The sequence below is a fragment of the Amycolatopsis sp. NPDC050768 genome (genome assembly GCF_040654155.1).
Lineage (GTDB): Bacteria > Actinomycetota > Actinomycetes > Mycobacteriales > Pseudonocardiaceae > Amycolatopsis.
In genome coordinates, this window is sequence record NZ_JBFAHL010000011.1 from 223,895 (window position 1) to 333,390 (window position 109,496).

Here is a 109,496-nt window from a genome sequence, read left to right on the forward strand (position 1 = left end):
TCGACGAACCCCGCCCGCCGCTACGGCCTGCTGAACAAGGGCACCATCGCCGAGGGCTACGACGCCGACTTCGCCCTGGTCGACCCGGACGTCCGCTGGACCGTCCGCGCGGCCGACTCGGAGTCCACCCAGGAGTACACCCCGTTCGAGGGCTTCGACATGACCGCCAAGGTCACCGACACCTTCGTCCGTGGCCACCACGTCTACGCCGACGGCAAAATCACCGGCGACCCGATCGGCCGCTACCTCAAGCGCGGCCGCTGACCCACCCCGTTCGTGGGCCCTTCGTGCTTCGGCACGGAGGGCCCACTTTCTTTCACCACCTGGAAAACCGCCGACCGAAAATCAGCGACCGCTGGTGTCGCCCGAATCGCGGAGCCAAGCCCAGCTGTGCCGTATCTCCTCCGCAGCATCACGCACCAACACCCGATACCGCCCCACCGCCTCCGGCGTGAACCGATACTGCGGCCCGCAAATACTGATCGACCCGTGAATCTCCCCATCCGGCCCGAACAGTGGCGCCGCCACCGACCCCGCCCCCGGCTGCCTCTCCCCAAGCGAAACCGCAACCCCTTCACGAGCAGTCTCCGCCAGCACCGCCCGCAAATCATCCGCCGTCGTGATCGTCTTCTCCGTCAACGCCGGCAACTCCCGCCCCAGCACCGCCGCCTGCCGCTCCTCCGGCAGAAACGCCAGAATCACTTTCCCCGAAGACCCGGCGTGCAACGGAAACCGACGTCCGATATCGACCGTCATCTTGATCTCACGAGGACTCTCGAACTGATCGAGATACACCCGCTCATCGCCGACCAACCCGGACAACGTCGTGGTCTCACTCGTCTCATCCCGCAACCGGCGCAGCACCGGCGTAGCGACGGTCCGCGCATCGAACCTCCGCAACGCACTCGCCCCCAACGCCACCGCCGCCGGACCGAGCCGGTAACCGGCCACACCAGGGTCGGTGGCGAGCATCTCCCGCGAGACGAGCGACTGCAGGATCCGGTGCACCACGGCCTTGGCCAGCCCGAGTTCCCGGCTGATCGCGCTCACCCCCAGGTACCGGGGCCCGCCCGTGAAGAGCAGCAGCACGTCGGCGACGCGCGCGGCCGCTTCCGTGCCGGCGTTGTCGGGCGAAGCTGCGGGCTTGCGCCCGGCGGTACTCTGGCTGCTCAAACCGGTGGTCCTCGGAATTCTGGTTGTGTTCCGCTGGTGGGAACGTGGGTGAACTGCGCGCTGGCGCCCACTTTACCGTTTCCGGGGCGTTTTCGGGACCACTGTGTTCCGGTCAGCGATACGGCAGCACCCGCGCCAGTGCCTCGACGGCCGTCGTGGGGTCCGGCCCCGCGGGGATGAACACGACGTGGCCCGCGCCGGCGGCGTCGAGTTCGGTCAGCCGGGCCCGGACGTCGGCCGGCGTGCCGACCACCGCCAGCTGGTCCACCCACTCGTCGGGCAGCGCCGCCGCGAACTCCTCCCGTGACCCGGCCGCCTTGCGCAGCGCCGCGAACTCGTCGGCGAACGGCAACGGCGCGAGGTGCGGCGCCCAGTCCGGCTCGCCGATCGCCGTGAGCGCCTGCCGGGCCAGCGCCCGTGCGCGGCCGGGGGAGTCGTCGACAGCCGCGACGTTGTAGGCGATGAGCTCGTGCTCCGCCCCGACGATCTCGCGCACGGCCCGCAGGTACTCCGGCGTGACGGGCTCCGCGAGGATCGTCCCGTCCGCCACCTCGGCCGCGAGGGCAAGCGACTTCGGTCCGCGCACCCCGGCGTACAACGGCGGCACGAGCTTCGGCGGGCTCTGGAGCCGGACGTCGCGCAGCTGTATTCCGGCGCCGCCGAAGCTGACGTGCTCGCCGTCGAGGATCGCCCGGACGGTGGTGAAATACTCGCGCAGCAGCGTCAACGGACTCCCCGGCCACGCCCCGGCCTGCCGCAGCCACGCCGGCATCCCGTGCCCGATCCCGGCCAGCAGCCGCCCCGGGAACATCCCGGCGAGCGTCGCCAGCTCCATCCCCGCGAACGCGACGTTCCGCGCCGCGGCCGGCAAAACCCCGATGCCGACCTGGATCCGCTCGGTCTTCGCCAGCGCCACCGCCGCCTGCGCGATTCCGCCGCGAAAGAAGCAGTCCTCGACTACCCACAGCTCGTCGAACCCCAGCCGCTCGGCCAGCTGCGCGTACCCGACGAACTGGGTGACGTCGAGATCCGGCGGCGCGACGAGACCGATCTTCACGGCGGGTTCCTCCCCGGTACGTTCTCCTTGCCTGGCAACGAGAACGTACCGCTCGCCGGTTCCCGCGTCAGGAGGGTTCGTCCGCCGGCGCCTCCTCCGGCCAGTCGAGACCGGCTTCCGTGATCAGCGTGTCGAAGATCGGCGTGTCGGGCTGAGTCATGTCGGGGCCACTACGTCGATGATCGCGTCGGCGCGGACCCATTCGTCGGCGTCGTGGGTGCCGTCGGCTTGGACGGGGACCCAGGTGACCTCGGTGTCGGTGTCGAGCACGGGCGGGCCGGTCACGATGCCGCGCCGGCACAGGCGTTGCGGGCCGGGCTTGCGCTTGCCCGGCAGGTAGGTGACGCGGTGGCCGCGCACCAGTGGTTCCTCGTCCATGGTTCCCCTCCTCATGATGTTCCCCTGCGTTCCCTCTCAGGCCGGAAGTTCGTCGTTGACCTCCGCGAGCCCCGCGGTCACGACCCGGCACGGCGCGCAGCTCGCGACGTGCCCGCCGATCACCGTCGAACGCCGCCGCGACAGCCCGCCGCGCACCCAGGCGCCCAGGTTGCGGCGCGCCTCCGCGCAATACGGATCTTCCGCGTGCGGCACCTGGACCTGCAGGTACGCCTGGCGCAGGCCCTCGCGCGCCCGCCCGGCGAGCACGGCGGCACCGTTCGGCGAGACGCCCAGCAGCAGCGCCGCCTCCGCGGTCGAGCCCCCTTCCGCGGCGGTGCGCCACAGGACCGTTCGCCACCGGCCCGGCAACGTGCAGTAAGCCGACCAGACGAGTTCGACGTCGGACCGGCGCAGCGCTTCTTCCTCGGCCACCGCCCGCGCACCGCCGGGCTCGGGGACGGTTTCGTACAGGTCGACGCGGTTGTCGTGCCGGCTCCAGCTCGCGGCGAGGTTCCGCATCGTGACGATCAAGTACGGCCGCGCGTCGTCACGCGGTCCACCGCCTGCGCGCACGGTGGTGATCACGCGCGTGAACGCCTCGGCGACCAGGTCCTCGCACTCCGCCGGCTGGTGGCGCCAGCGCGCGGCCGTGCGGCGCATCGGCTCGACGTGGCGGCGGTAGAGCGCCCCGCTCGCGTGGAGGTCACCGGCGCGGACAGCCGCGAGCAGCACCGGGTCCGGCGGCTCGTCGTCCACGCAACTCCCCACGCGGTTCTCCAGATCGTATGGACACTCTCCGTAAGAATACTGACGGTGTTCAATAGGCACCCAAAGTAACAGGTACAGAAGTGTACCCGATATCGCGGGGAGCGCTACACTTTCCGCCGATGACGTCCCCGGGCACCCCCCACAAGGCTGACGGCCGGGCGGCGCGCTGGGCGGGCCAGCGAGAACGCCGCCGTCGCGAGTTCGTCGAGGCCGGGTTGCGCGCCATCGCGCGGCACGGGCCGGACGTGTCCACCGAGCAGATCGCCGAGGAAGCGGGCGTCGCGCGCACGCGGTTGTACAAGCACTTCGCCGACGCCACCGACCTGCAGTGCGCCATCGCCGACCGCGCGGGCGAGCTGATCACCGCCGAGTTCGCGCCCCTGTGGGACCCACCCGGCACCCCCATGCAGATGATCCGCGGCGCGATCGGCGCCCACACGCGCTGGCTCGCCGACCACGCCCACCTCTACCGCTACCTGACGCAGGTGTCGGGCCGCCCCGGCACGCGCGACGTGGTGGCCGACGTGAAAACCGCGATCGCGCGCCAGCTGACCGTGGTGTTCGAGCGCTACCTCGCCGCGTACGCCATGGACACGCGCGTCGCCGACACGATCGCCTTCGCCCTCGTCGGCCTCGTCGAGTCCAGCACCGCGCGCTGGCTGGAAAACCCCCGCGGCCTCGACCAGGCCGACCTGGCCACCCTCCTGGCCCGCTGGACCTGGCACATCCTCGACGACGCCCTCCGCGCGGGTGGCATCACGCTCGACCCGGATGTGCCGTTGCCGGAAAATGTTGCGGGGCCGGAGGGTTCATGAGTCGCTTGTGGACTGTGGCCAGTCGAGTCGCTGGAGGATCCGGGTGAACCGCATCAGCGTCTCGACCTCGGCGAGGTTGGCGCTCCAGTGAGATTCGTCGAGCCGAGTCTGGCGGGCGGATCCGCCTGCCTCAAGTGAGTTCCGCGTGTTCAGCGGGTGATGAGGGACGCGAAGGCGGCGCGCACGTCGGCGTCCGAGGCGTCGACCGGCATGTCGGACGGCGGGCCCAGGTCGGTGTAGCCGTAGGAGGTGTAGGAGACCGACGGGGGACAGCTTGTGCCGCCGATCTCCACTTTGGTGTCGGCGACGAGCTTGCCGGTGCGGAGTTCGTAGGCTTTGAGGGGCATGGCGATCTTGTGGAACGTCACGTCGTCGGGGAGTTCGGGAAACGTGTGGTTCTCGTACTGGCACGTGCGGACGGCGGTGCCGTTGGTGTCGTCGCCGGCGCAGACGATGAGGACGGCCTTCGTCGGGTCGGTCACGCGCCAGTCGGCGGGGAGGCGGTTGGTGAAGTCGTCGTTGCCGGAGAAGATCGCGTGGTTCGTGCCCTTGCCGTAGGGCGGGGCGGCGCTGTACGGGGCGGGCTTGGTGCAGTACTCGGGCGCGGTGGTGTTCGACAGGAGGCTGCGGACGTTCGCCAGCTCACCCGCCACCTTGGCCTTCCGGACGCCTTCGGTGGCCCTCGCGGCGACGGCCCTGCGCGGGTATTGGTCGAGCACCTGCTGGTACCGCGTGCCGGCGTTCTGCCAATCGCCGGCTGCCAGCAGGGTGTCGCCGCACGCGACGAGGGCGCCGGGCCGGGTGCGGTCGACGACGTCGGCGGCCTCATGACGGGTCCGGAGCCAGTCGGTGTCCACGGCGAGGTCGCACGGGTTCTGCGCCGGAAGCTTGGCCAGGAACCCGTCGAGCATGACGTCGGCCATCCGCTCGTGGCCGGGCAGGTCGGTGCGCACCCCGGCCAGAGCGTCGAAGCCCGTCTTCAGCTGACCAGTGTTGCCGGGCAGGCCGCCGGCGAGAGCCTCGGCCGCGGTGCGGAGCCGGCCGCACGCCTCCGCTGTCGCGTCCCCTTCGGCGGCCAGCGGCGCGTCGGCAAGGCGGTGGCCGAACCACACGCGGTCGAGCGCCGCTTCGGCCTTGGCGCAGTCGCCGCTGTCGCGCGCGTCGGCCACGTCGCGGGCAATCGAGACGGCGTCGAACCTCAGCAGCGCGGCCACCACGAGCACCGGCACCGCGACGGCCAGCGCCACCACCCAGTCCCGCCACCGGCTCCGCGCCGGTGGGCCCGCGAGGAACCACCCGCGCACGATCCCGGCCGCCCACCACACCAGCACCACGATCTCGAACCACACCGTCGGGAACGCCGTCACCAGCAGCACCGCCAGCACGACCGTGCCCACCACGTTCAGGACCGCCAGACCCCGCCGCCCCAGCAGCAGGTACCCGACCCCCAGGAACGACGCGTTCCCGACCGCCACCGCGGCCGGACTGGCCCGCCGCACCGGCACCCACGGCGGCTCGTCCATCGCACCCCTTCCCGCACCACTCGACGACCGCCGCCGATTGTGGCCACGGACCCCGGGAGGGGTCCCGATGTCTTCCTCAGGAGTCCGCGGCCGGACGAGCGTTGTCCGGCGTGATTGTCGGGGTGGGGTCGCTTTGTCGGCCGGACGTGGGAACTTCTGGAAAGGAGTTGCCGCCGCGTTTGGTCGCCGGGGGTCGAGTTGCGACGTAGTCCGCGGCTGGATGCCACTGACCCGCCCCTCACGAGAGACAGGCGAGTGGCGCGGCGCGACTTTTGCGGCCGACGTTGGGCGGCGCGAACCTTCCGGGCATCACGCGTTCCGTCCTCGGATTCGCGCCTTGGGCCAGACCTCGGCCCAAGGCAGCAAGCGGTTCGCACACCTCGGATCCATTCCCCGGCAAACCCGCGAGTCCGAAGTGGTCACCAGCACTGAGTCTCAACCCAGCCGCTTCCTCCACTCCAGATCCACCCGGATCCGCTCCTCCGGCGACCCGTCCCACGTCACCGCCAGCTCCTGCGCCCGCAGCGCCGCGGCCACCACCTGCCCCACGTCCGCCGTGTCGGCCGGGGAGTCCGCCAGCCGGCCGTACGACAGCAGCAGTTCGCCTCCCTCGACCGCGCGGGCCGTGTCCTGCTCGTGGAAGAAGACGAACCCCCGGTCGCCCGGGGCGGCTTCCGCGCCGATTTCCGTCAGGCCGCAGTTCTGGCAGCACGCGAAGTCCGCCCGAGCCACCACCCCCGAGGACGCCAGAGCCGAGAACGCCGCCAGCACCCGATCCGGGTCGGTCACCGGAGGCCACGTGCGTTGTTCCGCCACCCGCGCCTGCCAGAGCCGGTCGACCACGGAGCGCGCCTGCGGCAGTGACACTGAGGGCTCCAGGTACTCCGTGATCGCGACCGCGACGTCGTCGGGAGTGCTGAAGCCGCCGTGCACCAGCGGCCGCGCGAACTCCACGGCCTCGGCCGCGGTGTCGGCGGGCAGGTCCTTCTGCTTGCGTCCCCACATGCCCGCCATGGTGCCACCCACCCCGACAGAAACGGCGGTTATCCTGGAACGACCGTGCGGCGAGGAGCGAAACGATGGTTGTGGAGAAGGCGACCCGGACCTACCGGATGAGCCGGCGGGCCGACGCCATGGAGGACACGCGCCGCCGGATCACGGAGGCGATCGTCGAGCTGCACGGGTCGATCGGCCCGGCGCGCACGACCATCGCGGGCATCGCCGAGACCGCCGGCGTGCAGCGCCACACCGTCTACCGCTACTTTCCGACCGAGGAAGACCAGCTCGCCGCGTGCGCCGCGCACTTCTGGGGCTTGCACCCGCGCCCGGATCTCGAAGGCTGGCAGGCGGTCGGCGAGCCGGCCGAGCGCATCACGAACGCGCTGAAGCAGCTCTACGCCTTTTACTCCGAAGTGGAGCCGATGCTCGTCAACTCCCTGCGCGACGCCGTCGAAATGCCCGCCGTCGAGCGCGCGCTCGGGTCGATGGCGGCGTTTCTCGAAGACGCCACGAGCCTGCTCTCCGCGGGCTGGTCGCCGGCCCGCGGGCGCAAGCGGTTCGTGGTCGCGGCGGTGCGCCACGCGCTCGCCTTCGACACCTGGCGCTCACTCGTGCGCGAAGCCGGCCTGAGCACCAACGACGCCGCGAAGCTCATGGCCACCATGGTCGCCGCCGCGAAAACCACGCCCTGACAACGGAAAACGGCACGGGGGAGACCCGTGCCGTCCCGGCAGGACTCAAGCAGCCCGGCCGTTCACCAGATCCCGCGTGACGTTCGCGATCCGCGACCCGGCATACCGAGCCGACGCCTTCGTCTCATCGCTGATCGGGATGGTGCCCTGACCGTCGGCGTGCGAAGGCCCATACGGCGTGCCCGTGGCGAACTGCACGGGGTCCGTGTAGCCCGGCGTCACCAGGATGCCGCCGAAGTGGTGCACGGTATTGTACAGCGCAAGCAGCGTCGATTCGCGGCCGCCGTGCGCCGTCGCGGTCGAGACGAAGCCGGAGTACACCTTGTCCGCCAGCAGGCCCTGCGCCCACTGCCCGCCCAGCGTGTCGAGGAACTGTTTGAGCTGCGAAGCCACGTTGCCGAACCGCGTCGGCGTGCCGAACACGACCGCGTCGGCCCACAGCACGTCGTCGGCGGTCGCGACGGGCTCGTCGCGCACGGCGTCGGAGTGCGCCTGCCACGCGGGGTTCGCCGCGATCGCCTCGGGCGGCGCGAGCTCGGCCACGCGCCGCACGCGCACCTCGGCACCCGCACCCTCGGCGCCGGCCGCGTACTCCTGTGCCAGCGAGTGGACGCTGCCCGTCGAGCTGTAGTAGATGATGGCGACCTTGGGCGCAGTCACGATCGGCTTCCCTCATTTCAGAGTACAGTCTTGTGCTTTGAAAGCGAGGGTAGGCAGGGCAGCGCGAAGCTGTCAATCATTCGAGTGCACACAGATGGTTGATGAAAATCTAGAGCGCGCTGTGCGTACGCCGGTAACCGGTCGGCGTCGTGCCCACCTCGCGGCGGAAGATCGTCCGGAAGTTGGCCGCCGTGCCGAAACCGGTGGCCGCCGCGATGCGCTCGACGGGCCAGTCGGAGGTCTCCAGCAGTCGGCGCGCGCTGAGGATGCGGTGGTTGACGACCCAGCGCATCGGCGACATGCCCGTCTCGAGCTCGAAGTGCCGGATGAACGTGCGGCGCGGCAGGTTGCTGCGCTCGGCCATGCGCCCGACGGTGATCGGGTCGCCGATGTGCTCCATGACCCAGCTGCGCGTGGCCGAAAGATCCGTGCGCGCGGCGGTGAGCACGTCGACGTACTGTGGCTGCGCGCCGCCGCGGGCGGGGGAGGCCACGACCTCCTTGCCGGCCTCGTGGGCGGCCGCCGCGCCGAAGTCGGTGCGGATGAGGTGCAGACACGCGTCGATGCCGGCGCCCGCCCCCGCGGACGTGAGGATTTTTCCGTCTTCGACGAACAGCTGGTTCTCCAGCACGCGCACCGCGGGGTACTGCTCGCGCAACGCGGCGAGGTAGCGCCAGTGCGTGGTCGCCTCGCGGCCGTCGAGCACGCCGCTCTCCGCGAGCGCGAACGCGCCGGTGCAGATCGCCACCACGCGGGCACCGCGGTCGGTGGCGAGGCGGATCACGTCGAGGTACTCCTCGGGCAGCGGTACCTCGGGTTCGTCGTACCCGGGCACGATCACGATGTCGGCCTCCGGCGCGTCGGCCAGTGAATGCGTCGGCGTGATGCCCAGCGGCGAACCCGTGGTCTCCTTGCCACACACAAGTACGTGGTAACCCTCTTGCCGGCCGAGGATGTGTGCGGGGATGCTGAAGTCGAGCCCCATGACCCGGGGCACGGCCAGCAGCGCCACGACCAGCTGCGTGCGGGGCAACGAATGTCTCCTCGGATCGCACCGGAACCAACTGCCGTCAGGCTACTCGCACTGGCACGATCCTTGCCCATTCTGGCATCGAAACGGCTGGTGAGAGCGGTCTGCCGGCTCGTAGTGTTCGGTCTTGATCACGCGGCAGGAAGGCTGAAAACCCCATGAGCAAGCCGATCGAGAGGACCACCGCGAACTTCGGGGTCCCGTGGGAAGGCATCTACGGCTACGTCCAGGCCGTGAAACACGGCGACACCATCTACGTCTCCGGTCAGCTGTCCCACGACGGCGACCAGCTCGTGGCGCCCGCGCCCGTGGACGAGAACGGCGCCGTCACCGACTTTTCCGCCATGGAAGAGCAGATGCGCCGCTCGTATGTGAACGCCGCCGAGCTGCTGAAGCGCTTCGGCGCGACGCTGGCCGACGTCGTCGAAGAGGTGCTCTACGTCCTCGACATCGACGCGGCCTTCGCCGTGGCGGGTCCCGTGCGCAAGGCGGCCTACGGACGGGAGGACCCGCAGGTCGCCAGCACGCTGGTCGGCACGACGCGGCTCGCCTTCCCCGAGCAGCTCGTGGAGATCAAGCTCATCGCGCGGGTCTGACCCGTCCGCGGAGCGCCCTCGCCGGCCGAGACCGGCGAGGGCGCTCAGGCGTCGTGCGCGGAGTCGCGGCCGGAGTCCACGAAGAACGCCGCGACCACCCCGCCGATCGCGCACAGGATCCCGATCACCACGAACGCGGTGTTGTAGCCGTCGATCTGGTTGCCGGCGCCGTCGATCAGTGCGCCCGTCGCCCACGGCGCGATGATCCCCGACGTGCTCTGCAAAGCGATGAACAGACTCAGCACACTGGTGCGCTGCGAAGGCGCGGCTGCCGTGCCGATCGCCGCGTAGACGATCGGCTGCGCCACGAGCGTGAGGCAGTAGCCGGCGACGAGGATGACGTAGGCGAGGTAGCGCGCGCTTCCCGCCAACGGCAGCACGGCCAGCAGTACCCCGCCGGCGGCGAGCGAGAGCGTCGGCACGAGGCCGTGCGCGATGCGCGCGGACACACCCCGCGCGAGCAGTCGGTCGGTCAGCCAGCCGGAACCGAGCATGAACGCCATGCCGATGACGCTCGGCAGTCCGAAGAGGACACCCGAGGTCAGTGTGGAAAACCCCAGTCCGGCTTCGAGGTAGGACGGGAACCAGCTGAACACCACGGAGATCAGCGCGTACATCGGATACGTGGCCAGCAGGAGCACGATGAACGTGCGGCTCCGCGCCACCTTCAGAAACGTGCGCCGCCGCGCGGCTCGGTCCACTTTGTCCGGTGCCTCCGGCGTGACCGCGAACGGCCCGGTGCGTCCCGCGAACAGCCACACCGCGCACCAGACGAGACCGGCGAGACCCAGCGCGAAGAACGCCGACCGCCAGCCGGAGTGCACGATGAGCAGTGTCAGCAACGGTGCCGCGACGATCTTCGCGAGCGACGCGCCGGACGTGAGGATCGCGGTCGGCAGTCCGCGGCGGTGCTTCGGGAACCAGCTGTACGCGGTGGAGTTGGCCACCGCCGTCGCCGGACCCTCGGCGGCACCCAGGCCGATGCGGGTCGCGAGCAGCACGCCGCCGCCCGCGAAGAAGAACACCGGCAGCTGCGTGGCCGCCCACAGCAGCGACATCACGAACAGCAGCCACTTCAACGGCACGTGTCGCGTGGCGAGGAACCCGATGCCGACGGCGCTGAGGCTGTAGAGGAAGTAGAACGAGCTGCTGATCAACCCGAACTGCGACGCCGACAGGTGCAGTTCTTTCATGAGCGGCTGGGCGGCGAGCGCGAGCGAGATGCGGTCGGCGAAGTTGAGGACCATGAAGACGGCGAGCAGGAGCAGCACCGTCCACGCCATCACCGGCCGGTAGCGCGGCTCGGGTCTGTCGACGGTGACAAGCGGGATCTCCGGGGCTCTTGAGGTGGTCACGGGATTCCCTTCGCTGGCACGACGGCGTTGTCGCCCATCGCGGTGGTGGGGTTCTCCGAAGGAAGCGGGAGTGTCCGAAGTGGTCGGTCGAGCGGCGCACGCGGCGCCCTGGCGATCGGTGTGAGGGACAGTATGTCGGAGTTGCGTTACAGTCAACACTTGCAACGTAATTGTTCCGCACGTCCGGTACTCGGCTTGCCGGCGCGGAAGTCCTACCGCGCCAACGAAGGCGGGGGTTCAGACGAGCTGCGGCTGCAGCTCTTCCGCGGTTTCCCGCAGCACGGGCAGCACGCGTTCCCACATGTCCGCCTCGGAGATCCGCTCCACGCTGGTCCCGATGTTCAGCGCGGCGATCGGTGTGCCATCCCAGCGGCGCAGCGGCACGGCGGCGGAGTGGAACCCGGCCTCGACCTCGTGCGCGACGTAGGCACACCCGGCCTCCGCCACCTCGGTGACCTTCTTCTCCAGCGCGGCCACGCCGGCGTCGTCGAGACCGGCGAGGTCGACCAGGTGGCGGTGCCGGCGCTCGTCGTCGAGGCCGCTGAGCAGCACGAGACCCAGCGCGGACTGCGCGGCGGGCACCTGGAACCCGATGCCCTCGCCGATCGGCAGCGTGTGGCGCGGCAGCGCTCGCGCGATCATCACGGCCGCCGGTCCGTCGAGGACCGCGGCGGTGCAGGAGGCTTGGAAGACCTCGGCCAGGCGGTCGCATTGCGGCTGCAGCACCTGGCTCACCGGGTTGGTCGTGAGGTAGGCCGACGCGAGCGTGAGCACCTTGGGGGCCAGGCGGTAGGCCTTGTCGTCGGCGACGACGTAACCCAGGTGCGCCAAGGTGAGCAGGGCGCGGCGCACGGTCGCGCGGGGGAGTTCGAGCTTGCGGGCCAGCTGTGCCTGCGTGAGCCGCTCGGCGGTGTCGTCGAATGCGGTGAGCACGAGCAGGCCGCGTTCGAGGGCTTCGGAGTAGTCCGAGCGGCTGGTGCCGTCCACCTCGCGGGCCGCCCGGCGGGCTTCGTCCCGCGCGTTGAGCTTCGACACTCCACCAGCTCCGTTCGATTAACGCACACCTTGTCACGAAATGTAGCACGAACGCCGCCGAAGACCTTGCGGTGACCAGTCGCGGCTGCCTACAGTGCTCACATCAGAACCAAGTGTTCGTTAATTGAACACACGTGAAAAGACTGCCGGCCCCCACCACGCTGGACGACGAAGTCGCGAGGAGAACGCTGCCATGCGCGCGGACGACAACCGGAAGATCACCGAGACCGGGCCCGGCACTCCGGGCGGCGATTGGATGCGGCTGTACTGGCAGCCTGTGGCGCTGACCGAGGAGCTCGACACCGAACGTCCGGTGGTTCCGCTGCGGGTGCTCGGTGAAGACCTCGTGCTGTTCCGCAACGCCGACGGCTCGCTGGGTCTCATCGACCGCCGCTGCGCCCACCGCGGCGCCGACCTTTCCCTGGGGCGCCTGGAAGACGGCGGCCTGCGCTGCTACTTCCACGGCTGGCTCTTCAACCGCAATGGGTCCTGTATGGACACTCCGGCCGAGCCCGAGGACAGCAAGCTCAAGGCCAAGGTCAAGATCCGCTCGTACCCGGTGCGGGAGTGCAACGGGATCGTGTGGGGTTACCTCGGCGACGGCGAGCCGCCGAACCTGCCCGCGCTCGACTGCTTCGTGGCGCCGCCGGAGTACACGTTCGCGTTCAAGGGTTACCTCGACTGCAACTGGCTGCAGGCGCTGGAGGTCGGGATCGACCCCGCGCACGCCTCCTACCTGCACCGGTTCGCCGAGGATGAGGACACGAGTGACAGCTACGGCAAGCAGTTCCGCGGCGCGTCGCTCGGCACGAACCTGCCGATGACGAAGATCCTGCGCGAGTACGGCCGGCCCGAGATCCTCAACGCCCGCACCGAATACGGCCAGCGCATCGTCGCCCTGCGCACACTCGACAAGGATGGGCTCGACGGCTCGTCCACCCACGTGCGCATCACGCACCAGGTGTTCCCGCACGGCATCACGATCCCGCTGAGCTCCACCATGGCAATCACGCAGTGGCACGTGCCGATCGACGACGTCTCCTGCTACTGGTACGCGATGTTCACCAGCCTCGACGAGCCCGTGGACTCCGAAACCATGCGCGCGCAACGCCTCGACGGCATCACGCTCCCGGACTACAAGCCGGTGCGAAACCGGGCGAACAACTACCGCTTCGACTTCGAGGAGCAGCGCACGCAGACCTACACCGGGCTGGGGCGCGACATCAACGTCCACGACCAGATGGCGGTCGAGGGCCAGGGCTTCATCTACGACCGCAGCCGCGAGAACCTCAGCCGCTCCGACCGCGCGATCGTCACCTACCGGCGGATGGCGCTGCAGGCCATCGACACCGTCGCCGAGGGCGGCAGCCCCGACCTGTTGCTCAAGGACTCCGCCGACGTCGAGAGCCGCGGCCCCATCCCGCTCGACGGCATCGGCCCCACCGGCGAGTGGGAGGACTACTGGGCGAACTCGATCGCCGACCTGCGCAAGGCGAGCCCGTGGGCCTCGCATCTGCAGGCGGCGCTCGCGACGGGGCCGGCGGGCGTGCCGGGCTCGGCGGTCGAGCCGGATCGTTCTTCGTCGCCCGACGCCTACGACCGCGCGCGGGACTGAGGCCGGCCATGGGGTTCATCGAGAAGTTCGGGCTGTGGACCGAGGAACAGCAGGAAGCGGCGAGAGCCGTCCTGGCGCGGGTCGGCTCGGAGGGACTGCGGACGATTCGCGTGTCCTTTGTGGATCAGCACGGGATCCTGCACGGCAAGACGATCCCGGCGAGCGGGCTGGCCGCCGCGTTTCGCAGTGGGTTGAGTTGTGTGTCGACGCTGCTGTCGAAGGACACGTCCGGCACCACGGTGTTCTCGGCCTTCAACGCCGACGGCGGGCTCGGCGTGGCCGAGATGGCCGGTGCGGCCGACGTGGTGATGGTGCCGGACCCCACGACGTTCCACTTGGTGCCGTGGGCCGAGGACACCGCGCGGATCCTGTGCGACTTGCGGTTCCAGAACGGTGAGCAGGTGCCGTTCTGCAGCCGCGGCGTATTCCGCACGGCGCTGGAGCGCGCGAGCGTCGCCGGGTTCACCTACGTGACGGGGCTGGAGATCGAGTTCCACCTCTACCGGCGGGCTTCGCACATCCCCAACGACGACGGGATCGGCCGCTGCACCACGCCGACGCCGGTCGAGCCGATCAACCAGGGCAACCAGCTGCTGAGCGAGAACCTGGGCGACGAGGTCGAGCCGGCCACGCGGCGAATCCGCGAGGTGCTGGAGCGGATGGGGATCGAGCTGCGCAGCATCGAGGTGGAGCTGGGGGCGAACCAGCTGGAGGTCACGCTCGATCCGGCCGCTGGTCTCGCTTCGGCGGACGCGATGGTGTTGTTGCGCAGCACGGTCAAGCAAGTGGCGCGGCGAAACGGTTACCACGCGACGTTCATGTGCCGGCCGCAGATCGCGGAAAGCAAGTCGAGCGGCTGGCACCTGCACCAGAGCCTGGTCTCGCCGGACGGTGGGCGCAACGCCTTCGTCCCGGCCGACGGCGAGGGCGCCATTTCGCTGGTGGGCAAGCAGTTCATCGCCGGTCAGCTGGAGCACGCGAGCGCGGCGTGTGTGTTCGCGAACCCGACGGTGAACGGGTACAAGCGGTTCCAGCCGTATTCGATGGCGCCTGACCGGATCGCGTGGGCGCGGGACAACCGGGGCGCGATGATCCGGCTCGTCGGCTCGGCCGAGGACGGCTCGACGCACATCGAGAACCGGGTGGGGGAGTCGGCGGCCAACCCGTATCTGTACATGGCGTCGCAGCTGCATTCGGGTCTGAACGGCGTCGAGACGTCGTTGTCGTTGCCGCCTTCCGCCGACGATCCGTACACGACCGACGCGGGGCGGCTGCCGGCGAACCTGGCCGCGGCCGTCGACGCCCTGGAGGCCGATGCCGGGCTGCGACGGGTGATGGGCGAGCAGTTCGTCTCGTACTACGCCGCGATCAAGCGGGCCGAGGTCGCGCGGTTCGAGCGGACGGTCACCGATTGGGAGCATCGTGAGTACTTCGACCTCTACTGATCTGTCGCTGCGGGTCACGCGCGTGACTTGGGAAGCCGCGGGGGTGGTAGGCCTTCGGCTGTCCAGCGGTTCTCCTTTGCCGGCCTGGGAGCCGGGTGCGCATCTCGACCTGAAGCTGCCTTCGGGGTTGGGCCGGCAGTACTCGCTGTGCGGGGACCCGGCCGACCGGCTGCATTACGACATCGCGGTGCGGTTGGAGGACGCCGGCCGCGGTGGGTCGGCCGAGATCCACGGCACGGCGCTGGTCGGGCGTGAGCTGGTGGTCGAGCGGGTGCGCAACCACTTCCCGTTGGCGGATGCCGAGTCGTACTTGCTGATCGCCGGCGGAATCGGTGTGACGCCGCTGTTGCCGATGGTGCGGGCTCTGGCCGAGCGTGGAGTTGACTATTCGGTGGTCTACTGCGGACACGGTGGCGCCACCATGGCCTTCCGCGCGGAGCTGGCGGCGATCGGTGGTGACCGGGTGTCCTTCGTAGACACTGCGGTCGAGCCACGGCCGGACCTGAAAGAGCTGATCGGCGGGCTGGCCCCGGCCGCGGCCGTGTACTGCTGTGGCCCGGTCGGGTTGCTCGACAGCGTCACCGAAGTCTGCGAGGCCGCCGGCGTGCGGTGCGAGACCGAACACTTCGCCGCGGCCTCGCCTTCTCCTGACGAGGCCGCGGACGACGCGGTGGAACTCGAACTCCGCCAGTCCGGCCTGACCGTCGTGGCCGACGCGGACATCACCCTGCTGCAGGCCATCCGCGACGCCGGGGTCGGCGTCGAGTCCGACTGCGAAGAGGGCTACTGCGGCACCTGCGAAACCCGGGTGTTGGAGGGAACGCCCGATCACCGCGACGTCGTGCTGTCCAACGCCGAACGCGCGGCCGGGAAGACGTTCTTCCCTTGCGTGAGCCGGGCCTGCGGCGGCAAGCTCGTACTGGACCTGTAACCGTACTACGAGGAGGGAAACCAGGTGGGCGAGGAAAACCGGACGAAGGTCGCCGTGGTGCAACCGGGGGACGAGTCGGACCAGGTGGCGCTGCCCGGGTTCGGCGCGGTGTTCAAGCTGACGCACCAGAACAACGGTGGCGAGGTCGCGATCCTCGAGCACCCGTTCGCGGTCGGCTCCATCACCGCGCCCCACCGCCACACCCGTGAGGACGAGCACTCCATCGTGCTGGCCGGCCAGATCGGCTTCCGCTCCGACGACGCCGAAGTGGTCCTCGGCCCGGGCGGCTTCATCACCAAGCCCCGCGGGGAGATGCACGCCATGTGGAACGCCGGCACAACCCCGGGCCGCATCGTCGAGGTCATCACCCCCGGCGGCTTCGAAACCTACTTCCGCGAACTGAGCGACCTCCTCCTCGCCCACACCGACGGCACCCTGGGCGACGCGAAGAACCTCCACGAAACCGACGAGTTCGCCCGCCTGGCCACCAAGTACGGCCTGACCTACGGCATCCCCGACTGGCTGGACGACGTCGTCCGGCGTTACGACCTCGACGTGCCCAGCCACTGAGGCGGTCTGTCCAAACCGGTCAGTTCGACGCGTCCGCCGTGTCGTCGGCGCCGTCGTCGAAGACTTCCAGGGCGCGGCGCTGGCGGAGGAGGCGGAAGACCGCGTCCAGTTCGGACTCGAGTTCGGTCAGGCGCGCCTGTTCGTCGGGGGAGAGGCCGCCGCCGTGGTGCATGGCGCGGGTGCGGAGGTCGTGTTCCTCGTCGAGAAGCGCCGCGAGGCGATCGGTGATCGCGTGTGAAGTCGTGCCCATGTCACCCACCCGTTCGAGCCGGCCCCGCGCCGGGTCGGGGTGACCCGGCCGGGATGACGTGAAGTGCGAAAGCGTTGTCGTCCCGGCCGGGCGTGGTCATCAGGCCACCTTGGCCAGCGTTGCCCGGGCGGCGGCCACCACGGCCTCGGGCGTGAACCCGAACTCGCGGAACAGCGTCGCGTAGTCGGCCGAAGCGCCGTAGTGCTCGATCGAGACGATCTCGCCGGAATCACCCACGAACGGATACCACGGCAACGCGATCCCGGCCTCCACCGCGACCCGCGCCTTCACCGACGGCGGCAGCACCGAATCACGGTAAGCCTGGTCCTGCGAAGCGAACCACTCGAAGCACGGCAGCGAAACCACGCGCGTCGGCACGCCCTCGGCCTCCAGCCGCTCGCGCGCCGAAACGGCGAGCTGCAGCTCCGAGCCGGTCCCGATCAGCACCAGCTCAGGCGCGCCATTCGACGCCTCCGCCAGCACGTAGCCACCACGAGCGACGCCTTCGGCCGAAGTACCCGGCAGAACCGGCACCGGCTGCCGGGTCAACGCGAGCGCGGTCGGGTGATCGACGTCCTCGATCGCGGCCTGCCACGCCGCAACGGCCTCGTTCGCGTCACCCGGACGCACCACGTTCAGGCCCGGAATCGCCCGCAGCGCCGAGAGGTGCTCGATCGGCTGATGCGTGGGTCCGTCGCCGCCGACGCCGATGGAGTCGTGCGTCCACACGTACACCACCGGCAGCCGCATCAGTGCCGCCAGCCGCACCGCTGGGCGCATGTAGTCGCTGAACGCGAGGTATGTCGCACCGTACGGCCGGGTGCCGCCGTGCAGCGCGATGCCGTTGAGGATGGCGCCCATCGCGTGCTCGCGGATGCCGAAGTGCAGGGTCCGCCCGTACGGTTCGGCGGCCCACATCTTCGTCGCCGCCGCGATCGGGCCGAACGAGTCGGCGCCCGTCATCGTGGAGTTGTTGCTCTCCGCGAGGTCGGCCGAACCGCCCCACAGCTCGGGCAGCACGTCGGCCACCGCGTCGAGGAACGCCCCCGATCCCTTGCGCGTCGCCAGCGAAGCGCCGACCTCGAACGACGGGAGCTCCGAGGTCCAGCCCTCCGGCAGCGCACGCGTGGAGAGGCGCTGCCGCAGCGCGTGCCGCGAGGGGTTCGCCGCGGCCCACTTGTCGTACTCGCCCTGCCACTCCGCACGCCAGGCCTGACCGCGCGCGACGGCCTCGCGCGTCAGGGCCAGCACTTCGTCCTCGACCACGAAGTGCTGCTCCGGGTCGAAGCCCAGCACGCGCTTCACCGCAGCGACCTCGTCGGCGCCGAGCGCGGAGCCGTGGATCTTGCCGGTGTTCATCTTGGTCGGCGCGGGGTAGCCGATCACCGTGCGGAGCCGGATGTACGACGGGCGCGGGTCGGCCTTCGCCGCCGCGATCGCGTCCTGGATCGCGGCGACGTCCTCGCCGTCCTCCACCACCTGCACGTGCCAGCCATACGCGCGGTAGCGCTCGTCTGTGTCCTCGGACAGCGCGATGTCGGTGTGGTCTTCGATGGAGATGTCGTTGTCGTCGTAGAACACGATCAGGTTCGCCAGCTGCTGGCGGCCCGCGATCGACGACGCCTCGGAGGTGATGCCCTCCTGGATGTCGCCGTCGGAGGCGATCACGTACACGAAGTGGTCGAAGAGGCTCTGCCCCGGCGCGGGTTCGGGATCGAACAGCCCGCGTTCGCGGCGCGACGCCATGGCCATACCCACCGCGTTGGCCAGGCCCTGCCCGAGCGGACCGGTCGTGACCTCGACGCCCTGGGTGTGGCGGTACTCGGGGTGCCCCGGGGTGAGTGAACCCCACGTGCGCAGCTGCTGAAGGTCCTCCAGTTTGAGGCCATAACCGGCGAGGAACAGCTGGATGTACAGCGTGAGGCTGGTGTGCCCGGCGGACAGGACGAACCGGTCGCGCGCCGGCCACGACGGGTCGGCCGGGTCGTGGCGCATCTCGCGCTGGAACAGCGTGTACGCCAGCGGTGCGAGGCTCATCGCCGTTCCGGGGTGGCCGCTGCCGGCCTTCTCGACGGCGTCGGCGGCGAGCACGCGGACGGTGTCCACGGCGCGGAGGTCGGTGGCCGTCCAGCCTTGCGGGAGGCGGCGGGTGGTGACGGTGTCGGGCACTGTGCTCAGACTTCCCCTGCGTAGTCGGGATTTCCGCCCGTGGTGCGCACACGCCGAGCCGGTTCCGCGGCACCCGGCGGGCTTCCGGGCGGCGCGGTCGGTCACCGAGCTCGACTGTAATGAGCCGACGCGAACCCCGGCAACTCACCGTGGGCCCGCTCTCAGCGGACGACTCAGGTGTGTGACTTTTCGGACCAGAGTGGTTCGGGAACGGACATGCCGAACTCGCTGCCCCATCGGTTGCGGCTGCTCACCTCGTGCACGGGGCGGCGGTTCGCGGCCACGCCCCACTTGCCGCGCGGATAACCCATCGCGAGCATGGCCGTGAGCTCCCAGCCCTCGTCCTCGGGTACATCGAGCAACTCCATGACCCGATCGGACTCCAGGCGCAGCATCGTGGTGAGCACCCCGCCGACCCCTTCCGAACGCGCGGCGAGCAGCGCGCTCCAGATGGCGGGGTAGATGTTGGCTCCGCCGTGGTCGTCGATGGAGAAGACGAACAGCAGCAGCGGGATCTCGGTGAAGTGGTCGGTCAGGAAGTCCGCGGACTTCGAGATCCGCTTCATCGTCTCGCGGTGGTTCTCGGGGTCGTGGATCGGCTGGGCGAACGTGCCGGCCGCGATGTCCTCGTACTCCTTGTCCCGGCAGCGCCGCCAGATCGGGGCGAGTTCGGCCTTGATGCCCGGATCGTCCACGGCCAGGAAGTGCCAGCGCTGGGTGTTGCCGCCGTTCGGCGCCCGGATCGCGGCGTCGAGGATGCGCGCCTGCAGGTCCAGGGGAATCGCGTCCGGATGCATGCGCCGCATCATTCGCGTGGTGTAAAGGGCTTCGTGGACGTCCATCGAGGGCACAGGCGGCATGGAGCCGATTATGCCTCGATTTACGTTACAGTCAATGATCGGAACGGATGCCTGTCACCGTTTGCCCGAAGTGGACGCCCGCCGCCGCGGCGCGGGCTTCTTCTCCAGCGCCGGCCAGAGCACGGCGACGACCGCCTCGGGGATCTCCGTTTTGGCTTCCCCTCGGTAGAACGCCGCGAAGTAGCTGCCGAAGCACATCGTCGCGATGGTGTGCTTGTCGATCTCGTCCCGCACGGCGCCGCGGTCCTGTAGCTGTGTCAGCACACTTTCGACGAGCTCCACGCGGGGTTCGACGGCGTGCTTGCGCAGGATGTCGAGCAGCTCCGGCGTGCGGATCGCCTCGCCCGCGAAGTTGCCCATGAGCACCATGGCGTCCGGGTTGAAGTACGCGGGGTCGAGCCGGCGGACGGCTTCCGTGAGCGCCTCGCGCGGCTCGAGTCCGCTGAGGTCGAACGCGTACATGTCGCGCTGCTTGCGGAAACCGTAGTCGAGCGCGTCGACGACGAGCTCGAACTTCGTGGCCCAGCGCCGGTAGAGCGTGGGGCGGCTGACCTTCGCGTCCGTGGCGATGTCGCCGATCGTCATGCGGGAGTAGCCGTCGAGGACGAGCCGCCGGCGCGTGGCAAGGATGATCGCCTCGTCGAGCGCGGCGTCCCGGGGGCGCCCGCCCGGCCTGGGTCCGTCTTCGGTGCTGACCTGCTCGTCCGCCGTCGTATCGCGTGTCCGCGCCATGGCTCCACCTCGCCGAGAAAAAACCGATCTGCGAAGCATATCCGATCCGTTACACGAAGGTGTTGTTATGCGGCAAGTTTAGTTACAGTACTTGACTGTAACTAAATGTGGACGTACGGTTTGGGAACGCCGAACCACAGCGGACCGAACGGAGTCGACGATGACCACGCCCCAGGAGCTGATCGACCGCAGTATCCCGTTCCTCAACGAGGTGAAGAACCGCACCGCGGGCGGGGAGCTCGAGTCCTGGCTCAACACCCGCTACGGGCCGGACAGTGAGCTCTACCAGGACCTGGCGCGCATGATCACCGAGGGCGTCGAGGCCGGCTGGGCCGCCAACATCGAGGTCGAGGGCAAGAAGTACCGCCGCAGCCGCATCGCCGACCCGCAGGATGTGCTCAACTACTTCAGCATCACGGCCGTGTACATGGACAGCGTCGAGCCGTTCCGCGGGCAGTACCACCAGCACCCGTACGGCGAGCTCAACCTCGTGGTGCCGCTCGACCCCGGCGCGAAGCTGATGGGCCCGAACGGCTGGAGCGGCCCCGGCTGGACCGCGCCCGGCCCCGGCAGCCACCACTACCCGGAGGTCAAGGACGGCGCGCTGATCGCGTTGTTCTACCTGCCCGCCGGCCGGATCTCCTACGACATCCAGCCGCCCGCGGCCTGAACCCGGGGAGCCCAGCGCCATGAACCCGGCGTCCACGATCGAGGAAGCGATGGCGACGCGGCGCAGTTGCCGGGCGTTCCTGCCGACGCCCGTGCCGCGCGCGGAGGTCGAACGGCTGCTCGCGCTGGCATCGTCGTCGGCCAGCAATTCCAACAGCCAGCCGTGGCAGGTCCACGTGCTCACGGGCGCTGCCAAGCGCGCGTTGACGGCCGACCTGCTGTGCGCTTACGACGAGGGCCGCCGCGCCGTCGGCGAGTTCGCCTACCAGCCGGCGGCGGACTCGTGGCCCGAGCCGTTCCGCTCGCGCCGCCGTCGCTTCGGTGAAGGCCTGTATTCCGAAACGCTCGGCATCGCGGCCGGCGACACCGCCGGCCGCAGCGACCACCACCGGCGCAACTACGACTTCTTCGGCGCACCGGTGGGGCTGGTGCTCACGGTGAGCCGGGCACCACTGCAGGGTGCGCTGGTGGACGCCGGTCTGTTCCTCCAGGGACTGATGTTGTCCGCGCGCGGAGCCGGGCTGCACACTTGCGCACAGGCTTCGTTCATCGATTACCACCCGGTGTTGCGCCGCCACCTCGTCATTCCGGACGACCACCTAGTGGTGTGCGGAATCGCGCTCGGGTATGCCGACGACGACCACCGCCTTGGTGGATATCGCACAACGCGGGAGCCGGTGGAATCCTTCGTCACCTTCTACGAGTCCGCCGCCGTGACCCGCCAGGTGGAACCGGCGTGACGGTCGACCGCGATCTCGTCTACGCGACGGTCGGCGGCACCCGGCTGATGGTGGATATCCACCACGCTCCCACCACGGGGGCGCCCGTCGTGCTCTACCTGCACGGCGGTGGGTGGACCCGCGGCGACCGGCGCGGCGAGGCCGCACGCCGGCAGGCACCCTTGGCGGAGCACGGTGTGACCGTGGTGTCCGTCGATTACCACCTGGCACCAGGGGCGGTGTTCCCGCAGCAGGTGCACGACGTCAAGGGCGCCGTGCGCTGGCTGCGGGCGAACGGCGCGCGCCTCGGCCTCGAGACCGGGCGGCTCGGGGTCTGGGGCGCGTCCGCCGGCGCGTATCTGGGTTCGCTGCTGGCGTTGTCGCCGAATGATGAGGAGCTGGAGGGGACGGTCGGCGGCAACGTCGACGAGTCGAGTGCCGTGCAGGCCGTGGTGCACTGGTTCGGACAAGCCGACCTGGCGGCCACGGCGGCGCGCAGTGAGCTGGAGGCGAAGCTGCTGCCGTTCCACTTCGAGGCCGACTTCCTCGGCGGAGCCGACCCGGCGGGGCATTCGCTGCTGGCGCGGGTTTCGGCGGCGGCGCCACCGTTCCTGATCGCGCACGGCGACCGCGACCGGATCGTGCCGCCGGGGGAGGGCCGGGCGCTGCACGACGCGCTCGTGCGGGCCGGGGCGAGGAGCAGTTTCGTGCTGCTCGGCGGGGCCGGGCACGAGGATGCCGCGTTCGACGGCCCCGTGAACCTCGCGACCACGGCGGCGTGGCTGCGCGCCGTTCTGGCCTGACAAACGCACGCGAGTGCCGGCTGCGGCACCCGTGACCACCCGGGACTAAGGAGCCCGGTCGTTTCGTTACAGATCATGAACGTATCGAAACAACGTGAAGGAGCCCGCGATGTCCACGACCCCGACCGTGGAGCACTGGTTCGATTTCCTCTGCCCCTTCTGCTACATCGCTCAGGACCGCAACCGGGTGCTGCGCGAACACGGCGTGGTGGTAAACGAACACCCGCTTCAGATCCACCCCGAGATCGGCCCCGGCGGCAGCCTGGCCGGCCCTCGCGTGGGCCCGACCTACGAGTTCCTCGCCCGCGAGGCCGAAGCCGCGGGCCTGCCCCTCGAGTGGACGGACCGGATCGCCTACTCGCTGCCGGCGCTGGGCGCGTACACCACGCTCGACGATCCCGAAGTCGCCGACCGCTTCGCCACATCCGTGTTCAACGCGTACTTCGGCGAAGGCCAGGACCTCGAATCGCGCGACCTGCTGCTCAAGCTGACCGAACAAGCCGGCGGCGACCCCGAGATCGTCCGCGCCGCCTGGGAATCGGGCGAAGCGGACCGAGCCGTGGGCCGCTCGGCGATCCTCGCGTACGAGAACGGAGTCGAGGGCACTCCCGCCTGGGTGGCCGGCGGCCGGAGCTTCAGCGGGTTGCGGCCCCGTGAATGGTTCGTGGCGTGGGCTGGGTCTCTCGGCTGAACCTGGCCGGTGCCACGATCCGTGTCACAGAAGTCTTCGCAGGTCAGTGCGGGTGATACCGTGGCACAAAGATCACCCGCCCGGCCGATCGGTCCAGTCAGAAAGCCGCTCCACGATGGTTTTGTTCGGCACGGGTGATTCGTTCGCCTTCGCCTTCGACGAGTCCCGCCGGCTGCGCATCTCGGCGCCGGCCGACCAGCTGCCGTTGGCCGCCTTCCTCTACACCGACGCGCAAGCCGACGCCCACACCGTCGGGCAGCTCGCCGGCCTGCTCCGCCGAGCCCAGCGCGAAGCCAAGGCCTGGCTCGGCAACGGCACTTCCGTCGCGTTCACCGGCGACAGCGTGGTGCTCGAAAGCCTCTACGGCACCTGGCCACGCGCCGTCGTGCCGCAGCAGGTGTTCTTCGCCGCACTCGAGTCCCTGCACCGCTTCCTGCTCGCGTCCGGCGTGACCCCGGCCGAAACGGGGATCACGCGCAGGGCCTCCGAGTACCGCAACCTGAAGAACGGCCGCTTCTCCTTCGTCGACCACACCTACTTCCCGCCGGACTGGACGCCCGAGGCCGTGTCCGCGGCCGGCACCGCCGCGTGGTCCTCGCCCGACGTCCTGCGCGACCCCGCCACGGGCGCCTGGTCCGGCACCTTCGCCGACCTGGAGATCGCCGGCTACCACGACCCGGCGACGGGCGAGGTGCTCACGTATTTCCCTGTGCAGCACTGATCCCCGTCTCTAGGCTCACGGCCATGGCGGGCTGGGAGTGGGACGAATCGCTGTACTCGGGCAGCGCGGCTTACTACGCGAGAGGCCGCGTCGCGTATCCGCCGGAGCTCGCCGACGCGCTCGCCAACGCATTGCGGCTCGACGGTTCCGGCCGCTTCCTCGATGTCGGTTGCGGCCCGGGCTCCTTGACGCTGCTGCTCGCCACTCGCTTCGAAGCAGCCGTCGGCCTCGACGCCGACCCCGACATGCTCGCCGAAGCCTCCCGGCTGGCCGCCGCGAAAGGAATCACCACCACCCGCTGGGCCCACGAAAGGGCCGAGGACCTGCCGGCCGGACTCGGCGCGTTCCGGCTCGTCACGTTCGCCCAGTCCTTCCACTGGCTCGACCGCCCCCGCGTCGCCGCGGCGGTGCGCGGAATGCTCGAGCCCGGCGGCGCCTGCGTCCACGTGCACGCCACCACCCACCGCGGCACCACGACCGAATCGGCGCCACCCCACGAGCGGATCACCGAGCTCGTGCGCGAATACCTCGGCGAAACCCGACGCGCGGGCCGCGGTGTCCTCCCCGAAGGCACGGCCGGAGGGGAGACGGCGATCTACCGCGGCGCCGGATTCACCGGCCCCCAGCGGATCGAGGTGCCCGGCTCCGCCGTCGTCCGGGATATCGACGACGTCGTCGCCACGGTGTTCTCGTTGTCGAGTTCCGCACCGCACCTCTTCGGCGATCGCGTGGGCGCTTTCGAGTCCGAATTGCGGAGCCTTCTCACCGCCGCGAGTCCATCCGGAAAGTTCCGTGAGCAGATGCGCGAGTTCGTCGTCGATGTCTGGCGGCCGTGAAATCGGGCCTGGTTGTCACACCAACGGGTGGTTTCTCCGACGATCACTCCGAGGAGTACCGCGTGTCTCCGAACGAGCGGCCAGGATCCCCGCCCCACAGGCGAAGCGGGCGAAATCGGCCGCACCTCGCTGACCACGGCTAATCGCCGCGCAGTGGCGAATTTCCCTAGTCCCCCTAATGGGGCGGGGCCCGAAATCCCTAACGCCGATGCGTCGAACCCCCGGGGAGGCCCCCGATGGCCGCCGAACGGCCGCGCCCTATCTTCGTCCCGAACCCCTTCGACTTCGCGGCATGCCCACGACGGCCGAATCAATCAGTGCACAGGAGACAACAAACTATGGACGCGGTGCAGAACCTGCACGAATTCGCCATGACCCTGCTGAGCGACCCGCAGGCCGCGGCCGCCTACGCCGCCAACCCGCAGGGCCTGCTCGACACTGCTGGTCTGGCCGACGTTTCGCCGGCCGATGTGCAGGACATCATGCCGCTGCTGGCCGACACGGCCCCGCTGGCCGCCGCCCCGAGCCTGCCGGTCTTCGGCAACGTGCTCTCGCACGCGGCCGGCGAGCGCGCCGACCTGCCGAACGTGACCGGCCTGGCCAGCGGCCTGCCGAACCTGAGCGGCGTGTTCGAGACCGTCAGCGACTTCGCGGACCAGACCGGCCTCAACACCCTCACCCACTCCACCCTCGGCACCGTCTCGAACGTCGTGGACCACGTGGCCGGTGCGGTCAACGGTGTCCCGATCGCCGGCCCGGTCGTGGCCGCCGGTGCGATCGACCTCGAGCACACCGTGGACGCGGTGGGCGAGCACGTCTTCGACGGCAAGCTCGTGGGCTCCGCGGTCGACGCGGTCACCAACCACCTGGGCGACGCCCTCATGCCGAAGGCCGCCGTGGCCGCGCTGAACGACGTCCCGCTCGTCGGCGGCCCGGTGTCCGGTCTCGTCGAGGACGTCCGCGTCACCGGCGCCGGCCTGCTCGGCCACGTCAACGACGCCATCGGCTCCACCCCGGTCGGCATCCACGGCGACGAGCGCGCCGACTTCGGTGCCGCGGGCGACCTGTCGCACACGCTGGACCACGTCGTCCCGGCCGCGGCCGCCGTCCCGGCGCTGCCGGCCCTCCCGGCGGTTCCGGGTGTTCCGGCCGTCCCGGCTCTGCCGGCCGTCCCGAACGTCACCGGCACCGTCGGCTCCGTGACCCACACCCTGTCGGCCGCCGCGCCGCAGGCCCCGGTCGTGGGCGACACCGTGCACCACGTGCTCGACACCGTCGGCCAGGCCGACACCGCGGGCATCCAGCACACGCCGATCGCCGACGTCGCGGACGCGACCCACACCGGCTCGCCGCTGGGTGGCGTCGAGACCCACGCGCAGGACCTGGCCCACGGCCTCGACCTACACACCGCGACCGACGCGCTCGGCCACCTGCCGCTGCTCGGTCACTGAGTTCCACCGCTCCAACTGAAAACAGGCCCGGACCGTTTGGTCCGGGCCTGTTTTTTTGTGTCCTGGAAGACTTTTTGTGTCCTGGAAAGAAACTGTGTCCTGGGAAGGCACTGTGCTCACGAAGGCGAAGGCGAAGGCGCGTGCGTCCGCCGGTAGTGGCGCGCCACCCGCGCCCGGTTGCCGCAGATGTTGCCCGTGCACCACTGCCGCCGCTTGGTCTCCGCGACGAACAGCATCGAGCACGCGGGGTTCGCGCAGCGGCGCAGTTTCTCCAGCTGTGCCGGGGAAGACAGGAGGTCGATCGCCTCGGTGGCGATGGCCGCCAGCGCCGCGTTGCCGCCGTGTTCGGTGTGCCAGCGCGTGGTCGCGGTCAGCGCGCCTTCGGCGTCCAAGGCCAGCCGCGGGCTTCGCGGCACGGCCGAGGCGAACGCGTTGAGGTCTTCGATCGAAACGGCCTGCGGCGCCCGGGTCTCCAGGTGCGACTCCAGCAGGTCGCGGATCGCCGCGCGCAGCCGTCGCGTCGCCGCCGCGGCGGGGACGCTCGCCTCGGGCAGCCGGGGCAGCTGCAGCCGCCACCAGGTCTCGTAACCGTCCGTCGGTTCGATCAGGTCGACGGCGGGGTCCACTGCCGTCATGAGGGTGTCGGCGAGGTCGAGGGCCACGAGCGGCTCGCCGCCCATGGGGAACCCGGCTGCCTGCACGTCCTCGAGGGTCGGTCCGGCGGTCATGGCTCCACGATATCCGTCACACCGTCGCGGGGTGGTCAGGGCGCTGTTAGTAACTCATACTGAGGTTACTAGCGGACTGGAGGAGCCATGAGCCCGTGGGCCAGGGTCGGCGCGGCGGTGCTCGCGGTCGGCTGGGGAGCCAACCAGTTCTCGCCGCTGCTCATCGTCTACCGCGACCAGGAGCACCTCTCGCCGACGATCGTCACGGCGATCTTCGGCGCGTACGTGGTGGGGCTGATTCCGGCACTGCTACTGGGCGCGAGGTTCTCCGACCGGTTCGGCCGGCGCCGCGTGATGCGCCCGGTGCTGGTGCTTTCGGCACTGGCTTCGGTGATCCTGCTGTTCGGCGCCGGATCGACGTGGGTGCTGGCGCTCGGCCGGCTCGTCGCGGGAGTCGCTTCGGGTGCCGCGTTCGGGCCGGGCAGCGCGTGGATCAAGGAGCTGTCCGCGGACGCCGGTCCGGGAGCGGGTGCGCGCCGGGCCGCGATTTCGCTGTCGGTCGGGTTCGGGAGCGGGCCGCTGGTCGCCGGGGTCCTCGCGCAGTGGCTGCCGGCGCCGGCCGTGGTGCCGTACCTGGTGCACATCGCGGTGACGGTGGTGGTCGGCGTGCTGGTGTGGAACGTTCCGGAAACCGTGACGGGCGCGGCTTCTTCCGGAGGACGGCGTCGCGAGCTCAAGCACGCACTGACCAGTCCCGAGTTCCTCCGCCGGATCGTGCCGAGCGCGCCGCTGGTGTTCGGCGTGGCGACGACGAGTTTCGCGGTCCTGCCGACGCTGTTGCCCGCGCCGGTCGCGCCCGTGGCGAGCAGCGGTGTGATCGCGGGGCTGACGCTGGGCAGCGGGTTGCTCGTCCAGCCCGTGGCCCGCGCTCTGGAACGACGGCGCAGCCCGCTCGTGCTGACCTGCGGCCTCGGCCTGACCGTGGCGGGGTTCCTGCTCGCCGCGCTGTCGACGGAGCTGGGGCGGGCTCTCTTGACGCTCCCCGCCGCTGTGGTCCTGGGCGCGGCTTACGGCATGCTGCTGGTCGGTGGGCTCAGCCGCGTCGAAGCGGTCGCGGAGGCAGCCGATCTCGCCGGCGTGACGGCGGTGTTCTACTGCCTGGCGTACCTCGGTTTCGCGGCGCCGTACCTGTTCGCGGCGGTCGATGTCGTGATCCCGGCGCCCGTGGCCTTCGTGGTCGCCGCCGGAGTGAGCGTGGTGCTGGTCGTCGTCACCGCGCCCTTCCCTGCTCGCGTGGCGCGGTGATCGCGGTGACCCAGCCCCGCGTCCGCGTGACCGCCCAGCTCAAGGAACTTCGCTTCGGCGCCGGTTCCCGAGCCCTCGACCTCGTCGCCACCCTCGGCCGTCGCCCGACCGCGGCCATCGAGCGCCTCGGGGACACCGCCCGCCTCGACGCGTGGGCCACCGGCGTCGGCCTGCCGCTGCTCCCGGGCGAGGCAAACGACGCCGCGCTTTCCGACGCGCAACGCTTGCGGGAAGCCGTGTTCGGCGTGGTCACGGACGTCATGGCCGACGCCCCGGTAGACCCCACCGCGGCCGCGACGGTCGAGGCGTACGCCGTCCTCGCCACGGAACCACCGCGTCTGGAGCTGGCCGCCGACGGCCGCCTGGCTTCAGGCCCCCGCCTTCGCACGTCCGCCCAAGTGCTGGCCACCGTCGCCCGTGATGCCATCGACGTCGTCACCGACCCGGCCCGCCGAACCCACCTCCGCGCCTGCGACTCGCCGTTGTGCCGCATGCTCTTTCTCGACACGCCAGGCGGCCGCCCGCGCCGCTGGTGCTCCATGCAGCGCTGTGGCAACAGCAGCAAGGCGGCGGCCTTCCGGGAACGGGCAGTGTCTACTGTGGACTCTTAAGTCGTCACTCGCGGATTGTGCGGCGACAGCACCACGTCTGACGCGTGCAGCGGCACTCCCGTGCGCGACACCACCCGCGTCGGGTGGAAGCGGACGCGGCGGCCCGTGGCGTCGTCCTCGCCGGCGGTGCCCGGGGTGACCCATTCGAGCGCGGCGGTGCCGGTCAGCTGGAGCGTGGTGCCGGTGGTGAAGTCGAGGAACAGCAGTGACGCTTCGGGGTCGGTGGTGATGTTGCCGAGGCTGTTGAACAGGTTGTTGCCCGCGTAGTCCGGCCACCACACGTCGTCGCCGTCGAGGCGGACGAAGCCGGGCTCGCCACCCTTGTGGGACGAGTCGGCGCCGCGCGTCGGGTGGATCGTGCCGAGGAAGAACGTGTCCGCGCGGCGGATGAGGGCGCGGTGGGCGTCGGTCAGGGCGTCCGATCGTTCGACGGCGGCCAGTGCCGGCTCGGGGTCGATCTCCAGCCGGCGCTGCTGGATGTAGGACGGGCAGTTGCCGTACGCCTGCTCCACGTCGAGGAGGAACCCGCCCTCCTCCGCGGCCACGACGGTGCCGTTCACCCGCAGCCGGCGCCGGGTCGCGAACTCGACGGCGATCAGGCCGACCGGCTCGCCCGTGGGCAGCTCGTGCAGGGGATCGCCGGCGCCGGGGCGCGTGTGCACGACCAACGTCGTGTCGAAACCCTCCAGGAAACCGGCGGGCCCGAACAGGGGAGACGTCCACAGTGTCTCATCGGCGTCGCGCGCCGTGACGGCCGCGAACTCCCGCTGTGCGAGGAAACCCTCGGCCCCGCGGCTCAGGTGCGCCGGCGCGAGCATGCCTTCGAGCCGCGCCGCTTCGAACTCGAGCCCGGCCTGCCGTTGCACGCTCAGCTCACCGCTGTGGAACCCGGTGGCGATCGGTTGGGTGGTCATGTGTGCCCTTTCATCCGGCTTGCTGGTCGTGGGTCCGGCGGTAGTGGCGGGCGACCCGCACGCGGTTCCCGCAGACGTTGCCCGCGCACCACTGGCGACGCCGGTTCGTGGCGAGGAACAACATCGTGCAGTCGGGGTTTGCGCAGCGGCGCAGCCGGGCGAGGCGCGCGGGGTCGGCGAACAGCTCGATCGTTTCGCGCGCGATGGCCGCCAGCGCGACGTTGCCGCCGTGCTCGCTGTGCCAGCGCGTGTGCGTCTCCCAGGCCTCGTGCGCTTCGAGCCGCGGGCTCGTCGGCACGGCCGCCGCGACCGCGTTGACCTCCTCGAGCGACGCGGGCGCGGGCCCGCGGCCGTCGAGGTGCGCTTCCAGCAGGTCCCGGATCGCGGACCGCAGCCGGCGCGTGGGCACGAGGTCCGGCGCCGCCGACCCCGGCAGCCGCGGCAGCTCCAGCCGCCACCAGGCGGCGCTGCGCTCGGGTGAGGCGAGGAGGTCGCCGTCGCCCGGCTCCGTCTCGGCCGCGAGCGTGTCGGCGAGATCCAGCGCGACCAGCGGCTCACCGCCCATCGGGAAGCCGGCCCGTTGCATGTCCTCCAGGCTGACACTACTGCTCATGGCATGAGTGTACGCATTAGTCATCGCCGTCGACAAGTTTTTGAAGAGGTCTTGTGCTCGTCGAGCTAACGGATATACAGTCTGCACATCCGTTAGCGAGAAGGAAGGCGAAAGTCATGGGACTGGCATGGCAGCAGGGACCGCTTTCGACCAGGTCGGTCGGCAGGTTCCTCACCCCGGAGCCGTTGCCCGAGCGGTTGCTCTTCGTGGAGCCGCTGCGCAGGCGGATGCGGGTCCGCTTCGGTGGTGAGTGGATCGTCGACAGTGAAGACGTGCTGCTCCTGCACGAACCGGGCCATTACCCGGTGGCGTTCTTCCCGAAGACCGCCATCGCCGACGGCGTGCTGGAGTCGAGCGGCCGCGTGACGAAGCACCGCGAGCTGGGCGACACCACGTGGTACACGGTTGCCGCCGGCGAAGGCCGCGCGGAGCGTGCGGCGTGGGAGTACACCGGGTTGCCGGAGTACGCCGACGTGCTGAAGGACCGCGTCGCGTTCGCGTGGCGCGCCATGGAGGCCTTCTACGAGGAGGACGACCGGATCGTCGGCCACGCCGCGGACCTCTACCACCGCAACGACATCCGCAGCACGTCGCGTCACCTCGTGGTCCGCGATGGTGACCGCGTTATCGCCGACACGCACAACCCGGTGGTGCTGTACGAGTCCGGCTTCGCGCCGCGCTGGTACGTGCCGCGCGAGGACATCGTGGACGGGGCGCTGACCCCGATCGAGGGACAGACGTTCTGCCCGTACAAGGGACTCGCGAGCTACTACGACATCGGTTCGCACGCCGGCGCCGCCTGGTCGTACGAGCAGGCCTGGACCGAGGTCGAACGCGTCTCCGGCCTGGTGTCCTTCGAACCGGACAAGATCGAGGTCTACCTCGACGGCGTGCGGCAGTCGCTGGAGCCCGGCCAGACCGTGATCGCGCACGGTGTCGACCGCGGCCTCGACACCGACGAGATCGAGAAGCGCACCGCCTGACGGGCGAGCCTTACCGAATCCGAACGAGCCGGGGAAACCGATGGGAACCGTGTCACAGTGGTACGTCGTCGCGGCGCAGGAGGTGCTGGCATGACCGCAAAAGTGCTCTCGGTGAACGTGGGCCTGCCGAAAAACGTGTCCTGGCAGGGCAAGACCGTCTACACGGGAGTGTGGAAGCACTCCGTCGACGGCCCGGCCATGGTTCGCCGCCTCAACATCGACGGCGACGGCCAGGGAGACAAGGGCGGTCACGGCGGCGAGCAGCGAGCCGTGTTCGTCTACCAGATCGGCTCGTACCGCCACTGGGAGCAGCACTTCGGCCGCGACGGCCTGGAGTACGGCTCGTTCGGCGAGAACCTCACCGTCGACGGCCTGCCCGACGACGAGGTGTGCATCGGCGACCGCTATCGCATCGGCGAGGCCGAGTTCGAGGTCACGCAGCCGCGGGTCACGTGTTACCGCGTCGGCATGCGGCTCGGCGAGCCGGAGCTGCCCGCGCTGCTCGTGGCCCACCACCGGCCGGGGTTCTACTTCCGCGTCATCCGCGAGGGCCACCTCACGGCCGGCGACCCGATCGTGAAGACGCGCACCGGGCCGGGCGCGCTGAGCGTGGCCGATACCGATGCGTTGCTGTACCTGCCTGAGAAGGACGGCGAGAAACTGCGCGTCGCCGCGGGGATCCCGGCGCTGAGCCCGGGATGGCGGCAGTCGTTCGAGGAGCTGCTGGGTATCGGGACCGTCGCTCAGGGACCCGCGTGGGACGGCTTCCGTCCGCTGCGCGTCACGGCAGTGCGGCCCGAGAGCACCTCGGTGACGTCTGTGTACTTCGAGGCCGAGGACGGCAGCGCGCTGCCCGCCGCCCGGCCCGGGCAGTACCTGACGCTGCGGGTCCCGGGCGCCGCCACACCGGCCCCGGTGCGCAGCTACTCGATTTCCTCCGCGCCCGGTTCCGAGGGCTACCGCATCAGCGTGAAGCGCGAGGGCGTGGCCAGCACGTTCCTGACCACGCGGTTGGCGGCAGGCGCGGTGCTGGACGTGGCCGCGCCGCGAGGCGACTTCGTGCTCGGCGACGGTTCTTCGCCGGTGCTGCTCGTGTCCGCCGGGATCGGTGCGACGCCGGTGCTGGCGATGCTGCACCAGCTGGCCGCGCAGGGCAGCACCCGTGAGGTGTGGTGGATCCACGGGGCGCGCGGGCCGGCGGAGCACCCGCTGGCCGCCGAGGCTCGGGGGTTGGTCGCCGCGTTGCCCGGTGGCCGCGCGGACATCTTCTACAGTGCGGCGACGGCGGAGGAACGGACCGCGGCGGGAGCCCATTCCGGGCGGCTCACCAAAGACGCGCTGGTGGAGCTGGGTTTGCCCGCCGACGCGTCGGCGTACCTCTGCGGCCCGGTGCCGTTCATGACGGACATGACCGCCGCCCTCACCTCGGCGGGTTTGGCCGCGTCCCACATCCACAGCGAGCTGTTCGGCGCGCTGGACGCCATCAACCCGGGCCTTGTCGGCCAGACCGCGCGCCCGCCGCACGCGCCGGAGGGACCGCCCGGAACCGGGCCGACCGTCACGTTCGCGCGCAGCGGCATCTCGGCCCCGTTCCCCGGTGGCAGCCTGCTGGAGCTCGCCGAGGCGTGTGACGTGCCCGCGCGCTGGAGCTGCCGCAGCGGCGTCTGCCACACGTGCGTGACGCCCGTGCTCTCCGGTTCCGTCGACTACTCGCCTTCGCCGCTGGAGCCGCCGGCTCCGGGGCAGGCGCTGGTGTGCTGCTCCACCCCGCGCGCCGATCTCGTCCTGGACATGTAACCCCGTGCTCGAAAGGAACACCACGATGAACTGGGCTCTCGAGGTCCTCACCCTGGCCGTCGGCGACGTCGACAAATCGCTGAAGTTCTACACCGACCAGGTCGGGTTCTCCCTCGACGTCGACTACCACCCGCAGGACGGCTACCGCGTCGTCCAGCTCACCCCGCCCGGCTCCGCCTGCTCCGTCCAGCTCGGCACCGGCCTCACCGACGCCGCCCCGGGCTCGGCGCGCACCACCTACCTCGTCGTCACCGACCTCGAAGCCGCCCGCGGCGAGCTCGCCGGCCGTGGCGTCCCCGTCGGCGACTTCCGCCACAAGGCCGGCCTCGCCGACTGGCAGGGCGACTGGGCACCCGGCCTCGACGCCGACCGCCGCGACTACGCGAGCGCCTTCGACTTCGCGGACCCGGACGGGAACACGTGGGTGGTGCAGGAGATCGGGTACCGCGCCTGACGAGTCGGCGGATGTGCGGAAGCTGCCGTTGGTTGTGCGGGAAGTGTCGGCAGGTGTTCGGGAAGTTACTGTGCGGGTGAGGAGGTTCCCATCCCGTGTCCGAATGTTGTCCGCCTTCGCGCTCTTCGCACCATTCCGTGGCCGCCGAGGTTCCGGCCGGGCCCGCGACCAACGCGGACGGTTTGCTCACCTTGCCCGGCGGCAGCTTCCGGATGGGGACTGACGACGCCGACGGTTTCCCCGACGATCGGGAAGGCCCGGTGCGGGAAGTCACGGTGGCGCCGTTCGCCATCGACGCCCACGCGGTGACCAACGCGCGCTTCGCCGAGTTCGTCGAGGCCACCGGGCACCGGACGGAGGCCGAGGACTTCGGCTGGACGTACGTGTTCGCGAAGTTCGTGCCCGGTGCGCTGCGGAAGATTTCGCCGCGGCCGGAGCAGACGCCGTGGTGGTGCGGGGTCGCGGGCGCGTATTGGCGGGCGCCGGAAGGACCGCACAGCAGTGTCGAGGACCGGTGGGACCATCCCGTTGTCCACGTGTCCTGGAACGACGCCCTGGCCTACTGCGCGTGGGCCGGGCGTCGGCTCCCGGCCGAGGCCGAGTGGGAGTACGCGGCGCGCGGCGGGCTCGACCAGGCGCGGTTCCCGTGGGGCGACGAACTCACCCCCGGCGGCGAGCACCGGTGCAACATCTGGCAGGGCCGGTTCCCCGCGCACAATACGGAAGAAGACGGCCACGTCGGCACCGCGCGCGTGGATGCGTTCTCGCCCAACGGTTTCGGCCTGTACAACGTGTCCGGCAACGTCTGGGAGTGGTGCGCCGACCGGTTCGACCCCGAAAACCGGTCGATGCGCGGCGGGTCGTACCTGTGCCACGAGTCCTACTGCAACCGCTACCGCGTCGCCGCCCGGACGGGCAACACTCCCGATTCTTCCAGCGGCAACACGGGTTTTCGCACCGCCGCCGACGTCTGAGTCAGGACTCGAGGTACGCCAGCACGTCGGCGGGTTCGGCGGCGAAGTGCACGAGGTCGTCGAGCGGCAGCGGCAGGAAACCGTCGTCTTCCATGCGGCGCAGCTGCAGGATCAGGCCGTCGTAGAAGCCGTCGGTGTTGAGCAGCACGATCGGCTTGTGGTGCAGCCCGTGCTTCTTGAGTTCCAGGACCTCGGTGACCTCGTCGAGCGTGCCGAGGCCGCCGGCCAGCACGACCACGGCTTCGGAACGCGAGAGCAGCAGCGCCTTGCGTTCGGCGAGGTCCGCGGTGATCACCATCTCGTCGGCGTCTTTGCGGGCGGCGGCGCGCAGCAGCTCCACCGAGATGCCGACGAGGCGCCCGCCCGAAGCCTGCACGCCGTCGGCGACGACCTTCATCAGGCCGCGGTCGGACCCGCCCCACACCAGCGTGTGGCCGCCTTTGCCGACGAGGTCGGCGAACTCGCGCGCGGGCTCGGTGTAGCGCTCGTCGAGGTCGGCGGCGGAGAGGAAGACGCAGATGTTCATGGCCGAACTATAAAGCTCAGCCCACGCGGTACCGCGCGACCGCTTCGGCGTCCCACTCCAGGCCGTTGCCCGGGCGGTCGGGCGGCGTTGCGTGGCCGTCGGCGATCCGCAGCGGCTCGCGCAGGATCGGGGCGGCCCAGTCGACGTACTCGAGCCAGTGCGCGGTCGGTGTCGCGGCGAGCAGGTGCACGCTGACCTCGGGGAACAGGTGCGACGACAGCGGGATGCCGCGGGTGCCGGCCAGGGCGGCGGCGTCGCGCCAGCCCGTGACGCCGCCGATGCGGTCCAGGTCGGGCATGACCAGGTCACTCGCGTCGTGCTCCAGGGCGACGGCCATCGCGCGCGGGCCGGCGAAGTTCTCGCCGATCTGCACGGGGGTGCGCAGGGTGGCGGTGAGCTGGGCGTTGGCCGCGTAGTCGTCGTGGCGCACGGGTTCTTCGAACCACGACAGGCCTTCGTCGTCGAGCGCGCCGCAGCGGGCGAGGGCGTCGGGCAGGTCGAGGGCCTGGTTGTAGTCGGCCATGACCTCGATGTCCGGGCCGACCGCCGCACGGACGGCGCGCACGGCGGCCAGATCGTCGGCGGCCGGGCGACCGAGCCGCATCTTGACCGCGCGGAAGCCTTCGGCCACGAGTTCCAGGGCTTCGTCGGCCGCGGCCGCCGGTTCGATCAGGCCGAGGCCGTTGCTGTTGTACGCGGGGATCGGCTTCAGCGGCGCGCCGAGCAGCCGCGCCAGGGGCAGGCCCGCGGCGACGGCCAGCGCGTCCCAGCACGCGGTGTCCACGAGCGACACCACCGCGGCGACGAGCCCTTGCACGCCGAGCAGTTTGAACCTCGCTTCGAGCGTCGACCGCACGGCCGCGGGATCGGCCGCGGTGCCGGCCAACGTGGTGTGCACGTCGCGGACCAGTGCGGCGGCGGCGTGGCCGGCGGCTTCGAGGTAGCAGAACGAATACGCCCGCCCGGTCACGCCTTCCTCGGTGTGCAGGTCGAGTAGCAGCAACGGCGCCGCCGAGACGCGCGCGGCGCTGGTACCGAGCGGCCGGCGCATCGGCACCAGCACGAGCGTGGCTTCGACCGAGCGGACCGTGAGACTCATGAGCGGTGGCCTTCGCTGTGCACGGCGAGGATGTCGGTGATGGCGCGGTTGCACGGCGTCGGCACGCCCAGCGCCTTGCCGCGCTCGACGACGTCGCCGCTGAGCCAGGTGACCTCGAGCCGGTTGCCGCGTTCGAGGTCGTGGTGCATCGAGGAGGTCATGCCTTCGGGCACACCGTCGGTGAAGGCGAGCCGGTCGTCGGCGTAGTCGGCGGGCAGCGCCACGCCCTGGGCGCGCGCGACCTCGAGGACCTCGGCCATCACGTCGTGCAGGAACGCCCGCGAGCGCGGGTTGGCGCGGATCGGGCCGATCGTGGTGCGCGCGGTGCTCGTGGTGCCCGAAAGGCCGACCAGGAACACGAACTTCTCCCAGATCGTCTGTTCGATGCCGGTACTGATCTCCACGTCGATGTTGCTTTCCGCGCACGCGTCGTGGAATTTCTGAACACGCGCCGAGATGGTGCCGTCGTACTCGCCGAACACCAGCTTCTGCAGCGTGCCCGTGTGGCGGATGACGCCCGGCTCGGCGATCGTGGCGGCGATGTAGCAGACGCCGCCGATCACGTGCTCGGGCCCGAGGACGCGGCGCAGGATGTCGTCCTTGACCACACCGTTCTGGAACGACACCACGGCCGTCTGCTCGGTGAGCAACGGCTTGATGAGCTCCGCGGACGTCTCGGTGTCCCACAGCTTCACCCCGAACAACACGAGATCGGCGGGGGCGAGCTGTGTCGGGTCGTCGGTCACGTCGATCTTCGGCAGGTGCAGGTCGCCGAAGGCACTCTCGACCTTCAACCCGTTGGTGCGCAACGCTTCCAGGTGCTTGCCGCGGGCGATGAAGCTCACGTCGTGGCCGCCCTGGGCCAGCCGTGCCCCGAAGTAGCCGCCCACTCCGCCGGTGCCCATCACCACGACCCGCATGTGATCCCCTTAGTTGGTCGCTCATCCAAGTTGCGTGCCCTGGATTTCTACCATGCTGGTTCAGCGCTGTCGATATTCTTGAACGCTTACTCTACTATTACGGCGTGGGACGCACACGCACCTTCGACGTCGACGAAGCCCTCGGCGTCGCCCTGGACATCTTCTGGCAGCGCGGCTACGACGCCACGTCGATCCAGGCGCTGTGCCAGGCCATGGACATCCAGCCCGGCAGTGTCTACGCCGCGTTCGGAAACAAACACGCCCTGTTCGTCGCCGCACTCCGCGCCTACGCGGCAACCGTGTCCGCCGAGGCCGTCGAGCGGCTCAACGTCGCCCCCAGCGGGATGGGCGGCCTGCGCGACTACTTCGCCCACCTCGTCGACGCCATGGTCGACGGCCGCCGCCGCTGGGGCTGCCTCGTCACCAACTCGCTCGTCGAACTCACCGACCGCGACCCCGCCCTGGCCGCGATGTTCGAACAGCACCTCGCCAACCTCCGCACCAGCTTCGCCGGCGCCCTCACCCGCGCCCGCGCCGCCGGCGAACTCCGTCGGGGTGCGGGCCCTGAATCCGCGCCCCTGCTGGTGGCCGTCGTGCAGGGCATGAACGTGCTCGCCAAGACCAACCCGGGCCGCATCACCCTGCAGACGATCGCGGACGGCGCACTCGCCGGCCTGGCCGCCGAGGCTCCTGCCTCGGTCTGACGCCGTTGGGCGCCCACCTCGTGACGGCGCCCACTCGAACGGGGCAAACCTGTCACATCCGGCATCGCTGTCTTGTCTCTCCTGTGCAGGGCGAGAGAGCGAGGAGCGAAATGCGCAGGATCCTGGTGGTCGGCGGCGGGTATGCGGGTTTCTACGCGGCCTGGGGACTCGAGAAGCGGTTGCGGCCTTCGGAGGCGGAGCTCACTGTCGTGGACCCGCGGCCGTACATGACCTACCAGCCGTTCCTGCCCGAGGTCACGGCCGGATCGATCGAGGCGCGCCACGCGGCGGTGTCGCTGCGGCGGCACCTCAAGCGCACGCGGATCGTGGCGGGGGCGGTCACGGAGATCGACCACGCGAACCGCCGCGTGGTCGTGCGGCCGGTCGAGGGGCCGGAGTTCGAGCTGGAGTACGACGAGATCGTGGTGACGGCCGGCGCCGTCACGCGCAAGTTCCCGATCCCCGGCGTCACCGAGGAGGCGATCGGGATGAAGCACGTGGAGGAGGCCGTCGCGATCCGCGACCGGCTGCTGACGTCGTTCGACCGCGCGTCGGCGCTCGAGCCGGGGCCGGCGCGGCGGAAGCTGCTCACGGTGACGTTCGTCGGCGGCGGCTTCTCGGGCGTCGAGGGCTTCGCGGAGCTGCTGTCGCTGGCGACGGCGCTGCTGAAGTCGTACCCGGAGATCGGCCGCGACGAGCTGAGCTTCCACCTCGTGGAGGCGCAAGGCCGGATCCTGCCCGAGGTCACCGACAAGCCGGGGCGGTGGGTGGTCCGCTCGCTCGAACAGCGCGGCGCCCACGTGCACCTCAACACGCAGCTGCGCTCGGCCGTCGACGGGCACGTGGTGCTCTCGACGGGCGAGGAGTTCGATTCCGCACTCATCGTGTGGACGGCGGGCAACGCCGCCAACCCCGTGGTGCACAACCACACCGACCTGCCGATCGACGAGCGCGGCCTGCTGGTCGTGCGCGCCGACCTGCGGGTGGGCACTGAGACAGACCCGGTGCCCGGAGCGTGGGGCGCGGGTGACGACGCCGCCGTGCCGGACCTCGCGTCGCCGGTGGCGGGGGCGCGGACGGTGCCGAACGCACAACACGCGTTGCGCCAGGGCAAGCTGCTTGCTCGAAACCTCACAGCGCATGTTCGCGGGCGCACACCGAAGCCGTACGTGCACCACGGGCTGGGTTCCGTCGCGACGCTCGGCATCGGCAAGGGCATCTTCCAGTACCGCCGGATCGTGATCACGGGTGTGCTGGCATGGCTCATGCATCGCGGTTACCACGTTCTGGCCGTGCCGAGCTGGGAACGCAAGGTCCGCGTGCTCGCGATCTGGCTCACGGCCGCGTTCTTCGGCCGCGACATCGTGTCGCTCGCCTCGGTCGAGCACCCGCGCGACGCGTTCGTGTCCGGAGGTGACCCGATCAGGTGATCCGTGGCGGCACTGTCACAGATCCGCGGTCCGCCTTGTCGAGGCTGGTGCGAAGTCCCCGGGCCGGCCGGGGACACCCAGCGAAAGGCGCATCATGAGGATTGTCGTCATCGGCGGTACCGGCCTGATCGGCTCGCGGGTCGTGAGCCTGCTGACTGAGCACGGCCACGAGGCGGTGCCGGCGTCGCCCAACTCCGGCGTGAACACGGTGACGGGCGAAGGCGTCAAGGAAGTACTGCAGGGCGCTGACGTGGTGGTGGACGTATCGAACTCGCCGTCGTTCGCCGACGACGACGTGATGGCGTTCTTCCGCGCGGCCACGACGAACCTGACCGAGGCCGCCAAGGGCGCGGGAGTGGGCCACTTCGTCGCGCTGTCGGTGATCGGCAGCGACCGGCTGCCCGAATCCGGCTACCTGCGCGCGAAGGTCGCCCAGGAAGAGCTGATCAAGGACTCCGGCCTGCCGTACTCCATCGTGCGGGCCACGCAGTTCTTCGAGTTCGTCGGCGCGATCGCCGACGGCGGCACCGAGGGCAACGTGGTCAAGCTCCCCGACGCGGGCATCCAGCCGATCGCGGCGTCCGAGGTTTCCGGTGCCGTCGCGAAGGTCGCCGCCGGCTCGCCGCTCAACGGCATGACCGAGATCGGCGGGCCCGAGGTCTTCACCATGGAGAGCTGGGTGCGCGAGGCCCTGACCTTCCGCAACGACCCGCGTGAGGTCACCGTCGACCCCGAGGCCCGCTACTTCGGCGAGAAGCCGGGGCCGAAGGGCCTGCTGCCCGACGCGGGGGCCCAGCTCGGGCAGATCAAGTTCGCGGACTGGCTCCCGGCCAACCCGCCCAGGAAGTGATTCCTCGCGCGGGTGGTCCCGTTCCGGTGCCACCCGCGCATCCCGTTAGGAGGGAACTCGATGACAGAACAGCAGGTCGCGACGTCGGTACTGGTGATCGGCACGGGCGGATCCGGGTTGCGCGCCGCGATCGAGCTGGCCGAGCGGGGCGTCGACGTGCTCGTGGTCGGCAAGCGGTCCAAAGGCGACGCCCACACCACTCTGGCCGCCGGCGGCATCAACGCGGCGCTGGCGACGATGGACCCCGAGGACAGCTGGCAGCAGCACGCCGCCGACACCATCAAGGAGAGCTACCTCCTGGCGCACCCCGACACGGTGCAGGTCGTCACGCAGAACGCCGCGCGCGGCATCGAGGACCTCGAACGCTGGGGCATGCCCTTCGCCCGCGAGGCCGACGGCCGCATCTCCCAGCGGTTCTTCGGCGCGCACACCTACCGGCGCACCGCGTTCGCCGGTGACTACACCGGGCTGGAGATCCAGCGGACGCTCGTGAACCGGGCGGCGCAGCTCGACGTGCGGATGCTCGAAAACGTCTACATCACGCGAATCCTGGTGCAGGACAACGTGGTCTTCGGCGCGTACGGCTTCGACCTCGACAACGGCACCCGCTACGTGATCCACGCCGACTCGGTGATCCTGGCCGCCGGCGGGCACACACGCATCTGGCGCCGCACGTCCTCGCGGCGCGACGAGAACACGGGCGACTCGTTCCGTCTCGCCGTGCTGGCCGGCGGCCGGATCCGCGACCCCGAGCTGGTGCAGTTCCATCCGTCCGGGTTGCTGGAGCCGGAAAACGCGGCGGGCACACTCGTGTCGGAAGCCGCTCGCGGCGAGGGCGGGCAGCTGCGCAACGCGTTGGGCGAGCGGTTCATGGACCGCTACGACCCGGAGCGGAAGGAACTGTCCACACGCGACCGGGTGGCTTTGGCCGCGTACACCGAGATCAAGGCGGGCCGTGGCACGCCGAACGGCGGCGTGTGGCTCGACGTGTCGCACCTGCCGCGCGAGACGATCATGCAGCGGCTGCCGCGGGTGTACCAGACGTTGCTGGAACTGCAGATGCTCGACATCACGAAGAGCCCGATCGAGATCGCGCCCACGGCGCACTACTCGATGGGTGGCGTTTGGGTGCGCTCGTCCGACCACGGCACGGGTGTCGAAGGCCTGTACGCGATCGGTGAGGCGGCGAGCGGTCTGCACGGCGCCAACCGGCTCGGCGGCAACTCGCTGATCGAGCTGCTGGTGTACGGCCGGATCGTCGGCGAGGCGGCGGCGGAGTACTCGGCTTCGCTGTCCGCGCAACGCCGTTCCGCCGGCGCGCTGGCGGAGGCTCGCGGTGAGGTCGACGAGCTCCTGGCGGCCGACGGTCCGGAGAACGTCCGGGCCCTGCAGCGTTCCTTGCGCAACACGATGACCGAGCACGCGGGTGTCGTACGTGACGAGGAGGGTCTGCTCGCGGGACTGTCCGAACTGGACGCGCTCGAGGATCGGATGAAGAACGTCGGGGTCCACCCGGACCTGGCCGGGTTCCAGGACCTGGCGCACGCGTTCGACCTGAAGTCCTCGGCGCTGGCTTGCCGCGCGACCCTGGAGGCCGCGGTGGAACGGCGCGAGACGCGGGGTTGCCACAACCGCTCGGACTATCCGGAGCTGGACGAGTCGATGCGGGTGAACCTCGTGTGGTCCGGGCCCGGGCGGATCGACCGGGAAGCGTTGCCGCCGGTGCCTGCGGAGATCGCCGCGTTGATGCGGGAGGTTTCCTCGGAAGGGAAACTGGTCGAGTGACCTGAGGGGGCTCTCCCCGGTCGGGAGAGCCCCTTTTTTACTGGGGTTGCACGACGTTCGTGAACAGGATCGCCGCGTCGGTCTCGGCTTCGATGCGGTGCCGTCCCTCGGGGAGCACGAGGAAATCGCCGGGTGCCGCGCCTTGGCTTTCGGTACCGGTGACCAGGCGGATGTGTCCGAGCAGGACGAGCACGGTGGTCTCGCCGCCGTGGTGTTCGTGTTCGTGCAGTTGTTCGCCTTCGCTCAGTGCCATCACGGTCTGGCGCAGAGCGTGCTCGTGTCCACCGTGGACGGTCACCGCGCTGCGCCCGGAGGACGCCTGCGCCGCGAGCCCGGCGTGGGTCTTGGCGAGGGTGATCAGGTTCATGGTGCTCCTTGCCGCGGGGGGCCGGCTTTCATGGCCGACCCCCGTTCCAGGTCACGGGCGGGGCGCTCGCAGGTGCTTGCGCTGCTCGAGCTCCTCGTCGCTCACCGGGATGAGCATCGGCTGTCCCGGCGCGCAGAACATCGTAACGACAAACTGGGACTCGGCGTCGTCGAGATTGTTGCCGTCCTGGTAGTGGATCACGTCGAACCCGGGCTCCCAGAACGCTTCCCCGGCCTTGACGACGCGCTCCGGGTCACCTTCGAGCTCGAAGATGATCTCACCCTTGAGTACGTACCCGAAGGCCGGCCCGGAATGCCGGTGCGGCGGTGCCCCGTCACTCCCGGGTGGCAATGTGACCAGGATGGTCATCGGCACGGCCCCCTCGGGCGCCGCCGGGGCCCCCTCCGCGGTCGCCACCAGCTCGATCTTCGGCGGCGGCGCGCTCGACTTGGGGTTCGGCAGGTGGTGCGAATGTTCCACGCTCATGAGCTTCCTTCACGGACCTGGTATCGGTTGTCCTTCCGAGAGCTGAGACAAGACGTGGCCGCGATCTGTGACAGCGATGCGGCTCCTTGTGGTGTCTCCGCCAAGAATGGTGCGATGGGGGACATCTGGCGTTCGGGAATGAACACCTGGTTGTGATCGGCGAACACTGCCGAAGCAGTCCGGCAGAGCCGGACACTTCCCGGCGAAAACACCGGCACCCCACCTATCGTGGGCGGATGGATGAAACGCGTGGTGGCGTCGCTTCGGTGGTGAAGGCCTGCAAGGTGCTGCGCGCCTTCTCGCCCACGGTGGGTGTCCTGTCGGTCCGGCAGGTCTCGGCCCGCGCGGACATCCCGCGCAGCACCGCCCACGAGCTGTGCCGCACCCTCGTCGCCGAGGGCATGCTGGAGGATTCCGGCAACGGTTACCAGCTCGGCCCGCTGCTGCTGGAGCTCGCCGGCCAGATCATCGAACGCACCGGCCTCGTCCGCGCGACCGAAGGCATCCTCGACCGCCTGGTCCGCGCGCCCGAGCAGGAGGCGCACCTGGGCCAGCTCACGCAGGGCTGGGTCGTCTACCTCGATCGCAACGCCAGCACCTGCAAGGTCCCGATGCACAACCGCGTCGGCCAGCGCGCCCCCGCGCACCTCACCGGGTGCGGCAAGGCGGCGCTGTCGTGGCTGCCGTTCGACAAGGTCGTGGCCCACGTGGAGAAGTGCTGTGCGGAGAGCTCGACGCCGCCGCCCGACCTCGACGAGCTCGAAGCCGAGCTCGTCCGCGCGCGGCAAGACGGGTTTCTCGCGTCGAGGTCGTTCCAGAAGGACCGGATGTCCGTCGCGGCGGCGATTTTCGACGCGTCGGGCCACGCGGTCGGCGGCGTCTCGCTGGCCGGCCCCGCGACGATGTTCACCACGGCCGTCGTGGCGTCGGCCCGCGCGTCGGTGACCAACGCGGCTGGCCTCATCAGTGCACGGCTGATCAACGAGTCGGCGCGCTGGGTGAGCACTCCACGCTGATTGCAATCGTTTGCAGGGCAATCTGCGGCACTCGCGCCCGTTGCGTCGAGACCGGCGCGGAAATCGCACCCGAAATGGGCGGGCCGCTCGGCACCTCTGCGTATACTGCCGTCGTGCGAAGAGCGACCTTGAAGGACGTGGCCGCGCGCGCCGGGGTCCACGTCGCGACCGCGTCGAGGGCCCTCAACGAGACCAGTCGCCACCTGGTGAACAGCGCGACGCTCGACCGCGTGCTCCGCGCCGCCACTGAGCTCGGCTACTCCGGCAACCTCAGCGCCCGCACGCTCCGCACCGCCCGGTCGATGGCGATCGGCATCCTGTTGCCGGACCTGACCAACCCGATCTTCCCACCGATCGTGCGCGGCGCCGAGGACATCCTGCGCGAGCGCGGCTACAGCACGTGGATCGCCAACACCGACGACGACCCGAAGATCACGGCCGCGTCGATCGAAGCGTTCCTCTCGCGCGGCGTCGACGGGTTCATCTCCGCCGGGTCGCGCCTCCACGACGACACCGTCGAGCAGATGGCCGGCCAGGGCCACCCGCTCGTGCTGGTCAACCGCACCGTCGACCGCCGCGACATCCCGTCGGTCACGGCCGACGACGACCACGGCGTCCGCCTCGCGCTCAGTCATTTCGTGGAGCTGGGCCACCGCAAGATCGTCCACCTGGCGGGTCCGCAAGATCTGTCGACCGGTGTGCACCGCAAGCGCGCCTTCGTGCAGGGCCTCGCCGATCACGGCCTCGACCGCGGGCCCGAACGTGTGGCGCAGTGCGACGCGTGGTCGCAACGCGAGGGTCACCGTGTCCTCAGTGGACTCCTGCGCGACGAGAAGATCGACTTCACCGCGATCGTCGCCGGAAACGACCTGATCGCGCTCGGCTGTTACGACGCGTTGCGCGAACACGGAATGACGTGCCCGCACGACGTGAGCATCATCGGCTTCAACGACACCCCGTTCATGGACCACGTTTCCCCGCCGATGACGACCATCCGCATTCCGCAGTACGACTTGGGTCGCGAAGCCGCGAAACTTCTCGTCGACAACCTCGAAAACCCCGAGCAGGGTCCCCGGTCGATCGTGCTGCCGGTCGAGTTGGTCAACCGGCGTTCCACGGCGCCTTTGCGCACGAACTGACCCGAATTGCCGTTGCCCTTCCCATTGTGAACGATTGCAGCCGGGTATTCAGCAGCAGTGGCCCCCGGCTTGGCACCCCGCCTAGGCTTCTCCCGAGAAGCACGACCGACGCTTGAAGGAGTCTCCGATGGACCTGCTGCTGCGCGGCAAGACGGCGCTCGTCACCGGTGCGAGCCGGGGGATCGGGCTGGCGGTGACGCGGGCGTTGGTCGAGGAGGGCGTTCAGGTCGTCGCGGCGGCGCGCAACGTCGACGGGGACCTCAAGGAACTGCCCGTCGAGACCGTGGCGGTCGACCTCGGCACGCCGGACGGCGCGGCGCGGGTGGTCGAGGAGGCCGTGGCGCGCGTGGGCGGGATCGACATCCTGGTCAACAACGTCGGCGCCGTGCGGCCCCGGCCCGACGGCTTCGCCTCCGTCACGGACGAAGACTGGCTGGCGACGTTGAACCTCGACTTCATGTCGGCCGTGCGCACCACGCGGGCGGCGCTGCCGTCGCTGCTGGAGCGGACCGGCGCGATCGTCACGGTGTGCTCGGTCAACGCGACCTTGCCCGACCCTCTGGTGATCGACTACAGCGCGGCGAAAGCGGCGTGCCTCAGCTTTTTCAAGTCCCTGTCGAAGGAAGTCGGCGCGCGCGGCGTCCGCGTGAACACGGTCAGCCCGGGCCCGGTCGCCACGGACCTGTGGCTGGGCAAGGGCGGCGTCGCCGAGACGGTCGGGGGCGCCGTGGGCGCGGAGCCCGGCAACGTCGCGGCGAAGGCGGCCGCCGACTCCGTGACCGGCCGGTTCACGCGGCCCGAGGAGGTCGCGGACCTGGTGACGTTCCTGGCCAGTGGTCGCGTCGGCAACCTCACGGGCGCCGACATCATCCTCGACGGCGGCATGACGCAGACGATCTAGACCCCGTCTGACCTGGCGTAACATCCCGCTGATGACACCCGAGGAGCATCTGCGCCAAGCCGACCCGGTCCTCGGCCGGGTCATGGACGAGATCGTCGGGCCGCCGCCCCAGCTGCCGCCCGACCCCGCGCTGGCCGGCGACCCGGACATCCCGAAGGACAACTACGGCGTGCTCGTGCGCGCGATCGTCAGCCAGAACATCTCGATCCACGCGTCGCGCTCCATCTTCCGCAAGCTGAAGGACCGCTTCGGTGGCCGGCTGCCGACGCCGGAGGAGCTGCTGGCCGACGATCCCGAGCAGCTGCGCCCGGCCGCCGGCCTGTCGCGCGCGAAGACGGTGTCCCTGCGCTCGCTCGCCGACTGCATCCTGGCGGGCCGCCTCGACCTCGACGCGCTGAACGAGCTGCCCGACGACGAGGTTGTCGCGCAGCTCGACGTGGTCAAGGGCATCGGCGTGTGGACCGCGCAGATGTTCCTGATGTTCCACCTGCACCGCCCTGACGTGCTGCCGACCGGTGATCTCGAGCTGCGCCGCAGCGTCGAGCGGGCCTACGGGCTGGCCGCCCGGCCGACGCCCGCGGAGCTCACGCGCCTGGCCGAGCCGTGGCGGCCGTACCGCACGCTGGCGTGCCTGTACCTCTGGCAACTGGCCGAGCAGGCGCCGCGGTTGTGATTAAGCTGGTGCCACAGGACTTTTCGCGCAAAGGAGAAACACGTGGAGGGTGTCGACCCCGCGGTGGCGCCGAGCGGCAACGGCTGCGCCGAGTGTGATGCGGCCAGTCCGCAGGGCTGGTGGTTCCACCTGCGCCGCTGCGCGCAGTGCGGCCACATCGGCTGCTGCGACTCGTCGCCCGGCCAGCACGCCAGTGCGCACGCCGCCTCGTCCGGCCACCGCATCGTCCGCAGCTTCGAGCCGGGCGAGGAGTGGTTCTGGGACTACGTCGAGGAAGTGATGTACGAACGCGGCCCCGAACTGGCCGCCCCGACGCACCACCCGCTCACGCAGGCCGCCCCCGGCCCGGCCGACCGCCTGCCGGCGAACTGGGCCGAGCAGCTTCACTGACCGGGTTCCGGGCTGCCTGGTCGTGGTGACGGCCGGGCAGCCCGGGCCGGCAGTACCTTTGACACCATGACCAGCTCACGTCCGAATCCCACCGACGTCGCGGGTGCGTTGTTCGATTTCGCACTTCGGCCCTCACAGGTGCAGGCGGCCGACGCGGTCGTGGCGGGGCAGGACACGTTGGCGGTGCTGCCCACGGGCAGCGGGAAAAGCGCCATCTACCAGGTCGCCGGCCTCGCCCTCGGTGGGTTGACGCTGGTCATCTCGCCGCTCATCGCCTTGCAGCGCGACCAGTTGCGGTCCATCGCGGGACGCCCTTACGGCGACCGCACCATCAACGCCGAGCTCCTCAACTCCAGTCAGAAGGTCCACGAGCGCCGCGAGACGCTGGCGCGGCTGGAGAAGGGCGAGCTGGACTTCGTCTTCCTGGGCCCCGAGCAGCTCACCAACGCCGAGACGCGTGCGGCGATCACCAATGTCACGTTGTTCGTGGTGGATGAAGCACATCTGGTGAGCGAATGGGGACAGGAGTTCCGCCCCGAGTATCTGCGGCTGACCGACGCGATCGCCGAGTTCGGCCGGCCGCCGGTCCTCGCGTTGACGGCCACGGCGTCGCCGCCCGTGCAGGCGGACATCACGCGCCGGCTGGGGATGCGCGATGCGCAGGTGGTGGTCGCGGACTTCGACCGGCCCAACATCTCGCTCTCGATGCGCCCGACGCAGCCCAGCAAACCGGAGGCGCGGGCCGTCGACGACCGGTGCGTCGACGTCCTCATCCAGCACGACACCCCCGCGCTCGTCTACGCCCTCACCCACGCCCGCTGCGAGTCCCTCGCCGACCGCCTGCGCCTCGACGCTTTCCGCTCCGCGCCCTACCACGGCGGCATGACGGCGGCCGCCCGCGCGCAGGTGCAGGACGACTTCTTCGCCGGCAAGCTGGACGTCGTCGTCGCCACGAGTGCGTTCGGGATGGGGATCGACAAGCCCGACATCCGCACGGTCGTGCACGCCGGTGTGCCCGCGAGCATCGACGACTACTACCAGGAGATCGGCCGCGCCGGCCGCGACGGGGAGCCCGCCGTGGCCGTCCTCGTGCACGACCCGCGCACCATCCGCATCCCACGCCTGCTCGCCGCCCGCACACACCTGGGTGAGGAGACCGTGCACCTGGTGGTCGACGCGGTCGAGAACTCGCCTCGGCAAGCGACGCTCACCGACCTGACAGCCAGCGCCGGGGTGCCCGCTCACGCCGTCGAGCGGGTGGTCAACGAGCTGGTGGAGCTGGGTTTCGTCGGCGTCAGGGGGTCGGGTCACCACCGCGTGGTGGAGTGCGAACAAGAACTCACACCACCGGCCGAGCTCGCCGACCAGCTCGTCGACCTCGACCGGCGCCGCCAGGCCGTGCTCACCAGCCGGATCGAGGCCGCGCGCGCATACGCGGAAAGCACGCGGTGCCGTCGTGCGGAACTTCTCGCATACTTCGGTGAGAACTACACACCGCCGTGTGAAAACTGCGACAACGACCGTGCGGCACACACCACCGAACGCCAGCGCGCCGAGGTCTCCGGTGGTGCCCCCGTGCACCACCGTCTGTGGGGAGACGGACAACTGTTGTCCCAGGACGAACACGAGTTGCTCGTTTACTTCCCCAGCGTGGGCTACAAGCACCTCACCGCGTCGACGATCTCGTCCGGCATCCTCCAGCCGCGCTGAACAAGCGCCCGCGGGCTCGCCTGGTAACTTCCCGACTCGGGCGCGAGACTGGGTGCGCCCGGAGAGAGGAGCCGTCCGTGGACGACGACATCGAGGACAACGCCGACACCGGCGTGCTCGACCCTGAAGACACCCTCGAGGACGGCGATCCGTACGACGAGGGCTACTCGCCGCCGGAGAAGCCGTACGAGGTCGACGAGTTCGGCACCACGCCCGAGGAAGAGCGCGAAGGCGAAAGCTGGGAGGGCCGCCTCGCCCGCGAGGTGCCCGACGTGCAGCCCGAGGAAGGCGACGACCTCGGCGACAGCGAGGACACCGACGGCGAACTCATCGACGGCGAACTCGGCGACTTCCGCGCGGGCCGCCTCGTCGCCGCCGACGAGGGCTCCGGCGAAGACTCCGACGACGAGCTGTACGCTTCCGACGTCGGCATCGACGGCGGCGCCGCCTCCGCGGAGGAAGCCGCCGTCCACGTGGTCGACGACCCCGAGGCGTACTGAGAACCGCTGGCGACCGCTGAGGTGGAGGTGGTGCGGGGTTTCCCGCACCACCCTCCCCGGCTGACGCGGTCAGCGCCGCGCGGCGAGCCAGGCCTCGGACTGGCATGTGGCGCGGGAGAGCCCGCGTAACCGCTTCTCGTCGCGGTCCCGGTGTTCCCGCCGCCGCTCGGTCGGGTTCCGCGGGCTCGGAGCGAACCTGCGTGGGGCGCCGCTGCAGAGGGCGCAACTGCCTCGCTGAAGTTCCGACGTTCACCGCTCCGTTTGATCGGATTCCGTGAACCGCGAGCGAACTGGCCCCAGGCGCAGGAAGCCGGCACAACTGCCTCGCTGAAGTTCCGACGTTCACCCCGCTGCTTGATGGGGTTCCATGAGTCGCGAGCGAACCTGTGCGGGGCACAGCGAAGAAAGCGCGACTGCCTGGCTGAGGGCCTGCCGTTCACGCCCCCGCCCGCCCCGACATGCACGAGCCGCATCCGGCCTATAGCGACAGCCGCCGCAACTCCCGAGTCACGCTTTGCGCGCGATCTCCTCCAGCCAGCCGGTCACCGTCGCGCAGATCGTGGCCTCGCCGCCGCGCGTGTGTTCCACCAGTTTGTCCTGCGACCACAGCATGGCCGCGACCACGCCTTGGCGCACGGGCGTCAGGCCGATCTGCCAGGAGCCGTGGCGCCACTCCGCGGTGCTCCACTGGCCGGTCGTGGGGCTGCGCTCGACGGTCCAGGCCGGGCCGGCTACCAGTTCTGCCACCGTTTTCGGCGCTCGCCACTGCCGCACGGTGTCGTTCTCGGTGCTCATCGGGGTCCCTCGGGGTGCGCAGGAACGGGGTCGTGTCGCGAGAGCGGCGGTCCGGCCGCGAGAGCGGGGAGTCAGCGCACGGTGGCAACCCTTTCGTTCAACTCCCGTTCACCTTAGCGGCCCGTGAGGTGTGTTTGCGCGTACTTCCGGAAAGCGGCGACGAGGCGGCTGCGGTCGTCGGCGCGGGTGGCGAGCACGACGTGCGCCGGTTCGACGTCCTCCAGCACCACCGACGTCAGGTCGGGACGCAGGAAGCGCACGTCGTGGCCTGCGGAGATGGCCACGGCCTGACCGGCCGCGACGAGCTCGAACTTGTCCTCCAGGGCTTCGATCACGGGCCCGTCGGGCGCCGGCCGGCCGTCGGGCCGCGGTTCGACGCGCCAGTACGCACTCCACGCCGGATCGGAGTCGCGCACGCGGGGCAGGGGTTCGTCGGCGATGTCGTTGATGCTCACCGATTCCTTGCCGGCCAGCCGGTGATCCAGTGGGAGAATAACCACACGCGGCTGGTCGTAAAGCACCGTGACGTGCAGTCCCTCGGTCGCGAACGGCAGCCGGCTCACGACGACGTCGACGCGGTGCTCCAGCAGCGCAGTCGGCACGTCGTCGAACGCGACGTGCAGCGTCTGCACGTCGGCGTCCGGATGCCGGTGGCGCATCTCCCGCACGGCGGGCGTGACGATGAGCCCGCCCGCGTACCCGACGGCCAGCCGGCTGGGCTGCGCGGCGGCCCGCGTGCGCGCGATGGTCTGGGCCGCGGTGCGCAGCAACGCCTTCGCCTGCGGCAGGAACACCGCACCCGCCTCCGTGAGCCGGCTGCCCTGCGGCGTGCGGTCCAGCAGCCGCGCGCCGAGCTGTTGCTCGAGACGGCGGATCTGACGGCTTAGCGAAGGCTGCGTCACGTGCAAGGCTTCGGCCGCGCGGCCGAAGTGCTTGTGCTCCGCGACGACCGTGAAGCAGTGCACCAGCCGGAGGTCGAGGTCGACCGGATGTTCGGGCATGTGGTTATTCTACCTGCGGTGATGCACGAAGCGTATTGCGCGATACGAAGGTTTCATTGGCCGATGTGCGGAATACGACGGCAGGGTGGAAGGACCAGAACATCCCTTGTTTGAGGAGCAACACCATGCGTGTGTTTGTTACCGGAGCGACCGGGTTCATCGGCTCCGCGGTCGTTCGCGAGCTGCTCGGCGCCGGCCACCAGGTGCTCGGCCTGGCCCGCTCCGACGCGTCGGCCGCCAAGCTGACCGCGGCCGGCGCCGAGGCCCACCGCGGCAGCCTCGAAGACCTCGACAGCCTGCGCACCGGCGCCGCCGCGGCGGACGGGGTGGTCCACACCGCGTTCGTCCATGACTTCAGCGACTTCGAGCGCTCCGTCGGCACCGACCGCCTCGCGATCGAGACGATCGGGGAAGCCCTGGCCGGCACCGGCCGCCCGTTCGTGATCAGCTCCGGCACCCCGGCCACCCCCGACGGCGTGGCGACCGAGGACACCATCCCCGAAGGCGGCAGCATCGCGGCTGGTCGTTTCGCGTCCGAAGAGATCGTGGTTTCGTTGGCAACGCAGGGAGTCCGCGGCTCCGTCGTGCGCCTGCCGCGGTCGGTCCACAGCGACGAGGACCGCCACGGCTTCGTCCCCCTGCTCATCGAAACCGCTCGAACGCAAGAGGTTTCGGCCTACCCCGGCGACGGCGCCAACCGCTGGCCTGCCGTCCACTGCCTGGATGCCGCGCGCCTCTACCGCCTGGCCCTCGAGCACGCCCCGGCGGGCACGCGCCTGCACGCCGTCGGCGACGAGGGCATCCCCGTGCGCGAGATCGCCGAGCGCATCGGCAAGCACCTGGGCCTGCCGGTCGAGTCCGTCCCGGTCGAGCAGGCGGCCGAGCACTTCGGCTGGCTGGGGCCGATCTTCGCCGCGGACATGCCGGCGTCGAGCGCCCGCGCCCAGGACTTGTTCGACTGGCACCCCGCTCATCCCGGATTGCTGTCCGATTTGGACGCCGGCCACTACTTCTCCCGCTGATGGCGACGTTCGGAGCCGGCCCAGTCGGCGTGTGCCTGCCGGTCACCTTCACCAGCACCCCTTCGGCCGACGACCAGCGCACCGCCGTGCGCCGCCTGGAACGCGCCGGCTACCACGCGGCGTGGACCAACGAGGTCATCGGCAAAGACGCCCTCGCCCAGCTGGCGGTGCTCCTCGGCGCCACCGAGACGCTGGCGTTCGGCACCTGCGTGGCCAACATCTGGGCCCGGGCGCCCCAGACCGCGCACGCAGCCGCTTCCTTCCTGGCGCAGGCTTTCCCCGGCCGGTTCACGCTCGGCCTCGGCGTCGGCTACCCGCAGCAGGCATCGAGTGTGGACCGTCCGTTCGGGACTCCGCTGGCCACCATGCGGTCCTATGTGGAGGGTATGGCGGCGGAAACCCGGCCACCCGCCGCGGATGCCCCGTACCCACTCATCCTGGGCGCCAACGGCCCCAAGATGCTCACCCTCGCCGCCGACCTCGCCGACGGCGCGCTCCCCGCCGGCCTGCCGCCGCAGCACACGGCTCTCGCCCGACGGGTCCTGGGCCCGGACAAACTCCTCGTCGTCGCGCAATCGATCGCGGACTCGTTCGAGACGGCCCGTCAAACCGTCTCGAACTGGCTCAGCCGCACCGCTTTCCGCACAACACTCGCGGACCTCGGCTACCCGGCCGAGCCCACCGACGACCTGGTCCGGACCCTCGTCGCGTTCGAGGGCCCGAACCACGTCGCCGCCGCCGTCCAAGCCCACCTCGACGCCGGCGCCGACCACGTCACCCTGCTTTCCCCAGTGGGCACGGAATTCGGCCCGGGCATCGACCACCTCGTGTCGCTGGCCCCGGCGCTCCGCTGATCACAACCTCCCGGCGACGGTCTTCGCCAGCGCGGCGTAGGCGTCGAGGAACGCGTCGCTGGGAGCGCGGCGGAATCCCAGCTGGGCGACCCGGATCCGGCCGTGACTCCGTTTGGCGATGGTGATGGTGGTACTGCCTTGGGAGGTGGTGCAGTAGACGGCGTCGTCGGTGAACGGCTTGGGCTCGTCGGCGCAGCCTCGGGCCGAACCCTGGAAAGCAGCCTTCGGCGAGTCGAAACCCGGCGCATCGCCGACGCCCAGCTCCACCAGGGTGGCATGCGAATCGAGGGCGCGGTGATACGAGCAGGCGTACAGGGTGACACCACTCTGCGTATCGGGTTCTTCCTCAGTGCTTTCGAAGCTGTTGCCGTCCGCGAGTGCGTGCTGGACTTCGCCCGAGTCCAGAAACGGACACGCCGCACTGAGCCGCTCCGGCGACGCCGCCGCCACGAACGACGTCGTCGAGGGTCCCTCCACTGTGGTCGCCGCACCGCCGGCGGCACACCCCGCGGCGGCCGCCACCACGAAGGCGACGGCGATGAGTCTTCTGGGTAAACGCATGTCCCGAATCCTGCCCGATCTTCGGGGAGATCCCGGTCTCGGAGATCCACTCGTGATCATCCCAATTATCCCTTTTGGGGCACTGTAGGGTGATCCGTGCTCCCGAGGAAGCGCCTCGGCCAGGCAGGCAGGCTTCGTTGATGAGGTTTGTTTCGCTGCGTTGGGACGAGAGTCACCGGCCTGTCGTTCTCCACCAGGTCCACCCGGGAGCTCCTCGGTGCGGTCCTCCTCGACGAGATCCTGCCGACCGACACCGGGTGTTCCCACGAAATCGCGTTGCGGCAGGGTTCCGTGACCGTCGAATGCGGGGATCTCACCGCAAAATGGGGGTGGCCCCGCGCCATGAAAGGCCCGGGGCCACCCCGGCAACTCATGCCTTCGGCTTCGTCAACCCACATCCCGCCAACGAAAGATCCACCGTCGACCCAGCCCCGAGGCAAGCCGGAATCCCGGCGGTCTGCTGCCCATAGGACCGGCCCATGTGGACGGTGATGACGCCGTTTTCGTCTACCTCACAGGGGTTGTCCACATCGCACACCTTGCCCAAGCTGTTGGACGTGTTGTGGATGCCCACGACCTTGCCGGTGTGCGGGTCGAGCACCGGCGAGCCGGAGTCGCCGCTGCCGGGGGTGCAGTCTTCGCTGTACTGGATCGCGTTGTGCTGCGTGTAGCCGCCCTCGCGGAGTTCCGGGACGATGTTCGCGACCGAACACGCCCAGGCCTTCAGGTGTGTGCCCGAAAGCACGTCGAGCTGGTCGGCTTGCTGGGGTTCGCGCGTGCCGAGCTCGAAGACCTTTGCGCCGGCGGCGGCGAGCTGCGCGTAGGTCTTGTCCACTTGGTACAGGGCGACGTCGGTGCCGGTCATGGTGGCGTACAACAGCTTCGTGGTGCGCAGGGTCGCCTTGATCCCGCCCGACGCGGACACCACCGCGGCATCGCGGGCCTCCGTGCGCTCCGTCACCGCCGAGCCCACGGCGGGGTGGTCGCCGGTAATGCAGTGGCCGTTGGTCAGCAGCAGGCCGGGGTCGTCCGGACTGGCGCCGGCCTTGCGGACCAGCGACCCCGCGCACGAGCCCAGGTTCACGGCGCCCTCAAGCGTCGGGTGGCGTTCCGCGATGGTCTCGCGCACCCAGTCGGCATACGCGGGCACGTTCGTGTAGATCCCCGGCCCGTTGTCGCCACCGCTGACGACACCGGCCAACGTCCAAGCGCCGCCTTCCTTAACGAGCGCCGGGCCACCGGAGTCCATGTTGGTGGGGCCCACCTTGCCGTCGAGTGCGCCGATGCACAGGTCGCTGAGCGAAACCAGACACGTCGATGTTGGTTGGACAACAGTGTCGGCCTCGAGCAGGTGGTCGGGGTAGCACTGCGGGGCGGACTGGTCGCAGGTCATGCCCCAGCCCATGATGCGCGCGCCCGTGCCCGGCGCCGGGGCCTTCGCGCTGATCTTGATCGGCGCAGCCTTCGCCGGGTGTGCCAGCTTCAGCAGCGCGATGTCCTTGCCGAAGATGTGCGGGAGGGTGCCGTTCGAACGTCGCACGAACTTCTCGACCGCGATCACCTCACCGCCGGACGTCGCGCTCACCGAGCCCAGCCGCACCGACCAGTCGTGCGGGTAACCGACCTGGGTCTCGAGATCGTTGCGCGCGCAGTGCGACGCCGTCACCACCCATTGCGGCGCGACCAGCGTCACCCCGCACACGTGCCCGTCGGGCCGCGGCGAGTCGGCCGGCCGGTTCAGCGACCCGGTGAACGGATACGCACGCGGCGATGGGACTCCGCCAACAATCGCTGATGCCGGAGCAACACCCAACGCGGTCACGGACAACGCTGCCGCCACGACGGCCAGCACACTTCGGAGTTTCACCGGGCTCCCTCTCACCTGTGGATCACAGAACCCGCTCAGACTCCTCACCCTGTGTGCGCGCACCTCGACCGGAACGTCACGATCCTGTGACAGCGCCCCAGCAGCGCACCCCCGTCGTGCCCGACGAGGTCGATCGGCTCGGCGCTCTTCGCCTGCTTATCGGCCAACCACGCGGCGCGCGCGCCCTTCGTCGGCGCGAATCCCGCTGTCGCTTTACGACCACGTTAGCCCGGCGCCCACGGCAACACGGCTCCGTAGCGGATCAACTGGCCGTAGTGATCGGGGTCCGTGGGCGAAAGGGCGAGGTCGAGGAGCGGCACCGCCGCCGCGGCCGGAGTGGGCGCCGTGCTGACGTCCCACCAGAGCGCCGACGTCGGCGTGTTCATCATCCCCGGGCACACCGCCGCGAGCAGGATCCCGCGCTCCGCGTCGCTCGCGCGGTGCACCGCGGCGAGCGCACGTACAGCCGCGACCTGCCCGATCTTCGACGGGATGTTCACGAACCCGGGCCACGCACCGGCGCGGGCGCTGCCGTCCGCGACCGCGTCGCGCCAGCTCGCGACGGCCTTGTCGACGTCGTCCAGCGAGGCCAGGCCGTCGAAGCGATCGTGCAGGACGGGCGCCAGGTAGTGCAGCGTGCCGAGCGAGCTGGCGACGACGAGCAGTTTGCCGCCGTCCCGCAGCAGTGGGGCGAACGCCCGCAACAGCCTCGTCGTACCGAAGTTGTTGACTTCTGTGTAGGGGCCCACGATCTCCCGCGGGTCGTCGTCGGGACCGATGCGCATCACGGCGTTGCCGAACACGACGTCGACCCCGCCGTAGCGATCGCTCAGCACCTTGGCGAGCCGGGTGACGGACGCGGGATCGGCCACGTCGAGCAGTTCGCCTCGGACCGTCGCCCCGCCCGCGGGCAGCGACTCCACGGCCTCACCGACCCGGCCGAGATCCCGTCCCGTGAGGTAGACGGTGTCCTGGGTGGACAGACGCTGCGCGAGACCCTCGGCGAGCGCCAGGCCCAGCCCTTGTGTGGCTCCGGTGACCAGTGCGACGGTCATGCTCGCACCAGACCTTCCGTGAGCTCCCACAGCCGCGCGGCGCCATCGGGGTCGAGGGCGTAGCGCGCGACACCGTGCAACTGCGGTGCTTCCCCGCGCCGGTCGATGGTCGGGGTCTCCGCGCAGTCCACAAAGTACCGACCGCCGATTCCCTCCAGTAGCGGTGACGCGGCGACCAGGACCGACGTCGCCGCACCCTGTTCGGGGGTCTTCATCAGTTCGGGCGGGACGGTCCCACTGCCGCGTCCGCTCGTGTGGCGCTGCAGGTTGGTGAAGATCCCGCCCGGCATGACGGCGTTCGCCGTGATGCCGTCCCGAGCCCAGCAATGCGTGGCCTCTACGGCGAAGAGCACGTTGGCCGTTTTGGACTGTCCATAAGCGAGCCATGGATCGTAGCGGCGGAAGGCGAAGTTCACGTCGTCGAACACCACCGGGGAGAGCTGGTGCCCGCTCGAGCTCACCACGACGACGCGCGCCGAGCCGTCTGCGGCCAGCGCGGGGTGCAGTCCGGTGGCGAGCAGGAAGTGTCCGATGTGGTTGGTGGCGAACTGCCACTCCCACCCGTGCTCGGTGTACTGCTCGGGGCTCGCCATCACGCCGGCGTTGGCGACGAGGATGTGCAGCGGACCGTCCCAAGTGGACGTGAAGGCGGCGATCGAGGCCGGGTCGGTGAGGTCCAGCTCCGCGACGCGCACCGCGGTGCTGCCGGTGCTCGCGGCGATGTCCTTCGCCGTGCGTTCGCCGGCGGCGACGTCGCGGACGGCAAGGGTCACCTCGGCGCCGGCCGAGGCCAGGGCGCGAGCGGTCTCCACGCCGATTCCGGACGACGCCCCGGTCACCACCGCGCGTCGCCCGCTGAGGTCGATGCCTTCGGCCACGTCCGCCGCTGTGCTGGCGAAGCCGAAGGGAGTCTGGATCAAGGTCATACTTTCACGCTAAGCAGTCACCGGGCATGCTGCCAGCGAAAGTTCGTCAAGTCTGCTATGCGTAATAGTCATGGCCTTCACCGACGCGTCGCTCACCGCGCTGCGGGTGTTCCGCGAGGTGGCCGAGCGGGGCTCGTTCACCGCCGCGGCCGCCGCCCTCGGCTACACGCAGTCCGCCGTCTCCCGCCAGATCGCGTCACTGGAGCGCGCCGCGGGCACCCCGCTCGTCGAACGCCGTCACGACGGTGTGCGCCTCACACCCGCCGGTCGGCTGGTCGTGCGCCGCGCGGCCACCGTCGTCGACGAGGTGGACGCCGCGGCGCGCGACCTCGTCGGCTTGCCCGACGGTCACGGCAGCGTCCGGCTCGGCTGGTTCGCCAGCGCCGGCGCCGCCTTGGTGCCCCGCGCGCTGGCGGAACTGCGTCGCACGCACCCGGGCATCACCGTGACCACGCGCGAAGGCAGCACCCCCGCGCTGGTCCGCGCACTGCGCGCGGGCACGCTGGACCTGGCGCTGATCGCGTCGACGCCGCCCTTCCGCCCGCCGGACAGCGAAACCCCGGCGCTGCAGGTGCAGACCCTCGCCGAGCGCAGCCTGTGCGTCGCCGTGCCCACCACCCACCCCCTCGCACGCGGCGAGTTCATCGACGTCGCCGACCTGTCCGGCCAGCGCTGGATCGCCGGCTCGCGCAACGAGCACGTCATGGGCGTCTGGCCCGGCCTCGACGAGCGCCCCGACATCGCCCACACCGCGCGCGACTGGCTCGCCAAGCTCCACCTCGTCGCCGCCGGTTGCGGCATCACGACCGTGCCTACCGTCCTCACTCCGGTCCTCCCGTCCGGCGTCCGCGTCCTTCCCGTCCGGGGAGGGCCTTCCGAACGGCGGCGCATCTTGCTTGCCCGCCTCCCGGGCCGCCCTTCGGACGCCGCGGTGCGTCTCGCGGAGGCCTTTCGCGCGGCGGCGTTGAAGGGGGAGGTTGAAGGGTTCTGATGGAGACGGCCGGTTGCCGCTACCTTGAGCAGGCGCGGTCGTCGTGGCGCGCGGAATGTTCGGGAAGGGACACGCCGAACAGTGGCGAACCTCAAGGTCACCTACGACGCTTCAGCGAATGCGGCGTACGTCTACTTCACCGACCCGGCTACGGAGCCGCGGTCGGTGCACATGTATCCGTGCGATCCCATCGGTGTGGGCGGCATGATCAATCTCGATTTCCTGGCGGACGGTCGTGTCCTGGGTGTCGAGGTGCTGGATGCTCGGGGCAAACTTCCCCAGTTTCTGCTCGAGGGAGCTGAACGGATCGACCGGCCGGCGCGGGGCGAAGACTTCCGAACGGTGACCGCGACGAAGGAAACGTTCAACGGCAGCGAAATCAAACTGTTCGATGTCGTCACCGCGGGGGAACGCCTGATCGAGTTCCGCGATGCCGCCTGGCGTGAGGACGCGGCCGTTCTCGTCGTTTCCGTGCCGCGCGGTAGCTCGTGGACCGACGCGTCCGTGACCATCAATCCCAGTCGAGGCGCTGTCCCGGTGGCGTTCCTGGCCTGGGCGACGGAGATCGCCAAGCAGCGAATCACGGCGTCGTAGGGCGTCGCCGCTGGTGGAGGGTGCGGCCGTCCGACGGGCGCACACACCGTCAGTACGATCATCACTTTATGTAATCAGGCGCGAAGACGCACACTCAGCTCTCGTCAGTGATCAAATTCTGTGACTACCATCTCACTGGATGTGCGAATCCGACCACGGCTCCGTCGCCAAAACACTAACCCTTGATCACTGGCGCACAGTCCTGCCTGGTCAAGGCGTTGCTGAAGTCACACGCCTTGCTCAGATGAGCACTTCAGTTCACTTGAACGTGTCCAGTCTCTAGTCTGGACTTGTTCCAGAAAACATGGTCTGATGCCCTCATGCCGGCCACTGATCCTGCGGACCGTCTGCGGGGTGTCTCACTAAGAGTCACCAAGCAGCGGACCGCTGTGCTGCACGCCGTGGCGCAGCGGCCGCACACGGACGTCGAGGCGGTGGTCCGAGCGGTGCGCTCCGAACTCGGCGCCGTGTCGACGCAGGCGGTGTACGACATCCTCGCCGCGCTGGGGGAGGTGGGGCTGGTGCGGCGCATCGAGCCGGCCGGGTCGCCGGCGCGATTCGAGGTGCGCACGGGCGACAACCACCACCACGTGGTCTGCCGCCGCTGCGGTGCGGTCGCCGACATCGACTGCGCGGTGGGGGAGCGGCCTTGCCTCGCACCCGCGAGCACCAACGGGTTCGTCATCGACGAAGCCGAAGTGACCTACTGGGGCCTTTGCCCTTCCTGCAACGAAAACTGACTGTCCACCACCTGAAGGAGATGAAGTGGCTTTCGAGGAAAACACCAAACCGCTGACGACGGCGGCGGGTGCGCCGGTCGTGGACAACCAGAACAGCGTCACCGCCGGCCCGCGCGGCCCGGTGCTGTTGCAGGACCTGTGGCTCATCGAGAAGCTGGCGCACTTCGACCGCGAGGTCATCCCGGAGCGCCGCATGCACGCCAAGGGCTCCGGCGCGTGGGGCACTTTCCGCGTCACGCACGACATTTCGCAGTACACGAAGGCCGCGATCTTCGCCAAGGTCGGCAACGAGTGCGAGATGTTCGCACGATTCTCGAGCGTCGCGGGTGAGCGCGGCGCGGCCGACGCCGAGCGCGACATCCGTGGTTTCGCGCTGCGTTTCTACACCGAAGAGGGCAACTGGGACGTCGTCGGCAACAACACGCCGGTGTTCTTCCACCGCGATCCGCTGAAGTTCCCTGATCTCAACCGCGCGGTGAAGCGTGACCCGCGCACCAACTTGCGTGACCCGGAGAACAACTGGGGTTACTGGACGAACCTGCCCGAGGCGCTGCACCAGGTCACGATCATCATGACCGACCGCGGCATCCCCAAGTCGTACCGGCACATGCACGGCTTCGGCTCGCACACCTACAGCTTGATCAACGCCGCGGGCGAGCGGAACTGGGTCAAGTTCCACTTCCGTACCCAGCAGGGCATCGAGAACCTGACCGACGAGGAAGCCGGCGCCGTCATCGCCGCCGACCGCGAGTCGAACCAGCGCGACCTCTTCGACGCCATCGAGCGTGGCGACTTCCCGAAGTGGAAGCTGTTCGTGCAGGTCATGCCCGATGCCGACGCGGCGAGCTACCGCTTCCACCCGTTCGACCTCACGAAGGTGTGGAGCAAGAAGGACTACCCGCTGATCGAGGTCGGCGAGTTCGAGCTCAACCGCAACCCGGACAACTACTTCCAGGACGTCGAGCAGGCCGCCTTCACCCCGGCCAACCTGATCCCCGGCATCTCGTTCAGCCCGGACAAGATGCTGCAGGGCCGCCTCTTCTCCTACGGTGACGCCGCCCGCTACCGCGTCGGCGTGAACCACCACCAGATCCCGGTCAACTACCCGCGCGGCGCCAAGGTGGTCAACACCTACCACCGCGACGGCGCCATGCGCGTCGACGGCAACCAGGGTGGCGTCCCGGGCGTCGAGCCGAACAACTTCGGCCGTTGGCAGGAGCAGCCCGCGTACGCCGACCCGGCGCAGGCCGTCGGCTCGACCGCGGACCACTTCAACTTCCGCGAAGACGACGACGACTACTTCACCCAGCCGGGCAACCTGTTCCGCCTGTTGTCCGCGGACGAACAACAGCGTCTGTTCGAGAACACGGCGCGCGCGATCAAGGGTGCGCGCAAGGAAACCGTCCAGCGGCACATCGACAACTGCGCCAAGGCCGACCCGGCCTACGGTGAGGGTGTGCAGAAGGCCTGCGAGGCCCTGGGCGCTCTTTAAGTCCTTTGTGGCCGTTGCTCCCGTCGCTCGTTGTCGCGACGGGGGCAACGGCTTTCTACAGGCTCTGCCCGAACATTTTCGCGGCTTCCCGCGCACTCGGCGTCCCGGCGTCCAGATCGGCCCCCGCCCTTTTCAGCGACGCGACGATTTCCGTCTCGCCCTTGAACAACGCGCCCGCGATCGGCGACTGGTTGCGGGCGTTGCAGATGTCGGGATCGGCGCCGTGCTGGAGCAAGTACTCCACGGTCTCGCCCCGCCCGTGGTACGCGGCGAGCATGAGGAGTGAATTGCCGGCCTCGTCGAGCGCGTTGACGTCCAGGCCGTGCTCGATGAACTCCGCGAGCTCTTTCGTGTTGCCTTCACGCGCGAGGTCCGCCATGACGGTGCGGGCTCGTTTCCGGAGGTCTTCGTTTTCGTCAGCGGGCATGGTGGAATTTTAGCATCGCGTGATGCGTGTTCCGGAGTCTGAAGTGCGGCGCTCATCCGTCCTGAATGGATCGAGCGAGTGAGTGCTTTCGGATGTGTTCGAAACGCTGCAGAAAGATCTTCTGTGGACAGTCAAGGATCGAGTGGTGAAGGCCCGGTATCCCGAAGCCTCGATCTCCCACTACGGGGCCGCGCACAAGTGAATGCGCGGCCCCGGTGAAAGATCAGCGCAGCGGTTCGAGCGCCTTCGCCAGCGGCTCCAGCACCGCGGGAGTGTGGGGCGGCGGCAGGTAGACGATGGCCAGGTCGAGGCCGGCCTCGCCGAGGCCCTCGGCCTGCTTGGCGACCGCGGCGTAGTCCAGGTCGGGCTCGAGGCGCACGTGCGAGGACAGCGTGATCTCGCTGGGGTCGCGGCCGATGTCGGCGCAGTGGCGGTGCAGGACGTCGCGCTTGTGGGCGAACTGCTCGGGCGTGCCGCCGGTGAAGTTCCAGTGGTCGGCGTACTTCGCGGCCGTGCGCAGGGTGCGCTTTTCGCCGCTGCCGCCGATGCAGATGGGCGGGTGGGGCTTCTGGACGCCCTTGGGTTCGTTCCGCGCGTCGGTGAGCTGGTAGTGCGTGCCCTTGAAGGTGGTGGTTTCCTGAGTCAGCAGGCTGATCAGGACCTCGCAGCCTTCCTCGAAACGGTCGCTGCGTTCCTTGATGGTGCCCAGCTCCATGCCGTACGCGCCGGACTCCTCCTCGTTCCACCCGGCGCCGATGCCGATCTCCAGGCGCCCGCCGGACACGATGTCGAGCGTCGCGGCCATGTTCGCGAGCAGCGCGGGGTGCCGGTAGTGCATGCCGCTGACGAGGGTGCCCAGGCGCAGCCGCTTGGTGGCCTGCGCGAGCGCGGTCAGCGTGACCCAGCCCTCCAAGCAGGGGCCGGTCGAATCGGAGAAAATGGGATAGAAGTGGTCGAACGTCCAGCCGGATTCGAACAGCTCGATCTCGTCGGCCGCCTGCCAGACCGCGAGCATGTCCTCCCAGACGGTGTTCTGGGGCGAAGTCTTGATGGCGAATCGCATGGTCGTGAGCGTAAACCTGGAGTAACCCCAGCTGCCAACACCGTCGCCATGGGCGGCGGCGGACGGGCGCTCGTCCGAATCGTGTCCCTTTGCGTGTAACAGGTGCCTGTCGCGGCGCGACCCGCAGCGCGCCTGCCACTCCCGGGGCTGTGCGGAGCACCGGCTCGCCGACACGGTCACGCGATCATCGCCGACGACAACATCGCCGGACCTACGCGAATCACCTTGAAGAAGGGCGAGTTCTTCAAATCCTCCGGTGGGTGCGCCTGGAAGAAGAGCTGACCGTCAGTGTCTTGTGGACAGTGGGCGCCACGCCGGAGGAATACCGGCGCGGCGCCACCTGAAAAAGACCTCAGTCCCGGATCGCCTTGAGGGCGCCCGACCAGATCTCCAGCTGGGTGAACAGCGTGGTGGCCGCGTCGTCGTGGAGGGCGGCCGGGGTGAAGGACGCGAAGTTCTCGAAGTCCGTGAACAGCGAGAACGACAGCTGCTGGCGCACGTGGGCGATCTGGAGCTCGCTGCAGATGGCGCGCAGGTGTTCGATCGCGCGGGCGCCGCCCAGTGAGCCGTAGGACACGAAGGCCGCTGCCTTGTTGTTCCACTCCGCGTAGAGGTAGTCGATGGCGTTCTTCAGGACGGCGGACGTCGAGTGGTTGTACTCGGGCGTCACGAAGATGAAGCCGTCGTAGGAGTCGATCTTCGCGGCCCACGCCTTGGTGTGCTCGCCGGCGTACTGGCCGAGGGTGGGCGGCAGGGCCTCGTCGAGGTGGGGCAGCGGGAACTCGGCCAGGTCGACGAGCTCGTAGTCCGCGCCGGTGCGGGCCTTGGCCTTGGCGAAGACCCAGTCGGCGACCTGCTTGCCGTTGCGTCCCGGGCGGGTGCTGCCGATGATGACGGCGATCTTGAGGTCACTCACTTGCCGGTTTCCTTCCGAGGACGACTTGAATCTTCATGTCAAATAATGAACACCCGTACTTGAACATTCAAGTCACGCGCTAGACTGGGACGCATGACACACCGGCAGGCCGCCCCGCGGTGGCTCGACTCCGAAGAGCTGCAGACGTGGCGCTCGTTCACGTACCTGCTGCACCGGCTGCCGACCGAGCTGGAGAAGCAGCTGCGGGAAGACTCACAGCTCAGCTACGTCGAGTACTACGCGCTGGCCGGGCTGTCGGAGGAACCCGGCCGGCGCATGCGGCTGAGCGAGCTGGCGATCCTGACCAACGCCGAGCTCTCCCGCCTGTCGCACCTCATCAGCCGGCTGGAGAAACGCGGGTTCCTCTACCGCGAGCCCGACCCGGAGGACGGCCGCTATACCCACGCCGTGCTCACCGAAGCCGGCTACGCGCACGTGCTCGAGTCCGCGCCCGGCCACGTCGAGCGCGTGCGCGAGCTCGTGTACGACGTGCTGTCCGAAACGGAGCTGCGCACCCTGCGCACGGCGGCCGACAAGATCACCCGGCGCATCGAAGCCGATGGCTGAAGGTCTCCATGAGAGGGAGCGGCAGGCGGCCCCCGCGCCGACGCATGCTGGTGGCATGACGAAGAACCCCGGCTTCGAGTTCGGGCTGAACTCCTTCGGCGAAGTCGCCACCGACGGAGCGCGGACACTGAGCGACGCGGAGACCGTCCGCCTGCTCGTCGACGAGGCACGCCTCGCCGAAGAAGCCGGCCTCGATGTCTTCAGCGTCGGCGAGCACTACCGCGAAGGCCACAACGACAGCGCGACGCCGGTGCTCCTGGCGGCCGTCGCGACGGCGACCGAGCGCATCAAGCTCGGCACGTCCGTGACGGTGCTGAGCACCAACGACCCCGTCCGCCTCTACCACGACTTCTCCACCGTCGACGCCGTCTCCAACGGCCGCGCGCAGCTGGTGCTGGGCCGGGCGTCGGCGACGGAGTCGTTTCCGTTGTTCGGATACGACCTCGCCGACTACGAGCACCTGTTCGAAGAGAAACTCGAACTGTTCATGCGCTTACAACGCGAGGAGTCCGTGACGTGGTCGGGCACCGTGCGCGCGCCGCTGGTGGACCAGACGCTGCACCCGCGGATGCGCCCAGGCGGGATCCCGACGTGGATCGGCGTGGGTGGCAGTCCGGATTCCGTCGTGCGCGCCGCGAAGTACGGACTGCCGCTGATGCTGGCGATCATCGGTGGCCGACCGCAGCGGTTCGCCGGGCACGTGGAGCTTTATCACCGCGCGCTGGCGCAATTCGAACAGCCGGTGTTGCCCGTCGGACAGCACTCGCTCGGCCTGATCGCGGACACCGACTCCGAAGCCGTCGAGACGTGGTGGGAGTACTGGCAGCCCGTGGTCGCGAACCTCGCGGCCGAGCGCGGTTTCTACAAGCCGGACCGCCGCCGCTACCTGGCGGAGATCGACGGCGGCGCGCTGTTCGTCGGCTCGCCGAACACCGTCGCGCGCAAGATCGCGACCGTGGCGCGTGACCTGCGCCTCAGCCGTTTCGACCTGAAGTACGACATCATGAACCTGCCCCGAGAAGCTCGCGCCCGGTCGATCGAGCTGTTCGGCCGCGAGGTCGCGCCGCGGGTTCGCGAGCTGCTCACGAAGGCGCCTTCCCATGTCTGACTTGGTTTTCGGCCTCGACACCTTCGGCGACGTCCCGGAGGACGACTCCGGCACGCCGATGTCCTACGCCGCGGCGATCCGGCACGTGCTCGACGAGGCCGTGCTCGCCGACGAGATCGGCGTGGACGTGATCGCGCTCGGCGAGCACCACCGGCCGGAGTACTCGATCACTACCCCGGAGACGGTGCTGGCTGGCATCGCCACGCGCACGTCGCGGATCCACCTGTCGTCGGGGGTGACCGTGTTGAGTTCCGACGATCCCGTGCGCGTTTTCCAACGTTTCGCGACCGTCGACGCACTCTCCAACGGTCGCGCGGAGATCATTCTCGGACGTGGTTCGTTCACGGAGTCGTTCCCGCTGTTCGGATATGACCTCTCCGACTACGACAAGTTGTTCGAAGAGAAAATCGACCTGTTCGTTCAGTTGCTCGACGAGAAGCCCGTGACGTGGAGTGGTTCACTGCGTCCGGCGCTGGACGCGGCTGACGTCTTCCCCAAGACGGAGTCGGGTCGCCTGACGACCTGGGTCGGCGTCGGAGGCTCGCCGCAGTCGGTGATCCGCACCGCCCACTACGGGCTGCCGCTGATGCTCGCGATCATCGGCGGGCCGGCGAAGCGGTTCGCACCGTACGTGGACCTCTACCGCCGCGCCGCCGCCGAATTCGGCACGACCGCGCACCCCGTCGGCATGCACTCGCCCGGCTTCATCGCCGACACCGACGAGGAAGCGCGTGAACTGTTCTGGCCGCGCTACCGCGTGATCCGCGACCGCATCGGCCGGCTGCGCGGCTGGCCGCCGATCCAGCGCGCCGAGTACGACAGCGAAATCGAGCACGGCTCGATGTACATCGGCTCGCCGGAAACAGTCGCGCGCAAGATCGCCGGCGCGGTGAAAGACCTCGACGTCGGCCGGTTCGACCTCATCTACTCCAGCGGTTCGCAGCCGGCGAGCGCGCGCATGCACGCGGTGGAGCTGTACGGCACGAAGGTGATCCCGATGGTGCGGGACCTGCTGGCGGAGGGGAAATGACGGAGACGCTGGGCATCCTCGGCGCGGGCAAAGTCGGCACCGTCCTCGCGCGGCTTGCAGTGGCGGCCGGCTACCGCGTGCTCATCGCCGGCTCGGGCGCGCCGGAGAAGATCGCGCTCACCGTGGAAGTCCTCGCGCCGGGCGCCGTCGCCACGACGCCGGCCGACGCCGCTTCGGCCGACGTCGTGATCCTGGCGTTGCCGTTGGGCAAGTACCGCAGCATCCCGGCGGCGGAGCTGGACGGCAAGCTCGTGATCGACGCCATGAACTACTGGTGGGAAGTGGACGGTCACCGCGCCGACCTGGAGGTCTCCACGAGCGAGACGGTGCAGAAGTTCCTGCCCGGCGCGCGCGTCGTGAAGGCGTTCAATCACATGGGTTACCACGACCTGGAAGACGAGGCCCGCCCCGCCGGGACGCCCGGCCGCAAGGCCATCGCCCTCGTCGGCGACGACCCCGCGGCCGTGGCGGAAGTGTCCACTGTGGTCGATGCGCTCGGCTTCGATCCCGTGCCGGCCGGCGGTCTGGCCGAAGGTGTGCGGCTGGAGCCGGGCGCGGAGACCTTCGGGGCGAACGTCGAGGCCGTCGAGCTGCGGGCGATGCTGGAGCGGTTCCCGGAGTCGGAACGCGGTCGTGCTCTCAGCGAGCGGCCGGTGGCAGACTCACGTTAGACGCCGCCTCCGCGAGCCGACGCGGCCGGTGCTTGCCGCGTCGCGTTGGCCGGTTTGTCTTCGGTCAAATTGTCCGGAAACGCCGGGTGCTGCTGATACCGAGACCACGCGGACGGTGTTGGCGCCGGTTCCGCCGGCGGCTCGGCTGCGGCTTTGGTGTGCCGCGGCGGTAAAGCCGGCGGAACCGTTGCCGCTCACTCGGCGCCCGTGAACATGGCCACGAGATCGCGGGCCGAGTTGCTGCCCGCGAAGAGCTCCTGCATCTCGACGCCCTCGACTGCGACCGCCTGACTGCGGGGGAACATTTCCTGTTCGTATTCGGACAGGGCTTTCTCGACGTTGCCCGGGTGGGCGGCGAGCGCTTGGCCGAGCCGGGCTGCGTCGAGCATGGCGAGGTTGGCGCCTTCGCCGTTGGGCGGCATGAGGTGGGCGGCGTCGCCGACGAGGGTGACGCCCGGCGCGCGGTCCCAGCGGTGGTCGAGGGGCAGTGTGAAGTGAGGGCGTAGCAAGGGTGCGGTGTCGCCGTCGGTGATGAGGGCGGTGAGTTCCGGGGCCCAGCCGTCGAATTCCCGGGCGATGCGCGCGGCCGTCGCGTCGGCGTCGGTGAAGTCGATGGCGGCGAACCATTCCTGTGACCGGGTGAGGACGACGTAGGTGTGCAGCGTGTCGCCGCTTTCCCGGTGCGCCTGGATTTCGCGGCCGGGTGCCGGTGCGATGAGCGATCCGCCGCCGACAGCTTTCGCGGCCGCCGGGTGGCGGGTGTCTGCGTCGTAGAGGTAGACCTCGACGAACGAGGTGCCGGCGTACTCGGGGACCGCACCCGACAGCAACGGTCGCACGCGGGACCACGCGCCGTCCGCGCCGACCAGCAGGTCAGTCGCGAGAACGCTGCCGTCGGTGAAGGTCACCTCGTGGCGGGCCTCACCCACAGGGCGGGCGTCGGCGACCTTGGCGCCCCAGCGGACGGTGCCGGCGGGGAGCGAGTCGAGCAGCAGCTGCCGCAGCTCCCCGCGTTGGACTTCGGGTCGGCCTCCGGTGCCGTCGTCGGCTTGGTCGAGCAGGACGGTCCCGTCGGGATCGAGGACCCGCATTTGCTGGCGACCCTCGAGGATCAGGCCGCGGAACTCGTCGGAGAGTTCGGCGGCTTCGATGGCGATCTGGCCGTTGTAGTCGTGGATGTCGAGCATGCCGCCCTGTGCGCGGGACGACGGGGAGTCCTCGGCTTCATAGACCGTGGCCGGGATGCCGTGGACGTGCAGCACGCGGGCGAGGGTGAGGCCGCCGAGGCCGGCGCCGATGATCGTGACGGTGTTCAAGGTGACTCCTCCGAAGCGCTATGGAATATCGTTCCAATGTTGGAACGAGATTCCAGATGTGTCAAGATGGACGCATGGTTGCGCGGACCCGCCGAGCTCAGCGGCGTACAGAGGCGCTCTCCCGCGAGCGCATCACCGAGGCCGCCGTCGAGCTGCTCGACGCGTCCGGCGAGGGCGGGCTGACGTTCCGGGCGCTGAGCGAGCACCTCGTCACCGGGCCCGGGGCGATCTACTGGCACGTGGCGAACAAGGGCGAGCTGCTCGAGGCCGCGACCGATGCCGTGGTCGCCGCCGCGTTGGCCGAGCCCGCCGAGCCCGCGGGGTCACCGCGGGACGAGATCCGCGCCGTCGCGCTGGGCCTGTTCAACGCGATCGCCGAGCACCCGTGGCTCGCCACGCAGGTGTCGCTGCAGCTGTCGCACGGTCCGACGAAATCGGTGCCGCTGCGGATCTTCGAAGGCATCGGCCGGCACGTCGGCGCGCTGGGCGTGCCTGAGGACAGCTGGTTCACCGTGGCGTCGGCGCTGATGCACTACATCCTCGGCTCCGCCGCGCAGAACGCTTCGAACGCCCGCGTCGCCGGGTCAGTGGCGGACCGGGAGGAGTTCCTCGACGCGGTGTCGGCGGCGTGGGAAGAGCTCGACCCGGACGACTACCCGTTCACCCGGGCCGTCGCCCGTCAGGCGCGTGAGCACGACGACCGCGAGCAGTTCCTGACCGGAATCGACCTCATCCTCGCCGGGATTCGCGCCCGGTGACGGCGTTGCCGGCGTGGTGGGGCAACCGGATCGCGGCGACGAGCGGGATCGCCAGCAGGACGGCCAGCAGCGCCATTGCCACGCGGAACGGGCCGGGCGCGTCGGTGGCGACCAGGCCGCCGGCGCGGATGAGGAGGGCGCCGATGGCCACGCCCAGGCCCGCGCCGAGTTCCTGCAGGGTCGAGAGCAGGGTGTTGGCGTGGTTCATCAGGGGCTCGTCGACGTCGGCGAAGGCGACGCTGTTGTAGGCCGTGAAGCCGGTGGAGCGGGAGATTCCGCTGACGAGGAGCAGGGCGAGCAGCACGGGTAACGGGGTGTCGGCCCGCACGAAGGCCAGGCCGACGAGGCAGGCGGCGCCGACGAGGATCGACGCGAGCAGCACCGTGCGGATGCCGAAGCGGCGCATGAGCGGGGTGGTGGCGGGTTTGATGCCGACGTTGCCGACGAACAGCGCGATGACCACCAGGCCGGCGCGGGCGGGGCTCCAGCCGAAGCCGAGCTGGAAGAGCAGCGGGAGGACGAAGGGGATGGCAGTGATCACGCCGCGGTAGACGGAGCCCGTGGCGGCGGTGATGCGGTAGGTCGCGATGCGGAGGATCCGCAGGTCGAGCAGGGGATTCGGTGTGCGCAGCAGGTGCCGGATCGCCCAGCCGAGGCCGACGACGGCCACGATCAGCGCCACGGCCGTTGCCGGGCCGAAGCCCGAGCCGAGACCTTCGAGCGCGACGACCAGCGCGGCGGTGCCGACGGCCACCCACCCGAACCCGACCCGGTCGAACGGCGCGGGCCGCTCCGCGCGCAGGTCCGGCACGATCGCCCACGCCACGGCCAGCGCGGCGATGCCCAGGGGCAGGTTGATCACGAAGATCCACCGCCACGACGCGTACTGCGCCAGCAACCCGCCGACGACCGGCGCCACCACAGGCGCGAGCAACGCGGGCCACGTCAGGTAGGCGACCGCTTTGACCAGGTCTTTCTTAGGTGTGGCGCGCAGGACCACCAGCCGGCCGACGGGCACCATCATCGCGCCGCCGACGCCCTGCACCACTCGCGCTGTTGTCAGCAGCACAAGGTTTGGTGCGAGTGCGCACGCCAATGATGAAAGTGTGAACAGGATCAGTGCGGTTGCGAACACGCGGCGCGCGCCGAAGCGGTCGGTGAGCCAGCCGCTGATCGGAATGAGGACGCCGAGGGTGAGGACGTAGGCCGTGATGGTCACGTTGACGTCCACCGAGCTCACCCCGAGGTCGGCCGCCATGAGCGGCGCCGCGGGCGCGATGATCGTGGCGTCGACGATCTCCATGAAGAACGTGGCGGCCACCAGCAGCGCCAACCCCCGCCGAAACCCCATGGCGGTCGACCCTACTGTCCTGGCGCCGCTGGTCGGCTGGTCGCGATGGGGATCACACCGGGGCGAGGGCTGTCGTCGCGGCGGGCAGCGGCGTGGCGGCATTCGTTGAGGCGATGAGGGCTTCGGCTGAGAGTGCGGCGAGCGGTACGACGTCCAGGGCCTCGCGTCAGCCGGCTCGGTGATGTCGCTGAACACCGCCGGCGGCCCGGTGAAGATCGAGGGCATTGGTGACAACATGACCGTGAACGGCGCCAAGATCTTCTGCGGCAACATTCCCACGAAGAACGCCACGCCGGGGACCAGCAAGAGCTGATGATCCACAGTGGATCCACCGGGCTCGCCGAGGGAGTCTGGTGGCTTTGCTCTGCGCGGAGAACGAGTGGGCGGCCTAGGCGTGGTGGGAGCCCATCCTCTTGCGTTCGTTTTCGACCATTCGGCGTCACCGGGCGGACACCGCCATCGCCAACGACCGGTGACGGGCGCCGAAGGGCGCTCCAGCCTGGCGATGCTTCAACTCCTGCGGATCGGGGTATGAGGACGTTGGATCATGCCGAAGTTCGGAGAAGGAGCGCTGACCGCTGGTGGACTGTCCCGTGCGCTCGAGCCGGACGCGGCGATGACGGCGCTGCCGCTGACCGGCGCCGGCGGTGAGCTGCACCAGGTGCGGTGCTGGACGCGCGAGCACCTGCTCGACGTCGATGCCGACGTGCTGATCGACGTCGTGCAGGTGGTCGACGAGCTGGCCACCAACGCGCTCTCCCACGGCGGGCCGCCGCAGTGCGTGCGCCTGCTGCGGTTGCCCGGCCTGGTCCGCGTCGAGGTCGACGACAGCACCCCGGTCCGCGCGGCGCCGCGGCCGCCGGACAACGAGGGTGGCCGCGGACTGCACCTCATCGCCGCGCTGTGTGTGGCGTGGGGTCAGCACGTCACGGCGACCGGCAAGACCGTGTGGGCCGAGCTCGGGCTGGGGTCGGGCACCGGCACCGGTTCGTGAGGGTGACCGGCGGCGGCCGGAAGTGGTGTGGTCCCACCATCTTGTGGTGGAATTTTGCCGTGAGTTCTGATCGGGAGCCGGTGGGGCAGGCTGCCAAGGTTGAGCAGCTGGAGGCGGCGCTCGCGACGCGCCCGGTGATCGAGCAGGCCAAGGGCATGCTCATGCTGGTGCGGAGCTGGACCGAGGACGAGGCTTTCGAGGCCCTGCGCGAACTCTCGCAGCACACGAACGTGAAACTGCACGACGTCGCCACAGTCGTAGTCGCGAGCGGCACGGGCGCGAAGCCCGAGTTGCCGGCTGAGACCGCCGATGTCGTACTCGCCGAACTGCGGTCAGGCGTCCTGGGCAGCGCCTTCGGCACCGAGAGCTGATTCGTCGTGCGGAACGACCCCGGTGAACTGTGCCGGCAATGACTTGAATGTTCAAGTCACGCTCGCTACCGTGAACTCGTGCACCCCGCCAAGACGCCCGTCACCTCGCGTGGCCGCGCCAAGCACGTGATCGCGGTGCTGGTGGTGCCCGATTCGGTGGCGCTCGAGGTCGCGGTGGTGCACCAGGTCTTCGGGCCGCGGATGTCCGCGATCGTCGAGCTGACGGACGACGCCGAGAGCGCCTACGAGGTGGTGCTGTGCGGCGAGCAGCCCCGGCAAGTGCTGCCCTCCGGCGTGGACTTCGGCGAGCTCGCGCCGCTGGAGACGCTGCTGACCGCCGACACCGTGATGGTCCCCGGCGTCGACGATCCGCTGGCCGAGCGCCCGCTGCCGGTGCTGGCGGCCCTGCGTGGCGCGGCCGGGAACGGCGCGCGGCTGGTGTCGTTCTGCGGCGGCGCGTTCCTGCTGGCTCGCGCCGGGCTGCTGGACGGACGCCGCGCGACCACGCACTGGCTGTTCACCGAGGAGTTCCGCCGCGAGTTCCCCGACGTCCGCCTCGAACCCGGCTGCCTCTACCTCGACGACGGTCCCGTGCACACCTCGGGCGGGGTCTTCTCGGCCACCGACCTGGCGCTGCACCTGCTGGCCGAAGACCTGGGCCAGGCCTACGCCGGCGACGTCGGCCGGCTGCTGGTGATGGCGCCGCGGCGGCCGGGCGCGCAGGCTCAGTTCGTGAAGGACTCCATCCGGATCGCGGGCGAGCCGGCGCTCGGGTCGTTCCTGGCGTGGCTGCGGGAGCACCTCCACGAGCCGCTCACCCTCAGCTCGCTCGCCGGCCACCTGCACCTGAGTGAGCGCAGCCTCGTGCGGAAATTCCGCCACGCCACCGGGATGACCGTGTTCGACTGGATCAACCGCGAACGCGTCGCGAGCGCGCAGGTGCTGCTCGAAACCACCGAGCACCGCATCTCCGAAATCGCCGCGATGGTGGGGTTCGGCTCCGCGGAAACCCTGCGTCGTCACTTCGAACGCCAGGTCGGCACCACTGCGGGCAGCTACCGGACCACCTTCCGTGCTGCGCTCGTCCCGGGCTGACCGGCCGCTAAGATACGACTGGAATTTCTTCCGACCTCACGGGGGATCGATGGCGAGCGAGCGCGTCGGCGCGAAGGATCGTGCGCTCGCCTACGTCAAGGAGCAGGTGCTCTCCGGCGGGTTCCCGGGCGGCGAGCTGATCAGTGAGGGCGAGGTCGCCGAGGCGCTGGGCATGTCCCGGACGCCGGTGCGCGAGGCGTTCCTGCGGCTGGAAGGCGAGGGGCTGCTGCGGCTGTACCCGCAGCGTGGCGCGCTGGTCGTGCCGGTCTCGCCCGACGAGGTCCGCGCGGTGCTGGAGGCGCGGCTCGTGCTGGAGCAGTTCGCGGCCGGCAAGGTCGCGGCCGCGGGGCCGCAGGTGCGCGAAGCCGTCTTCGCGGGCATGGAAGAGCAGCGGGCCAAGCAGCAGGCGGCGGCCGGCCTCGGCGAGTTCCTCGAGGCCGATCGCGCGTTTCACACCGTGCTGGTCGACGCGGCCGCGAACCCGATCCTCGGCTCGGTGTACGGCTCGCTGCGCGATCGGCAGATGCGGATGGTCGGCGAGTCCACCGTGAACGGCCGCGACGGCGCGCGCGACCGCCTCGACGTGATCCTCGAGGAGCACCGGGAAATCGCGGAAGCCGTTCACGCGGGGGACGGCGAACGGGCGTGCGAGACGGTCCGGGTGCATTTGTCCAGCACCCGCCGGGCCCTGGGCGTCACCGAGGACCCGGGGCTGTAGAAAGCCCGGCCATTGTTCAACCGGGGCTCAACTGTTCCGGAGTTATCGTGGCCGCATGGCAGGTGACGTGGATCTCGCCCGGATCGGATTCCTTCTCTCCGACCGAAACCGTGCCGCGATGCTGTTGCTGCTCCTCGACGGACGGCCGCAGCCGGTTTCGGCGTTGATGGCGGAGGTCGGCATCTCGGCGTCGCTGGCGAGCACCCACCTGCGCAAGCTGAAGGACGGCGGCCTGGTCGTCGTCGAGGTGTCCGGCCGTCAACGGCTGTACCGGCTCGCGAGCCCTGTCGCCGACGCGATCGAGGGCCTGCTGCTGCTCGCGCCGCCCGGGCCGGCGAATTCGTTGCGGCAGGCGACGCGCGGGCGCAAGCTGCGCGAGGCCAGGGTTTGTTACGACCACCTCGCGGGCAGCGTCGGCGTGGCCATCAACGACGCCTTCCTGGCGAAGGGGTTTCTGATCGAGGACCACGATTCCTACGGCGTCTCGGCCAAAGGCCACGCCGAACTGGCGGTGCACGGGATCGACGTCGACGGGTTGCGCGGTCGCGCCCGGCCGTTGGCGCGGCCGTGCATGGACTGGAGCGAACGCCGGCACCACCTCGCGGGCAGCCTCGGCGCCGCGGTGAAGAGCCGGCTGCTCGAACTGGGCTGGATCGACCTGCTCGAGGCGAGCCGCGCCGTCGACCTCACCGAGGCCGGGCGGCGTGAGCTGCGCGAGTGGCTGGGTGTCGACCCGGCGTAAGTGTTGCTGTTCAACGCCAGATCGGAGCGAGATGTTCGATGTCAGCGAGGTGGCGGTGGTCGCCGTCGACGTCTTCGGGACCACTGTGGACTGGCGCACCGGCGTGATCGACGGCGTGGCCGCGATCGCCGAACACCACGAGACCGAGTTCGACTGCCCCGCCCTCGTGGACGCGTGGCGCGAGCGCTACCTGCCCGCGGTCGGGCAGATCAACCGCGGCGAGCGTGAATGGGCGAACCTCGACGCCGTGCACCGCGAGGCGCTCGACGAGTGTCTGGAGCTGTTCGGCGTCGCCGGGAAGTTCGGCGCCGAGGCGCGCGAGCGCATGGTCCGGGCCTGGGACGCGCTGCCGCCGTGGCCGGACGCCGTCGAAGGGTTGGCCGAGCTGCGCCGCGACTTCGTGGTGGTCGCGCTGTCCAACGGCGGGTTCGCCCAGCTCATCCACGTGGTGAAGGGCGCCGGCCTCGGGTTCGACGCGATCCTGTCGGCCGAGAACGTGGGTGCGTACAAGCCGGACCGCCGCGCGTACACCAACGCCGCGAAGCTCCTGGACGTCGAGCCCCGCACCATCCTCATGGTCGCCGCCCACACCTGGGACATCCACGGCGCGCGCGACGCCGGGTTCCGCACGGCCTTCGTCGAGCGACCGGGGGAAAAGGGCCCTGACCGGCCCGTCGACACCGCCGAGACCACGGACTGCGACCTCAGCGCGGTGAGCTTCGCCGACCTCGCGGGCCGGCTGCGCGCTGCGGCGAAGGGCGGCGCGGCCGTTCGATAACTTCCACTATACGGAAGATCAATTACACTTGGTGGAAATTTCTGGCCTTCGGGGCTTGTGGCCCGGTAGGCTGAGAGTTAGCGTTGGTCGGGCTACGACTTGTATCTCAGTCATGTTCCAGACCTCCTCCGAGCACAGGAGGAGGTCTGGATGACCTGGTGGAGGTGGCACGGTGCCGCAGGGCTTGCACGCCGAGTTCGTCGAAGCCGTGGGCGCCGACGCGGTGGTGTCCGACCCGGTCGCCTTGCGGTCCTACGAATGCGACGGGCTGACCGGCTTCCGCGTCGTCCCGTCGCTGGTGCTGGTGCCGCGCACGGTGGAGGCGGTCGCCGCGGCCGTGCGGGTCTGCGCGAAGCACGACGTGCCGTTCGTCGCCCGCGGCGCCGGCAGCGGGTTGTCCGGCGGTGCGCTGCCGGTGGCCGACGGGGTCGTGATCTCGTTGCAGCGCCTGCGGTCCGTCGTCGAGATCGACGTGGTGAACCGGCGCGCGATCGTCGAGCCCGGAGTGACCAATGTGGACATCAGCCGGGCGGCGGCGCCGTACGGGCTGTACTTCGCGCCGGACCCGTCGTCGCAGCAGGTGTGCACGATCGGCGGCAACGTCGCGGAGAACTCCGGGGGCGCCCACTGTCTCAAGTACGGCTTCACCGTCCACCACATGCACTCGGCCGAAGTCGTGCTGCCCGACGGCACGACCACGGTTCTCGGCGGCGACAGCCCGCAGCTGGGCGGGTACGACCTGCTGGGCGCGTTCATCGGGTCCGAGGGCACGCTCGGCATCGCCACGCGCATCACCGTGAAACTGCTGGCCAAGCCGGCCGCGGTGAAGACGCTCGTGGCCGACTTCCCGTCCGTCGAGCAGGCGGGTGACACGGTGAGCGCCGTGATCGAGGCCGGGATCGTGCCCGCGGCGGTGGAGATGATGGACGCGCTGGCCATCGAGGCTGTCGAAGCCGCGGTCGACGCCGGTTACTCGCGCGACGCGGCCGCCGCGCTCGTGGTGGAGCTCGACGGGCCGCAGGCGGAGGTCGACGCGCAGTTCGCACAGGCGAAGCAGCTGTGCGAAGAGTTCGGGGCGACGAAGCTGCGGATTCCGGCGAGTGCCGAGGAGCGGGCGCTGGTGTGGAAGGGCCGCAAGGCCGCGTTCGCCGCGGTGGGGCGGATCAGCCCGAACTACTTCGTGCAGGACGGGGTTGTCCCGCGCACCCAGCTGGCGACGGCGTTGACCCGGATCTCCGAGCTGGCCGCCGGGGCCGGGCTGCGCGTGGCGAACGTGTTCCACGCCGGCGACGGGAATCTGCATCCGCTGGTGCTCTACAGCGAGGCCGCCGGTGAGCACGAGCGGGCGGAGGCGCTCTCGCGGGCCATCGCCGAACTGTGCGTGGACCTGGGCGGGTCATTGTCCGGGGAGCACGGGATCGGGACGGACAAGGCGTGTTCGATGCCGCGGCAGTTCAGTGAGGACGACCTGGCGACGATGGCGCGGCTGCGGCACGCGTACGACCCCTCGGGGATCTGCAACCCGGGCAAGTTGCTGCCGACGCCGCGGCTGTGCGGGGAACGACCGGGCGTCTACAAGCCGCATCCCCTCGAATCCGCCGGCTTGATCGAGCGGATGTGACGGCGTGACTCAGGAGACCACGTTCGCTCCGTCCACTGTGGAGGAAGTGCGCGCCGCGGTGGCGGACACCCGCGCGAGCCACCCTCGGCTGCTCGTGACCGGCGCGGAGACCGCCTCGGGCTGGGGCGCGCCTGCCGCGCCGGCCGACGCGGTCATCGACACGACGTCGTTGACCGGGGTGCTGAAGTACGCGCCTTCGGACTTGACGATCGCGGTTCGGGCGGGCACCCCGTTCACGACCGTTCAGGAGACGCTCGCGGAGGGGGGCCAGCGCGTGGCGCTCGACCCGGCCCGGGCCTGGCGGGGTGCCACGATCGGCGGGCTGCTGGCCACGGCGGATGCCGGGCCGCTGCGCACGGCGTTCGGCAGCCTGCGTGACCTGGTCATCGGGACGACCGTCGTGCTGGGTGACGGCACGGTCGCGCGGTCCGGCGGGCACGTGATCAAGAACGTCGCCGGCTACGACCTCGCGAAGCTGTTCCACGGTTCCCTCGGGACGCTCGGGGTCGTGGCCGAAGTCGTGCTGCGGTTGCACCCGCTTCCCCTGGCGGTGCGCACGGTGGCGGTCGAGGCCGACGCGGGCGAGGCGTTCGACCTGGCCGGCAAGGTCGTCATGACCGGGTTGGAAGCGTCCGCCCTCGAATGGTCCGGTGGGCGGCTGCTGGTGAAGCTCGAAGGGACGCCGGAGGGCGTCGAGCAGCGTGAACGTGAGCTGTGCCGGCTCGGGGGAACCACGGCCCGGGTGCTCGCGGTCGAGGAGGCGGCCGCGGCCTGGGCAGGTGTTGCCGCGAGCGCGGATGGTGTTCGAGGGACAACAGTTGTGCGAATCGGGACAATGCCGGTCGCCGGGCCGGCTCTGGTGACGAGGATGGTGGCCGCGGGAGCCTCGGTGGCCAGTTCGATGGCGATCGGCGTCCACACCGTGCAGTTCAACGGCGGTGACCACGACGAGCTCCTCGCCCAGTTGCACCAGGAGTTCGGCGCGGCCGTGACCGTGCTGCGCCGCGACGGCCTCTCGGCCGGCCGCGGATGGGGTCCGCCACCGGCGCCGGTGCGCGTGATGCGGGCGATCAAACGGCAGTTCGACCCGGCCGGTCGGTTCGGTGCCGGCCGGTTCTCACCCTGGCTCGAAGACGAGGAGCGTGCGTCATGACGTCGACACTCGGCAGCTCCTTCGACGAGCACCACCCGCCGAAACGGGAGCTCCTCGACGACTGCGTCCACTGTGGATTCTGCCTCCCGACGTGCCCGACCTACGTGGTCACCGGCCAGGAGATGGAATCGCCGCGCGGGCGCATCTACCTGATGGACCTGGCCGCCAAGGGCGAGATCGGCCTGGACGAGACGTTCGGCCACCACATGGACACCTGCCTCGGCTGCCTGGCCTGCACCACCGCGTGTCCCTCGGGAGTGCAGTACGACAAGCTCATCGAGTCGGTCCGCCCGCAGGTCGAGCGCCACGTGCCGCGCGGCTTCTTCGACAAGGTGTTCCGCGCGTTCGTCTTCTCGCTGTTCCCGTATCCGCGCCGGTTGCGGCTCGCGGCGTTCGGCGGTCTGCTCTACACCCGGCTCGGCCTTCGGGCGCTCGTCCACCGGCTGGGCATCCTGAAGCGGCTGCCGCCCCGCCTCAGTGCGTTGGAAGCCTTGCTGCCGCCGGTGACGCTGCGGGCGTTGCTGACGAAGACGCCGGAACGCACCCTCAAGCCGGCCGGCGAGGCGAGGCTGCGGGTGGGGGTGCTCGCAGGCTGCGCGAACCGCGTCTTCTTCGGTGACGTCAACGCCGCCACCATCCGTGTGCTCGCCGCCGAAGGCTGCGACGTCTACGTTCCGCAGGACAACCAGTGCTGCGGTGCGCTGTCGGTCCACGCGGGACGAGAGGAAGACGGCCTCACCCGGGCCAAAGGGACCATCGAGATGTTCGAGCGCTACGACCTCGACGTCGTCGTCGCCAATGTGGCCGGCTGCGGGTCCACGCTCAAGGAGTACGGCGACCTCCTCGCGGACGTTCCCGAGTACGCCGAGCGAGCGCGGACCTTCGCCTCGCGGGTGCGGGACATCAACGAACTGATCGCGGACCTCCCCGCGCGCGCCACCCGGCACCCGATGAAGACCAAAGTCGCCTACCACGACGCCTGTCACCTCGCCAACGCCCAAGGAATCCGCCGGCAACCGCGCGAACTTCTGCGCAGCATCCCGGAGCTGTCCGTGCACGACATCGCCGAGGCGGAGCTGTGCTGCGGATCGGCCGGGATCTACAACCTGGTGGAGCCCGAAACGGCCGAAGAACTCGGCCGCCGCAAGGCGAAGCACCTCGCGGACGTCGAACCCGACGTGGTGGCCACCGCGAACGCCGGGTGCCTGCTGCAGATCCGTCGGTTCCTCGACCAGGGGATCCCGGTGGTGCACCCGATCCAGCTGCTCGACGCGTCCATTCGTGACGTAGATCCACTCGATCCACCCCAGACGCGTTCCTGAGCGTCGTTTTTCGCAGTTCTTCATAGCTTCGTTTCGCAGCGCCGATTGTCCCGGCGTTGATTCACCGCGTCGTTTTCACAGGAGATTTCACATGAGCACGGTGGGTTTCATCGGCCTGGGCATCATGGGCCTGCCGATGGCCGAGAACCTGGTCAAGGCCGGGTACGACGTCGTCGGCTACAACCGCAGCGCGAGGCGGGTCGACGCGCTGGTCGCCGCGGGTGGCCGTGGCGCGTCGAGCATCGCCGAGGCGGTCAAGGGCTCGGACGTCGTGATCACGATGGTGCCGGACTCGCCGGACGTGGCGGCTGTCGCGATGGGCGAAGACGGCATCTTCGAGAACTCGCACTCCGGTCAGCTGGTGATCGACATGAGCACCATCGAGCCGGCCACGGCCCGCGCGGTCGCCGAAGCCGGCGCGAAAGTGGAGGTGCGCGTTCTCGACGCGCCGGTGTCCGGCGGGGAAGCCGGTGCTGTCGAGGGTGTGCTGTCCATCATGGTCGGTGGCGCCGCCGAGGACTTCGCCGCTGCCACGCCGGTACTGGAAGCCGTCGGGCGCACCATCGTGCACGTCGGTCCGCACGGTGCCGGCCAGACCGTCAAAGCCGCCAACCAGCTCATGGTCGCCGGCCACCTCCAGCTCCTCGCCGAAGCGCTCGTGCTCGCCGAGGCGTCCGATGTGGACCCGGTGATCGCCGTGGAGGTGCTCGGCGGCGGGCTGGCCGGCAGCACCGTCCTCGACCGCAAGTCGGAGAACATGCTCAAGCGCGATTTCACACCCGGTTTCCGCCTCTCCTTGCACCACAAGGACATGGGCATCGTCACCGCGGCCGCACGGGAAGCCGGGGTGGCGATCCCTCTCGGCAGTGCGGTCGCCCAGTTGATCGCCTCCCTCGTCGCTCGCGGCGACGGCGGGCTCGACCATTCCGGTCTGTTCAAGCTCACCGAAGAGCTCGCGGGCCGGACCCAGTAGGACAGTCACTTGTCAGGAGTGGACTCATGCCCAGAATGACCGCAGCCGACGCCGCCGTCGCAGTGCTGCGCCGCGAAGGCATCACAACTGCTTTCGGGTTGCCCGGCGCCGCCATCAACCCGTTCTACGCCGCGTTGCGCCGGGACGGAAACGTCGCGCACACTCTGGCCCGCCACGTCGAAGGCGCCTCGCACATGGCCGAGGGCTACACCCGGACCCAGCCGGGGAACATCGGTGTGTGCATCGGCACCTCGGGCCCGGCGGGCACCGACATGATCACCGGCTTGTACTCGGCCAGCGCGGACTCGATCCCGATCCTGTGCATCACCGGCCAGGCGCCGGTGGCCAAGCTGCACAAGGAAGACTTCCAGGCCGTCGACATCTCGGCCATCGCGGCTCCGGTCACCAAGTGGGCCGTGACGGTGATGGAGCCGGCGCAGGTGCCGGGCACGTTCCAGAAGGCGTTCTGGCTCATGCGCACCGGCCGGCCCGGCCCGGTGCTGATCGACCTGCCGATCGACGTGCAGCTGGCCGAGATCGACTTCGACATCGACTCCTACGAACCCCTGCCCGTCGCGAAACCGGCGGCGACGCGGGCCCAGGTCGACCGCGCGCTGGACCTCGTGGGCGCGGCGGAGCGGCCGGTGATCGTGGCCGGCGGCGGAATCATCAACGCCGACGCGGCCGAGTTGCTGGTCGAGTTCGCCGAGCTGACCGGCATTCCCGTGATCCCCACTCTCATGGGCTGGGGCACCATCCCCGACGACCATCCGCTGATGGCCGGGATGGCGGGGATCCAGACGAGCCACCGCGGCGCCAACGCGACCATGCTCGAAGCCGACTGCGTGCTGGGCATCGGCAACCGCTGGGCCAACCGGCACACGGGTGACCTCGACGTCTACCGCGGTGAGCGCAAGTTTGTCCACGTCGACATCGAGCCGACGCAGATCGGCCGCGTGTTCGCGCCGCACTACGGGATTGTGTCCGACGCGAAGGCCGCGCTGGAGCAGTTCGTCGCGGTGGCCCGTGAGCGACGCGAGGCCGGGGCCCTGCCGGATCGTTCGGCGTGGGCCGGGGACTGCGCGCGCCGCAAGTCCACGATGGAACGCAAGACACACTTCGACGAGGTGCCGATCAAACCGCAGCGTGTCTACGAAGAGATGAACCAGGTGTTCGGGAAGGAGACCCGCTACGTCTCGGCCATCGGGCTTTCGCAGATCGCCGCGGCGCAGTTCCTGCACGTGTACCGGCCGCGGCACTGGATCAACTGTGGTCAGGCCGGGCCGCTCGGGTGGACGGTCCCGGCGGCGCTGGGCGTGGCCACCGCCGACCCCGACGCCGAGGTCGTGGCGATCAGCGGGGACTACGACTTCCAGTTCATGCTCGAGGAGCTGGCCGTCGGTGCGCAGTTCAACCGCCCGTACGTCCACGTCCTGGTCAACAACTCCTACCTCGGCCTGATCCGGCAGGCGCAGCGGGCGTTCGACATGGACTACTGCGTGCAGCTGGGGTTCGAGAACGTCAACTCGCCCGAGACGGCCGGGTACGGCGTGGACCACGTCAAGGTGGCCGAAGGCTTGGGCTGCAAGGCCATTCGCGTGCGCCGGCCCGAGGATCTGAGGGCGGGCTTCGAGAAGGCGCGGCAGCTGGCGGCCGAGTACCGCGTGCCGGTGATCGTCGAGGTGATCCTGGAGCGGGTCACGAACATCTCGATGGGCGCGGATCTCGCGGGCGTGAATGAGTTCGAGCCGCTGGCCGAACGCCCGGAAGACGCGCCGACCGCGCTCACGCACTGACGCGTCCGAAGTGGAGGTTTCCGATGCCGTAAGGAATCGGAAACTACTACCACGCCTTCGTCGGCGATTAGCCTGGTTTCGATCAGCCCGGCCAAGACGAAGGAAACATTCATGGTGAAACGCGTGGTGGCCGGCGGTCTCGCGGCCGTGGTCGCGGTCGGGCTCGCAGCTTGTTCGTCGGACGAGCCCGCCGCGCCCACGGACCCGGGGTCCCGCGCGGTGTACGTCACCAACTGGGCTTCCGACACCATCGCCGAATTCGGGCTCAACGAAGACGGTTCGCTGAAGGCACCGGCGATTTCGCTGCCGGTGGGGAAGGGTGACACCCGCCCGCAGGCGTCGATCCGTTCGCCCGACGGAAAATGGCTCTACGTCGGCAACTGGGGCACGCGTGACGTCACTCCTTTCCGGATCGAAGCCGGCGGGCGCCTGACCGTGTTTCCCGCCGCGCACGGTCCGGCGCCGGAGCCCGTGACCCCGTCCGGCATCGCGCTGAGCCCGGACGGCAAGAACCTCTATACGGCCAACTTCAGCAACGGCGGTGGCGGAACCGTTTCGCACTACCGCGTTTCGGCCGACGGACTGCCGCACGGCGTCGAGACGATCCCCGCTCACGGACGGGGTACGACGGCGCTGGCGGTCTCACCCGACGGCCGCACACTCGTCACGGCCAACAGCGCTTCGGGTGACATCTCGACGTTCACCGTCGCCGGCGACGGCCGCCTCACGTGGGTGGCGACCGTCGCCACGGGCAAGGGCGCGTTCTTCGCCGCCATCACGCCGGACAGCTCGCACGTCCTGGTCACAAACTCGCTGGCCGACAGCATCAGCTTCCTCAACCTGGGCGCGGATTCCCGGCCCACGCCGGTCAGCACCGTGCCCAATCCGGCCGACGAGCCCCGCGGCATCGTCCTCACCGCCCGAGGCGACCGCGCCTACGTCGCCAATTTCGCGAACGGTACCGGCCCCGGCCACATCACCACGTTCAGGGTGACCGCCACCGGCATCAGCCTGGCGGGCCCGGCACTGGCGACCGGCGGCAACGGCGCCGAGGGCATTGCCTTGTCCCACGACGGGCGCAGCCTCTACAACGCCAACTTCAACACCGACGGCGACGGCAGCGTCACGAGCTACCCGCTGGCCGCCGACGGTTCGGTGGGCAGCCCGCGGCCGCCGGTGCTCACGGGTGGCCGTCAGCCCGACCTGACGAGCATCACCCTGCCGACGAGCTGACCGGGCCGGCCCCGGATGCCGCTTCCGGGGCCGGCACCGGTCACGTGCGAGCGAACGACGCGAGGTACGCGGCGGTCGGGGTGCCGACGCCGGTGGTGGTGTCGTAGCCCGGAGTCGTGGTCAGTGAAGTGTCCAGGTTGGCCGTGCGCAGCGTCGTCACGAGACCTTGGCTCGCGTCGAAGGAATTCGAGAAGTCGACGCGCACCACGGCCGGGTTCCGGTTGATGCCCAACGGGTTGCCGTTCGGGTCGCGGAACAGCAGGCTGCGGTACTTCTGGTAGATCAGCGGGTTGGCGAAGCCGAGCGGTTTGCCGGTGAGCTGTTGCGCCAGCGCCTGGATGCCCGCGATCACCGGTGCGGCCAGCGAGGTCCCGCCGATGCGGTGTTCGTTGTACTGCGCGGTGCCGTCGGGGAAAAGTTGGGTGTCACCCGTGATGAAGCCGGTCGTGGGGTCACCGACGGCGGCGATGTCCGGCGAGACCCGGACCGGGGTGGCCGAACCGTCCGGATGGGACAGTGCGTCGGGGACAATGCCGCGCTGGTAAGCGGGTTGCGGAGTGCCGGGGACGGCGCCACCGCCGGTGCCGTTGATGAAGTCACCGGGCGGGGAGGCCCACGTCAAGCCGTCGGCACTCAGCGCCGTGCTGTGCGAACCCCAGCCCGTTTCCCACAGGTAGTGGTCGCCGGCGCCGATGGCGAGCGTGGTGCCGCCGACCGCGGTGACCCACGGGTCGCGCGCGGGGAAGTCGACCTCGCCGGTGTGGGTGCCGTCGAGCCGGAAGTCGCCGAGGTCGCCGTTGTCACCGGACGCCGAGTAGAAGCCGATGCCCTGCACGGCGCCGAGCTGCAGCAGGTTGTCCACAGTGGTCGGCTGGGCCGGGGTGACGGGATCGACCGCGTACCAGGAGTTCGACACGATGTCCGCGAGGTGGTGGTCGACCACCGTCGCGATCGAGTCGTAGAAGTCCTCGCTGTGGCAGGACGCGGAGCTGACGACGGTGAGGTCGGCGGCCGGGGCGATGGCGTGCACGGCCTCGGTGTCCAGCGTCTGCTCGCCGAACTGGCCGCCGGGGTCGCAGATGTCGAGGTTGGTGTAGGCCGCCGGAGTCACCTGCCGGACCTGGTCGGGACGGTAGGCGGCGTCGCCGTTGCGGGCGGTGTACTGGGAGAGGTCCGGGAGCAGCGTGGGTGAGGCGTAGGCGGTGATGACGGCGATTTTCACGCCGGCGCCGGTCATTCCCGGAGTCGCGCCGTAGGCGCTGCGCAGCTGCCGGCCGTTGTAACCGCGCACGGCGTACGGCACCTTGGCGCCGTCGACCGCGGGGAGGGTCGTCGCGACGTTCTCGCCGTAGTAGTCCGACAACGGGCCGGAGTTGCGGAAGACCGGTTCGGGTTTGGCGTCGGTGGGCAGCACGGTGTCGGTGATGACCGGGGCCGGCGCACTGTCGACGGCGGACGGGTTCGCCGGCAGGGTGCTGCCGGGTGTCGACGGGGCGGCCCGCCGCGGGGTGTTGTCGAGTCCGGTGACAGCCAGGATGTCGTAGGCCATCGGGGCGGGGACCGAAGGCGTCTCTCCGGCGGAGCGATAGGTGTTGCCCTGCCTGGTGTAGCTCTTCAGCTTGACCGCGAACGCGGTGTCCACAGCCGACGCCGGGCCTTCGAACGTGACGTAGTTCTGCGTCCGGGCGGTGACGTGCAGGTCGTTCGAGGTCAGCCAGCCGGTGACCCGGTCGGCTTGTTGTGTCGTGGGGCCGAAGCGCTGCAGGGCTTGCGTGGCCGAGAGGTAGTGGCCGTAGTTGTTCGAGTCCGGATCGGACACGCCCGCGGCATAGGCCGCCAGGCCTTCGGGATCGCGGCCGGCGAGGTAGACGCGGCCGGACACGGCGGTGGCCGGGCCGACGTTCTTGCCTGCGGACACGGGGGTCACGACGTCCGAGGCAACCGGATCACGGGTGGTGGTGGCGGACGCGCTCGGCGCCGAACCCAGCAGCAGGGTCAGGGTGAGCGCCGCACTCAGCGGACTGATCATGAGGCGAGCCTAAGCCGCACCACACTGTCCTCGTGGCCACTCGATCGTGGCCACGACGGCACTTTCACCGCAGCGGTAAGGAATTCGAAAGATCTCAGGTGAGCATGTGCATCCCGCCGAAGAACGCGACGGCGAGGACACCCACGGCGAACCCGACGAACAGCGCGGCCCCGAGCCCGGGCCGCAGCCGCGTGCCCGCGTAGGCCAGGCCCAGCGTGAGGATCAGCCACGAGCCGATGAGGGCCACGCCGCTCATCATGGACTCGGCGAAGATGGCGGCAACCCGGGCGCCGGCCGCGACGAACAGGGCGAACCCCGCCGCCGCGGCCGGGATGATCCAGGACTTGCGGCTCAGGTGCGGCGTGTGGGCGGTTTCCGGTGACCTTTGCATGACAACGCTCCTTGGCTGGATGACCACTGTTCGTAGTGTGCCCCGCGTCACCGCGAAGATCCCTTACCGTCGCCTAACGCCGCGTCTGCCTAGTGCTCGCGCAGGTAGCGCATCATGCCGATCACGTCCTCGGGCACGAGCCGCCCGATCGCGCCGCTGGAGTAGACGCTCACCAGCACCTTGCCCGCCGGGTCGAGCAGGAAGCCCGTGGACTGGACGTAGCGCGGGTCCTCGTTCACGAACGCCCCGGTTGCGTCGTGGAGCGCGCGGGCGTCGGCACTGTGGCCGACCGGGAAGGTGAGCTTGTGCTTGGCCACCAGGTCCTTTGTGGTCGCTTCGTCGTCGACGGACAGCGCGACGACCTTGACATCGAGCTCCGCCAACGTGTCGGCGGCGCGCTGGAACGCCCGCAGCTGGGCGTTGCAGTACGGGCACCAGCTGCCGCGGTAGAACAGCACCACGGCGAAGTGCCCGGCCACCTCGGCGGGCAGCGGGTGGACGGTGCCGTCCACAGTGGTCAGTGACAGGTCGGGGAAGGTGTCTCCGGGGTGGAGCAGGGGCATGACGAGACCCTTTCTGGTGGGGTTTCTGGCGTCGAGAACAGCCGCGGCGCGGCTTTCGTCTCCCGCCGACGTTGCCGATAGACGCCGCACACTGGTTTGCGTCGCGCGGCGCCGGTTCTTACCCGGTTCGCCCGAGATTTTCCGCGGGGCCGGTTCACCACGTGGGCGTACAAGTTCGAGGTGTCCGCGACGCTGGTGCTCAACGCGGTGCCGCTCGACGCGCTCGTGGCCGAGCTCGGCACCAATCGCAACGCGATCTACAAAACCCTGTTCGACGCCCGGCGCAAGCTGCGCGCGCGGCTCGTCGCCGAGGGCTACCTGGACGAGCTGGGAGGGCGAGCGTGAGCGACCTGAGCGCGTTGGAGCGTTTCCTCGACACCGATCCGCGTGACGGCGGGTGCGCGGAGGCGATGGAGCTGCTGCACGTATACGCCGAGCTGCTCCAGCGGGGCGAGGACGCGGGCCGGTTCCACCCGCGCATCGCCGTGCACTTGCGTTCGTGCGGGCCGTGCGAGGAAGACCTCGAGGGCTTGCTCCTGGCCATTGAGGCCGGTGCCGGTTAGGGGTTCGTAATGACCGAGGTGGCCCTGGAGTGGGTAGCTTCGGGACGTGATGTTCCGACGTTGTGCCCTTGCTGCCGGTGCGTTGCTCCTCGCCGCCTGCGGCGCTGCTCCGGCCGCTCCGGTCGCGCCGCCGTTCGTATTTCCGCAGGACTCGGCCGGCGTCGCGACGTGGACGCCGTGGCCCTCGGCGTTGCACGATGCCCGGCATTCGGGCGCCTCGACGGAGTCGGGACCGACGCACGGCACCATCCGCTGGCAACGCCGTCTCGAGGGCGCCACGACCCCGGGCCCGGTGGTCGGCGCGGACGGCACGGTCTACCTCGCCTCGAACGGTGGCGTTCTCCACGCCCTCGACCCGGTCGACGGGCACGACAAGTGGACCTACGACACGAAGAACCCCGTGGGCGGCGATCTGTCGATCTCACCCCTCGTCCTCCGCGACGGCACGATCCTCTTGCCCAGCGGTGAGGACCTGATCGCGTTGTCCCCAATCGGGCGTCTACTGTGGACGAGGGAGTTTTCGTCCCGGGTGACGTCCCCGGTTTCCTTCGACGGGAGCCGGGTCTACGTCGGGACCGGCGCCGGCACGGTGTCCGCAGTGGACACCTCGGCCGGCCACATCGTCTGGACCGTCGACACCGGAACGACTTCCTACGGATCGGTGGTCACCGACGGCCACGGCCGCGTCTACACCACCGCCGACTCGTCGTTGATCGCCCTCGACGACCTGGGCGCCTCCGCCCGCGTCGCGTGGCGCGTGGACCCCCACGACGACATCACCGAGGTCTCCGCGGGCCTCGCCCCGGACGGCACCGTGCTGCTGGGCACCAACGGCCGCGCCGAATGGGCCTACCACCCGGACGGGAAACTCGCCTGGCAGGCGTCGCGGGTGATCACGTACTCCTCACCCGTGGTCACGGCCACGGGCCTGGCCTACGTCGCCGACCACAGTGGACAGGTCCACGTCTTCGACGTCCACACCGGACGCGAGACCACCCACTACGGCCCCATCGGCGCCCAAATCTGGAGCTCGACCATCGTCGACCGCACCTACCACCTCTACTTCGGCGGCGAGAACGGCCACGCCTACGGGTACAACCCCGACGGCACCCGCCTGTTCGACATCGACCTCGGTGGCAAAGTGGACAGCTACCCGGCCCTCACGGGAGACGGCGCGCTGGTGATCGGCAGCCGCAACGGCCTGGTCACCGCCATCGACTGACCAGGCTCAGGCCGGATACCGGAGTTCGATCTCGGCCAGCTTGCGGTCCACGACCTGTTGCGCGGCCGTCCTGGGGGAGACTGCCTGGGTCTCGGACCGGGCGAGCAGGTCGGTGACGATCCGGTCCATCGCCTCGCGGACCTTGGCGTCGGCCTGCTGCGCGTCCGCGTCGAGGTCGCCGAACAGGGTCCACCACCACCAGGCGTTGGTGGCCGAGTTGGCCGCGAAATCGGGAATCACGGTGACGCCGCGGGAGGCGAGTGCGGCCTCGGCCGCGGCCGTGGTCGGCATGTTGGCCCCTCGACGACGACGCGCGCGGTGACGCGGTGCCGGTTCGTCTCGTCGAGGCAGTAGGAAACCGCTGCCGGGACAAGGACGTCGCACTCGACGTCGAGCCAGGAGCCCGGCGGGAGCTCGCGGTCGGCCGGGCGCAGCTGCGTGCGGTCCAGGCCGCCCAGTGGGTCGCGGCTGAGCAGGAGACGTTCGACGTCGAGACCCTCGGGATTCGCCACGACGCCGTCGGCGTCCGCGATGCCCACGACGAGGACGCCGGCCCGGGCCAGGTAGCGCGCGGTCGCGCCGCCCATCGAACCGAAGCCCTGTACGACGGCCCGACGCGGCGCGGCCTGCAGACCGAGCCGGTCCATCGCCGTGAGCGCGGCCTGCGCGACGCCCAGCCCGCCGACGAGCTCAGGCAACGCGACTCCGTCGACGGCGATCGAAAACGCCTTCGCCAGCCGGGCGCGCGCCTCGTCGGCGTTGTCCAGCAAGGGATAGACGGCCTGCACGGAACTGTCCATGCCGAGCTCCGCCACGACCTCGTCGATCGTCTCCTGCCGCACGCCCAGGTCCTCCCCGGTGGTCCAGTGGCGTTCGACGATCGCGCGCACCGCCGCCAGGAACCGCGTGAGCACGCCGCGGGCTTCGGGATCGTGCGGGCTGCAGTCGAGGCCGCCCTTGGCGCCGCCGAGCGGGATGTAGCGGGCGCCGGGTTCGTAGTGCAGGGCTTCTTTGCGGGTCATGCCCGCCGCGAGGCCACGTACCTCGTCGAGCGTGCAACCTTCGCGCATGCGCAACCCGCCGCTCGCGACACCGCGGACCAGGCGGTCGACGACCACGAACCCGCGCCGGCCTGTCTCGGCGTCGATCCAGGTGATCGAGAGGTGTGGCTCCCGCGCTGTCATGCGTGCCCCGTTCGTCTTCGCCCGCTACTGAATCACCATGCAGTAGCGGGCGAACGATTGTCAACGGGGGTCGTCGGCGAGACCCAGCTCGTGCGCGACGTGCCGGCGGGCCCACTCCTGCATCCGTTCCCGGTTCTGCACCCCGCCGTGCACCAAGGCTTGCACGGCGAGGCCGTCGAGGAACGCGGTGATCCGCCACGCCGCGCCACGCGGGTCGGGCGCGGTGAACTCGCCGGCGTGCGCGCCGTCCTGGATGATCGTGACCAGCGCTTCCTTCCAGCGCAGGTCCAGCTCGCGGCCGACCTGCCGGAGCTCGGGTTCTCGCAGTGCCGCCGACCAGCCCTCGATCCACAGGCGCCAGCCCTTCGCCTGCCCGGTCGGCGCGTACCACTCCAGAGCGGTGCGCAGGCGTTCAGACGCGGTGGCCACGTCTTCGGTCAGTTGCGCCAGCTTTTCGAGATCGCGTTGCGCAGCCCAGGTGAAGGCCTCCGCGATCAGCGCTTCCTTGTTCTTGAAGTGGTAGAGCACGAGCGATGTGCTCACCGACAGGTCGGCCGCGACGTCGGCCATTCGCACGGCGTGGATCCCGGCCTGCTCGATGTGGCGGACGGTGGCGCGCAGGATCTCGTCCCGGCGCACAGTGGTGTCTTTCCGGCTGCGGCTCACGGGGGCGAGTTTATCCTGAGTTGCGAGTCAGTAGTGACTTACAGGACACCCGCGCGCAGCGCGAAGGCCACCGCCTGGGTGCGGTTGCGGAGGTTGAACCGGCCGATGATCGAGGCCAGGTCCTTCTTCACTGTGCTCTCCGAGTAGACGAGAGTTTTGGCGATCTCGCGCGTCTCGACGCCTTCGGCGAGCATGCGGAGGATCTCGACTTCGCGGGTGGACAGTCCGGGGCCGGTGTAGCCCAGGGGTTCCAGGACGTTGCGTTGCAGGCCGCGGATTTGGGCGACGAGGTTGCCGAGCAGGTGGGGCGACAGGACGGCGGAGCCGTTGGCGCTCGAGAGGACCGCGTCGGCGAGGTCGACGCTGGTGGTCGTGGTGCGGTCGAGGACGGCGACGACGCCGTGGCTGACGAGGGAGAGCAGGGAGTGCTCGCGCACGTCGGCGGTGAGCAGGACGATGGGAGCGGCGAGGACGGCCGCGGCATGGACGCGGCGCATCGTGGCCGTGGAGAAGCGGTCGTCGGCGACGACGGTGACGTCGGGGGGCAGCTCGTCGCCCGACGTGCGCGGAGCTTCGACGCCCAGGAGCTTGCGGATCGCTTCGGTCGTCAGTGGGTCGGGGCCGAAGACCGTGACCGTGACTTCGGTGAGCGACCGGCGCGGCCTGGCCGCGACGGGTGAACAGGACGTCACGACGAATCCCTCCTCCGGTGCCGTTCTCCCACCGAAGATACTGAGCGATTTCGCCGGAAACCGGTTTCGCAAGAGTTCGGTCACATGAGAAATCCGGTGGTCGAACCAAGATGAGGCGAATGGGTTCCTCAGCGCTGGAGGGCGTGCGCCGCGAGCACGTGGGCGACGGCTTCGGTGACCTGGCGCGCGAAGGGGATGTTGAGCCACTCGTCAGGCACGTGCATGTTCGACTCGGCGCCGACCGCGCCCGTGACGAGGAAAGCCGCGTCCGGGTAGGCCTGTCCGAGCATCTGCATGAACGGGATCCCACCGCCCAGGCCCATGAACTGGTGCGGGGCTTCGAAAACACCGGATTCGAGCGCGGCGGACAACCACGCCGGCGGCTCGGGGGCGCACCAGCCGTCCTGGGCCATCACGTCGGTGAGGGTCGCGGAAGCGCCGAACGGCACGTCGGTGGTGGCCACCCGTTCGAGCGCGGCCGCCGCGTCGGCCGCGTTGACGGTGGGCGGCAGGCGGAAGCTGAGCCGCAGCGACGTCGAGGCCCGCAGGACCGCACCGGCTTCCGCCACGTCCGGCAGGCCGGCCGCGCCGGTGACCGACAACGTCGGGCGCCAGGTGTTGTTGAGGATGCGCTCGGCCTCGTCCCCGGCGGCCGGCCGGCCGCCGGGGACCAGGGAAAGCGGGTGCAGCGTCGACAGTGGACGCAGCTCGGCCAGCCGCTGCGCGTCCGCCACGCGTTCGGGCGGGATCGGCGCGTTCAGTTCCGGCAGCAGGATCCGGCCGGTGGCGGGATCTTCGAGCCGGTCGAGCAACAGCCGCAGGATGCGGAACGAGCTCGGGACGACACCGCTGGCGATCCCCGAGTGCACGGCTTCTTGAAGCACAGCGACGGTGAGCGTGGCCTGGAGGATCCCGCGCAGGCTCCGCGTGACCCACAGCCGTTCGAAGTCACCGCCGCCGGAGTCCAAACAGGTCACGAGGCTGACGCGGCCGAGCCGGTCCGCCAGGTGGTCGAGGTAGTCCGGCAGGCCGGGGCTGCCCGACTCCTCGCCCGCCTCCAGCGCGAGAACCACGCGGCAGTGCTCGCCGCCGCCGGCCCGGACCGCGGTGACGGCGGTGAGGGCCGCGTAGGCCGCGTAACCGTCGTCCACCGCGCCGCGCCCGTAGAGCCGGTCTCCGCGCAGCACCGGTTGCCACGGGCCGAGTCCTTCGGACCAGCCGTCGAACGGTGGCTGCTTGTCGAGGTGCCCGTAGAGCAGGGCCGTGCCCTCGCCCGACGCTCCCGGCGTGGCGGGGATTTCCGCGAACAACAGTGGTGGCACGCCGTCGAGCTCCACGACGTCGACGGTGCTGCCCGCCGGCGCGTTCGCCTCGAGCCAGCCGCGGACGTGCTCGACCGCGCGGCGCAGGTGCCCGCGTTCGCGCCACTGCGCGTCGTACGCGGGGGAGACCGCGGGGATCGCCACGAACTCCGCGAGGCTCGGCAGCACCCGGTCCTCCCAAGCAACCTCGACGTGGTGTCGCACCTGTTCGATTTCCACCAGTCCGCCTCACTCCTCGGTGACTACCCGATCATCGAATCACAAGACGCCGGCGCGCAGGGCGAACGCGACGGCATGGACGCGGTTGCGGAGCTTGTAGCGGGTGGTGAGACTGTGCAGGACGTGCTTGATCGTGCTCTCCGAATACGTCAGCTTCCGGGCGATCTCGGCGGTTTCCGCTCCGTCGGCCAGGAGCCGCAGCACCTCGACCTCACGCTCGGTGAGGCCGGCGCTGTTCACGCCCAGGGGCCCGAGCGTTTCGCGCTGCATCCGCCGCACCAGGCCGATGAGCGTCCCCAGCAGGTCCTGCGGCATCACGCTGTGCTGGTGCGCGGCGGCCGACACCGCGGCCGCGAGCTCGGCGCCGTCGGCGGATTTGCTGTCCACGATGGCCACGACCCCGTGCTCGATCAACGTGAGCAGCGCGGCTTCCTCGACGCCGGCGGTGAGCAGTACGACCGCGACACCCGAGGGCTGCAGGGCCCGCAGCTGCGCCACGGCCGCGGCGTTCACGTGCGGTGTCGAGAAGACGAGGACGTCGGGACGCGCCCCCGGGCGTGTCCGCACGAGGCCGGCGTGGCTTTCGAGGACCAGCCGCAGGCCCGTGGCACTGAGGGTGTCCGTGGCTTCCACCCGGACCGAAACCTGCTGGGCGACCCGCGGCCGGAGCGCGACGGGGTGGGATCCCGGGACGGGGGGCCGGGGCCGGACCGCAACGTGTTCCATGGTGCTCTTTCCTTGCCTGTCTCGTCAGCCGGAGCCGGTGCGGGGACGCGGGCGTGCTCCTGGTGCTCCTCCAGCATGCCTCGGGCGCGTGGGCGCGGCATTGACGAAAGCTTTATCGCGCACGGCGATCACCCGCGCACGGTCGGTGTCATTCGTTCTTCGGTGGCCGAGCCTGGAAAAGACTCATGAGACGACACCGTCGCGGCGGCCGGGGACGATCTACGCTCGTCCGGCGGACAGCAGTGAACCGCAACTCGTCCGCCGGCGAAAGGTGTGGCACCGAAATGGCCGAAGTGGACCCCGAGGTCGAGTACACCGTCACCCACCAGTGGGTGCGGCGGCTGCCGGACGAATCCGCGCGCATCGGCGTCAGCGACTTCGCGCAGGAGGAGCTGGGCGACATCATCTCCGTGTCCCTGCCGTCGGTCGGCGCCGAGGTCGTGGCGGGCGAGCCGTTCGGCGAGGTCGAGTCGACGAAGAGCGTGGCCGAGGTCTACGCGCCGGTGTCCGGTGTGGTCACCGCGGTCAACGGCCTGCTCGCCGACAGCCCGGAAGTCGTCAACGACGACCCGTACGGTGACGGCTGGCTCGTCACCGTCGATGTGCGGGCCGGGGAGTCGAAGCTGCTGGGCGCGCAGGACTACCGGACCTTCACCGAGGGCTGAGCCGGCCGGGCGAGGCAGGCGTAGGTCGCTTCGACCAGCGCCATCTTGCGAGGGTCATCGCGCGGGTGGGGGCCCATCCGGTTCATCACGTACCCGAAGCCGACGCCGCTCTCCGGGTCGGCGAACCCCGTCGAGCCGCCGAACCCGTCGTGGCCGAAGGCGCGGGGGTTGGGGCCGAAGCTGCGCTGGTCGCTGCCGAGCGTGAAGCCGAGGCCGAACTCGTTGTCCAGCCCCATGACCAGGTCGCGGCAGCGGCCCTGGCCGGTGCGGCCGAGCTCGATGGTCTCGTACCGCAGGAGCCGTTCCGAACCGTCGGCGAGGGCGCCGTAGATCGTGGCGAGGCCGTGGGCCGTGCCATGCCCGTTCGCCGCCGGCACCTCGGCGACGCGCCAGCGGGTGAGGTTCGCCGTGCGGCCAAGGGGAAGCGGGTTGGCGAGCGCCGCCAGCGCCGCGCGGTCCGGTGCGACCGTCCTTTCCGGACCGGCGCCCGGTTCGACCATCGTGGAGCAGCGGGCGAGGTCGTCGCGGATCACTCCGATGTGGACGTCCACATTGAGTGGTAACGCCACGTTGGCGCGGAAGAACTCGCCGACGGTCTGCCCGGTGATCCGGCGGATCAGCTCGCCGACGAGGAAACCGTAGGACAGCGCGTGATATCCGCTGGCCGAACCGGGCTCGAACAACGGTTCCTGAGCGGACAGGAGCAGGGTCATCTTCGTCCAGTCGAGCAGGTCGTCGATCTGCAGCGGGTGCTCGGGCGCGACCCCGGTGACCCCGGAGCGGTGCGAAAGCAGCCACCGGACGGGGATGCCGGCCTTGCCCGCGGCGGCGAACTCGGGCCAGTAGCGGGCGACCGGCGCGTCGAGGTCGAGGTCGCCGCTTTCCACGAGCTGCAAGGCACACAGTGCGACCAGGCCCTTGGTGCTCGACCACAGGTTGGTCAGCGTCGGGCGCCGCCACGGAGCCCGGCGCTCCTCGTCCGCCCAGCCACCCCACAGGTCGACCACGGTCCGGCCGCGCACCACGACGGTGACGGCCGCGCCCAGCTCGCCCCGCTCGGCGAAGTTCTGCTGGAAAACCTGGGCCACCGGCTCGAAACCTTCGGCGGTCTCACCGTGGACGGGTGCGGGGGATGAGAGCGGCATCGGGCTTTCCTTAGGTCGAGGCGAGATCGCCGGACGCATTGGTGGCGGCCCGGCGAAGCCGATTCTCTCCGGCCGTGCGGCGGGAAACCGCGAAGTTGGCCGGAAAGGCGGGAAACATCGCCCGCGCGATCACGGGATCTTCCGCAGGAGTTCGTCGAGTGCGCGCCGGGCCTGCTGCCCGTCGTGCTCGCGGTGTTGCTGGTGGTAGAGCTCCACCGCTTGGCGCAGGCTCTTCACCGCGAGGTCGTGGCGGCCCAGCTTCTCGTAGGCCGCGCCGAGCGTGAGCAGGGTGTCCGGGATGGAGAACATCTCGTCCCCGAACAGCGCCAGCGCCTCCTCGAGGTAGGCGATGGCCCCGTCCAGGTTCCCGAGGCCGAGGTGGATGGTGCCGAGAGTGTCCAAAAGGGCCGGACGGATATTGTTCATGTGGGCCTCGTCGGCCAGCGCGAGGGCCTTTTCCGAGATTTCCAGGGCACTCTCGTACTGGCGCTCCAGCTGCAACGCCCAGGCCAGGTGGTTGCCGACCCACGCCCGGATCGCCGGCGGCAGCCCGGTGGCCAGCCGCCACGCGTCCGTGCTCAGCTCGACGGCCTCGGCGGTCCGCTGCGCCCGCACGGAGATCTCGGACCACGCGTTGAGGCTGAGCACGCGCTGCGACACGTCCCCGAGTTCCTCGGCGATGGTGAGCGCCACCTCGACGTGCTGGACGGCTTCCTCGTGCCGGCCGGTGCGGGTCAGGGCCTGCGCGATCACGCGGTGGGCCAGGCATTCGGAGCTGCGTTCCCCGAGGAGCTGGGCGGCGGCCAGCCCGTCGCGCCAGACGCCGATGGCGTGGTGCGCGTCGCCCTGGGTGGCGTAGAGCGAACTGCTGCCCCATGCCAGCTGCCACACGATCTTGTGCCACTCGCGCTCTTTCGCCACCGACCGGACGGCGCCGATGTTCTCGGCCTCCGTGTTCACCCACCGCTTGGCTTCGGTGCTGTCGCGCAGCGGCACGGGGGTGCACCCCGCGGGCAGCGGTACGGGGGTGATGGGCGGACGTCCGGCGTCGGCGAGGGTGACCGCGTGAACCAAGGTGTGGAGGTAAAAGCACGTGAGACGGTGGAGTGCTGACGTGATTTGTTCGTTGTCACGCGAAAGCTGTGCGAGTTCTCGCGCGTACGCACGAACCAGGTCGTGGAGGCGGAAGCGGCCCGGCTCGTGTTGCTGAACCAACGAAGCGCGTTCGAGAACTCGCAGCGCGGTCCGTGTCGCCGCATAGGTCTTGCCCGCGAGTGAGGCTGCGGCGTCGAGCGAGATGTCCGGGCCGGGGACGAGACCGAGGAGCGTGAACAGTTCCGCGGGCTCGCCCGCGAGCGCCGCCAGTGACGTCCGCAGCACGGCCCGGATGCTGAGGTCGGTGCCGATCTCCAGCGCGTTGAGGGTGGAGCCGGAGTCGACGAGCTCGTCGGCCAGCGCGGTGAGCGCGAACTCGGGGTGCTCCTGCGCCCGGCCGACGACGATGCTCAGCGCGAGCGGCAGGCCCCCGCACGCGTCGGCGAGCCGGGTGACGGCGGCGGGTTCCGCCGCTGTTCGCGACGGCCCCAGCCGCGAGACGAGCAGCTGCCGGGCCGCGGCGCCGTCGAGGACGTCGAGGGAGATGAGGTCGGCGTGGTGGCTCGAGACCAAAGTGGTCAGCCGGTTGCGGCTCGTGACCACCACCGGACACTGCGGGGTGCCCGGCAGCAGCGGCGTGACCTGGTCGGCGTCGAGCGCGTTGTCGATGACCACCAGTAGGCGTTTGTCCGCCACCAGGCTGCGGTAGAGACCGGTCATCGCGGCGAGGTCCTGCGGGACGGCCGCCGGCTTCACCCCGAGCGCGGAGAGGAACGCGCGCACGGCGGTCTCCGGCGGCACCCGGTCTCCGGACGGCGCGAACCCACGCAGGTCCACGAACAGCTGCCCGTCGGGGTACCGGCCGGCGTGGTCGTGCGCCCAGCGCAGCGCGAGACAGGTCTTGCCGACCCCGCCGGGGCCGACGATCACCGACACCGGAGCGTCCGCCAGCGCTTCGAGCTCCCGGTCGCGCCCGGTGAACGCGCGGGGCGGCGCGGGCAGCTGCCGCGGAACCGGCGGTGGCAGGCCGGGATCGTCGTCGGCGGAGCCGGGACGCGCGGGTCGATCGTCCACAGTGGCCTCGTCACGCAGGATCGCCTGGTACGCGGACCTCAGCGCGGGTCCGGGATCGACCCCGAGCTCCTCGGCCAGCAGCGTCTTCACCTTCTGGAAGTGCCGCAGCGCGTCGGCCTGGCGGCCGGTGCGGTGCAACGCGACCATGAGCTGGCCGGCGAGCCGTTCGTCGTACGGGTGGTGCTCGGCCCGGCTGGTGAGCGTCGACAGCACCTGCGCGTGGCGGCCGAGTTCGAGCTGCAGGTCCGTTCTGGCGAGCAGAACTTCCTCGCGTTCGGCCAGCAACGCCGTGCGGAACTCCCGCAGCCACGGGCTGTCCAGCCCCGCGAACGGTTCGCCCCGCCACAGGTCCAGCGCTTCGTCGTAGAACCCGACCTTCTCCTCGGCGTCCTCCGTGTGGCGGGCGCGACAGACCAGCCGCCGGAACCGGTGCACGTCGACGTGGTCGGGCTCGACGTCGAGCACATAACCGTGGCCCCGGCGCACGATCTGGTGTTCACCCGCCAGCGCCGTGCGCAGCCGGGTGAAGTAGCTGTGCACCATGCCCCGCGCGCTGCCCGGTGCTTCGTCGCCCCACACGCGGACCACGAGGTCGTCGAGCGAGACCGGCTGACCGGCCTCGAGCAACAGCGACACCAGGATGCCGCGCGGCCCCGCCGGACCGATCGGCTGAGGCTCCTCGCCCCGAACCACCTCGACGTTGCCAAGGAGCCGGAAGCCGAGAGACATCTGAGACCACCTCTGACCCGCTCCGCGCGAACATTCGCCACATCTTAAGCACGGCCGCCGAATGTCTCGCCCGACAGGTAACCGCAGCCCGCATACTAGTTCCGCGCCGTCGACGAATTCGGATCCGGAATTCTTATCATTCGATTAAGGAATGGGCCGCGTCGTGCCGCACGTGTTCGGTCGTGGCGGCTACATTCGCCAGGACGACTCGCGAAAGGAGCCCCGACATGGCCGCAAGAGCCCGGACTGTGGGCTTCACCGGCATCTGCCTGGGGTACTTCGCGATCATCCTCGACGGCAGCGTGCTCAACATCGCGGTGCCCGCGCTGCGCGACGACCTCAAGACGTCCCTGGCCTCGGTCCAGTGGGTGATCAACGCGTACACGCTCTGCCTCGCCGCGCTGCTGCTCACGGCGGGAGCCCTGGGTGACCGCTGGGGCCTGCGCCGGTGTTTCCTCTGGGGCACCACGATCTTCACCGCCGCTTCGCTGGCCTGCTCGCTCGCGCCGTCGGTGCACGTCCTCATCGCGGCCCGCGTGGTCCAGGGCGTGGGTGCGGCGGCGCTGCTGCCGGCGACGCTCGCGCTGATCCGCACGCTGTTCTCCGACGACGGCGAACGCGCCCGCGCCACGGCCATCTGGGTGTCCACCGGCGCGATCTCCACCGCGGTGGGACCGATGGTCGGCGGGCTGCTGATCGACGCGTTCGGCTGGCGCAGCATCTTCCTGATCAACCTGCCCATCGGCGTCGCCGCGATCCTGCTGGCGCGGGCCGGGATCACGGAGGCGCCGCGGCACGAGCGCAAGGTCGACCACGCCGGGCAGCTCACGGCGGTGGCCGCGCTCGGACTGATCACCGCGGGCGTGATCGTGAGCGGCAGCACCGGCTGGAGCTCCCCGCTCAGCCTCGGCCTGCTGGCCGGCGGCCTCCTGTCCGCCGCCGCGTTCTGGCTGGTCGAACGCCGGGTCGCGCAGCCGATGCTGCCGAGAGGGTTCTTCTCGGTCCGGGTGCGCTCGGTCGCGGTGGCGAGCGCGGCGTTCATGGGGTTCCTCTTTTACGGCACGCTTTTCGTGATGTCGCTGTACTTCCAGCAGGTCCGCGGGTGGTCGGCGGGCGAGGCCGGGATCGCGCTCCTGCCGCTCACGGTCGGGTCGACGATCGGCTCGCTCGTGCTTTACCGGCCGCTGTCCCGGCGGTTCGGCAACCCCGTGGCGCTGCTGACCGGCTTCGCCTGCTGCGCGTCCGGCGTCGCCGTGCTGCTGATCTTCACCGGGGCAACGGCGTACGTGCCGGTCGCGGCCGGCCTGCTGCTGGTCGGGGTGTCGAGCACGATCGCGTTCTCCGCGCTCACGTCGCTGCTGGTGCCGAGCGTGCCGGTGCACCAGTCGGGTGTCGCGTCCGGTGTGCAGAACACGAGCCGGCAGTCGGGCGCGCTGATGTCGGTGTCGGTGCTGGGCGCGATCCTGAACACGGCGGCGTTCACGGCGCGGCTGCCGATCGCGTTGAGCGTCCTCGCCGCGGTGGTCGTGCTCGCTCTGGTCTCGGCCGGGTTCGCGACGCGGCCCGCCCGCTGAACCGTTGTCCGTTCGAGCAACGAAATCGGCCCGTGCGATCAAGATCGGCGTGGGCCGGTTCACCCGGCGGGGCCGCCGGGTAGCCAGGAGCCGACTCGGACGAAGGGAAGTTCTCATGTCGGCTGGCACTCGGTGGCACGTGGTCCCGCGAACCGCGGGGCTGTGCGTGCTCTGGCTCCTCATCGGCCTCGCGCTGGCAGTTCAGGCCGTGCTGGTGCTCAGCACGAGCACGGTCGGCCGGCCCGCGCTGGAAGTCGTCGTGGCCGTGCTGGGCGTGATCCTGATGGGGTGCTCGATCGCGGGGCTGGTGTCCCCGCGCCTGCGCGGCCGGTGAGCTACTGGTCGAGCACGACGTCGGTCACCGGCCGGGCGCAGCAGACGAGGATCCGTCCGGCCGGGGGCAGTTCGAGCGGCGCCGGGTCGTACGTCGTCGTCCCGGCGAGCAGCGGGGTGTCGCAGGTGTGGCAGACGCCGCTGCGGCAGGCCCAGCGCGTGGGCACCGCACAAGCTTCGGCCAGCTCCAGCAGGGTTTTCGCGTCGTCGCGCCACCGGACCGTGAGGCCGCTGCGGGCGAAGGTGACGGCGGGACCGGTTCCGGGCGGGCCGTCCGGCTGGTGCGGTGCGACGGTGCCGGCTCCGCGAACGCCGGGGTTGATCGCGGTGAGGGCGCCAAAGAGTTCCGTGTGGACGTCGGCGCAAACCAGGGCTTCGCGGACGTCGTCCATGAAGCCCTGCGGGCCGCAGACGTACGCGGTCGCGTCGGCCGGCAGGGCGAGTTCCTTCAGCGTCCGGCCGGTCACACGCCGTCCGTCGGCGCCGGATTCCGGCCGGGTGTGGAAGAAGTGCGCGTGACTCTTCGGCAGTTTTGCGAGCAGTCCGCGGACTTCGAGCTCGAACGCCTGGTCCGCCGCGTTCCGGGCCGTCTGGATCCACCAGACCTCGCGCTCGGGTTCCTCGGCGGCGAGCTGGTGCAGCATCGCCAGGACCGGGGTGACGCCGACGCCGGCGGACAGCAGCACGACCGGGCCGGAACCCGGCTCCAGCACGAAGTCGCCGCGCGGCGCCGCCACGTCGAGGGTGTCGCCGGCCTTCAGCACGTCGTGCACGTACGTGCTCGCGGCGCCGTCGCGCTTCACGCTGATGCGGTAGCCCTCGATCGTCGAGAGCGAATAGCTGCGGACCAGCGGAGTTCCGTCGGCGCGGGGCAGCCGGACGGTGAGGTACTGACCGGGCCGCGCGGCCGGGAGGGTTTCGCCGGGCGCGTCGAGGTACACGGACGTGATGGTCGCGCTCTCACGTACGAGCTTCGCCACGGTGAGCGGCCGGAACCCGGTCCAGCCCGGACCCGAGGGCTTCTCGGCCGGGCAGAGCAGGTCCCGGAACGACTGGCGCCAGCCGGGGCTGAGCGCGGGGATGTCGACGGCGGATTCGAGGGCTTCGGTGGTGCGGTTCGGGGTGTAGAGCAGGGCGTCGACATCGGCGACGGTCATCTCGTGCGGCCCGCGCCGCGTCCGCACGATCTCGTCGCCGGACCGCACGTGGCCCTCTTTGAGCACCCGGAAGTAGAACCCCGGCCGCCCGTGGAACACGAGCAGCGACGGCAGCTCCGGCTCGTTCAGGCGCATGCCGACGCGGAAGCACGTGACCCGCGGCTGCGTCACCTCGAACTCCGCCTCGCCGATGCGGTAGCGGTCGCCGACGCAGACCTCGTCGTCGGGCAGGCCGGTGACGGTGAAGTTCTCGCCGAACTGCCCGAACTCGTAGCTGTCGTGCCCGAAGTACGCCTGCCAGTACTCGATCGATTCCAGCTGGTAGACGAAAACTGCCCGCTGCTCGCCGCCGTGGCCGTACGGGTCGCCCTGTCCGTCGCCGTCGACGTTGAGCCTCCGCACCATCCGGGGACCGCTGACCGCGCTCTTCCAGATGCCGGTGTGGACGATCCTGCCGTTCCACTCGACGTCCTTGGGCATTCCCACGTTGACCGACACCAGCGTTGGCACTCGGGCTCCTTCCTCGATGGCGCCAAACTACTGCGGGACGCGTTTTCCCCGGAGCGGGGAAATGGTCACGTCACATGAAATTTCTGGAGGATCTTGTTAGATTTTCCGAATGACAACGCTGCGCGCCCTGGAATGTCTGGTCGCCCTCGTGGAAGAGGGTTCGGTGACGCGTGCCGCGGCCTCGTTGCAGATGTCGCAGCCCGCGCTCTCGCACCAGCTCGCCTCGCTCGAACGCGAGATAGGTACCCCGATGGTGCAGAAGATGGGCCGCGGCGTGCGGGTGACCGCGGCGGGCCACGCGGTCGCGGAAGAGGCGCGGGTGGCGTTGAAGGCGTCCGAACGCGCGGTGCGCGTGGGCCGCCAGATCGGCTCCGGAGGCGCGGGCCGGCTGCGGATCGCCTGCGCGGAGACGATGACGGCATGGCTGCTCGTGCCGGTGCTGCGGCACTGGCGGGCGCGCCGGTCCGAAGTGCTCATCGAGCTCAGCGAGCACACGAGTTCCGACCGGATGGTGGATCTCGTGGCCTCGGGCGAGGTCGACGTCGCCGTGGGGCCGCGGCCGTCCGAGACCGCTGAGCACCTCGAGGTGCTCGGCGAGGAGGAGGTGGTGGTCGTCGCGCCGGCGGGCCACCCGTTCGCCGAACGCCTGTCGGTGCCGTTCGCGGATCTCGCGGCGGAGCCGTTCGTCCACTTCGTGAGCGACAACGGGTTGTCCGTGTGGCTCGACCAGCTCGCCGCGGAACACGGCGTGGTGCTGGATCCCGTGCTGCGGACCAGGAGCCCGCGCACGGCCGCGCAGCTCGCGGCCGCGGGAATGGGCGTGACGATCGTGCCCGTCTCCGCGCTGCCGGCTCGCCCGCCGGGTGTGGTGCGGCGGCTGGATCCCTTGGTGGAGCGGGAGATCGTGGTGGTGGTCGCGTCGCCGTCGGACTCGCTGGTCGAGCTGTTCGTGGGCGATCTGCGTCGGCGTGGGTTGCCGGGTGGCCGCCCCTCACGCGCAAACTGAGAGTGTGACGGAATTCTTTCGGTCTCGGCGACGCGGGTTTCGCACCGCCTGACGCGGCTACCTTGGCGGTCGACCTGGTTGTCGACCGGGAACGCGAGGTGGGTTCGCGGGCGCGGACCGACACCGGACTCTCTTCTCCCGCAAGGATTCTCACGGCTTCGTGTGGTCCGGCGCGCGTTCCCCCGAACACGGAAGAAGCGCGTACGTGGATCAGCTGCAGGCTTATGTACTCGACGTCGACGGGACCGACATCCAAGCGGAGGGCGCGCGGCTGCGCGAAGGCGGCTCGGCGGTGGCGGTGGAGCTGCCGGGCGGAGTCCGCGCCTGGGCGGTCGGCCACGCCGGCACGCTGAAGTCCCTCCTGACCGACAGCAGAGTGTCCAAGGACCCGCACCAGCACTGGGCCGCGTGGAAGGAAGACCGCATCGCCGCCGACTGGCCGCTGCGGCTCTGGGTGTCGGTGCAGAACATGTTCACCGCCTACGGAAGCGACCACCGGCGGCTGCGCTCGCTGGTCGCGTCGGGCTTCACCGCGAAGCGGACGATGGAGCTCAAGCCGTGGGTCGAACGCATCACGGCGACGCTGCTCGACGAGGTGGCCTCGCTGGGCCGCACGAACGGTGTCGTCGACATGCGAGCGGCCTTCGCGTATCAGCTGCCCGTGGAGGTCATCTGCCGGCTGTTCGGTGTGGACGACTCGCAGCGCGCCGGCCTGCGCAAGGTGGTGGACACCGTCTTCGACACGACGACCACCCCCGAAGCCGCGCAGGCCAATGCCGAGGACATGTACCGGATCCTCACGGGCCTGGCCGAGCAGAAGCGCGCGCAGCCCGGCGACGACGTGACGAGCGCGATCATCCAGGCCGACTCCGACCGCTTCGGCCGGCTCACCGACGCCGAGGTCGTCGACACACTCATTCTCATGTTGACCGCCGGGCACGAGACGACCGTGAACCTGCTGGACCAGGCCGTGACGGCGATGCTCACGCACCCGGAGCAGCTCGCGCTCGTGCGGTCCGGCGAACGCACGTGGAGCGACGTCGTCGAGGAAACCCTGCGGTGGCAGGCTCCCGTGGCGTACCTGCCGCTGCGGTACGCGGTGGCGGACATCGACCTGGGTGACGTCGTGATCCCCGAGGGGGACGCGATCCTCGCCGCTTACGCCGCGGCCGGGCGTGACGAGGCGGAGTACGGCGAGACCGCGGGCGAGTTCGACATCACGCGCGGGGTGAAGCAGCACCTGGCGTTCGGGCACGGGATCCACCACTGCCTCGGTGCCCCACTGGCGCGGCTCGAGGCGACGACGGCGTTGCGGATGTTGTTCGAGCGGTTCCCGGACCTGGCGTTCGCGGAGCCGTCGACGCGGTTGGTGCCGATGAGCTCGTTCCTGTCCAACGGTCACGCGGAGCTGCCGGTGCGGCTGGGGCGCGACGCGTCTGTCTGATCTCAGCAGTGGTGGCCTCGATTCCGAGCGGAATCGAGGCCACCGTGGTGTTCTTTTGGCTCAGGTCAGGGGTTCGCCGCCGTCGACGCGCAGGGTCACGCCGGTCAGGAACGGGTTCGTCATCGCGAACAGCACGGCCGACGCGATGTCGTCGACGGTGCCGATGCGCCGGGCCGGATTGTGCGTGCGGAAGTGCTCGAAGTAGGCGGCTTTGCCTTCTTCGCCCATGGCGTCCCAGATGCCGGTGTCGATGACGCCCGGGGAGATCGCGTTCACGCGGATCGGCGCGAGCTCCAGCGACAGCGAGCGGGTGAGGAAGTCGGCCGCGCCGTTGGTGATGGCGACGCCGAGGAAGCCGACCGCGGGCTTGAACGCGGCCACACCGGAGAAAAGTGTGAAGGAACCGCCTTCGGCGAGGTGTGGGGCGAAGTGCTTGGCCAGCATGACGGGCCCGATGACCTTGGTGTCGAACGAGCGGCGCAGCGCGTCGCGGTCCAGCTCTTCGAGGCGGCCGCGGGCTCGCGACGACGCCGTGGTGACGAGGTGGTCGACCGAGCCCAGGCGTTCGGCCAGTGCGGTGATGGACGCGTCGACGGTGACGTCGACCTCTTCGGCGCGGATGCCTTCGTCGTCGTAGGCCTGCTCCAGTTTGGCCTTGTCGCGGCCCGCGACCACGACCTGGGCGCCCTCGGCACGCGCGGCGAGCGTGACCGCCCGGGCGATGCCGCTCGGTCGTCCGATGACCAGAACCGTGCGATTCTCCAGCGCTGTCTCCACGACCGTCCCTCCCGTGCTCCTCTGTGGACTCTTCCACCGTACGGTCCCGGCGCGTCCGGGAGCCATCGATGTTATGGCAGGTCAGGTGAGGTTTTGCGCATGGATCTCTTTCAACCATTAGGTGAGTTGCCGGTCGTCGACCTTGATCGAATGAGTGGCTGAAAGTACGGGTCTTGCGTTGCGGTGACTAATGGGTATAACGTCATCGTATACGTTAGTCAGGCGGCGGGCAGGACGAGGAAGGACACGGCGGCCGGAGTCAGGCAAAAGCCGCGCGAAACATTCGCCGGCTCTCGCTCACGGGCACAAAACTTTCATGGAGCGGGCCGTGCCCCCGGCCTACGCTTCCTCGCGGGACTGTTCAAAGGAGACACATTCATGTCCGAATCCCTCAAGGGACGCAAGGTTCTCGTCGTCGGCCGCGGCAGTGGCATCGCCCGGGCCGTGGTGCTCGCGGTGCGCGCCGCCGGCGCGGAGGTCGTCGTCGCGGGTCGCGACGAGGAGAAACTCAAGGGCGCGTACGACGATCCGGGTATCTCGGTCGAAACGGTCGACCTGACCGACGAGGCCAGCGTGGCCGCGCTCGCCGAGCGCCTCGGGCAGGTCGACCACGTCGTGTCCACGGCGTCGGCTCGCGCCCGTGGCCTGGTCGGCGACCTCGCGCTGGGCACGATCGCGCTTTCGTTCGAGACCAAGGTCATCGGGCCGATCCTGTTGGCGAAGCACCTTGCCCCGAAGATGCCGGCCGACGGCTCGATGGTGATCTTCTCCGGCGCGACGGCCCGCAAGCCGTCGATCGGGATGCTGGCCGTCGCCGCCACCAACGGTGCGGTCGACTCGCTCACCAAGGCGCTCGCGGTGGAGCTCGCGCCGATCCGCGTCAACGCCGTCTCGCCGGGCACGATCGACACGGGCGCGTACGACGCGCTCGGCGACGAGAAGAAGGCCGCGCTCTTCGCGCAGCGTTCGGCGAGCAACCCCGCACGGCGGATCGGGACGTCGGAGGACATCGCCGACGCCGTGATCTTCGCGCTGACCAACGGGTTCGTGACCGGGGTGTCGCTGGGCGTCGACGGTGGCGAGCCGCTGGTGTGACACTGTCCTCAGTGGACAGAAGTTGAACGTGCGCATCTCGGGTTACCACGAGGCGGCCTGGCGCGTGTCGGACACCGATCCGTGCGGGAGAACGCCGGCCTGGCTCCGGTCGCGTCGAGGGGAACGAAACGATGAAGGGAGGTTCGTAATGCCACTACCGTGGTTGCTCGCTGCGCAGCCGGAGGTGTTCCGAGGCAAGTTCCTCGTGCCCGACGCGTTGCCGGATCGCCTGTCGTACCGCGAACCCTTGCGGCGCAGGCTGCGGGTGCGGTTCGCGGGGGAGTGGATCGCGGACAGTGAGGACGCGATTCTCCTGCACACGCCGGGGCGGTTCCCCGTCGCGTACTTCCCGGCTACGGACGTTCGAGTGGAGGTCCTGGAGTTCCGGCAGCGGACGACGCTGCACCCGGATCTCGGGAAGACGGCGTGGTTCGCCGTCCGCGTCGGGGACCGGGTTCACGAGGGCGCGGCCTGGCAGCACGTGCGTCCGCCGGCTCACGCCGCGGAGTTCGCGAACCTCGTCGCCTTCTCGTGGCGGGCGATGGACGGGTTCCAGGAGGAGGACGAGCCCGTCACCGCTCACGCGGCGGACCCGTACCACCGCATCGACGTGCGGAACGCCTCGCGTGAGGTCCTGGTCGAAATGGACGGACGGGTGGTCGCGAAGTCGCGCCGCTCGCGGGTGTTGTACGAATCGGACCGGGAGCCGCAGTGGTACTTGCCGCGTGCGGACGTCGACGAGACCGCGTTGTCCGAGGAGACCTTGCGAACTCGGTGTCCGTACAAGGGGGTTGCGACGTACTACGCCATCGGTGGTCGGTCCGGGGCCGCGTGGTCCTATGCGGACGCGCCGGCCGAGTCGGCGGCGGTCGCCGGGTTCGTCGCGTTCGACCCGAACAAGCTCGGGGTGTACGTCGACGGCAAGCGGCTGCACCACATGCTCGGCCGGGGCGGAGCGAAGGCGGGTCTCGATCGGGCGTTCGCTTCAGGATCTTGAGGCCGAGACGCTGAGGCCAGGAAGTTCAGGTCAGGAAGTTCGGGCCAGGACGTTGAGGTCAGGGCGCTGAGGCCGGAACGCCGTGGTCAGCGGCCCTCCGCGAACAGCCGTTCGCAGTGGTCGAGGAACGCCTGCGCGCGATGCGTGAGTGGACCCCCGGCCGGCCAGCCCATGATGACGGGCGTCGAAGGTGCCTTTTCGCACAACGGAAGTGCGATCACTGCCAAGCCTTCGTAGGAATACGACAGCGCGGGTTGCTGGACGGTCATCGAGTAGCCGAGACCACGGGCGACAAGCGACCGCGCGAGTTCGAAACTTCGCGCCCGGTGTGTCGGCACCATCGCCAGATGTGCGGACTCGAACACGGCGCGGAAGTAGCGCTCGCTCGGTGGCACGTCGAGCAGGATGAAGGGCTCGTCGGCCAGCTCCCCGAGCGACAGCGACTCACGGCCGGCCAGCCGGTGGTTGCCAGGCAGGAGGATCGCCGGCTGCTGGTCGTACAAGGTCCGGAAGGTGATCGCGGGGTAGACGTCCTGTTCGTAGAGGAACGCGATCTCACACCGCCCGTCGAGCAGGTGGTCCTGGATCTCGGGCAAGCTGCCTTCGACGAAGCGCACCGAGACGTCCGGATGATCGTTTTCGAACGTCGCGATGGCGGCCGGCAAGTGGAACGGCGCGATCGGGCCGTAGCAGCCGACGACCAGCGTGCCGCTCACGTCCTGGCCCAGGCCCCGGGCTTCCACGCCGAGGTCGCTCATGGCCCCGACCACCCGCCGCGCGTCGGCGAGCACCTGCTTGCCGGCCGCGGTGAGCGAAGCACCACGCCGGGGTGAGCGGATCACCAGCCGCAGGCCTAGGGCGCGTTCCACCTCGGTGAGGGCCAGTGAAATGGCGGCCTGCGAGACGTGGCAGCGGGTGGCCGCGGTGGTGAGCGAACCCGTTTCGGCGACGGCGATCAGGTATTCGAGCTGCCGGATCGTCACGTTCGGCAGATTCATGAGCTCAGCATATAACTGGGCTCAGTTCTTCAAGCTGGACTCGGTATTCGCTGGTTGGCAGTGTGGCTGGGGTGACTCAGACGCGGAAGCACCGATACCCGTTCGTGCCGTATGCCCCGCAGCGGCTGCCCGTCGACGAGGGGTTGCGCCGAGGTGCCGAGTTCCACCGGCACCTGGATCGGCGGCGGTCGGTGCGCTGGTTCTCGCCCGACCCCGTGCCGGTCGAGGCGATCGAGCTCGCGGTGCGCGCGGCGAACACCGCACCCAGCGGCGCGCACCAGCAACCGTGGACGTTCGTCGCCACACAGGATGTGGTGGTGAAACACCAGATCCGGGTGGCCGCCGAACAGGAAGAGCAACGTTTCTACCGCGAGCGGGAGATCCCCGAGTGGCGCGCCGCGCTGGCACCGCTGGAAACGGACGAACACAAGGAGTTCCTGGAAGTCGCACCCTGGCTCGTGGTCGTGTTCGCGCAGAAACACCGGGTGTTGCCGAACGGACAGCTGCAGAAGACCTACTACGCGTCCGAGAGCGTCGGGATCGCTTGTGGTTTCTTCATCGCCGCACTGCACTCGATGGGGCTCACGACGTTGACACACACGCCGAACCCGATGGCGTTCCTCGGCCGGGTGCTGCACCGCCCGGCGACCGAGCGGCCCTACATTGTTTTCCCGGTGGGTTATCCGGCTGACGACTGCGAAGTCCCGGACCTCACCCGGAAATCGCTGTCCGAAGCGCTGGTGTTCGTCGGCGACTGAGCTGTCAGGCCAGGGTGATCGGATCGTCCAGGTGGAGCGTGCCCGGCCGCACGACCTCGGCGTACGCGCCCGCGCACGGCATGGCCTTGCCGAGGCCGGCGACATCGACGCGGTTGCCCGCCATCACCGCCCGCACCGCCTGCGGGTTGCGCGGCAGCGTGCCGTGGGCGAGCGACGGCACGGCGCATCGCGGCGTGGGCAGCGTGACCCGCAGCCGCGCACCCGTGCCGGCCTCGCCGAACTGGATTTCCTTGCCCAGCCAGTGGTTCTCGACGAACGCGCCGGTGCCGGGCGGGGTCGCGATGACGAGATTCGGCCGGTACCGGATGGCCTCGGTGTCGAGGTGATCCAGCGTCGCGGTGCTGATGAGGTGGATCGGGGAGTGGTCCACGAAGTTGTGGCCGGGCGTGCCCTGCCCGATCTGCAGCGTCTGTGCCGGAACCACGGCGCTCACGCCGTTGTCGAGCACGTCTTCCGGTGCCGGGCGCTCCACGGACGCGCCGTCGGGCCGGATTCCGGACACCGTGATCGCGCGGCCCAGCAGGTCCGACAGGCGCGAGCCGGCTTCGGGGTCGTCGGCGGCCAGCTTGGTGCCGTCGGGGAAGGTGATGAACACGCGGCCGTCGGTCTCGGCCGCGAGCTCCAGGAGGCGGCGCCACAGGCGCGGGTGCTTCGCCGTCGCGACGAAGCCGGTGTCGGAGTCGATCACGGCGAGCGTGCGGTCGCCGTCGAGACCGGCGGCGTCGACTCTTGCTTCGATGACTTCCTCGCCGAGCATCGATTTTACCGGGTAACGCCGCAACGCGACTACACGCACGTCTGCCTCCTCAGGGGTGTTCGGAACCGGACACGGGATGGTGGACGGCTGACGCGGTCGACGCGATGAGCACCCGCGCGGCGCGGGCCGACGTGTTGTGCAGCCGGTGCGTGCGGCCGGAGTCGAACTGGATGGAGTCGCCGGCCTTGAGCGAGATCTCCTCGTCGCCCAGGAGCAGTGCGACGGCGCCGGCGCGGACGTGGAGCCATTCCTCGCCGGTGTGGTGCACGGCGCCGGTTTCGGTGCCGGGCGGCAGTTCGAGCCCGACCACCGCGATGGTGGCGCGCGGCCCGCTGAGCACCTCGTAGCGGCCCTCGGCGTTTTCGTGCGCCACGCCCTGGCCGGCGCGCACGAGGTGGTAGTCCTCGTCGGGCTGGTCGGCCACGAGCTTGCCGATCGAGATGCCGTACGTGCGCGCGAGCTGCAGGAGGCTGCCGATCGAGGGCTGCCGTTCCCCGCGTTCGAGGCGCGACAGGTGGGCGACGG

At 69.9% G+C, this 109,496-nt stretch carries 113 protein-coding genes and 2 pseudogenes (2 of these 115 running past the window's edge); 67 read left to right on the forward strand and 48 right to left on the reverse strand.

Features of this window, described 5'->3' with window-relative positions; translation table 11 throughout:
- Window positions 1-264, forward strand: partial view of a dihydroorotase family protein gene (locus tag AB0H62_RS30235; RefSeq protein ID WP_360589729.1) — the final stretch only. Its footprint begins 1,206 nt before the window's first position; only the last 264 of its 1,470 coding nucleotides appear in the window; the start codon falls outside the window, past its left edge; the stop codon is at window positions 262-264.
- Window positions 265-345: 81 nt separating this feature from the next.
- Here AB0H62_RS30235 and AB0H62_RS30240 read toward each other — a convergent pair whose 3' ends face one another.
- The 4 genes from AB0H62_RS30240 to AB0H62_RS30255 all read right to left on the reverse strand — a co-directional run bounded on the left by AB0H62_RS30240 (window position 346) and on the right by AB0H62_RS30255 (window position 3,364).
- Entirely contained in the window at window positions 346-1,173 is an 828-nt protein-coding gene (locus AB0H62_RS30240) for an IclR family transcriptional regulator (RefSeq protein ID WP_360589731.1), read from the reverse strand.
- Window positions 1,174-1,285: 112 nt separating this feature from the next.
- The gene (locus AB0H62_RS30245; RefSeq protein WP_360589733.1) at window positions 1,286-2,230 is read right to left on the reverse strand and encodes an LLM class flavin-dependent oxidoreductase; all 945 of its coding nucleotides are present in this window, start codon (window positions 2,228-2,230) and stop codon (window positions 1,286-1,288) included.
- A gap of 156 nt (window positions 2,231-2,386) precedes the next feature.
- A complete protein-coding gene (locus AB0H62_RS30250) occupies window positions 2,387-2,608 on the reverse strand; it encodes a hypothetical protein (RefSeq protein WP_220243414.1) in 222 nt (73 codons plus the stop codon).
- Between the two features lie 36 nt (window positions 2,609-2,644).
- Window positions 2,645-3,364 (reverse strand): sigma-70 family RNA polymerase sigma factor, encoded by a 720-nt coding sequence (locus AB0H62_RS30255; RefSeq protein ID WP_255638355.1) that lies wholly within the window; start codon window positions 3,362-3,364, stop codon window positions 2,645-2,647.
- Window positions 3,365-3,495: 131 nt separating this feature from the next.
- Here AB0H62_RS30255 and AB0H62_RS30260 point away from each other — a divergent pair, with 131 nt between their 5' ends.
- Window positions 3,496-4,191 (forward strand): TetR/AcrR family transcriptional regulator, encoded by a 696-nt coding sequence (locus AB0H62_RS30260; protein ID WP_360589736.1) that lies wholly within the window; start codon window positions 3,496-3,498, stop codon window positions 4,189-4,191.
- A 149-nt stretch (window positions 4,192-4,340) separates the two neighbouring features.
- Here AB0H62_RS30260 and AB0H62_RS30265 read toward each other — a convergent pair whose 3' ends face one another.
- Entirely contained in the window at window positions 4,341-5,714 is a 1,374-nt protein-coding gene (locus AB0H62_RS30265; RefSeq protein WP_360589738.1) for a hypothetical protein, read from the reverse strand.
- Between the two features lie 435 nt (window positions 5,715-6,149).
- A complete protein-coding gene (locus AB0H62_RS30270; RefSeq protein WP_360589740.1) occupies window positions 6,150-6,719 on the reverse strand; it encodes a hypothetical protein in 570 nt (189 codons plus the stop codon).
- A gap of 74 nt (window positions 6,720-6,793) precedes the next feature.
- Here AB0H62_RS30270 and AB0H62_RS30275 point away from each other — a divergent pair, with 74 nt between their 5' ends.
- Complete coding sequence (locus AB0H62_RS30275; RefSeq protein WP_360589742.1) at window positions 6,794-7,405, forward strand: TetR/AcrR family transcriptional regulator; 612 nt, start codon at window positions 6,794-6,796, stop codon at window positions 7,403-7,405.
- A 45-nt stretch (window positions 7,406-7,450) separates the two neighbouring features.
- Here AB0H62_RS30275 and wrbA read toward each other — a convergent pair whose 3' ends face one another.
- Window positions 7,451-8,065, reverse strand: a complete 615-nt coding sequence (gene wrbA / locus AB0H62_RS30280; protein WP_360589744.1) for an NAD(P)H:quinone oxidoreductase — start codon at window positions 8,063-8,065, stop codon at window positions 7,451-7,453.
- A 109-nt stretch (window positions 8,066-8,174) separates the two neighbouring features.
- Window positions 8,175-9,098, reverse strand: a complete 924-nt coding sequence (locus tag AB0H62_RS30285; RefSeq protein ID WP_220243408.1) for a helix-turn-helix domain-containing protein — start codon at window positions 9,096-9,098, stop codon at window positions 8,175-8,177.
- Between the two features lie 155 nt (window positions 9,099-9,253).
- Here AB0H62_RS30285 and AB0H62_RS30290 point away from each other — a divergent pair, with 155 nt between their 5' ends.
- Window positions 9,254-9,691, forward strand: a complete 438-nt coding sequence (locus AB0H62_RS30290) for a Rid family hydrolase (protein WP_220243407.1) — start codon at window positions 9,254-9,256, stop codon at window positions 9,689-9,691.
- 44 nt (window positions 9,692-9,735) lie between these two features.
- Here the strand turns inward: AB0H62_RS30290 and AB0H62_RS30295 are convergent, their stop codons facing one another.
- Window positions 9,736-11,046: an MFS transporter gene (locus tag AB0H62_RS30295; protein WP_220243406.1), complete on the reverse strand. Its 1,311-nt coding sequence runs from the start codon at window positions 11,044-11,046 to the stop codon at window positions 9,736-9,738.
- A 237-nt stretch (window positions 11,047-11,283) separates the two neighbouring features.
- Window positions 11,284-12,081 carry a helix-turn-helix domain-containing protein gene (locus tag AB0H62_RS30300; RefSeq protein WP_360589747.1) on the reverse strand — a complete coding sequence of 266 codons (798 nt, stop codon included), beginning with the start codon at window positions 12,079-12,081 and terminating at the stop codon, window positions 11,284-11,286.
- A 193-nt stretch (window positions 12,082-12,274) separates the two neighbouring features.
- On the opposite strand from AB0H62_RS30300, the gene AB0H62_RS30305 reads away from it, so the two are divergent.
- Genes AB0H62_RS30305 through AB0H62_RS30320 form a run of 4 tightly spaced genes read left to right on the forward strand, consistent with a single transcriptional unit; the run spans window position 12,275 to window position 16,642 of the window.
- A complete protein-coding gene (locus tag AB0H62_RS30305; protein ID WP_220243404.1) occupies window positions 12,275-13,696 on the forward strand; it encodes an aromatic ring-hydroxylating dioxygenase subunit alpha in 1,422 nt (473 codons plus the stop codon).
- 8 nt (window positions 13,697-13,704) lie between these two features.
- On the forward strand, window positions 13,705-15,141 hold the full coding sequence (locus AB0H62_RS30310; protein WP_360589750.1) for a glutamine synthetase family protein: 1,437 nt from the start codon (window positions 13,705-13,707) through the stop codon (window positions 15,139-15,141).
- A complete protein-coding gene (locus AB0H62_RS30315) occupies window positions 15,119-16,072 on the forward strand; it encodes a PDR/VanB family oxidoreductase (protein ID WP_220243402.1) in 954 nt (317 codons plus the stop codon). Before AB0H62_RS30310 ends, AB0H62_RS30315 begins: the two co-directional genes overlap by 23 nt.
- A 24-nt stretch (window positions 16,073-16,096) precedes the next feature.
- Window positions 16,097-16,642 (forward strand): cupin domain-containing protein, encoded by a 546-nt coding sequence (locus tag AB0H62_RS30320; RefSeq protein ID WP_220243401.1) that lies wholly within the window; start codon window positions 16,097-16,099, stop codon window positions 16,640-16,642.
- A gap of 19 nt (window positions 16,643-16,661) precedes the next feature.
- Here the strand turns inward: AB0H62_RS30320 and AB0H62_RS30325 are convergent, their stop codons facing one another.
- The 4 genes from AB0H62_RS30325 to AB0H62_RS30340 all read right to left on the reverse strand — a co-directional run bounded on the left by AB0H62_RS30325 (window position 16,662) and on the right by AB0H62_RS30340 (window position 20,653).
- A complete protein-coding gene (locus AB0H62_RS30325) occupies window positions 16,662-16,892 on the reverse strand; it encodes a DUF2630 family protein (RefSeq protein ID WP_360589752.1) in 231 nt (76 codons plus the stop codon).
- A 99-nt stretch (window positions 16,893-16,991) separates the two neighbouring features.
- The gene (tkt, locus tag AB0H62_RS30330) at window positions 16,992-19,061 is read right to left on the reverse strand and encodes a transketolase (RefSeq protein ID WP_255638354.1); all 2,070 of its coding nucleotides are present in this window, start codon (window positions 19,059-19,061) and stop codon (window positions 16,992-16,994) included.
- Between the two features lie 173 nt (window positions 19,062-19,234).
- Entirely contained in the window at window positions 19,235-19,921 is a 687-nt protein-coding gene (locus AB0H62_RS30335; RefSeq protein WP_360589755.1) for a nitroreductase family protein, read from the reverse strand.
- Window positions 19,922-19,975: 54 nt separating this feature from the next.
- Window positions 19,976-20,653 carry a TetR/AcrR family transcriptional regulator gene (locus AB0H62_RS30340; protein WP_220243398.1) on the reverse strand — a complete coding sequence of 226 codons (678 nt, stop codon included), beginning with the start codon at window positions 20,651-20,653 and terminating at the stop codon, window positions 19,976-19,978.
- Window positions 20,654-20,813: 160 nt separating this feature from the next.
- Here AB0H62_RS30340 and AB0H62_RS30345 point away from each other — a divergent pair, with 160 nt between their 5' ends.
- The 7 genes from AB0H62_RS30345 (at window position 20,814) to AB0H62_RS30375 (ending at window position 26,543) form a co-directional block, all read left to right on the forward strand.
- Complete coding sequence (locus AB0H62_RS30345; RefSeq protein WP_220243397.1) at window positions 20,814-21,323, forward strand: DUF4863 family protein; 510 nt, start codon at window positions 20,814-20,816, stop codon at window positions 21,321-21,323.
- Between the two features lie 19 nt (window positions 21,324-21,342).
- Window positions 21,343-22,062 carry a nitroreductase gene (locus AB0H62_RS30350; protein WP_220243396.1) on the forward strand — a complete coding sequence of 240 codons (720 nt, stop codon included), beginning with the start codon at window positions 21,343-21,345 and terminating at the stop codon, window positions 22,060-22,062.
- Complete coding sequence (locus tag AB0H62_RS30355; protein WP_220243395.1) at window positions 22,059-22,844, forward strand: alpha/beta hydrolase; 786 nt, start codon at window positions 22,059-22,061, stop codon at window positions 22,842-22,844. Before AB0H62_RS30350 ends, AB0H62_RS30355 begins: the two co-directional genes overlap by 4 nt.
- A 109-nt stretch (window positions 22,845-22,953) precedes the next feature.
- The gene (locus tag AB0H62_RS30360) at window positions 22,954-23,535 is read left to right on the forward strand and encodes a DsbA family protein (RefSeq protein WP_220243394.1); all 582 of its coding nucleotides are present in this window, start codon (window positions 22,954-22,956) and stop codon (window positions 23,533-23,535) included.
- 115 nt (window positions 23,536-23,650) lie between these two features.
- Window positions 23,651-24,256: an EndoU domain-containing protein gene (locus AB0H62_RS30365; protein ID WP_220243393.1), complete on the forward strand. Its 606-nt coding sequence runs from the start codon at window positions 23,651-23,653 to the stop codon at window positions 24,254-24,256.
- Between the two features lie 23 nt (window positions 24,257-24,279).
- Entirely contained in the window at window positions 24,280-25,092 is an 813-nt protein-coding gene (locus AB0H62_RS30370) for a class I SAM-dependent methyltransferase (protein WP_360589759.1), read from the forward strand.
- A gap of 338 nt (window positions 25,093-25,430) precedes the next feature.
- Window positions 25,431-26,543 (forward strand): IniB N-terminal domain-containing protein, encoded by a 1,113-nt coding sequence (locus AB0H62_RS30375; RefSeq protein WP_360589761.1) that lies wholly within the window; start codon window positions 25,431-25,433, stop codon window positions 26,541-26,543.
- Window positions 26,544-26,659: 116 nt separating this feature from the next.
- Here AB0H62_RS30375 and AB0H62_RS30380 read toward each other — a convergent pair whose 3' ends face one another.
- Window positions 26,660-27,271: a CGNR zinc finger domain-containing protein gene (locus AB0H62_RS30380; protein WP_360589763.1), complete on the reverse strand. Its 612-nt coding sequence runs from the start codon at window positions 27,269-27,271 to the stop codon at window positions 26,660-26,662.
- A gap of 87 nt (window positions 27,272-27,358) precedes the next feature.
- Here AB0H62_RS30380 and AB0H62_RS30385 point away from each other — a divergent pair, with 87 nt between their 5' ends.
- Together AB0H62_RS30385 and AB0H62_RS30390 are read left to right on the forward strand one after the other, a co-directional pair.
- A complete protein-coding gene (locus tag AB0H62_RS30385) occupies window positions 27,359-28,516 on the forward strand; it encodes an MFS transporter (RefSeq protein WP_360589765.1) in 1,158 nt (385 codons plus the stop codon).
- Window positions 28,517-28,521: 5 nt separating this feature from the next.
- Window positions 28,522-29,127: a CGNR zinc finger domain-containing protein gene (locus tag AB0H62_RS30390; RefSeq protein WP_360589767.1), complete on the forward strand. Its 606-nt coding sequence runs from the start codon at window positions 28,522-28,524 to the stop codon at window positions 29,125-29,127.
- On the opposite strand, the gene AB0H62_RS30395 is transcribed toward AB0H62_RS30390, so the two are convergent.
- Both AB0H62_RS30395 and AB0H62_RS30400 read right to left on the reverse strand, forming a co-directional pair.
- A complete protein-coding gene (locus AB0H62_RS30395) occupies window positions 29,124-30,041 on the reverse strand; it encodes a pyridoxamine 5'-phosphate oxidase family protein (RefSeq protein WP_360589769.1) in 918 nt (305 codons plus the stop codon). The genes AB0H62_RS30390 and AB0H62_RS30395 overlap by 4 nt on opposite strands.
- Window positions 30,042-30,051: 10 nt before the next feature.
- Window positions 30,052-30,654, reverse strand: a complete 603-nt coding sequence (locus AB0H62_RS30400; protein WP_255638352.1) for an ABATE domain-containing protein — start codon at window positions 30,652-30,654, stop codon at window positions 30,052-30,054.
- A gap of 116 nt (window positions 30,655-30,770) precedes the next feature.
- On the opposite strand from AB0H62_RS30400, the gene AB0H62_RS30405 reads away from it, so the two are divergent.
- The 4 genes from AB0H62_RS30405 to AB0H62_RS30420 all read left to right on the forward strand — a co-directional run bounded on the left by AB0H62_RS30405 (window position 30,771) and on the right by AB0H62_RS30420 (window position 34,862).
- The gene (locus AB0H62_RS30405) at window positions 30,771-31,637 is read left to right on the forward strand and encodes a DUF427 domain-containing protein (protein ID WP_220243387.1); all 867 of its coding nucleotides are present in this window, start codon (window positions 30,771-30,773) and stop codon (window positions 31,635-31,637) included.
- 90 nt (window positions 31,638-31,727) lie between these two features.
- Complete coding sequence (locus tag AB0H62_RS30410) at window positions 31,728-33,434, forward strand: MOSC and FAD-binding oxidoreductase domain-containing protein (RefSeq protein WP_360589771.1); 1,707 nt, start codon at window positions 31,728-31,730, stop codon at window positions 33,432-33,434.
- A 25-nt stretch (window positions 33,435-33,459) separates the two neighbouring features.
- Complete coding sequence (locus AB0H62_RS30415; RefSeq protein WP_360589773.1) at window positions 33,460-33,888, forward strand: VOC family protein; 429 nt, start codon at window positions 33,460-33,462, stop codon at window positions 33,886-33,888.
- A gap of 212 nt (window positions 33,889-34,100) precedes the next feature.
- A complete protein-coding gene (locus AB0H62_RS30420; RefSeq protein ID WP_360589904.1) occupies window positions 34,101-34,862 on the forward strand; it encodes a formylglycine-generating enzyme family protein in 762 nt (253 codons plus the stop codon).
- Window position 34,863: 1 nt separating this feature from the next.
- Here AB0H62_RS30420 and AB0H62_RS30425 read toward each other — a convergent pair whose 3' ends face one another.
- From AB0H62_RS30425 to AB0H62_RS30435, 3 genes are read right to left on the reverse strand one after another with little or no spacing between them, the layout of a single operon-like run.
- Complete coding sequence (locus AB0H62_RS30425; protein ID WP_220243384.1) at window positions 34,864-35,388, reverse strand: TIGR00730 family Rossman fold protein; 525 nt, start codon at window positions 35,386-35,388, stop codon at window positions 34,864-34,866.
- Window positions 35,389-35,404: 16 nt separating this feature from the next.
- The gene (locus AB0H62_RS30430) at window positions 35,405-36,487 is read right to left on the reverse strand and encodes an enolase C-terminal domain-like protein (RefSeq protein WP_220243383.1); all 1,083 of its coding nucleotides are present in this window, start codon (window positions 36,485-36,487) and stop codon (window positions 35,405-35,407) included.
- On the reverse strand, window positions 36,484-37,407 hold the full coding sequence (locus AB0H62_RS30435; protein WP_360589775.1) for a 2-dehydropantoate 2-reductase: 924 nt from the start codon (window positions 37,405-37,407) through the stop codon (window positions 36,484-36,486). The genes AB0H62_RS30430 and AB0H62_RS30435 overlap by 4 nt, the downstream gene beginning before the upstream one ends.
- A gap of 104 nt (window positions 37,408-37,511) precedes the next feature.
- Here AB0H62_RS30435 and AB0H62_RS30440 point away from each other — a divergent pair, with 104 nt between their 5' ends.
- The 4 genes from AB0H62_RS30440 to AB0H62_RS30455 all read left to right on the forward strand — a co-directional run bounded on the left by AB0H62_RS30440 (window position 37,512) and on the right by AB0H62_RS30455 (window position 42,176).
- Window positions 37,512-38,111: a TetR/AcrR family transcriptional regulator gene (locus tag AB0H62_RS30440; protein ID WP_360589777.1), complete on the forward strand. Its 600-nt coding sequence runs from the start codon at window positions 37,512-37,514 to the stop codon at window positions 38,109-38,111.
- Between the two features lie 110 nt (window positions 38,112-38,221).
- Window positions 38,222-39,541, forward strand: a complete 1,320-nt coding sequence (locus AB0H62_RS30445) for an NAD(P)/FAD-dependent oxidoreductase (protein ID WP_220243380.1) — start codon at window positions 38,222-38,224, stop codon at window positions 39,539-39,541.
- Between the two features lie 94 nt (window positions 39,542-39,635).
- Window positions 39,636-40,391, forward strand: a complete 756-nt coding sequence (locus tag AB0H62_RS30450; protein ID WP_360589779.1) for an SDR family oxidoreductase — start codon at window positions 39,636-39,638, stop codon at window positions 40,389-40,391.
- A gap of 60 nt (window positions 40,392-40,451) precedes the next feature.
- Window positions 40,452-42,176, forward strand: coding sequence for an FAD-dependent oxidoreductase (locus AB0H62_RS30455; protein ID WP_220243378.1), 1,725 nt, complete (start codon window positions 40,452-40,454; stop codon window positions 42,174-42,176).
- A 37-nt stretch (window positions 42,177-42,213) separates the two neighbouring features.
- Here AB0H62_RS30455 and AB0H62_RS30460 read toward each other — a convergent pair whose 3' ends face one another.
- Together AB0H62_RS30460 and AB0H62_RS30465 are read right to left on the reverse strand one after the other, a co-directional pair.
- The gene (locus AB0H62_RS30460; protein ID WP_220243377.1) at window positions 42,214-42,543 is read right to left on the reverse strand and encodes a LuxR family transcriptional regulator; all 330 of its coding nucleotides are present in this window, start codon (window positions 42,541-42,543) and stop codon (window positions 42,214-42,216) included.
- Between the two features lie 51 nt (window positions 42,544-42,594).
- A complete protein-coding gene (locus AB0H62_RS30465) occupies window positions 42,595-43,029 on the reverse strand; it encodes a cupin domain-containing protein (protein WP_220243376.1) in 435 nt (144 codons plus the stop codon).
- A gap of 236 nt (window positions 43,030-43,265) precedes the next feature.
- Here AB0H62_RS30465 and AB0H62_RS30470 point away from each other — a divergent pair, with 236 nt between their 5' ends.
- The 7 genes from AB0H62_RS30470 (at window position 43,266) to AB0H62_RS30500 (ending at window position 49,358) form a co-directional block, all read left to right on the forward strand.
- A complete protein-coding gene (locus AB0H62_RS30470) occupies window positions 43,266-44,045 on the forward strand; it encodes an IclR family transcriptional regulator (RefSeq protein WP_360589782.1) in 780 nt (259 codons plus the stop codon).
- A gap of 113 nt (window positions 44,046-44,158) precedes the next feature.
- Window positions 44,159-45,184: a LacI family DNA-binding transcriptional regulator gene (locus AB0H62_RS30475; protein ID WP_360589784.1), complete on the forward strand. Its 1,026-nt coding sequence runs from the start codon at window positions 44,159-44,161 to the stop codon at window positions 45,182-45,184.
- A gap of 127 nt (window positions 45,185-45,311) precedes the next feature.
- Window positions 45,312-46,085 (forward strand): SDR family oxidoreductase, encoded by a 774-nt coding sequence (locus AB0H62_RS30480; RefSeq protein ID WP_354872126.1) that lies wholly within the window; start codon window positions 45,312-45,314, stop codon window positions 46,083-46,085.
- Window positions 46,086-46,116: 31 nt separating this feature from the next.
- Window positions 46,117-46,758 (forward strand): hypothetical protein, encoded by a 642-nt coding sequence (locus AB0H62_RS30485; RefSeq protein ID WP_360589787.1) that lies wholly within the window; start codon window positions 46,117-46,119, stop codon window positions 46,756-46,758.
- Window positions 46,759-46,800: 42 nt separating this feature from the next.
- Window positions 46,801-47,148, forward strand: a complete 348-nt coding sequence (locus AB0H62_RS30490; RefSeq protein WP_360589789.1) for a UBP-type zinc finger domain-containing protein — start codon at window positions 46,801-46,803, stop codon at window positions 47,146-47,148.
- Window positions 47,149-47,214: 66 nt separating this feature from the next.
- On the forward strand, window positions 47,215-48,858 hold the full coding sequence (locus tag AB0H62_RS30495; protein WP_360589791.1) for a RecQ family ATP-dependent DNA helicase: 1,644 nt from the start codon (window positions 47,215-47,217) through the stop codon (window positions 48,856-48,858).
- 77 nt (window positions 48,859-48,935) lie between these two features.
- Window positions 48,936-49,358: a DUF5709 domain-containing protein gene (locus AB0H62_RS30500; RefSeq protein WP_220243369.1), complete on the forward strand. Its 423-nt coding sequence runs from the start codon at window positions 48,936-48,938 to the stop codon at window positions 49,356-49,358.
- 507 nt (window positions 49,359-49,865) lie between these two features.
- Here the strand turns inward: AB0H62_RS30500 and AB0H62_RS30505 are convergent.
- Both AB0H62_RS30505 and AB0H62_RS30510 read right to left on the reverse strand, forming a co-directional pair.
- A complete protein-coding gene (locus AB0H62_RS30505) occupies window positions 49,866-50,153 on the reverse strand; it encodes a hypothetical protein (protein WP_220243368.1) in 288 nt (95 codons plus the stop codon).
- 113 nt (window positions 50,154-50,266) lie between these two features.
- Complete coding sequence (locus AB0H62_RS30510; RefSeq protein ID WP_360589794.1) at window positions 50,267-51,154, reverse strand: LysR substrate-binding domain-containing protein; 888 nt, start codon at window positions 51,152-51,154, stop codon at window positions 50,267-50,269.
- A gap of 125 nt (window positions 51,155-51,279) precedes the next feature.
- Here AB0H62_RS30510 and AB0H62_RS30515 point away from each other — a divergent pair, with 125 nt between their 5' ends.
- A complete protein-coding gene (locus AB0H62_RS30515) occupies window positions 51,280-52,176 on the forward strand; it encodes an SDR family oxidoreductase (protein WP_360589796.1) in 897 nt (298 codons plus the stop codon).
- The gene (locus tag AB0H62_RS30520; protein WP_360589798.1) at window positions 52,176-53,030 is read left to right on the forward strand and encodes an LLM class flavin-dependent oxidoreductase; all 855 of its coding nucleotides are present in this window, start codon (window positions 52,176-52,178) and stop codon (window positions 53,028-53,030) included. Before AB0H62_RS30515 ends, AB0H62_RS30520 begins: the two co-directional genes overlap by 1 nt.
- Here AB0H62_RS30520 and AB0H62_RS30525 read toward each other — a convergent pair whose 3' ends face one another.
- The 4 genes from AB0H62_RS30525 to AB0H62_RS30540 form a co-directional block, all read right to left on the reverse strand.
- Window positions 53,031-53,591 (reverse strand): hypothetical protein, encoded by a 561-nt coding sequence (locus AB0H62_RS30525; protein ID WP_360589800.1) that lies wholly within the window; start codon window positions 53,589-53,591, stop codon window positions 53,031-53,033. It abuts the gene before it with no gap.
- Window positions 53,592-53,961: 370 nt separating this feature from the next.
- Entirely contained in the window at window positions 53,962-55,458 is a 1,497-nt protein-coding gene (locus AB0H62_RS30530; RefSeq protein WP_360589802.1) for a trypsin-like serine protease, read from the reverse strand.
- A gap of 224 nt (window positions 55,459-55,682) precedes the next feature.
- A complete protein-coding gene (locus AB0H62_RS30535) occupies window positions 55,683-56,513 on the reverse strand; it encodes an SDR family NAD(P)-dependent oxidoreductase (RefSeq protein WP_360589804.1) in 831 nt (276 codons plus the stop codon).
- Window positions 56,510-57,439, reverse strand: coding sequence for an SDR family NAD(P)-dependent oxidoreductase (locus AB0H62_RS30540; RefSeq protein ID WP_220243361.1), 930 nt, complete (start codon window positions 57,437-57,439; stop codon window positions 56,510-56,512). The genes AB0H62_RS30535 and AB0H62_RS30540 overlap by 4 nt, the downstream gene beginning before the upstream one ends.
- Window positions 57,440-57,509: 70 nt before the next feature.
- On the opposite strand from AB0H62_RS30540, the gene AB0H62_RS30545 reads away from it, so the two are divergent.
- The 4 genes from AB0H62_RS30545 to AB0H62_RS30560 all read left to right on the forward strand — a co-directional run bounded on the left by AB0H62_RS30545 (window position 57,510) and on the right by AB0H62_RS30560 (window position 61,256).
- The gene (locus AB0H62_RS30545; RefSeq protein WP_220243360.1) at window positions 57,510-58,430 is read left to right on the forward strand and encodes a LysR family transcriptional regulator; all 921 of its coding nucleotides are present in this window, start codon (window positions 57,510-57,512) and stop codon (window positions 58,428-58,430) included.
- 81 nt (window positions 58,431-58,511) lie between these two features.
- On the forward strand, window positions 58,512-59,024 hold the full coding sequence (locus AB0H62_RS30550; protein ID WP_220243359.1) for a DUF2283 domain-containing protein: 513 nt from the start codon (window positions 58,512-58,514) through the stop codon (window positions 59,022-59,024).
- Window positions 59,025-59,344: 320 nt separating this feature from the next.
- Window positions 59,345-59,764: a Fur family transcriptional regulator gene (locus AB0H62_RS30555; RefSeq protein ID WP_220243358.1), complete on the forward strand. Its 420-nt coding sequence runs from the start codon at window positions 59,345-59,347 to the stop codon at window positions 59,762-59,764.
- 25 nt (window positions 59,765-59,789) lie between these two features.
- Window positions 59,790-61,256, forward strand: a complete 1,467-nt coding sequence (locus AB0H62_RS30560; protein WP_220243357.1) for a catalase — start codon at window positions 59,790-59,792, stop codon at window positions 61,254-61,256.
- Window positions 61,257-61,311: 55 nt separating this feature from the next.
- Here the strand turns inward: AB0H62_RS30560 and AB0H62_RS30565 are convergent, their stop codons facing one another.
- The 3 genes from AB0H62_RS30565 to AB0H62_RS30575 form a co-directional block, all read right to left on the reverse strand.
- Window positions 61,312-61,683 (reverse strand): ankyrin repeat domain-containing protein, encoded by a 372-nt coding sequence (locus AB0H62_RS30565; protein ID WP_360589807.1) that lies wholly within the window; start codon window positions 61,681-61,683, stop codon window positions 61,312-61,314.
- 223 nt (window positions 61,684-61,906) lie between these two features.
- Entirely contained in the window at window positions 61,907-62,746 is an 840-nt protein-coding gene (locus AB0H62_RS30570) for an LLM class F420-dependent oxidoreductase (RefSeq protein ID WP_360589809.1), read from the reverse strand.
- A gap of 352 nt (window positions 62,747-63,098) precedes the next feature.
- Complete coding sequence (locus AB0H62_RS30575; protein WP_360589811.1) at window positions 63,099-63,662, reverse strand: NAD(P)H-dependent oxidoreductase; 564 nt, start codon at window positions 63,660-63,662, stop codon at window positions 63,099-63,101.
- 93 nt (window positions 63,663-63,755) lie between these two features.
- Here AB0H62_RS30575 and AB0H62_RS30580 point away from each other — a divergent pair, with 93 nt between their 5' ends.
- The 4 genes from AB0H62_RS30580 to AB0H62_RS30595 are packed head-to-tail and all read left to right on the forward strand — an operon-like array spanning window position 63,756 to window position 67,038.
- On the forward strand, window positions 63,756-64,229 hold the full coding sequence (locus AB0H62_RS30580; RefSeq protein ID WP_220243353.1) for a MarR family transcriptional regulator: 474 nt from the start codon (window positions 63,756-63,758) through the stop codon (window positions 64,227-64,229).
- A 55-nt stretch (window positions 64,230-64,284) separates the two neighbouring features.
- A complete protein-coding gene (locus AB0H62_RS30585) occupies window positions 64,285-65,337 on the forward strand; it encodes an LLM class flavin-dependent oxidoreductase (RefSeq protein WP_220243352.1) in 1,053 nt (350 codons plus the stop codon).
- On the forward strand, window positions 65,330-66,367 hold the full coding sequence (locus AB0H62_RS30590) for an LLM class flavin-dependent oxidoreductase (protein ID WP_220243351.1): 1,038 nt from the start codon (window positions 65,330-65,332) through the stop codon (window positions 66,365-66,367). Before AB0H62_RS30585 ends, AB0H62_RS30590 begins: the two co-directional genes overlap by 8 nt.
- Window positions 66,364-67,038, forward strand: a complete 675-nt coding sequence (locus tag AB0H62_RS30595; protein ID WP_220243350.1) for an NAD(P)-binding domain-containing protein — start codon at window positions 66,364-66,366, stop codon at window positions 67,036-67,038. Before AB0H62_RS30590 ends, AB0H62_RS30595 begins: the two co-directional genes overlap by 4 nt.
- Window positions 67,039-67,232: 194 nt before the next feature.
- On the opposite strand, the gene AB0H62_RS30600 is transcribed toward AB0H62_RS30595, so the two are convergent.
- The gene (locus tag AB0H62_RS30600; protein ID WP_360589813.1) at window positions 67,233-68,354 is read right to left on the reverse strand and encodes an NAD(P)/FAD-dependent oxidoreductase; all 1,122 of its coding nucleotides are present in this window, start codon (window positions 68,352-68,354) and stop codon (window positions 67,233-67,235) included.
- A gap of 74 nt (window positions 68,355-68,428) precedes the next feature.
- Here AB0H62_RS30600 and AB0H62_RS30605 point away from each other — a divergent pair, with 74 nt between their 5' ends.
- Entirely contained in the window at window positions 68,429-69,112 is a 684-nt protein-coding gene (locus AB0H62_RS30605; protein WP_360589815.1) for a TetR/AcrR family transcriptional regulator C-terminal domain-containing protein, read from the forward strand.
- Here AB0H62_RS30605 and AB0H62_RS30610 read toward each other — a convergent pair.
- Entirely contained in the window at window positions 69,084-70,463 is a 1,380-nt protein-coding gene (locus tag AB0H62_RS30610) for an MFS transporter (protein WP_360589817.1), read from the reverse strand. The two genes, AB0H62_RS30605 and AB0H62_RS30610, sit on opposite strands and share 29 nt — an antisense overlap.
- A 136-nt stretch (window positions 70,464-70,599) precedes the next feature.
- Here AB0H62_RS30610 and AB0H62_RS30615 point away from each other — a divergent pair.
- From AB0H62_RS30615 to AB0H62_RS30675, 13 genes and pseudogenes are all read left to right on the forward strand, one after another.
- Window positions 70,600-70,776: pseudogene (locus AB0H62_RS30615) on the forward strand (fasciclin domain-containing protein); the annotation flags it as partial.
- A 234-nt stretch (window positions 70,777-71,010) separates the two neighbouring features.
- Window positions 71,011-71,457 carry an ATP-binding protein gene (locus AB0H62_RS30620; protein WP_220243347.1) on the forward strand — a complete coding sequence of 149 codons (447 nt, stop codon included), beginning with the start codon at window positions 71,011-71,013 and terminating at the stop codon, window positions 71,455-71,457.
- Between the two features lie 59 nt (window positions 71,458-71,516).
- Window positions 71,517-71,828, forward strand: a complete 312-nt coding sequence (locus AB0H62_RS30625) for an ANTAR domain-containing protein (protein ID WP_360589820.1) — start codon at window positions 71,517-71,519, stop codon at window positions 71,826-71,828.
- Window positions 71,829-71,906: 78 nt separating this feature from the next.
- Complete coding sequence (locus tag AB0H62_RS30630; protein WP_360589822.1) at window positions 71,907-72,923, forward strand: helix-turn-helix domain-containing protein; 1,017 nt, start codon at window positions 71,907-71,909, stop codon at window positions 72,921-72,923.
- A 49-nt stretch (window positions 72,924-72,972) separates the two neighbouring features.
- The gene (locus AB0H62_RS30635; RefSeq protein ID WP_360589824.1) at window positions 72,973-73,641 is read left to right on the forward strand and encodes a GntR family transcriptional regulator; all 669 of its coding nucleotides are present in this window, start codon (window positions 72,973-72,975) and stop codon (window positions 73,639-73,641) included.
- Between the two features lie 55 nt (window positions 73,642-73,696).
- Window positions 73,697-74,383: a winged helix-turn-helix domain-containing protein gene (locus tag AB0H62_RS30640; protein WP_360589826.1), complete on the forward strand. Its 687-nt coding sequence runs from the start codon at window positions 73,697-73,699 to the stop codon at window positions 74,381-74,383.
- A 31-nt stretch (window positions 74,384-74,414) separates the two neighbouring features.
- The gene (locus AB0H62_RS30645) at window positions 74,415-75,161 is read left to right on the forward strand and encodes a haloacid dehalogenase type II (protein ID WP_220243342.1); all 747 of its coding nucleotides are present in this window, start codon (window positions 74,415-74,417) and stop codon (window positions 75,159-75,161) included.
- A 172-nt stretch (window positions 75,162-75,333) separates the two neighbouring features.
- A complete protein-coding gene (locus AB0H62_RS30650) occupies window positions 75,334-76,782 on the forward strand; it encodes an FAD-linked oxidase C-terminal domain-containing protein (RefSeq protein ID WP_360589828.1) in 1,449 nt (482 codons plus the stop codon).
- 4 nt (window positions 76,783-76,786) lie between these two features.
- Window positions 76,787-77,935, forward strand: a complete 1,149-nt coding sequence (locus tag AB0H62_RS30655; protein WP_220243340.1) for an FAD-binding protein — start codon at window positions 76,787-76,789, stop codon at window positions 77,933-77,935.
- A complete protein-coding gene (locus AB0H62_RS30660; protein ID WP_360589830.1) occupies window positions 77,932-79,257 on the forward strand; it encodes a heterodisulfide reductase-related iron-sulfur binding cluster in 1,326 nt (441 codons plus the stop codon). The genes AB0H62_RS30655 and AB0H62_RS30660 overlap by 4 nt, the downstream gene beginning before the upstream one ends.
- A 22-nt stretch (window positions 79,258-79,279) precedes the next feature.
- On the forward strand, window positions 79,280-80,230 hold the full coding sequence (locus AB0H62_RS30665) for a 2-hydroxy-3-oxopropionate reductase (RefSeq protein WP_360589906.1): 951 nt from the start codon (window positions 79,280-79,282) through the stop codon (window positions 80,228-80,230).
- A gap of 26 nt (window positions 80,231-80,256) precedes the next feature.
- On the forward strand, window positions 80,257-82,026 hold the full coding sequence (gcl, locus tag AB0H62_RS30670) for a glyoxylate carboligase (protein ID WP_360589832.1): 1,770 nt from the start codon (window positions 80,257-80,259) through the stop codon (window positions 82,024-82,026).
- Between the two features lie 111 nt (window positions 82,027-82,137).
- On the forward strand, window positions 82,138-83,259 hold the full coding sequence (locus AB0H62_RS30675) for a beta-propeller fold lactonase family protein (RefSeq protein ID WP_360589834.1): 1,122 nt from the start codon (window positions 82,138-82,140) through the stop codon (window positions 83,257-83,259).
- Between the two features lie 40 nt (window positions 83,260-83,299).
- On the opposite strand, the gene AB0H62_RS30680 is transcribed toward AB0H62_RS30675, so the two are convergent.
- The 3 genes from AB0H62_RS30680 to AB0H62_RS30690 form a co-directional block, all read right to left on the reverse strand.
- Complete coding sequence (locus AB0H62_RS30680; RefSeq protein ID WP_360589836.1) at window positions 83,300-85,288, reverse strand: S53 family peptidase; 1,989 nt, start codon at window positions 85,286-85,288, stop codon at window positions 83,300-83,302.
- Window positions 85,289-85,382: 94 nt separating this feature from the next.
- Window positions 85,383-85,679 (reverse strand): hypothetical protein, encoded by a 297-nt coding sequence (locus AB0H62_RS30685; RefSeq protein WP_255638351.1) that lies wholly within the window; start codon window positions 85,677-85,679, stop codon window positions 85,383-85,385.
- Between the two features lie 89 nt (window positions 85,680-85,768).
- On the reverse strand, window positions 85,769-86,242 hold the full coding sequence (locus AB0H62_RS30690; RefSeq protein ID WP_360589838.1) for a peroxiredoxin family protein: 474 nt from the start codon (window positions 86,240-86,242) through the stop codon (window positions 85,769-85,771).
- Window positions 86,243-86,422: 180 nt separating this feature from the next.
- Between AB0H62_RS30690 and AB0H62_RS30695 the strand changes: the two genes are divergently transcribed.
- Genes AB0H62_RS30695 through AB0H62_RS30705 form a run of 3 tightly spaced genes read left to right on the forward strand, consistent with a single transcriptional unit; the run spans window position 86,423 to window position 88,027 of the window.
- A complete protein-coding gene (locus AB0H62_RS30695; RefSeq protein ID WP_360589840.1) occupies window positions 86,423-86,587 on the forward strand; it encodes a hypothetical protein in 165 nt (54 codons plus the stop codon).
- Complete coding sequence (locus AB0H62_RS30700; RefSeq protein ID WP_360589842.1) at window positions 86,584-86,805, forward strand: hypothetical protein; 222 nt, start codon at window positions 86,584-86,586, stop codon at window positions 86,803-86,805. Before AB0H62_RS30695 ends, AB0H62_RS30700 begins: the two co-directional genes overlap by 4 nt.
- 49 nt (window positions 86,806-86,854) lie before the next feature.
- Window positions 86,855-88,027, forward strand: coding sequence for a PQQ-binding-like beta-propeller repeat protein (locus AB0H62_RS30705; RefSeq protein WP_360589908.1), 1,173 nt, complete (start codon window positions 86,855-86,857; stop codon window positions 88,025-88,027).
- A 6-nt stretch (window positions 88,028-88,033) separates the two neighbouring features.
- Here AB0H62_RS30705 and AB0H62_RS30710 read toward each other — a convergent pair.
- The 5 genes and pseudogenes from AB0H62_RS30710 to AB0H62_RS30730 form a co-directional block, all read right to left on the reverse strand.
- Window positions 88,034-89,211 (reverse strand): annotated as a pseudogene (locus AB0H62_RS30710) (Glu/Leu/Phe/Val dehydrogenase dimerization domain-containing protein).
- 60 nt (window positions 89,212-89,271) lie between these two features.
- The gene (locus AB0H62_RS30715) at window positions 89,272-89,877 is read right to left on the reverse strand and encodes a TetR/AcrR family transcriptional regulator (RefSeq protein ID WP_360589844.1); all 606 of its coding nucleotides are present in this window, start codon (window positions 89,875-89,877) and stop codon (window positions 89,272-89,274) included.
- Window positions 89,878-89,915: 38 nt separating this feature from the next.
- On the reverse strand, window positions 89,916-90,569 hold the full coding sequence (locus AB0H62_RS30720; RefSeq protein ID WP_360589846.1) for a response regulator transcription factor: 654 nt from the start codon (window positions 90,567-90,569) through the stop codon (window positions 89,916-89,918).
- A gap of 128 nt (window positions 90,570-90,697) precedes the next feature.
- Window positions 90,698-92,110, reverse strand: coding sequence for a M20/M25/M40 family metallo-hydrolase (locus tag AB0H62_RS30725; RefSeq protein ID WP_360589848.1), 1,413 nt, complete (start codon window positions 92,108-92,110; stop codon window positions 90,698-90,700).
- Window positions 92,111-92,149: 39 nt separating this feature from the next.
- Window positions 92,150-92,743: a LuxR C-terminal-related transcriptional regulator gene (locus AB0H62_RS30730; RefSeq protein WP_360589850.1), complete on the reverse strand. Its 594-nt coding sequence runs from the start codon at window positions 92,741-92,743 to the stop codon at window positions 92,150-92,152.
- Window positions 92,744-93,120: 377 nt separating this feature from the next.
- Here AB0H62_RS30730 and gcvH point away from each other — a divergent pair, with 377 nt between their 5' ends.
- Window positions 93,121-93,501, forward strand: coding sequence for a glycine cleavage system protein GcvH (gene gcvH, locus AB0H62_RS30735; protein WP_255638350.1), 381 nt, complete (start codon window positions 93,121-93,123; stop codon window positions 93,499-93,501).
- Here the strand turns inward: gcvH and AB0H62_RS30740 are convergent.
- Both AB0H62_RS30740 and AB0H62_RS30745 read right to left on the reverse strand, forming a co-directional pair.
- Entirely contained in the window at window positions 93,477-94,646 is a 1,170-nt protein-coding gene (locus AB0H62_RS30740; protein ID WP_360589852.1) for a serine hydrolase domain-containing protein, read from the reverse strand. The two genes, gcvH and AB0H62_RS30740, sit on opposite strands and share 25 nt — an antisense overlap.
- 129 nt (window positions 94,647-94,775) lie before the next feature.
- Window positions 94,776-97,544, reverse strand: a complete 2,769-nt coding sequence (locus tag AB0H62_RS30745) for a BTAD domain-containing putative transcriptional regulator (protein ID WP_360589854.1) — start codon at window positions 97,542-97,544, stop codon at window positions 94,776-94,778.
- A 227-nt stretch (window positions 97,545-97,771) separates the two neighbouring features.
- On the opposite strand from AB0H62_RS30745, the gene AB0H62_RS30750 reads away from it, so the two are divergent.
- Window positions 97,772-99,118, forward strand: a complete 1,347-nt coding sequence (locus tag AB0H62_RS30750) for an MFS transporter (RefSeq protein WP_360589856.1) — start codon at window positions 97,772-97,774, stop codon at window positions 99,116-99,118.
- 115 nt (window positions 99,119-99,233) lie between these two features.
- The gene (locus tag AB0H62_RS30755) at window positions 99,234-99,452 is read left to right on the forward strand and encodes a hypothetical protein (protein ID WP_220243323.1); all 219 of its coding nucleotides are present in this window, start codon (window positions 99,234-99,236) and stop codon (window positions 99,450-99,452) included.
- A gap of 1 nt (window position 99,453) precedes the next feature.
- On the opposite strand, the gene AB0H62_RS30760 is transcribed toward AB0H62_RS30755, so the two are convergent.
- The gene (locus AB0H62_RS30760) at window positions 99,454-101,118 is read right to left on the reverse strand and encodes an MOSC and FAD-binding oxidoreductase domain-containing protein (protein ID WP_360589858.1); all 1,665 of its coding nucleotides are present in this window, start codon (window positions 101,116-101,118) and stop codon (window positions 99,454-99,456) included.
- 109 nt (window positions 101,119-101,227) lie between these two features.
- Between AB0H62_RS30760 and AB0H62_RS30765 the strand changes: the two genes are divergently transcribed.
- The gene (locus tag AB0H62_RS30765; RefSeq protein WP_220243321.1) at window positions 101,228-102,124 is read left to right on the forward strand and encodes a LysR family transcriptional regulator; all 897 of its coding nucleotides are present in this window, start codon (window positions 101,228-101,230) and stop codon (window positions 102,122-102,124) included.
- Between the two features lie 205 nt (window positions 102,125-102,329).
- Window positions 102,330-103,568, forward strand: a complete 1,239-nt coding sequence (locus tag AB0H62_RS30770) for a cytochrome P450 (protein WP_360589861.1) — start codon at window positions 102,330-102,332, stop codon at window positions 103,566-103,568.
- 60 nt (window positions 103,569-103,628) lie between these two features.
- On the opposite strand, the gene AB0H62_RS30775 is transcribed toward AB0H62_RS30770, so the two are convergent.
- Window positions 103,629-104,345, reverse strand: coding sequence for an SDR family oxidoreductase (locus tag AB0H62_RS30775; RefSeq protein WP_220243319.1), 717 nt, complete (start codon window positions 104,343-104,345; stop codon window positions 103,629-103,631).
- A 378-nt stretch (window positions 104,346-104,723) separates the two neighbouring features.
- On the opposite strand from AB0H62_RS30775, the gene AB0H62_RS30780 reads away from it, so the two are divergent.
- Both AB0H62_RS30780 and AB0H62_RS30785 read left to right on the forward strand, forming a co-directional pair.
- Window positions 104,724-105,440, forward strand: a complete 717-nt coding sequence (locus tag AB0H62_RS30780) for an SDR family oxidoreductase (RefSeq protein ID WP_360589863.1) — start codon at window positions 104,724-104,726, stop codon at window positions 105,438-105,440.
- Between the two features lie 148 nt (window positions 105,441-105,588).
- Entirely contained in the window at window positions 105,589-106,437 is an 849-nt protein-coding gene (locus AB0H62_RS30785) for a DUF427 domain-containing protein (RefSeq protein ID WP_360589865.1), read from the forward strand.
- 86 nt (window positions 106,438-106,523) lie between these two features.
- Here the strand turns inward: AB0H62_RS30785 and AB0H62_RS30790 are convergent, their stop codons facing one another.
- On the reverse strand, window positions 106,524-107,435 hold the full coding sequence (locus AB0H62_RS30790) for a LysR family transcriptional regulator (RefSeq protein ID WP_220243316.1): 912 nt from the start codon (window positions 107,433-107,435) through the stop codon (window positions 106,524-106,526).
- A gap of 71 nt (window positions 107,436-107,506) precedes the next feature.
- Here AB0H62_RS30790 and AB0H62_RS30795 point away from each other — a divergent pair, with 71 nt between their 5' ends.
- Complete coding sequence (locus AB0H62_RS30795; RefSeq protein WP_360589867.1) at window positions 107,507-108,193, forward strand: nitroreductase family protein; 687 nt, start codon at window positions 107,507-107,509, stop codon at window positions 108,191-108,193.
- Between the two features lie 4 nt (window positions 108,194-108,197).
- Here AB0H62_RS30795 and AB0H62_RS30800 read toward each other — a convergent pair whose 3' ends face one another.
- Together AB0H62_RS30800 and AB0H62_RS30805 are read right to left on the reverse strand one after the other, a co-directional pair.
- Window positions 108,198-109,010, reverse strand: coding sequence for an MOSC N-terminal beta barrel domain-containing protein (locus AB0H62_RS30800; protein WP_360589869.1), 813 nt, complete (start codon window positions 109,008-109,010; stop codon window positions 108,198-108,200).
- A 10-nt stretch (window positions 109,011-109,020) separates the two neighbouring features.
- A protein-coding gene (locus tag AB0H62_RS30805; protein ID WP_360589871.1) for a cupin domain-containing protein crosses the window boundary here: on the reverse strand, window positions 109,021-109,496 show its 3' portion. It continues 106 nt past the right edge of the window; 476 of the gene's 582 nt are visible here — the last part of the coding sequence; its start codon lies beyond the right edge, outside the window — the gene reads right to left on this strand; it ends in the stop codon at window positions 109,021-109,023.

What these genes read in the sequence shown, in the direction of transcription:
- AB0H62_RS30365 (WP_220243393.1), top strand. Translation starts at nt 23,651, where the DNA reads ATGGTTTTGTTCGGCACGGGTGATTCGTTCGCCTTCGCCTTCGACGAG.
- AB0H62_RS30340 (WP_220243398.1), bottom strand. Translation starts at nt 20,653, where the DNA reads ATGGCGCGGACACGCGATACGACGGCGGACGAGCAGGTCAGCACCGAA.
- AB0H62_RS30400 (WP_255638352.1), bottom strand. Translation starts at nt 30,654, where the DNA reads ATGAGCAGTAGTGTCAGCCTGGAGGACATGCAACGGGCCGGCTTCCCG.
- AB0H62_RS30380 (WP_360589763.1), bottom strand. Translation starts at nt 27,271, where the DNA reads ATGACCGCCGGACCGACCCTCGAGGACGTGCAGGCAGCCGGGTTCCCC.
- AB0H62_RS30310 (WP_360589750.1), top strand. Translation starts at nt 13,705, where the DNA reads ATGGGGTTCATCGAGAAGTTCGGGCTGTGGACCGAGGAACAGCAGGAA.
- AB0H62_RS30375 (WP_360589761.1), top strand. Translation starts at nt 25,431, where the DNA reads ATGGACGCGGTGCAGAACCTGCACGAATTCGCCATGACCCTGCTGAGC.
- AB0H62_RS30445 (WP_220243380.1), top strand. Translation starts at nt 38,222, where the DNA reads ATGCGCAGGATCCTGGTGGTCGGCGGCGGGTATGCGGGTTTCTACGCG.
- AB0H62_RS30435 (WP_360589775.1), bottom strand. Translation starts at nt 37,407, where the DNA reads ATGCGGGTCGTGGTGATGGGCACCGGCGGAGTGGGCGGCTACTTCGGG.
- AB0H62_RS30705 (WP_360589908.1), top strand. Translation starts at nt 86,855, where the DNA reads ATGTTCCGACGTTGTGCCCTTGCTGCCGGTGCGTTGCTCCTCGCCGCC.
- AB0H62_RS30610 (WP_360589817.1), bottom strand. Translation starts at nt 70,463, where the DNA reads ATGGGGTTTCGGCGGGGGTTGGCGCTGCTGGTGGCCGCCACGTTCTTC.
- AB0H62_RS30465 (WP_220243376.1), bottom strand. Translation starts at nt 43,029, where the DNA reads ATGAGCGTGGAACATTCGCACCACCTGCCGAACCCCAAGTCGAGCGCG.
- AB0H62_RS30260 (WP_360589736.1), top strand. Translation starts at nt 3,496, where the DNA reads ATGACGTCCCCGGGCACCCCCCACAAGGCTGACGGCCGGGCGGCGCGC.
- AB0H62_RS30605 (WP_360589815.1), top strand. Translation starts at nt 68,429, where the DNA reads ATGGTTGCGCGGACCCGCCGAGCTCAGCGGCGTACAGAGGCGCTCTCC.
- AB0H62_RS30460 (WP_220243377.1), bottom strand. Translation starts at nt 42,543, where the DNA reads ATGAACCTGATCACCCTCGCCAAGACCCACGCCGGGCTCGCGGCGCAG.
- AB0H62_RS30565 (WP_360589807.1), bottom strand. Translation starts at nt 61,683, where the DNA reads ATGCCCGCTGACGAAAACGAAGACCTCCGGAAACGAGCCCGCACCGTC.
- AB0H62_RS30755 (WP_220243323.1), top strand. Translation starts at nt 99,234, where the DNA reads ATGTCGGCTGGCACTCGGTGGCACGTGGTCCCGCGAACCGCGGGGCTG.
- AB0H62_RS30545 (WP_220243360.1), top strand. Translation starts at nt 57,510, where the DNA reads ATGGCCTTCACCGACGCGTCGCTCACCGCGCTGCGGGTGTTCCGCGAG.
- AB0H62_RS30750 (WP_360589856.1), top strand. Translation starts at nt 97,772, where the DNA reads ATGGCCGCAAGAGCCCGGACTGTGGGCTTCACCGGCATCTGCCTGGGG.
- AB0H62_RS30580 (WP_220243353.1), top strand. Translation starts at nt 63,756, where the DNA reads ATGACACACCGGCAGGCCGCCCCGCGGTGGCTCGACTCCGAAGAGCTG.
- AB0H62_RS30790 (WP_220243316.1), bottom strand. Translation starts at nt 107,435, where the DNA reads ATGAATCTGCCGAACGTGACGATCCGGCAGCTCGAATACCTGATCGCC.
- AB0H62_RS30325 (WP_360589752.1), bottom strand. Translation starts at nt 16,892, where the DNA reads ATGGGCACGACTTCACACGCGATCACCGATCGCCTCGCGGCGCTTCTC.
- AB0H62_RS30275 (WP_360589742.1), top strand. Translation starts at nt 6,794, where the DNA reads ATGGTTGTGGAGAAGGCGACCCGGACCTACCGGATGAGCCGGCGGGCC.
- AB0H62_RS30745 (WP_360589854.1), bottom strand. Translation starts at nt 97,544, where the DNA reads ATGTCTCTCGGCTTCCGGCTCCTTGGCAACGTCGAGGTGGTTCGGGGC.
- AB0H62_RS30780 (WP_360589863.1), top strand. Translation starts at nt 104,724, where the DNA reads ATGTCCGAATCCCTCAAGGGACGCAAGGTTCTCGTCGTCGGCCGCGGC.
- gcvH (WP_255638350.1), top strand. Translation starts at nt 93,121, where the DNA reads ATGGCCGAAGTGGACCCCGAGGTCGAGTACACCGTCACCCACCAGTGG.
- AB0H62_RS30540 (WP_220243361.1), bottom strand. Translation starts at nt 57,439, where the DNA reads ATGACCTTGATCCAGACTCCCTTCGGCTTCGCCAGCACAGCGGCGGAC.
- AB0H62_RS30785 (WP_360589865.1), top strand. Translation starts at nt 105,589, where the DNA reads ATGCCACTACCGTGGTTGCTCGCTGCGCAGCCGGAGGTGTTCCGAGGC.
- AB0H62_RS30430 (WP_220243383.1), bottom strand. Translation starts at nt 36,487, where the DNA reads ATGAGTCTCACGGTCCGCTCGGTCGAAGCCACGCTCGTGCTGGTGCCG.
- AB0H62_RS30595 (WP_220243350.1), top strand. Translation starts at nt 66,364, where the DNA reads ATGACGGAGACGCTGGGCATCCTCGGCGCGGGCAAAGTCGGCACCGTC.
- AB0H62_RS30520 (WP_360589798.1), top strand. Translation starts at nt 52,176, where the DNA reads ATGGCGACGTTCGGAGCCGGCCCAGTCGGCGTGTGCCTGCCGGTCACC.
- AB0H62_RS30740 (WP_360589852.1), bottom strand. Translation starts at nt 94,646, where the DNA reads ATGCCGCTCTCATCCCCCGCACCCGTCCACGGTGAGACCGCCGAAGGT.
- AB0H62_RS30640 (WP_360589826.1), top strand. Translation starts at nt 73,697, where the DNA reads ATGGCAGGTGACGTGGATCTCGCCCGGATCGGATTCCTTCTCTCCGAC.
- AB0H62_RS30395 (WP_360589769.1), bottom strand. Translation starts at nt 30,041, where the DNA reads ATGACCACCCAACCGATCGCCACCGGGTTCCACAGCGGTGAGCTGAGC.
- AB0H62_RS30415 (WP_360589773.1), top strand. Translation starts at nt 33,460, where the DNA reads ATGAACTGGGCTCTCGAGGTCCTCACCCTGGCCGTCGGCGACGTCGAC.
- AB0H62_RS30425 (WP_220243384.1), bottom strand. Translation starts at nt 35,388, where the DNA reads ATGAACATCTGCGTCTTCCTCTCCGCCGCCGACCTCGACGAGCGCTAC.
- AB0H62_RS30620 (WP_220243347.1), top strand. Translation starts at nt 71,011, where the DNA reads ATGCCGAAGTTCGGAGAAGGAGCGCTGACCGCTGGTGGACTGTCCCGT.
- AB0H62_RS30350 (WP_220243396.1), top strand. Translation starts at nt 21,343, where the DNA reads ATGAACCCGGCGTCCACGATCGAGGAAGCGATGGCGACGCGGCGCAGT.
- AB0H62_RS30645 (WP_220243342.1), top strand. Translation starts at nt 74,415, where the DNA reads ATGTTCGATGTCAGCGAGGTGGCGGTGGTCGCCGTCGACGTCTTCGGG.
- AB0H62_RS30690 (WP_360589838.1), bottom strand. Translation starts at nt 86,242, where the DNA reads ATGCCCCTGCTCCACCCCGGAGACACCTTCCCCGACCTGTCACTGACC.
- AB0H62_RS30590 (WP_220243351.1), top strand. Translation starts at nt 65,330, where the DNA reads ATGTCTGACTTGGTTTTCGGCCTCGACACCTTCGGCGACGTCCCGGAG.
- AB0H62_RS30470 (WP_360589782.1), top strand. Translation starts at nt 43,266, where the DNA reads ATGGATGAAACGCGTGGTGGCGTCGCTTCGGTGGTGAAGGCCTGCAAG.
- AB0H62_RS30535 (WP_360589804.1), bottom strand. Translation starts at nt 56,513, where the DNA reads ATGACCGTCGCACTGGTCACCGGAGCCACACAAGGGCTGGGCCTGGCG.
- AB0H62_RS30765 (WP_220243321.1), top strand. Translation starts at nt 101,228, where the DNA reads ATGACAACGCTGCGCGCCCTGGAATGTCTGGTCGCCCTCGTGGAAGAG.
- AB0H62_RS30420 (WP_360589904.1), top strand. Translation starts at nt 34,101, where the DNA reads ATGGGGACTGACGACGCCGACGGTTTCCCCGACGATCGGGAAGGCCCG.
- AB0H62_RS30270 (WP_360589740.1), bottom strand. Translation starts at nt 6,719, where the DNA reads ATGTGGGGACGCAAGCAGAAGGACCTGCCCGCCGACACCGCGGCCGAG.
- AB0H62_RS30305 (WP_220243404.1), top strand. Translation starts at nt 12,275, where the DNA reads ATGCGCGCGGACGACAACCGGAAGATCACCGAGACCGGGCCCGGCACT.
- AB0H62_RS30290 (WP_220243407.1), top strand. Translation starts at nt 9,254, where the DNA reads ATGAGCAAGCCGATCGAGAGGACCACCGCGAACTTCGGGGTCCCGTGG.
- AB0H62_RS30405 (WP_220243387.1), top strand. Translation starts at nt 30,771, where the DNA reads ATGGGACTGGCATGGCAGCAGGGACCGCTTTCGACCAGGTCGGTCGGC.
- AB0H62_RS30450 (WP_360589779.1), top strand. Translation starts at nt 39,636, where the DNA reads ATGAGGATTGTCGTCATCGGCGGTACCGGCCTGATCGGCTCGCGGGTC.
- AB0H62_RS30515 (WP_360589796.1), top strand. Translation starts at nt 51,280, where the DNA reads ATGCGTGTGTTTGTTACCGGAGCGACCGGGTTCATCGGCTCCGCGGTC.
- AB0H62_RS30360 (WP_220243394.1), top strand. Translation starts at nt 22,954, where the DNA reads ATGTCCACGACCCCGACCGTGGAGCACTGGTTCGATTTCCTCTGCCCC.
- AB0H62_RS30680 (WP_360589836.1), bottom strand. Translation starts at nt 85,288, where the DNA reads ATGATCAGTCCGCTGAGTGCGGCGCTCACCCTGACCCTGCTGCTGGGT.
- AB0H62_RS30685 (WP_255638351.1), bottom strand. Translation starts at nt 85,679, where the DNA reads ATGCAAAGGTCACCGGAAACCGCCCACACGCCGCACCTGAGCCGCAAG.
- AB0H62_RS30385 (WP_360589765.1), top strand. Translation starts at nt 27,359, where the DNA reads ATGAGCCCGTGGGCCAGGGTCGGCGCGGCGGTGCTCGCGGTCGGCTGG.
- AB0H62_RS30635 (WP_360589824.1), top strand. Translation starts at nt 72,973, where the DNA reads ATGGCGAGCGAGCGCGTCGGCGCGAAGGATCGTGCGCTCGCCTACGTC.
- AB0H62_RS30660 (WP_360589830.1), top strand. Translation starts at nt 77,932, where the DNA reads ATGACGTCGACACTCGGCAGCTCCTTCGACGAGCACCACCCGCCGAAA.
- AB0H62_RS30345 (WP_220243397.1), top strand. Translation starts at nt 20,814, where the DNA reads ATGACCACGCCCCAGGAGCTGATCGACCGCAGTATCCCGTTCCTCAAC.
- AB0H62_RS30585 (WP_220243352.1), top strand. Translation starts at nt 64,285, where the DNA reads ATGACGAAGAACCCCGGCTTCGAGTTCGGGCTGAACTCCTTCGGCGAA.
- AB0H62_RS30485 (WP_360589787.1), top strand. Translation starts at nt 46,117, where the DNA reads ATGACACCCGAGGAGCATCTGCGCCAAGCCGACCCGGTCCTCGGCCGG.
- AB0H62_RS30265 (WP_360589738.1), bottom strand. Translation starts at nt 5,714, where the DNA reads ATGGACGAGCCGCCGTGGGTGCCGGTGCGGCGGGCCAGTCCGGCCGCG.
- AB0H62_RS30370 (WP_360589759.1), top strand. Translation starts at nt 24,280, where the DNA reads ATGGCGGGCTGGGAGTGGGACGAATCGCTGTACTCGGGCAGCGCGGCT.
- AB0H62_RS30250 (WP_220243414.1), bottom strand. Translation starts at nt 2,608, where the DNA reads ATGGACGAGGAACCACTGGTGCGCGGCCACCGCGTCACCTACCTGCCG.
- AB0H62_RS30525 (WP_360589800.1), bottom strand. Translation starts at nt 53,591, where the DNA reads ATGCGTTTACCCAGAAGACTCATCGCCGTCGCCTTCGTGGTGGCGGCC.
- AB0H62_RS30410 (WP_360589771.1), top strand. Translation starts at nt 31,728, where the DNA reads ATGACCGCAAAAGTGCTCTCGGTGAACGTGGGCCTGCCGAAAAACGTG.
- gcl (WP_360589832.1), top strand. Translation starts at nt 80,257, where the DNA reads ATGCCCAGAATGACCGCAGCCGACGCCGCCGTCGCAGTGCTGCGCCGC.
- AB0H62_RS30495 (WP_360589791.1), top strand. Translation starts at nt 47,215, where the DNA reads ATGACCAGCTCACGTCCGAATCCCACCGACGTCGCGGGTGCGTTGTTC.
- AB0H62_RS30510 (WP_360589794.1), bottom strand. Translation starts at nt 51,154, where the DNA reads ATGCCCGAACATCCGGTCGACCTCGACCTCCGGCTGGTGCACTGCTTC.
- AB0H62_RS30675 (WP_360589834.1), top strand. Translation starts at nt 82,138, where the DNA reads ATGGTGAAACGCGTGGTGGCCGGCGGTCTCGCGGCCGTGGTCGCGGTC.
- AB0H62_RS30555 (WP_220243358.1), top strand. Translation starts at nt 59,345, where the DNA reads ATGCCGGCCACTGATCCTGCGGACCGTCTGCGGGGTGTCTCACTAAGA.
- AB0H62_RS30505 (WP_220243368.1), bottom strand. Translation starts at nt 50,153, where the DNA reads ATGAGCACCGAGAACGACACCGTGCGGCAGTGGCGAGCGCCGAAAACG.
- AB0H62_RS30455 (WP_220243378.1), top strand. Translation starts at nt 40,452, where the DNA reads ATGACAGAACAGCAGGTCGCGACGTCGGTACTGGTGATCGGCACGGGC.
- AB0H62_RS30570 (WP_360589809.1), bottom strand. Translation starts at nt 62,746, where the DNA reads ATGCGATTCGCCATCAAGACTTCGCCCCAGAACACCGTCTGGGAGGAC.
- AB0H62_RS30335 (WP_360589755.1), bottom strand. Translation starts at nt 19,921, where the DNA reads ATGCCGCCTGTGCCCTCGATGGACGTCCACGAAGCCCTTTACACCACG.
- AB0H62_RS30480 (WP_354872126.1), top strand. Translation starts at nt 45,312, where the DNA reads ATGGACCTGCTGCTGCGCGGCAAGACGGCGCTCGTCACCGGTGCGAGC.